Below are 114,256 nucleotides of genomic sequence, written 5' to 3' on the forward strand. Positions count from 1 at the left end.
TGTCTACCAGTTCCACCACACCCGCCCAGGGCCATGCCGACTTGGCTTCCGAGCCGGCGGCTTCGGACGAGCCCGCCCTGAAAGCGCGGGGTTCTATATCATCGACGGATTCCGGCGCAAAGGAAATTTGCCGGTTTCAAGAGGTCCGTACATCAGGAGGCGAGATACACCACCGTTCATTATATATGGTCGGACCGGCGGACTCTCGCGACAAACCATGGTGCCGAGGCAAACGCTGCGGACGATGGAAACAGAATTGTGTGAGCGACAAAGCGAGGCGCCACGTAAGCGCGATTCTCGATCCCCTTACCGAGGATTGTGGCGCGATGGTTACAATCGATTAATGTTGCATTGCACAAACGCAACGCTGCCATGCAACATCCGCGCTTCAAACGCGGGGCTCGCAGTCGTATCTACTGATCATCGGCGAACGGGAAAGACCAATAACAAGTCGCCGATAGCTAGATAGGAAACGACGACGATGAACCTGATCCGCAACTACCGTAACTGGCGCCGCTACCGTGATACTGTCACCGAGCTGAGCCGCCTTTCGAACCGTGAACTGACCGACCTGGGCATTGCCCGTGGTGACATCCGCTCGGTGGCCCGCAAGGCCATCTGAGGCACACGACGAGATTTCGGCAGAACCACTCCTCCTCCCAGGTTCTGTCGAATAGGCCAGCGCTCCTCCTCCTCCTCCCGATCGCTGGCCAATCATAGCGACACCCGCCGGACCTCCTCCCCCGGCGGGTGTTGTCTTTTGTGGGACTGCTTGAGCCTTTCGCTCGCTCCCGTGATTTGATTTTCCTCCGATCCCGATTTAGACGCCGGCCATGACGATGCGCCCTATCCATGTCGTCGGCGGTGGTCTCGCCGGCTCCGAAGCTGCGTGGCAGATCGCCCAGAGCGGCGTGCCCGTGATTTTGCACGAGATGCGGCCCACGCGCGGCACCGACGCGCATAAGGGCGAAGGACTGGCAGAACTGGTCTGCTCCAATTCTTTCCGCTCGGACGATTCCGAGACCAACGCGGTAGGGCTACTTCATGCCGAAATGCGGCTGGCCGGCTCGCTGATCATGGCAGCGGGCGACAAGCATCAGCTGCCGGCGGGTTCGGCACTGGCTGTGGACCGTGACGGGTTCTCCGACGAAGTCACGGCACGGCTCGAAGCGCATCCGCTGGTGACGATCGAGCGGGAAGAAGTTTCCGGCTTACCACCTGAGGAATGGGGCAGCACCATCATTGCGACCGGGCCTCTGACAGCACCTGATCTGGCACACGCGATCCAGGCCGAAACCGGCGCAGATTCTCTCGCTTTCTTCGATGCTATCGCACCGATCGTTCATTTCGATTCGATCGATATGAACATCTGCTGGTTCCAGTCGCGCTACGACAAAGTTGGTCCGGGCGGCACGGGCAAGGACTACATTAATTGCCCGCTCGACAAGCAACAGTACGAGGCTTTCGTTTCCGCCCTGATCGAGGGCGAGAAGACAGGCTTCAAGAAATGGGAAGGAACACCCTACTTCGACGGTTGTTTGCCGATCGAAGTGATGGCCGAGCGCGGCGTCGAAACCCTGCGCCATGGACCGATGAAGCCGATGGGCCTGACCAACGCGCACAACCCGACAGTGAAGGCCTATGCGGTGGTTCAGCTGCGTCAGGACAATGCGCTGGGCTCGCTCTTCAATATGGTGGGATTCCAGACCAAGCTGAAGCATGGCGAGCAGGTGCGCATCTTCCGCATGATACCGGGACTGGAGAATGCCGAGTTCGCACGGCTGGGCGGCTTGCACCGCAACACCTATCTGAATTCGCCTGAATTATTGGACGGAACGCTGCGGCTGAAGAGCCGACCAGACCTGCGCTTCGCAGGGCAGATCACCGGCTGCGAGGGTTATGTGGAATCGGCCTCGATCGGCCTGCTTGCCGGGCGCTTCGCAGCGGCAGAGGCCAAGGGCGAGATGTTGCCGCTTCCACCGATCACGACCGCCTTCGGCGCGCTACTCGGTCATATTACTGGTGGGCACATCGTTTCCGATGACGAGCCGGGCAAGCGGTCTTTTCAGCCGATGAACGTCAATTTCGGTCTGTTTCCAACGGTCGAGGTGCCGCGTGCCGAAGGCAAGCGGTTGCGAGGCAAGGAGAAGACCATCGCCAAGAAGCGTGCGCTGACGGCGCGGGCATTGGTGGATTGCCGGAAATGGTTGGGGCACGCGGAAGCGCTGGCTGTAGCCGCAGAGTAGCGGGCCAAACATCGCCCGCTGGCGCGGTGATTTCAGCTCCTACCAACCGCGAATGGCACGTCTCAAGATCTCGAATTGGCGGCGCCATGCGGGCGCATCGGAGGGCTGCCTCTCAAAGGCGCTCGGCTCGATACGCTTGAGGCGCGCGGACGCGGGGGCGAGAAGCAGGAACGCAGGCCCGACAGAGGCCGGCATGGCACGCGCTTCCTGTGTGAACTTTGCCAGATGATCCCGCGCCAGCGCCGTCATCGCTGCGACAGAAGCACAGAGCTGCTTGGGCTCGGCACCCTCCACGAACATTTCCGGCGTCGTGCCGACCGCTGCAAGAATGTCGCGCGGGATGGCACACTGGCCTCGGGCGCGAGCAACGGCAAGATTATTCAGGATGCGCAAAACTCCAAGCGCGCAGCCGCCGTGGCCGGCAAGTGAGCCGGTCTCTCGTGCGGCCGCCGGGTCGAGCACCACCGCTGCCAGTTGCAGCATCGCGCCTTCTGTCTCGCCGCAATAACCTTCGAGTTCATTTCGGTCTTCGAACGGGTCTGCGTAGAGGTCGAAGATGCGCGCTTCGAGGTGGTTGTCGAAGGCGGATTTCGGAAGATCGTGCGCATGAATGGTTTCGAGGAGCACTTCAGCAATTGGGTGGCCGCCTGGCTCATCCTTCGCGATGGTATCGCGCCACCATTGCAGGCGAATCTCGCCGGGCAATGGCTCGCGAACGCGGGAACGGATAGCTGCCACGTCGAGATAGAAGGCGTGGAGTGCTAGCAGCGCCCTGCGCTTGGGTTCAGGCGCGTATAGCGTGACAAGGTGCCTATCGGGGTCCTGCCTGCGCACCAAGTCGCTGAGTTCAGCGGTGTCCACTTCAGTCGACGGCGATAAGAGCTGCGGCGACAGCGCGGTCTTCGGCGAGAAGCACATTGAAGGTGCGGACGGCGGCACCAGTCGACATCGGGTCGGACGCGATGCCGGCGGCTTTCAGAGCCTCCTTCAATTCCGGCGGAAGACGACGCAGGTCACGTCCCATGCCGACGAGCAGCACCTCGATCTGAAGCGATTCTCCAAGCACCTGCGCGAAGTCGGACGTTGTCAGCGCGTTCTGGTCGGCCGGGTTCCAACCGTGCACGCCGGATGGCAGGCAGAGGATGGAGCCCTTGTGCGACATGTCGGCAAACCGGAAGCCACCATTGCCGTAGGCATCGATGGGCGCACGGCCGGGGTAATGGGCCGCGCGAAACTCGATTCCCTTCGCCACGTCAGCCGCGCGGTGCGGGCGTCGGCACGGCGCCGGGCTTGCTGGCCGAGCCGCCCTTCACCGCAGGCTTCACGGCCGCGTCCGTTTTTTCAGGTCGGAGGTTGAAGTAAATCAGGATCGGGCCGCCGATGAAGATCGAGGACGCGGTGGCGACGACGATGCCCCAGATCATGGAGGCCGTGAAGGAACGCACGACCGGACCGCCGAAGAGATAGAGCGAAACGAGCGCGAGCAGGATCGTCAGCGAGGTCATGATCGTGCGCGCGAGCGTCTGGTTGGTCGCGAGGTCGATCACGTCCGACATCGGCATCTGCTTGTAGCGGCGCAGGATCTCGCGGATACGGTCGAAGATGACGACCGTGTCGTTGAGCGAATAGCCGATCACGGTGAGGATAGCCGCCAAGCTCTGCAGGTTGAAGTCGATCTGCGTGAGGGCGAAGAAGCCGATCATCAGGATCGCATCGTGAACCAGCGTGGCGACGGCTGCTAGGCCGAACTGCCATTCGAAGCGGATCCAGATATAGGCCATGATGCCGGCGATGGTGAACAGCACCGCAAGCGTGCCGGTCCATGCCAGTTCACCCGACACGCGCGGGCCGACGACTTCTACGCGACGATAATCGTAATCGGTCTCCCCCAGCGCGGCGCGAACCTTCTGAACGACCTGCTGCTGGGCCTCATCCCCGCCCGGCTGCGTGGCGACGCGAATCAGCACTTCATTGGAATTGCCGATAGACTGGATCTGCACTTCGCCCAGCTCGAGCGCATCGAGTTTGGAGCGCACCTCGGCGATGTCGATCGGCTGCGAGTGGCCGCCGACCTCCATGACAGTGCCGCCCTTGAAGTCGATGCCCGAATTCACGCCGACCGTGAAGAAAAGCGCGAAGGACACGACGATGAGCAGCAGCGAGATCGGCGTGCGTACCTTGGCCCACTTCATGAATGGGTAAGTGGTGCCGTCTGGAACGAGACGAAGAGGCTTCATGGATTAAGCTCGCTTATCCGGCTCAGAGCGGAATGGTCTTCGGACGGCTGTAGCGTGCCCAGGAGGCGACGATCAGGCGCGTCACGAGATAGGAGGTGAAAAGCGTCGAAACGATGCCGATCGCCATGGTGACGGCAAAGCCACGCACCGGTCCGGAGCCCAGCCAGAACAGCGCGATGGCCGCGATCAGTGCCGTCAGGTGCGAATCGATGATGGTGGCGAAGGCACGGCGGAAGCCGGCATCGAGTGCCTGGATGACGGATTTGCCCTCCATTCGCTCTTCCCGGATACGTTCATAGATCAGCACGTTGGCATCAACCGCCATGCCCATGGTGAGCACGATACCCGCGATACCCGGCAGCGTCAGCGTCGCTTGCATGGCAGTCAGGATGCCGATCATCAGCGCATTGTTCGCGATCAGCGCGATATCGGCAAAGAAGCCGAGAAGCCCATAGCAGAGAATCATGAAAACCGCGATGGCAACGGTCGCGACCACACAGGCGATGATGCCCGCTCGGATCGAGTCGGCACCCAGGCTCGGCCCGATGGTGCGCTCTTCTACGACCGTCAGCTTGGCCGGCAGCGAACCGGCGCGCAGGAGAATCGCGAGATCGTTCGCAGTCTGTGCGGTGAAAGATCCGCTGATCTGACCCGAACCGCCAAGAATGGGCTCGCGGATGACGGGTGCGGAAATCACCTTCTCATCGAGCACGATCGCGAAAGGCTTGCCGACATTCTGCTGCGTGACGCGGCCGAACTTCTGCGCGCCGCTGGAATTCAGACGGAAAGAAACGAGCGGCTCGTTGGTGCGCTGATCGAATGAGGCTTGCGCATCGGCGAGATCGTCGCCGGTCAGAAGCGGAGCGGCATCGACAAAATAAGTCTGCGCCGGATTTTCCTGCGACACGAAAGGCAAGGAGTTTGGCGGACGGCTGGTCTGCGCCTGTGCGGTCGCAACCTGGCTCTGGACCAGGTGGAAGGTGAGCTGTGCCGTCTGGCCGACGAGGTTCTTGAGGCGCGCAGGATCGCCGAGGCCCGGCACTTCGACCAGAATGCGGTCCTGGCCCTGGCGCTGGATCGACGGCTCGACAGTGCCGAGCTGGTTGATGCGGCGCTCGATGACTTCGATCGACTGGCTGACGATCTGGGAAACGCGCTGGTTCAGGCCTGCCTCGGATGCAGCGAGATTGACCACGCCGTCATTGGAGATGTTCAGATCGAATTCCTCGACACCGCCACCACCAAGCAAACTGCCCGAGAGCGGGTTGCGCAGCGGAGTGAGACGTTGGCGGGCCAATTCAACCTGCGAGGCATCGCGTAACCGGAGTTGCACGCCATTCGGTGTTTCGCGCAGGTTGGAATAGCCGATGCGCGGCTCCTGTAGGAGAGCACCGCGCACTTCACCAGAAAGGCTGCGCAGACGCTTCTGCAGGTAATCCTGCCGATCAACCTCATAAAGAAGATAGACGCCACCCTGAAGATCAAGACCGAGCACCATCTGGTGCTTGGGCAGCCAGTTCGGCAAACGGTCGAGCGTTTCCCTGGAGAAGAAATTGGGCAGGCAAAGCAGAACGCCCAGCGCGATCACGGCCCAGATGCCGAGCGTCTTCCAGCGCGAAAAGTGAAGCATAGGTGTTCCGTAAGCTCGGGCTCGGGGCCAACTGTGTATTCGGCCCCTCGACGGTCAAAGTGTTTATTTCGGGGCGTTCTGGTTGGCGACCGGTTCGCCCTTTACGCGCACATCGGCAATCGTCGAGCGCAACGCGGTGACTTTCGCGCCGCCGAGATCGACTTCAAGCTCTGCATCGTTGATCACCTTGGTGACCTTTCCGACAAGCCCGCCCCCAGTCACAACCGTGTCACCACGGCGGATCGCCGCCAGCATTTCGCCGCGCTTCTTTAACTGCGTGCGCTGCGGGCGGATGATCAGGAAATACATGATCACGAAGATCAGAACGAATGGCAGGATGGAGATCAAGGCATCAGGCGTCACGCCCCCGGTTTGAGCATAGGCGGGCGTCACGAACATGAAGTGTCTCCAAGTGTCAGGATGATGGGGCGGCGACTCTTAAGCGAGCAATCTGCCGCGAAATTGCGCGGAATATAGTGACTCGAAGGTTCAATGCAACTGCGCGTGTCTCCTGCACTTCCACGCTTGCACAAGCCTTGCTAGGGCTCGCACCCATGTCGGATCATTCGCAAGCCACCACCGGCGACATCGCCGCCCTTCTCGAACGCATCGCGCTGGCCCTGGAACGCTCCGCGCCACCGCGTCATGCGACGCCCGATTTCGAAGCAGCGGAGGCGTTCGTGTGGGAACCGGCGCACAATGCCTTGCAACCGGTGCCGCGCGTCAATCGGGTCGAGATCGGGTTGATCCGGGGTGTGGATCGTGTGCGCGACATTCTGATCGACAACACGAACCGCTTCGCGCGGGGCCTGCCGGCCAATAATGTGCTGCTGTGGGGCGCACGAGGCATGGGCAAGTCTTCTCTGGTGAAGGCAGCGCACAAGACGTCGAGCGAGGCGGTCGAAGATGGGCGGGGCCTGAAGCTTGTCGAGATCCATCGCGAGGATATCGACACCCTTCCCGCGCTGATGGCTCTGATCAAGCCAGCGCCCTTCCGCTTTATTTTGTTCTGTGACGATCTTTCATTCGACCACGACGATACGTCCTACAAGTCGCTCAAGGCAGCGCTGGATGGTGGCATCGAGGGAAGGCCGGAGAATGTGGTGTTCTATGCCACCTCGAACAGACGACATCTCCTGCCGCGCGACATGATGGAAAACGAGCGCTCGACGGCAATCAATCCATCGGAAGCGGTCGAGGAAAAGGTCTCGCTCTCGGACCGCTTCGGGCTGTGGCTCGGCTTTCACAAATGCAGCCAGGACGATTACTTGGCGATGGTGGACGGCTATGTCGCCTATCATGGCCTGCAGGCGGAGACCGAGGCGCTGCATCGCGATGCCCTGGAATGGGCAACCACGCGGGGAGCGCGCTCCGGCCGCGTGGCTTGGCAGTTCATTCAGGATCTGGCGGGGCGGCTTGGAAAGCCGCTCCGGGACTGATTATTCCAGGAAGCCCGAGGGGTTAACCGGTGCGGAGTTCTTACGCACCTCGAAGTGAAGCTTGGGCGAGTCGGTCGAGCCGCTGGCGCCCGAGAGCGCGATGTCCTGGCCGCGCGACACCTTTTCACCGCGCTTCACCTTGATCTCGCTGGCATGGCCGTAGACCGTGACAAGGCCGTTCTCATGTCGAACCAGAACGGTGTTGCCGAACTCCTTGAGACCGTCGCCGGCATAGATCACGACGCCGTTCTCGGCGGCCTTGACCGGCGTTCCCTCCGGTACCGCGATGTCGATGCCGTCGCTCGACTTGCCACCCGATGTGCCATAGGTGCGCACCACGCGACCGCGAACGGGCCAGCGCATCTTGCCGATGCCGGTGGCGCCCGGCGCTTCGGTCTTGTCGCTGTCGACATCCTGAAGTGTCTTGGTGGGCGCAGCGGCCGGCGGCGTATACGCGACGGGCTTGGCTTCGGTAGCTGCCGGAGCAATAGGGGCAGCCTTTGGCGCCTCGACGGCAGCGACTGCCTGCGGCTTGGCCGATGTCGCCGATCCCTGCGGGATCACCAGCGTCTGGCCGACGCGTAGCGGCTTGCCGTGCATGTCGTTGGCCGTGCGGATAGCATCCGCGGTGGTGCCGGTCTTCTGCGCAATCTTGTTGATGGTGTCACCGCTCACGACCACGTAGCCACCCGCGGGAGCCGCCTTTGGCGCTTCCACGACGACTGTCGGCTTGGCAGGCGCTGGCTTGGGCATCGGCGCAGGCTTCACCATCGCGACCTGCTGGACCTTGGGCTGCGCGGGCGTGGCAACCGCGGTCTGCTCACGGGCCTGAACGCGCTGGGTCATGGGAGCAGCGGAAGCGGTGGCCGTCGGAGCCGAAAGCTCGCTGCGCGACACGGGCGAATTGCTCACCGGCGCCATGGCGCTGCGCTGGACCTGGCCGGATGGCGCCGGCGGCAGCGAGGAAACGGCGTTCGCCGTCTGCTGCTGCTGGCCGGCATCCGACTTGGTGGAGGAGGTGAAGAGATTGTCGATCCCGTCACCGAAGCGCGAAACCGTGGAGGAGCAACCCGCCGCCGTGCTGCACAGCAAAAGCAGCGCCGCACCCTTGGCGATGTGTGTGAAGTTTTTCCGCGAAACCTTGAACTGCATGACGCCGACCCGACCGTCCGATAATGGTCAGATTAGAGCGTGTTAATCTTACTGCCGGGTTAAACGCAGCAACTTTTCGGCAAATTCAAAGGAAAGCGGCGGCGCCGCGCATCATCGGCTGGAGACGCACGGGCGCGATCTCTTCTTTGTCGAAGCGGCTGCCCACCTTGTTGAGTTTTGTCAGCATCTGGACGCCATCGCCGGGCCCGACCGGCGCGATCATCTGGCCGTGGGTGGCGAGCTGCTCGACAAAGGCGCGGGGCAGGTTTTCGAACGAGGACCAGATCACGATGCGGTCGAAAGGCCCCTCACCCGGCTTGGCGCCTTGCGAGCCGTCGCCATGAACGATCTGAACATTGCCAATGCCCAAGCCTTCGACCCGTGTCTTGGCGCTGTCGGCCAACTTGCGCCAGCGCTCGATCGAATGGACGCGCGAGGCGAGCCGGCCCATGACGGCAGCCGTATAGCCGGTGCCCGAGCCGACCTCGAGCACACGATGGCCGGGCTCGATGGCAAGATGCGCAATGACCAGCGCCTGCAGATCGGGAGTTTCGGTGGCCTCGCCGCAATCGATCGGCAGCATGCGCTCCGCCCAAGCCAGATGGGCGAACTTTTCGGGCAGGAAAGCGCGGCGGGCGACCGATTCGAAGGCGGCTATGAGGTTCTTGGGCGTCAGGCCCTGCGCGCGGAGACGAAGAAGAAATGCGGCGAAACCTTCGCGCTCGGCCACCGCCTCATTCATGAAAGCGCCTTTGCGAGGCGGTCGCGCGAGCCGTGCGCGGTCATGTCGAGCTGCAAGGGTGTGACCGACACGAAGCGATTCTGTACTGCGTGGAGGTCGGAGCCCTCGTTGATCTCTTCTTCCTTGCGGTTGAAGCGCAGCCAGAAATACGGAAACCCGCGTCCGTCCCTGCGTTTATCGACGCCCAGCCCGTGCGCGATCTTGCCCTGTGTCGTGACACGTGTCCCGCGCACTTCGTCCGGCTTGCAGTTCGGGAAGTTGATGTTGAGAAGAATGCCCGGATCCCAGCCAGCTTTGAGCAGCTTTTCCAAGAGCTTCGGTGCCAACGCCTCGGCCGTCTCATACGGTACGACGCGCTCTTCGTCCTCGTAGGTGTAGGCTTGGCTGAGCGCCACTGAGCGGATGTCGAGCATCGTGCCTTCAATCGCGCCCGCAACCGTGCCGGAATAGCTCACATCATCGGCGACGTTGGAGCCGGAATTGACGCCGGACAGGATAAGATCCGGCGGCTCGGGCAGGATGTGGCGCACCCCCATGATGACGCAATCTGTGGGAGTACCGCGGATGGCGAAGTGGGTCTCATCAATCATGCGCATGCGCAACGGTTCAGAAATCGTCAGCGAGTGCGCGAAACCGGACTGATCATTCTCAGGCGCCACCACCCACACATCGTCCGAGAGCGTACGGGCGATGCGCTCAAGCGAACGCAGGCCCTCCGCATGGATGCCATCGTCATTGGTCAGAAGAATGCGCAAAAGGGCTTCTCAGTCTCTCGCGATACGATCAAGCCCGCCCATATAGGGTCGCAACACTTCAGGAATAGTTATTCCGCCCTCAGCGTCCTGATAGTTTTCCATGACGGCGATCAGCGCACGCCCGACCGCCACGCCCGAACCGTTGAGCGTATGGACGAATCGCGTGCCCTTCTCATCCGTCGGACGATAGCGCGCGTCCATGCGGCGGGCCTGGAAGTCGCCACAGACCGAGCAGGACGAGATTTCGCGATAGGCATTCTGGCCGGGCAGCCACACTTCGATGTCATGCGTCTTGCGCGCGCCGAAGCCCATGTCGCCGGTGCAAAGCACGACCGTGCGGAAGGCGAGGCCGAGGCGCTTCAGCACTTCTTCCGCGCAGGCCGTCATACGTTCGTGCTCCTCGAGCGACGTGTCAGCGTCGGTGATCGATACCAGTTCCACCTTGTCGAACTGATGCTGGCGCAGCATACCGCGCGTGTCGCGACCGGCCGACCCGGCTTCCGAGCGGAAGCAGGGCGTGAGTGCCGTCATACGTATGGGGAGCTGATCGTGAGACACGATTTCTTCCCGCACAAGATTGGTGAGCGGCACTTCAGAGGTCGGAATCAGCGCCACGCGGCTGCCGGCATGAGGCGCGAAAAAGAGGTCTTCCTCGAATTTCGGCAACTGGCCCGTGCCGAACAGCGCGTCATCGCGGACGAGCAGCGGCGGCTGAACCTCGATGTAGCCATGTTCGGTCGTGTGCAGGTCGAGCATGAACTGGCCGAGCGCACGTTCGAGCCGCGCAAGCTTGCCGCGCAAGACCGTGAAGCGCGAGCCGGAAAGCTTCGCGGCGCGCTCGAAATCCATCATGCCGAGCGCCTCGCCCAGCTCCCAATGTTCCTTCGGCTCGAAGTTCATGCGCGGACGCTCGCCGACAGTGCGAAGTTCGACATTGTCGGCCTCGCTCTTGCCCTGCGGCACATCATCGAGCGGAATGTTGGGCAGAACTGCAAGCGCATGTTCCAGCTCGGCATCCAGGCGGCGCTCTTCGGCCTCGCCGTTCTGGATGAAGCCCTTGATCTCGCCGACCTCCGCTTTCAGCTCTTCTGCGCGCGCGGCGTTGCCCGCACGCATGGCATTGCCGATCTCCTTAGACGCCGCATTGCGGCGCTCCTGCGCTTCCTGCAGCTGATGCAGATGGAGGCGGCGGGCCTCGTCTCGGGCGATAACGTCATCGAGCGTGGACTGGGCCGAAGCGTTGGAATGTCCGCGCCGTTCCAGCGCACGAACGAGAGTCTCAGGGTTTTCACGAATCCACTTGATGTCGAGCATGGGAAGGTCGGACCATTTACGCAGTCGGGGCGGTCCGCCCTTCAGGTCGTGCGCGGGTCAGGCCGGCGTGCTGCCGGTTCCCTCGCCGTGGGCCGCGGCGGAACGAAGGGCTGCTTCCTCGGCCTTTTCCGCCGCCTCGCGCGCCAAGCGCTCCTTTTCGCGATCCCGCTCGATCATCCGGGCGGTCCAGATCGAAATCTCGTAGAGAATGATCGTTGGAACGGCAAGGCCGATCTGGCTGATCGGATCGGGTGGGGTCAGGACCGCAGCCGCGATAAAAGCAAAGACGATCGCGTATTTGCGTTTGCTCTTCAGCCCGTCCGACGACAGAAGTTCGACCCGCGCCATCAGCGTGGTCACGACCGGCAGCTGAAAAACCAGACCGAACGAGAAGATCAGCGTCATGATGAGGCTGAGATATTCCGAGACCTTCGGCAGTAGCGAGATCTCAACATCCTGACCCGGACCGACCTGCTGCATCGACAGGAAGAACCACATCACCATCGGCGTGAAGAAGAAATAGACCAGCGCCGCGCCCAAGAGAAACAGCAGAGGCGATGCGATCAGGAATGGCAAAAACGCCCGGCGCTCATTCTTGTAGAGGCCCGGCGCGACGAATTTGTAGATCTGCGAGGCAATCAGCGGAAATGCGATCACCAAGCCGCCGAACATACCGAGCTTGATCTGCGTGAAGAAGAATTCCTGAGGTGCCGTGTAGATCAACTGCACCTTGTGCTGGCCCAGCCCTGCCCAATCGACCGCCCATTTGAAGGGTATGACCAGCAGGTTGAAAAGCTGCTTGGCGAAAAAGAAGCAGACAAGAAAGGCCACGAAGAAGCCCCCGATCGACCAGATCAGGCGACGGCGCAACTCGATCAGGTGCTCGATCAGGGGTGCGGAAGACTTTTCGATTTCGTCGTCTTCGCTGCGGATCACCGGCGCGTTCAAGTCCGGGCTTCCTCATGCTTGGGCGCCGGCACGTTGGACACCGGCTCGATTTCAACGGAAGCGGCAGGGTTCGCAGTCAACGGAGCGACGCCTTCCGATGCTGCTACGCGATCTGCAACATCCGATGGCTGGACGACGGTGGCGAGGGGCGATGCGGATACCGCTTGATCATTCGCAGGAATTGCAGGCTGTTCGGAAGCGGGACGCTCGACGGTTCCGGTCTTGAGCGGCTCCGCGGCATGGACCTCTGTGGAAGCCGGCCCCGGCTGCGCCGGTCTCGGCTTCATCACGTTATCTACGCCGGAACGCACATCCTGCGCGGCCTGTTCGAATGAAGTCAGATGCTTGCGCACGGTGGTACGTGGGTCGAAGCCCCGAATCTGATCGATCGACTGTTTCACATCGTCCAACTCCGCCTCATTCAAAGCTTCGTCGAACTGCTTTCGGAAATCGCCCGCCATGGCGCGGAACTTAGCAGTGGTGCGCCCGAACTGCCGAAGCATGTGAGGCAAATCCTTCGGACCGACGACCACGATCAAAACGACCGCGATCACCAGCATTTCCGACCAGCCGACCTCGAACATGATGCGCCTCGGACCTTACGGGCGGATCAGCCCTTGGAAACCGTGTCGTTCGGACGGATCACGGGTTCATCGGCGCGGTGATCAACCGTGCGGCGATCAGCGACCACCGTCTCGTCGTCGTCTGCCATACCCTTTTTGAAGCTCTTGATGCCCTTGGCCATGTCGCCCATCAGCTCAGGAATCTTGCCGCGGCCGAAGAGAAGCAGCACGACCACGAGGACGATAAGCCAGTGCCAGATCGAGAAAGAGCCCATTGGAGGTTCCTCCAGAGTTACAGTCGGGCTTCATCTATGCGGTTTCAGCCCATGATTCAAACACAACAGAGCACTCATCACAGAGAGTTAGCCAGATATTTTCTGAGTTTGGCGGCAATGCGCCGCAGCTTCGACTTCGCTAAAAATTGGCAGTCGGCTACTCGACACCACCTTTGGGCGCCAGAAGGCCGAGCTCTTCAAGATCGATGTCAGTGAGCGCATCCTCGTCCGGTGCGAGAAGGTCGATGTCGCCGGATGGGATGGGGACCGTGAAATGGCTGGGCAGGCGCGGCGACAAGAGCCCTGCCCCCTTGAGCTCGTCGGCGCCCGGCAGATCGCCAAGTCCCTCGAGGCCGAACTGGTCGAGAAATGCTGGCGTGGTCCCGTAGGTGACGGGACGACCAGGCGCACGGCGCCGCCCGCGTAGGCGAACCCATTCGGTTTCCAGCAGCAGGTCCAGCGTGCCCTTGGACGTTTCCACGCCGCGGATCTCTTCGATCTCCGCGCGGGTGACCGGCTGATGATAGGCGATGATCGCGAGCACTTCCAAGGCCGCGCGGGAAAGCTTGCGTGGATGCGAGGCATCACGTGCGAGAAGCAGCCGTAGGTCGGGCGCCGTACGGAAGGCCCATGCTTCGCCGACGCGCACGAGATTGACGCCGCGATGCTCGTAGAGGCGGTGAAGCTCGGCCATGACGGCGGGCAGATCGGTACTCCTCGGCATCCGGTCGGCGAGTTCCGCATCAGCAATCGGCTCGGCACTGGCGAAGACAAGAGCCTCGGCCATGCGGACATGGGCACCGCTGACCTGGGAATTGTCAGCCTCAAAAAGCGGCGGAGTCTGATTAATGGTGGTCATTTCACAAGTCTGAGTTTGGGTCGGGACCGGGCGCTTCGCATCATGATCGGCTGAAACGCCTCTTCCTGCCGCACCTCCACTATCCCTTCGCGCACTAGTTCAAGGCTCGCCGCGAAAGAGCTCGCGCGCGCCGAGCGCCGTTCTTCCGGCGGACAGGCGAACTGGAGAAGAAAATGATCCAGTTCCATCCAATCCGATTCGCGGCCAAGCAGACGCGTAAGAAGCTCCCTCGCCTCCTTGAGCGCCCAGACCGAACGCTTGGCAATGCGCACTTCGGTGACCGCACGTCGCTGGCGCTGCACGGCATAGGCCGTGAGGAGATCGAAGAGCGACGCCTTGTAGGCTGTTTTCGGAGAGGCGATGGCAATGTCGGGTGCACCGCGAGGAAAAACGTCGCGGCCAAGCTGCCGACGTTCCATCAGGCGTTGAGCGGCAAGGCGCATGGCTTCGAGGCGCTGCAGGCGGAACTGCAAGACGGCGGCCATCTCCTCGCCGCCCTCGCCTTCGGGTTCCATCTTGGCGGGCATCAGCAGCCGCGATTTGAGGAAAGCGAGCCATGCGGCCATCACGAGGTAGTCGGCAGCAAGCTCGATGCGAAGCTCCCGCGCGTTCGAAATGAAATCGAGATACTGGTCGACGAGTGCCACGATCGAGATACGGGCGAGATCGACCTTTTGCCGACGGGATAGATGGAGGAGAAGGTCGAGCGGGCCTTCGAAGCCATCGACATCCACCACCAGCGCATCCGTATCAGCGTCGTCACGCGGCGGCTCGCTCCAGTCCTCGGGCGGCGTCTCGCTCAACTCAGGCAACCGCTTCGAAATGTTGGGCGAACTCGGCGCGGGCGTCCGCCTCGGCGATGCCGTCGCCGGCATGCGCGAGATCGAGTACGCGCTGGGCGCGTTCGAGAGAGCGGCCGGCAAGCTCGCATGTCTTCGACGCGATGCCGGCCATCTCCTCCATTACGCCGTTGCAGTGAAGAACGATGTCACAACCGGCGTCGAGAATACGCTCTGCCTTCTCCGGAAACGTGCCTTCGAGCGCTTTCATCGAGGTATCATCGCTGATGAGCAGGCCGTCGAAGCCGATCGCGCCACGAACCACATCTGCAATCACCGTCCGCGACGTAGTCGCCGGGCGAGTCGGGTCGATGGCCGAATAGATCACATGCGCAGTCATCGCCATAGGAAGGTCGTGCAGCGCCTTGAAAGGCGCCCAGTCATGCGCTTCGAGTTCGGCCCGCGTGGCATCGACGGTGGGAAGTGCGAGATGCGTGTCGGCGAAAGCTCGCCCGTGGCCGGGAACATGCTTCATCACGGGCAGCACGCCACCTGCCGTCAACCCCTCGGCGGTGGCACGGCCGAGAGCGATGACGGTCTCGGGGTTTTTGCCATAAGCGCGGCTACCGATCACGTCGTTGGCACCTTCCACAGGCACATCAAGAACCGGCAGGCAGTCGGACGTAATGCCGAGCTTGGCGAGGTCGAAGGCATGCAGGCGGGCGAGCAGCCATGCGGCGCGAAGGCCCGCTTCGCGATCGCACTGAAAGAGCGCGCCGATACTCTGCGCGCTCGGATAGTTCGGCGCGACGGGCGGGCGCAGACGCTGGACCTTGCCACCTTCCTGATCGATGAAGACAGGTGCATCAGCGCGCCCCACACTGTCGCGCATGGCGGCGACGAGGTCGCGGATCTGGTTCGGCTCGCCGATATTACGCGCGAAGAGGATGAAGCCCCACGGCTGCTCGTCGCCGTAGAATGCAATCTCGTCGGGTGACAGGCTCTTGCCAGTCGCGCCCAGAATCATCGCCTTCGTGTCGCTCATGCGCCTTTTTCCGTTTCGTGGCCTTCAAAACAAAGCGGGCGCGACCAAAGCCGCGCCCGTGTAAGTAATCAAGCGGTTTCGTTCACTTGGAAACGAAGCAGGAGCCGCCAGCCGATTTGAGGTTGGTGCAGAGCTGCACGGCTTCGTCACGCGTCTGGGTGGGAACGCGGACGCGGTAGAACGTGCCCTTGCCGGCCACTTCCGCCTTGACGATGTTCACGCCGCGACCGCCGAGGACGCTACCATATTTCTTCGAAAGGCCGTCATAGGTAGACTTTGCCGCCGCCTCGGAAGGCACGGAGGCGAGTTGGATGGCCCACGCGCCCGGAGCGACCGCAGCCACCTGAGTGGGCGCAGTGTTTTCGGCCTGCGCAGGCGCATCGTCTGCTGCAATGGCTGCGATTGAGCCGGTTTGCTCGGCGGACGCCACATTGGCGGCTTGCGACCCTTCCTGCGTGCGCTGGAGAGCGGCGCGCGCGGCGTTGACCGCAGGCTCGACGACCGGCCCTGCCGCAGCCGGCGTATCGTCACCGGCCGGGGCCAAGGTGCCATCGGCCTTCACTACCATGGTCTTCACCTTGTGCGGCGCGATGGCGATGCCCTGATCGGACTGCTCGACGCCCTGATCGGCCATCTGCTCGTCGATACGGTCTTCGCTCTTCTCCATCATCTCGACATCGGGATCGCTGCCATCGAAATCCAGACCTTCGGTGATCGGCTCGTCTGTGCCGGAGTTCAGATCGACCGGTGCCTCGTTAGTAGAGATCAGCGAGGCCTGCTGTTCCTCGGCGGTCTGATCGCCCGAAACACGCTCGTAAACCTTGCTATCCTGATTCGGCACGCTAATGCCCCCGGGGTTCTCGGGGCGCTGCTTGAGCGGTGTCGCATCGGCCTTGATGATGGCCGGCTCGCCGGAGCCGACCACGCCGCCCGAACCGAGCGCAAACCATCCGCCGCCAGCCAGCACCACGCCGCCGATCAGAAGTGCGAGCAGCGTGCCGGGCTTGGGTAGGATCGAACGGCGCTCTTCCGGTTGTTCGTCCTCATAGACGAGTTCGTCGTCATAGTCGTCGTACTGGTCGTCACGCTGCGGTATGGTCCAGGCGGGGTCTTCCTCCAGATCGCCCTGTTGGCTCGCTGCATAGCCATAGCCGCTCGCATATTGCTTGCCTGAATAATCCTGGCCCTGCGGCGCGCGCGGTGCGGTGTCCTGATCGTCCCACGAGGCGCTGTTCTGCTGGTTCGAGCCGGACTGCTGGGAAACGCGGCCATTGTCGCTCATATCGTTGAGAAGTTCCGCGAACTCGTTGTCGAGGTCGTCATACTGCTGCGGCTGAGCGGAGCGCTCCTCGAACTGCATTTCGGGGATGTCCAGATCGTCCGGCAGCGCGACAGGTTGCTCGAACACGCTGACCGTTTCGATTTCAGGCGCGGGCGTGCGGGGCTGCATGGTGGTTCTCATGGCGTCTTCCGTACCCTTGTCGTCGTTCTGGGCGGCTTCGGTATTCTGAGGAGAGGGTGTCGCGGCACTGGCCGAACGGCTAGCGCGATAGCGCGCTGCCATCGCGGCAAGCGCGGCGAAGGGATCGTCATCCACAGGCGCCTTGGCGGGCTCCGGTGCTGGCGGAGTGATCACGGTGCTCTCGGCGCGGACAGGTTCCGGACGGGGAGCCGCGATCGTTTCAGACACATCTTCGACAGGCTCGGGGTCGGTAGCCTCATTTTCGAAGTCAGCTTCCGAAAGCTCGACCTGCTCTTCCTCGTAAGAGGTGTGCGGCGGCTCGACCGGTGCGGTGAAACGCGCGGGTTCCGGCACACGCGGCTCGGTCGCGCGGGACAAAGCGGAGCTTGCGGCGATCGGCGCGGCACCAGCCAACAAGGCGGCCAACTCGTCTTCGAAATCCGGCTCGGACACGGCAGCCTGCGGTTCGGGCGCCGCAGCCAGTTCAGTCTCCGGCTCTCCAATCGCCTCCGCTTGGAGTTCCGGCTCGGGCTCGGGCTCGGATACCGGCTCCGGCCCGGACGCGACTTCAAGTTCCGGCTCCTCGGCATTCGTATCGAAGGCCAGGTCGAAATCAAAATCCTCCGCTTCGATCTCAGGCTGGGAAGCCATGAAGGGCAGAGTGTCAGGCTGCTCAGTTACAAGCGGCTGGTTTCCAATACTGTCGGCCGCCTCCTCAGGATCGAGAGTGACCGGCTGCTCAGGCTCGATTGCCTGATCAACTTTCTCGGCCTGCGCGAGATCGCCGGCGCCAGGCGAGGGAGAAGCCGTTTCGGGTTCACCTTCCGCTTCGAATGTAAAGTCGTCATCTGCAAAGGCGTCGTCGAGATCGAGATTCAGATCTTCCTCGAAGGACGCCGCGAGGGCCGCTTCGATATCCTGCTCGTCGCGCTCCGACGGTTCAGCGGTCGTGCTGACGAGCGGCTCCTGATAGGCCGGAATCTGTGCCTGGAACGCTTCGGAGGAAGGAGCCGAGCCGGTGTCATAGCCACCATGCGGCTCATAGGAACCGTGCTCGGCGTTCACTGTGACCGGCGGGACCGCAGCCAAGGGCTGGGCATCTTCGACAGGCCAATCCTCGAGTTCGATCTCGAAATGCTGGTCGGAAAGCTCGTAGTCCTGCTCATTGGAGTTTGCAGGCGCCTGCGCGGCATATGCCACCGGTTCGCTTTCGGCCGGCCTCACTGCAGCCAGAGCTTCGTCTTCAGCCACGGCTTCACCTTCGAACTCCTGTTCGAAAACCGCTGAGAAATCGTCGTCCTGCGCGAACTCGACGGATTCCTGGGCAGCAAGGTTGAAGTCCGAAACCGCGTCGGGCTCAGATACCAATTCAGGTTCTGCGGCCTGCGGCTGCTCGTTGCCCAATTCGAGCTCAACGCCTGGCTCAGCGCCTCGCACATCCTCGACGGGCGTCGGGGATTCGACAAGGAGTCCCGGTGCCTGCTCGTCGGTCACCAGCTCCGACGCAGCGGTTTCCGCAGTCGGCTCCGAGACGGCGAACTCTTCGTCTTCCTCTTCGTCGTCATCGAGATCGAAGTCATCCAGCGACAGGTCGAAATCCGGCTCGGCTTCAATCACGGTTGTTTCCGCGTGAACCGGCCTATCGTCATCTTCAGTCAGCTCGAAGGCCGATTCGTCGAAATGGAACTCGTCCTCCGCATTCTGACCGCTGGAAACTATCAACTCGCCAGACGAACTCTCGTGAGCGGCGACTGGAGCGCCCTCCCACTCCGCGCCCTCCGAGAAGCTGGGTTCCAGAGACGAGGCTACAGGCGCTGCGGCAAAATGAGACTCTCTGACGCCCTCGTCCTGGAAAGCTGGCTCGCTCGCTACAGGTTCGTATGCTCCGGGCTCTGCGCGTCTTGCTAGGTCGGCGGGTTCAGAAAGATTTGGCGCGAACTCGTCTTCGGCAGTCGCACCCTGCTGCGGTTCCGGCGCATCGCGACCCACCTTCTCGCGTGGATCGAAGCCGATGATGCGCGCGAGATCGGCGAACGGATCCGACTCATCAATGTCGGACGCTCCACCAAATCCATCACGCGGTCGATTTGCCATACTCTTGGTTTCCACACTCGCTTGTCGCTCGGCACCCCATTGTCACCAGCGGGGCTGACTGAGCCCCGCCAGGGACACCAAGATGTCGCGGCTACCAGCGCAATGTGGGCAAAAGGTGACAGGGGTTGCGTGTTGCCTCAGCGCATCTCTTTGGGCGCTTCCGCCCCGATCAACGCCAGCCCGGAGGTCAAGACATCCGAAACCGCCTGCACCAGCCCAAGTCTGGCTACTGTCAATTCTGGTTCGGTAACCTTAACAAAACGTAAGTCGGGTTGGTCGTTGCCCCTGTTCCAGTGTGCATGAAAGGCGCTGGCGAGGTCGTAGAGATAAAATGCCAGACGATGCGGTTCGCGCGAAAGGGCCGCCTGCTCGATCAGACGCGGATATTCCGAGAGCTTGGCGACGAGTGCGAGCTCGCCCGAATCCTCCAACTTGGACACGGCCGCAGCGAGCGTTTCGCGCGATGTGTCGATGGCGCCCATCTGCTCGCGCGCCTGCCGGAAAACCGAATGCGTGCGGGCCGAAGCGTATTGCACGTAGAAGACTGGATTGTCCTTGGACTGCTCGGTCACCTTGGCGAAGTCGAAATCGAGTGGCGCATCGCTCTTGCGGTATAGCATCATGAAGCGGATCGGATCTCGGCCCACCTCCTCCACCACATCGCGCAGCGTCACGAACTCGCCTGCCCGCTTGGACATGCGCACAGGCTCGCCGTTGCGCAGGAGCTTGACGAGCTGACAGAGCAAGACAGAGAGCTCGACCTTGCCGCCGGTGACAGCTTTGGCAAGCGCTTCGAGACGCTTGACGTAACCGCCATGATCGGCGCCCAGAATGAAGATCAGCTCCCCAAAGCCGCGCGAGACCTTGTCCTTGAGATAGGCCACATCTGCCGCGAAATAGGTATAGGAGCCGTCCGACTTGATCAGCGGACGGTCGATGTCGTCGCCGACCTCTGTCGAACGGAACAGCGTCTGCTCGCGGTCCTCCCAGTCCTCGGGCAGTTCCCCCTTGGGCGGCGGGAGCTTGCCCTTGTAGATGTGGCCCGCCAGCGTGAGATCGTTGACCGCTGCACGGATCGCCTTGGCATTATCGGCGTGGAGCGTGCGTTCGGAGAAGAACACCTCGTGATGCACATTGAGGAGCGCGAGGTCTTCGCGGATCATCGCCATCATCGCATTGATGGTGCGATCCTTGACGATCGCGAGAGCGTCATCTTCGGGCCCGTCGAGCAGCGAGCGGCCGAATTCTTTAGCGAGCGCCTGGCCGACCGGCTTAAGATAGTCGCCGGGGTAAAGGCCGGACGGAATCTCGCCTATCTCCTCGCCCAGAGCCTCGCGATAGCGCAGCATGACTGAGCGGCCGAGCACGTCGATCTGCACGCCGGCATCGTTGATGTAGTACTCCTTGGTGACGTCGAAGCCCGCGAAGCCGAGCAGGTTCGCCAGACTGTCGCCGACCACCGCCCCACGGCAATGGCCGACATGCATCGGGCCCGTAGGGTTGGCCGAAACATATTCGACATTGACCTTGCGACCGCCACCGACCGTGGAACGGCCGAAATCTTGTCCCCGCTTGAGAATGCCGGCGAGTTGCAGCTGCCAGAAGCTCGGCGCAAGTCGCAGGTTGACGAAGCCCGGACCAGCAACATCAACGGCGATGACATCAGGTTCGGCGCGCAGGGCTTCGGCGATGCGCTCTGCCAGTGCGCGGGGTGCGGTGCCCACCGGCTTCGCCAGAACCATCGCGGCATTGGTGGCGAGATCGCCATGGCTCGGATCGCGCGGCGGCTCGACGGTGATGCGGCTCAGATCGAGTGTGCCACCATCTTTCGCTTGCAGGTCAAGACTTTGCACGATCCGGCTGATCCGGTCATGGAAGTCGGAAAACAGATTCATTTCGGGCACAACTCCGGCTCGGCCGCGCAGATCATCCGATATCGGACATATCGGCCGCGGGCCTAGCCGAGTTCAGGGGTATGGTCAAACAACCGGCGATGCTCGCGGACGGCGTAGGTATCCGTCATTCCGGCGAGGAAATCGGCGACGTGGCGCGCCTTTACAGCCGGGCCACAATCTATCAGGCCTTCACGCCAGCTTTCCGCCATCGCTTTCGGGTCTTCGAGATAGATGCGAAACAGGTCGCGCAGGATGGTTTCGGCGTTGGCGCGTACGGCCATCACGTCGGGGTGGCGGTAGAGATTGGCGTAGAGGAAGCGCTTCAGCGTGGCCTCCTTCACCGCCATTGCGCCTGAGAAACCGACGATCTGGCGGCCGCAATGGCGGATGTCGTCCGCGCTCTGTGGCCTGATCTCGCGCAAGCGCGTGCCGGCGGTGGTGATCGCATCCTCGACCATGATCGTAATCTGGCGGCGCATCAGCTCGTGGCCAGTGCGCACCGGGTCAAGCGTCGGATAGCGCTCGCGGACGCCACGTAGGATCTCCGCCGTCAGCGGCACCTCTTCCAACATCTCGAGCGAAAGGAATCCGGAGCGCAGGCCATCATCGATGTCATGCGTGTCGTAGGCAATGTCGTCCGCGATCGCCGCGCATTGCGCTTCGAGGCTGGCGAAACAGTCGAGGTCGAGATCGTGCGTGGCCGAGTAATCAAGGATGACCTTGGGCACTGGCTTTTTGCTGACGGCGTTCTTTCCCATCAACGGCCCGTTGTGTTTGACCAGCCCTTCCAGCGTTTCCCAGGAAAGATTCAGCCCATCGAACTCGGCATAGCGGCGCTCGAGCTTGGTAACGACGCGCAGAGCCTGCGCGTTGTGGTCGAAGCCGCCCCAGGGCTTCATCATATCGTCAAGTGCATCTTCGCCCGTATGGCCGAAGGGCGTGTGGCCGAAATCGTGGACAAGCGCCACAGCTTCAGCCAAGTCCTCATCGCCGCAAAGCGCGCGAGCGAGAGCGCGGGCGATCTGTGAGACTTCGATCGTATGCGTCAGCCGCGTACGGAAATGATCGCTCTCATGCGCAATGAAGACCTGGGTCTTGTGCTTGAGGCGGCGAAAGGCGGTGGAATGGATGATGCGGTCGCGGTCGCGCTGGAAGGGTGTGCGGGTTGGGCTTTCAGGCTCCGGCACCAGCCGGCCGCGTGTCTTAGCCGGATCGCAGGCATAGATCGCACGAGGCCGATAGCCGAACCCGATCTCATCCAGCCCGTTCCGATCGTCTTCCAAGGAGATGCCGCAACCCACAACCGGCGCGTCGATTGACTCGCGCGCAACGCATTCATACCTATGGATCAAGGCCCGCTTTGCAAGCGCTGCGTGTTTGCGCGCTCTCGGGCGCTGCCCAGAGGTGGATCATGGAACTTCTTCAGACAGACCCCAAGGGCGTGGCCGTGACAGAGGCTGCTGCCAAGCGCATCGCACGAATCGTCGCCAAGGAGCCCGGCAAGTCCGCCCTGCGCGTTTCCGTGGAAGGTGGCGGCTGCTCAGGCTTTTCTTATAAGTTCGACCTCGTGTCGAACCGCAACGACGATGACATCGCCATTGAGCGCGACGGCGCGACGATCCTCATCGACGATCTATCGCTTGTTTATATGGGCGGCTCTGTGATCGACTTCGTAGACGATCTGATGGGCCAGTCCTTTCAGATCAAGAACCCGAATGCGGTTGCCTCCTGCGGCTGCGGCACGAGCTTCTCGATCTGACCGTGGTCAAGATCGTTTCCTGGAACATCAACGGCGTTCGCGCCCGCATCGACAACCTGCTCGACTGGCTTCGCGAGAGCCAGCCGGACATCGTCTGCCTGCAAGAGATTAAATCCGTCGACGAGCAGTTTCCGCGTACAGACATCGAAGCTTTGGGCTACCATGTCGAGACGCACGGGCAGAAGGGCTTCAACGGCGTCGCGATCCTGTCGAAGCTTAAATTCGATGAGGTCAATCGCGGTTTGACCGGCGACGAGACCGACGAGCAGGCACGCTTCATCGAAGGCGTATTTTCGTCGGAGAGCGGCGCCTTTCGCGTGGTCTCGCTCTATCTGCCGAATGGCAATCCGGTTGGCACAGAGAAGTTTCCCTACAAGCTCGGCTGGATGGCCCGTCTTGAGCTCTGGGCAGCGCAGCGGTTGTCTTTCGAAGAGCCGATCGTGCTGGCGGGCGATTACAATGTGATTCCCCAGCCGGTCGACGCCAAGCACCCGGAGAACTGGGTGAACGATGCCCTCTTCCAGCCGGAATCGCGTCAGTCGTTTCGCCAGCTGGAAGCACTAGGGTTTACGGATGCTGTTCGCGCGACGGACGATGCGCCCGAGACATACACATTCTGGGACTACACCGGTGGCTCCTGGCAGAAGAACAACGGCATCCGCATCGATCATCTGATGCTGTCACCGGAAGCGGCCTCCAAACTCGGAAGCGCTTCAATCGAGAAGCATGTGCGTGGATGGGAGAAGCCCTCGGACCATGTGCCGGTCGCGATTCATCTGAACGTTTGACGGTCGCTGGGAACTGAAATAGGGGCAAGAACATTTAGCGAACAACCAACCGGAGTGTTCGCCATGACAGACGCCCAGCCAAAGACGCAGCCCGAATCGAATGCTGAGAAAGACCCGCAGGATTGGGTCACGGGCGATGAGCCGATGACTGGCGCACAGGCGTCCTATCTTAAGACATTGTGCGAGGAGACCGATACCAAATTCGATGAATCGCTGTCCAAAGGCGATGCGTCAAAGCTGATCGACGAGTTGAAAAACAAATCGCCACGATTGAAGAACGCCTAAGGCGTTTCGCCCAAGCCCCGGTTTTACCGGGGCTTTTTTACTGCTGAACGCCGTTGGCGATAAAATCCTGAGCGAGCGCGATGGCTGTGCGACGGTCGGCCTCATCCGCCTGCGCGAACGCGTCCTCCTGCATGGTGCGGATCCAAGGCTTGTCAGTCTGATCCGCACGTTCGAGCGCAGCAGTCATGAGAGCGAGCCCGCGAACGACCTTGCCGCTTTGGAAGAGCAGGTTGCCGAGCGTCGCCTGAGCGCCAGCATGGCCCTTTTCAGCAGCGAGTTGCAACCAGCGCCCAGCCTGACGGATGCTGGCCTTCATGCCGCCCTCGCCCGATAGGAACATCTTGCCCATTTCGAACTGGGCGTCCGGATTTCGGTAGTTGGCGGCGGCGCGCATGTAATATTCCTGGGCCGCGATCGGATCGGCCTGCACTTTAGAACCAGGAATTCCACGACGCATATAGTCGCCAAGCGCAACGAGAGCATCCGACACGTAAGTTTCGTCCGGGCTACCAGGCTCAACATCCTGATCTGCGATCTCACTGTAGAACTTGAAGGCCTCGATATCGCTCTCACCAACCCCATCGCCCTCCGCGTACATACGCGCGAGCTTCCAGGTGGCACCGATCTGTCCGTTCTCGGCTGCGTAGCGATAGGCCTCGACGGCTTCTTCCTTGTGGCCGTTCTTGTATGCGGAGAAGCCTAGGCGAAACACGTCCCAAGGGCTCGATTTCTTGCCGCCGGACGCATCCTGACTGGTCGATGGCGGGGCAGCATCGAAAACCTTGTCGTCGAAAGCATAAGCAGCGTTCGCGAAGAGCGCGATCGCTGCACATGCAAGGAGGGAGGGTGTAAGGCGCAAGGCGTTAGAACCCCGCCCGAGCGAAAGCCGCAAACGTGTTGCGCGAGGCTTCGTCTGCTGCGCAATCCGGTAATTCGAAACTGTTGAACCTGCGAGCTTCCATGCTGTCCCTTGGCCGCGATCATCGCGGTTGCGCTTCGGGCTGACGAAATACACTGCCGAGCCTTTGGGGTGCTCTGGGTTTATGGCGGGATGGGGGCAAATCGGGCACCTCCCAACCTTGTCCTCATGTAGACGATGATTGTGTTGCTCGATTGTCACAACAGCGGCGACCCCGTGTCACTCATATGCTGCTTTCGTGCATGAAAAAGGCCGGGCAAACCCGGCCTTTGATTCAATTTGGCAGATTCAAAACTTGACGCGGATACTTGCGCTTCCGGCCGCGACGATATCGGCGTCGTAGGTGTAAGATACATAATTGGCCGGATCGCTATCGAGCGTAAAATCTGACCGACCTCCCGTTAACACACCGATGGAGCCGCCCAAACGTAATTCGACGTTCTTATTAGGTGAATAGGACCCGCCCAAGGCAACACTGTAGGTATCGGACTGAAAACCTTGAAACGTCGAGGTTCCCTTGTCCCATGTGATAGAGGCGAGGCCGGAGAAGGCATCGGTGAATTTGCGGCCCACACCCGCCGTGATCGTCCAGCCGTCCTCGTAATAAGCGTCAAAGGACACGTCGGGATTGACCGCACCAGAGGTCGGGCTGATGACGCCGTTTATCTGAATGCTCTGTAACTGACTCCAATCCTGCCAACGCACAGAGCCGAACGCTATAGTATTCTCAGCAACGCCGCTTTGAAGGCGAAACTCTAAAGCCTGTGGAATTTCAGTTTCTGCATCAACGTCAAAAATGCCTGTCACAATCGGACGCGCAGCCAAAAGTCCTGCTGGTGCAAGCCGTGGGCCGAAATCGGTGGTATCCACCGTGCCCTCCAGATCAAGGTCGACTTTCCCGGTATAGAGCAAACTTGCGCGGAGCGCGATTTCAGGGATTTCGTAGGCTGCGCCGACGCGATAGCTCCAAGCTTCGTCAGACAGGTCAAATTTACCGACACCATCATTGCCGAAGTCGAGAAGTGTTTGGCGCGAGAAGAAAGCGTCGATTTTGTTGTAGCTGACGCCACCGATCGCACGCAACGACCCTTTCCCGACATCAAACTTGTAGGAGCATGTCAGTGCTGCCTCGTCCGAATCAAGTTGGAACTCCACAGCGGAAATCGAATACGCGTTATTCTTGCCGTAATAGGCGTCCGCACCGTAAGGTTGCGTATAGCTCGCCAAACAGTCCACAGGCTCGAAGAAGTTGAACTTCACGCCCAAACGCGGAACAGTGAAATCACCATCCACATCAATTGCATCCGAGAACAAAGCGGGACGGCGCACGGAGTTCGCGGCTACTGGTGGTACTCCTACGCCGATTAGCTGATCTGCAGCCGCGTCGGTCGAGCTTATCGCACGCTGCACATCCTTCAGCTCACGCTGAGGGTTTACGTAGGTCACACCGGCTTCGGTCGCTACGCGGGCAGGGTCGAAAAGAAGTTCGATGTTGCCCGCGCCGCGATCGAAGCCGCCTGCGAAGGCGGATTGGGCGGCGATCAGCGACACACCAGCCAGTGTGGCAAGGCGCAGTTGCGCGTGGGCCATAGTTTCTCCCCTCGGATCTTGTTTCAGGGAGTAAGACAAAGCGGCGATGCACGCGCAAGCACCGAGATGGGATCCCGAACCACCGAAAGCTCTCAGGCTCGCCTTAGAGCGAGCCTGAGCCGCTATCTTGCCCCATTCAACGGCATGTGGAGCTGGGTTAAGAAATTATCCGAAGGCAGTAAGTCATTGAAACGAAACGGACGCCACAAGTAATCGCAGCGCCCGTTGCTTTGCGGCAACATTGAGGCAAGAAAACCGCTTCCGCCTCTTCTCCAACAGCGTCAGGCGTCCCCACGAAGACGCTTGAGGGCGGTGTCGAGCTTAGTCTGGGTCTCGCGGAAACCCTCCAACTTCTCTCGCTCGGCTTCCACGATTTCCGCCGGTGCGCTCTGGACGAAGCGCTCGTTGCCGAGCTTCTTGTGAAGGCGCGCGATCTCCTCGGTTGTCTTGCCAAGTTCCTTGCGCAACCGCACCTCTTCAGCAGTCAGATCGATCAGTGTGCCAAGCGGCAAGCAGACGGTCGCCTCTCCGACCACGATCTGTGCGGAAGCAGATGGGGCCAATGGCGACTCGGTGATTTCCCCGACACGTGCCAGACGACGCAATGCCGTCTCGTGGCGCACCAAGCGCTCGCGGGTTTTGGCGTTCGCACCAATCAGAACAAGTGGAGCAATCGCGGAAGGCGGCACATTCATTTCCGAGCGTACGGAGCGAATGCCCGACACCATATCGACCAGCCAGTTGATTTCACCGGCCGCCTCCGCATCATCGAATGTGAATGATGGCCAGTCTGCGTGGCACAGCAGACCAGCGCGTCCCGTCTCACCCGCCGTGCGCGCCCACAATTCTTCTGTCATGAACGGCATGAAAGGATGCAGCAGCTTGTAGGCCTGGTCGAGCACATAGGCCGTGCAGGCACGCGCCTCTGCCTGCTCGTCAGCCGTGCCGCCGGCGAAAACAGGCTTGAGGAGTTCGAGATACCAGTCACAGACAACGTTCCAAATGAAACGATAGGCTGCGCCCGAAGCGTCGTTGAAACGGAATGCCTCAATGCTGTCGGTAATCTCGTTGCGCGCGCGGGTCAGCTCAGTGAGAATCCAGCGGTTGACCGTGAGCTTCGCATTCTCAGGCGAGAAGCCGGCATCCGCCTTGACGCCGTTCATCTCGGCAAAGCGCGTCGCGTTCCAGAGCTTGGTTCCGAAGTTGCGATAGCCAGCCACGCGTGCAGGATCGAGCTTCACATCGCGCCCCTGCGCCGCGAGAATTGCGAGCGTGAAGCGAAGTGCATCCGCGCCGTATTCGTCGATCAGCTCGAGCGGGTCGATGACGTTGCCCTTGGACTTCGACATCTTCGCTCCCGATTTGTCGCGAACGAGGCCGTGCATGTAGATCGTGTGGAAGGGCTCTTCCTCCATGAAGTGGAGGCCCATCATCATCATGCGGGCGACCCAGAAGAAGATGATATCGAAGCCGGTAACGAGCACGCTGGTGGGATAGTAGCGTTCGAGCTCGGGCGTCTTGTCGGGCCAGCCCATAGTCGAAAACGGCCAAAGCGCGGAAGAGAACCATGTGTCGAGCACGTCTTCGTCACGGGTCAGGATTTCGCCAGGCTGAAAATTCTCCAACAGGTCCTCGACCAATGCCTTCATCGGCCCTTCATGGGCGATGTAGTGCTGGATCGCGGCGTGAAGCGCCTCTTCCTCGGTTTTCTCGACAAAGACCGTGCCGTCAGGACCGTACCAGGCCGGGATGCGATGACCCCACCAGAGCTGGCGCGAAATGCACCAAGGCTGAATGTTCTCCATCCAGTCGAAATAGGTCTTTTCCCAGCTCTTCGGCGCGAACTGCGTGCGGCCCTCGCGCACCGATGCCATCGCAGGCTTGGCGAGCTCAGCGGCGTTCACGTACCACTGATCAGTCAGGAACGGCTCGATCGGCACCCCGCTGCGATCCCCATGCGGCACGACATGCCGGTGCGGCTCGATCTTGGCGAGCAGACCACGCTCTTCGAGGATCTGAACGATGAGCTTGCGCGCCTCAAAGCGCTCCATGCGCTCGAGCCGATCCCAGACCGACTGCTGCTCCGGCGTCGGATCGAGGCCGGCAAGGAAGTCATCATTGTCGCGGAGCGTAATCGCGCCATCGACGGTCAGGATATTGATGGCCGACAGATCGTGGCGCTTGCCGACCTCGAAATCGTTGAAGTCGTGCGCTGGCGTGATCTTCACCGCGCCCGTGCCCTTTTCTGGATCGGAATAGTCGTCGGCAACAACCGGGATGCGACGACCGACGATTGGCAGAATCAGGTTCTTGCCGACGAGGGCCGAGTAGCGTTCGTCGTCCGGATGGACCGCGACACCCGTGTCGCCCAGCATCGTTTCCGGCCGGGTCGTGGCGACCGTGACGAACGTGCTTGGATCCTCGGCGTTGAAGACCTCGCCTTCGATCGGATAGCGCAAGTGCCAGAGATTGCCATCCACCTCGAGGTTTTCGACCTCGATGTCCGAGATGGCGGTCAGCAGCTTCGGGTCCCAATTGACCAGCCGCTTGTCCTTGTAGATCAAGCCTTCCTTGTAGAGCGAAACGAAGACTTCGACCACGGCCCTGGAAAGGCCCTCATCCATGGTGAAGCGCTCGCGCGACCAATCGCAGGATGCGCCCAGACGCTTGAGCTGGTTGATGATTGTGCCGCCCGACTCCGCCTTCCACTGCCAGACCTGCTCGACGAATTCCTCGCGGCTCATATCGCGACGGCGGATCTGCCGCTCGGCCAGCCTTCGCTCGACGACCATCTGTGTGGCGATGCCGGCATGATCCATGCCTGGCTGCCAGAGAACATCCTTGCCGCGCATTCGCTCGAAGCGGACGAGAATGTCCTGCAGAGTGTTGTTCAGCGCGTGCCCGATATGGAGCGAGCCGGTGACGTTGGGCGGCGGAATGACCACCGAGAAGCTTTCCGCACCTGGCTTGGCACTGGCACCCGCACGGAACGCGTCATTCGCTTCCCACGCTTCAGCAATGCGCGGCTCAACCGCTTTCGCGTCATAGGTCTTGTCGAGCATGGAAACGGTCCGCAATGGCTTGGAAAGGCAAGGGTTCTAAACCGGAAGCCCAGTTCCAAGTCAATTGCGTGAGGAAGCCGCGCCTTTATGCGTCAGCTTCCGATCAGCGCGGGGATGAACCACCGCGCGCAATGCGCTCGATCTCCTCGCGCACAAGACGCTCGACCAGATGCGGAAGGTTGTTATCCAGCCAATCACGCAACATCGGGCGAAGCATCTCTTCGGCGATATCGTCGAAGGTGCGGCGCCCCCGTGCCTCTGTCGCGACACTCAGATCGCTGAAGGCCGCAGCCACTTGGCTGCCGGTCTGGGATGAGACGAGCGACGAGGCAGAGGATTCACTCGACGCACGGCTTTCATTGCCAGCAGATCGGGAAGCGCCCTGATCGAAGAACGAGCCAGGCTGTTGAGGAGCGGTCTGAGACATCGGTTCACTCTCCTCCTCTGAGGTATGCGGCACTGGTTCGGATATCGGTGGTTGAGGGGTCGCAGACGCATCGGTTTCCGTTGAAAGCGGCTCAGCCTGCTCGACAAACGACGCCTCAGGCGTCTCTGCAACCAGTTCTTCGGGTAACACGGCTGCGGCGGTCTCCGTCACCTCGTCGACAGCCTGTTGATCGGTGGAAACGGCCTCCACGGCCTGCCCGGCCCCAAGCTCTGCACGGAACGCATCGACATCATCAGCCGCAGCCTCCGGTTCCGACCGGGCGGCCTGAACCTCGACGAGCTTGGCCTCATCAGGCTCAGAATTGACGGGCTTGGCTTCGGCAAGCTCGGCCTTATCGGCACGCTGCACCGTGTCGCTGTCTTCGATGATGCGCCGAATGGAAGCCAGAATCTCTTCCATCGAAGGCTCGCGCTGCGCGCCGCTCGCGTTCGGTTGGACCATGCTCATACTCGCGCCCTACCCGCTCGTCCGCCGACGCGCAACGGCGCCGGCTTCAGGAATCATGAGTTAAGCGTAGAGGAAGCCCCGTTCCAAGAGAATCCCGAAAGCTTGCATTTGAACGATCTCAACAGGAAGAGATCGTCCGAAGCAGGATCAGCGGCCGTCCGGCGTACGCAGACCGAACCACTTGTCCTTGACGGCCCTGTAGTGCTCCTGCGGATTATAGGGCTCGACCTTCAAGCCCAGCCTTTCAGCGGAGAGAGCACCGATCGCCGAAAGAACGGCATAGCTTGCAACGACCGTGTCGCGCTCGACCCCGGCAAGCGTGATCTGCGCATTGATGACATCGGCCTGCGCGTTCAGCACATCCAGTGTTGTGCGCTGGCCGACATTGCGTTCCTCGATCACGCCGTTGAGCGCGAGTTGGGCGGCTGAAACGAGCTGACGGTTGGCGCTGACACTTTCGACCGCCGAAACGTACTGGCTCCATGACGACGCCACAGCATTACGAACCTGATCGCGCTGCACATCTACTTCGATGCGAGCCTGACCGAGCGATTCCTTTGCCTGACGTACGCCGGCCGCAACCCGTCCGCCTTGATAGATCGGCACCGTAATGGACGCACCGATGCTGGCGCTGCTTTCCCCTTCCAAGTCTCCGGAAGCGCTCGACGCGCCCAACCCGGTTCCAACACCGGGAAGACCCCGCGTTTGCGAGTATTGCTGAGACAAACCGGCCGTTGCGGAAATCTGCGGCAGCAACGCGCCTTCAGTCGATTTGACCGTGTAGCCCGCAGCATCGACAAGATACTTTGTGGCGAGAATGGCCGGATGCTGCTCGCTCGCCTGCGCATAGGCAACGTTCAGGCTCCTTGGGAGAAGCTTGGATTGTGGCGAGGCGGCGGTGAGATTGCGCGGCTCCTCGCCAACGATCTGTCGATAGGTCGCCGAACTGGCGGCAACCTGAGCACGTGCCGAGCTGACGGATGCGACAGCGGAAGCGCGGCTGGCCTGGGCCTGCGCAACGTCGGTCCGTGTACCCTCGCCCACATCGAAACGTGACTGCGCCGCACGCACCTGCTCGGACAGGAAGGCGAGATTGCGCTCGGTCAGCGCCGCGATCTGGCGATCGCGGATGACGTCCATATAAGCCGAAGCCGCGTTGAACAAAATGTTCAGTTCGGTGTTGCGAAGGCTCTCATTGGACGCGTAGACGCGCGACTCGGCGGCGCGCACATTATTGCGTGTCTGCAAGCCATCGAACAGCGTCTGATTGATCTGCACGCCAAAGGAGTAAGTGCTGAGGCGGAGACCTTCTTGCGACACGTAATTCGCGCTTCCGGTGCCCGCGATAGTTGGGCGGTAGCCGGACTTTGCGATTGCCACATCCTCGTCGGTAACTCGCACACCGGCGCGCGTCGAGTTCAGCGTGGAGTTGAACTGGTAGGCTTTAGCCAAGGCGCCGAGGATGGTTTCAGCGCTGGCAATACCCGGGGCCATAACTATAGCCGATGCCAAAAAGGCGGCATGCAGGCGACTCAATCGAAAGGACAAGGCACACCCTCTTCCGTTCTGCGAGGCCATCAGCTGACAGTCGAGCAATATTCGACCTAAAAACTATCCGACCCCTCACCGTCCCGGTTCGTTGCCGGATTCGATGACCATAAATTCGAGCGCAACGGACCATGAGCGACCCGCAGCGTGCAAGCTAAAAGATATTAAAATGTGAAGGCGGGCGTCTTCTCGAAGCCCGGTAGTGGCTTAACTGCCGCATTGAAGGCGCGGCGCCCAGCGGTCGCGCCGCTTGCCTTGACGTAGAGCATGGCGACACCGGCATTGCCGCGTCCCTCGACGACAACAAGGCGACCGCCTTCCGCAAGCTGCTCGAACAGCGCGCCCGGCACGTCATCGACCGCGCCATTCACGAAGATCACCTGGTAAGGCGCGGAGGCTTTCCAACCTTGAGCGAGCGGTCCGCCGACAACGGAAACTTCGCCGTGTCCGGCCTGCATGAGCGCCGACTTCGCGCGCCCGGCAAGGCTGGCGTCCGACTCGAGAGCCGTCACGGACGCGCCGAGACGGGCAAAAACGGCAGAGGCGTAGCCGGTTCCGGCGCCGACATCGAGGACATTGTCGCCAGGGCGGATCGCTGCGAGCTGAGCCAGTTTGGCGAAGGGCGATGGCTCCATCAGAAAGCGGCCGGGAGCGATCTGCAGATCTTCATCGATATAGGCGAGTTGGCGCAAACGATCATCGACGAATACCTCGCGAGGAACGGAGAGCAGCGCGTCGAGCAGCGGAATATCGGTCACGTCGGTGGTACGGATCTGACCGTCCACCATCTTGACGCGAAGCTCAGGAAAATTGGGCTCTGTCATCCGCCTGCCTGCCATACGGCCAGGGTTCGGATGGCCTGCCGGCGACAGCCGGTGCTGGAGGCCTCGCCCGGAATCGAACCGGGGTGCAAGGATTTGCAGTCCTCTGCGTAACCACTCCGCCACGAGGCCCGAAGCACTCGGCTGTCGCGCCTTCCCCATAGGGTCACGACCAGCGCGTCGTCAAGCGGCCTTGCGTGCTGCGCCTGGGGCATCACGCCGCGCGGACGGGCGACGACGTCGATGCCACCAGACTGCAGTTCTGCGACGCCAGCGCCGAACTGAGGCGAATTCATAGGACAGAACGAGGAGGCCCACCGGCACCATCCAGAAACCGAGAATCGGAAGGAAGCCGAGGCAGCCCCCGATCACCAAAGCCGAGCCCAGCGCGATTCGAGCCCAACGCGAACGGGGAAGATAGAAATCGCGACCGAGCAGTGTGATCTTCCTGCGCGGCGGCTCGATCGATTCACGCTTATCGTAAGACGTATCGGCGGGATCGTGAGCGCGGGTCATGGCGAGGAGATAGGTTCCCTCAACAAGGATGCCAGACCTCGGCTCAGAGCCGCTAATTTGAGAAACTGCCCGATCGTCATCGCAAAGGGCCTTGGCAAAGCCCAAAACGGTTTGCTATAGGCGCGACCACTGAAGCAATTCACCGAATGTTCCCCGGTAGCTCAGTGGTAGAGCAACCGGCTGTTAACCGGTTGGTCGCTGGTTCGAATCCGGCCCGGGGAGCCATTTCATCCGACATCGAGGGCGCTGCGTGCCTTCGCTTCGCGGATGATGCTTGCTTCCGTTCGGCTCACCATCCTTTCCTTTCCTGATATCCAACGCCTCGCGCTTTGGCGGGAACCGGCCTGTACGTGGCGGGTTTCGCAAACCTATCCCAAGCAGCAAGAACATGGAGCATCGGGTTCATGGAGTTTGACCCCCAGAACGCCTTTAACAACGCCGGAGCGGTTCTCCGCCAGTTGAGCGCGCTGCTCGTATCCTATTCGCTTTCTTTCGTTGGCGCAGTGTTGCTCCTCGTGATCGGCTATTTAGTGGCGGGTCTGGTCGAGCGGTGGCTGAATGCGGCATTGGCTCATATCCATGGATTCGACCTGACCTTGCGCAACTTCTTTTCGAAGATTGCGCGCTACGCCATTCTCGTTCTCGTCTTTATCATGGTGCTCGGCCAGTTCGGCGTGCAAACAGCGTCGATCATCGCGGCAATTGGCGCGGTCGGTTTGGCGATCGGCCTCGCCCTTCAGGGCACGCTTCAGAACATTGCGGCGGGCGTGATGCTGCTGGTGCTTCGGCCTTTCCGGATCGGCGAAGATGTTCAGGTCGGTTCGATTCGTGGCACGATCAATGAGATCGGCCTGTTCGCGACCAGCCTGCATACGAGCGACGGGCTTTATATCCTCGCGCCGAATTCCAGCCTGTGGAGCCAGCCGGTCACGAATTACACGCGCAACCAGACGCGCAGCAACGCCATTACTGTGCGGATTAAACCGGATGCCGATATCGATCAGGCCCAGCGCGCCTTGATCAGGCTGGCGCAGAGCGATTCGCGCGTTCTGGCAGATAAAACGCCGAGCGCCAGCGTTTCTGAAGTGGCGGACGATGCAGTGACACTCACCCTCACCTACTGGACGGCGGTCGGCGACTTCGGCGGCACCAAAAACGATCTCACCAAGCGCGCAAAGCTAACACTCGATCAGCAGGGTTTGAGCAAGGTCTAAGCCTTGGACGACACGATATCGGCCGACATGCGGATCTCGCGCATCGGCCGGACGGTCGCCGTGGACTGCGCGTAGATCGGATGGGCCTTGTAGGCGGCAAGATCGGTCTCCGTGGCGAACTCGGCATAGACCACCACATCGATCTCGTTCGCGATCTGATCAACCCTAGTATTCTCCTGTACTTCGAAAAACTGCGAGTGCGGGATCTTGCCGAGTTGCGAAAGGCCTTCCTTGATCTTGGGAATATCCGCACGGTCCTGCGCGCTGAAGAAGACGATGTGGCGGATCATGGGAGGTCCCTGAACGAGTTTGTGCGGTGTTTCGGCGACACTGGCTCTTCGGTCAAGCGTCTGCTTGTCGCGATCGTTCGGGCACTTCTCCCCCGAATTCTGATGGCCCATGGAAAACCCGGCGCTTGATGCGCCGCGATCATCGTGGAATTCATTCCTTTCGACCGGTCGGGAGGAGCCATGACTTCGGACACAATCGAGCTGAGCGAGAGCAATCTCTCAAGCTTCACGGCGGACGCCCCGATGCGGGCGCGAATAGTCCTGCGCGCTTTGATCGGTCTCCCGGTCGGGTCGCTCCGCGTTACGGTTCCGAACGGCGCGAGCTTCACGGTCGGCGGTCGCGCGCCCGGGCCGGCGGCAGAAGTCAGGCTGAAGAACTGGCGGCTTCCGGGACGCGCCTTCGCAGGCGGGACGATCGGACTGGCTGAATCTTATATCGACGGCGATTGGGATAGCCCGGACGTCACGAGTTTTCTCGAGCTCTTCGTACGAAACGAGAAGCACGGCGAGGAACTGGCCGGCGGTGCGAGCTGGCTGCTGACGGTTCTGCAGCGCGTCCGCCACTGGCTCAACGAGAACACGGTGAAAGGATCTCGCCGCAACATTTCTGCGCACTACGATCTGGGCAACGAGTTCTATCGTCTCTGGCTCGATCCGAGCATGACATACTCTGCAGCACTGTTCTCGAATGGCGCGAACGATCTCGAAAGTGCTCAGAGCGAGAAATACCGTGCACTGGCGCGCGATACGGGCATCACCGATCGCGACCATGTTCTCGAAATCGGCTGCGGATGGGGCGGCTTCGCCGAGTTCGCCGCGCGAGAGATCGGCTGCAAGGTGACGGGGCTCACGGTCAGCAGGGAGCAACTGGACTTCGCGAAGGCCCGGCTTCAGCAGGAGGGTCTTTCCGACAAGGTCGAGCTCAGGCTGCAGGACTATCGCCACGAAGCAGGCACCTATGACAAGGTGGTATCGATCGAGATGTTCGAAGCCGTCGGAGAGAAGTACTGGCAGACCTTTTTCGCGAAACTTCGAAGCTGCTTGAAATCCGGTGGCGCCGCCGGTTTGCAGGTCATCACGATCAATGAGAAGTCGTTTCCCGCCTATCGCGCGCAGCCCGATTTCATTCAGCGCTATGTATTTCCCGGCGGAATGTTGCCGACGCCCTCGCGTCTTCGCTCACTTGGAGAAGAGCAGCAACTATCGCTCGTCGCCGAGCGCATCTTCCCACAGGACTACGCGCGAACCTTGAAGGAATGGCGCGAGCGCTTTTGGAATGCCTGGCAGCGCATCGTTCCGCTCGGCTTCGACGAGCGGTTTCGCAAGCTCTGGGAGTTTTATCTCTTCTATTGCGAAGCGGGCTTCCGCGCGGAATATATCGATGTGCGGCAGGTGACCTACCGTGCCTGATCAGCCTGGTTCGTTATATTCGAAGATCCGGCGGAAAATGCCCGGCGCGATCACCGAAAGCGGGTTGATATTCACATCCGGGGACTTGGCGTCACCGACGAGCTTGAAGGTGACGCCGATTAGGCCCTGATCCTTGCCATTACCGAGGATGGCGCCGAAGAGCGGGATTTCGCCGAAGACGCGGTTCAGGCCATAAGCCGGCATGAAAGTCCCGGTCATGTCGATATTGCCACGCGGATCGAAGACGGTCCCCTGGAACGTGGCGCCGATGGTGGAGCCGCGGAGGATGCCATCGGACACGCGAAGGTAACCCGGTCCCTTGGTGATCTGCGCCGAACCGCGATCGAACTGAACCCGGCTTGAATCGATCCGGTTCTTGACCTCATCGTTCAAACTGCGGTCGCTGCCCTGCGGGCGATTCGAGACGACTGAGCCCAAACGCGGTTCATTGACGATCGTGAAGTTGCGCGCCGCGATACGGCCCTGCAGCGGCCCATCGCCCTCGCTGGCGAGTGCCACATCGATCGAGCCGCTCTGCATGTTCGGATAGATGTTGAGGAACCGCAGCACGGAGCCCGCATCGCTCGACTTCAGCTTGAGCCGCCGCACCCCACTCTTCGTGTCGTCATCGACAGTCACGGAGGCGCCCCGGTCGGTCGAGCCTTCCATCTTGAGTGCACCCGAGCCACGGTAGGTGACATAGACCGCTTGCAGGGCTTCGTTGTTGAAACCGGTGACCGAGTCGAGCCGCGCTTTCACCAGCACGCTGCCACGCCCGCTTTGCTTTTCGGTGGACGCACCACTGGCCGTGACGAGTTTCAGCAGCGCACGGGCGTCGAACGAACTGCCGGTCACATCCACCTCGTAGATTCTGCCGTCGCGCTTGATGTTGAGCGCAATGTCGTCGCCGCGATTCAGCTGCACATGCGGGAACTCGGCCGAAGCCAGCCCACCGCCGCTCAAGACCGCCGAGCCGTTGATGCTGAACGTCTTGCCGTCGACTTCAAGGTCGGAAAGGCGCATGATCTCATCTTCGCGCTTGAGCAGGAACTTCGCCGAGGCACCGATGCCGGCTCCCTTGCTCCAGCCGACCCATGGAAGCGCGAGCGTGGCGCGGTCGAGATCGACCGAGACCTTCTGCACGGAATCGGACGCGTCGACCTTGAGTGTCATCGGACCGTCGACAAGCGTGGAGAGGCCGGGCGCGAGTTTCTGCAGCCCCTTGTCATTGACGTCGAGCTCGATCAAACGCTTGCGTTGAACGCCCTCCTTCCGGACAGGTTCGATGAAATCGAGCTTGGCTGGAACGTCGTTGAGCTTGGCATCGGCCTTGATCAACGCCTTTTCCGGGTCGATGTCGATCGTGCCCTTTGCGTCCGTCAACTTCTGGCCATCGAAGGGCTTGTTGAGCGTGACGCCATCCAACTGAAGCCCGACTTTCCAGCCGATCTTGTCCTTGGGATAGCCGCGCTCAAATGGAATGTCGGAGACCACATTGCCTTTCACGCGACCAGAGAAATCGTCCGGAACGAAACCAGCGCGCTGAAGGGCGCTGATGGGCTCGAGGCTGGCGAGTTCAGCCGCGGCGATCGCCTCGCCCTCTACGTTGACGTTGAGCTTGGCGACGACCGGACGCTGATTGACGTCTCGCATTGTCAGCTGGCCGCCACTTGCATTGAGAAGCTTGCCGCTCGGCAGAGTCATCTGACCCGAAGCCAGTGCGATATCGATGTCCATGCCACGTAGCGTGAGATACCCGTCGGCATGATGAACCGAGGGAATGGCGCCGGCCGTGTCGAACTCAGTACCGAGGATGCGGAACTCGCCGGAAAGCTCGTCGGCGCCGAGAGGCACACCGCTGCCGATGCGCCCCGGTTCGACGGCGTAGGTAAGGCGGCTGCCTTCGATCGTACCGCCATGCACATGTTCAACGACCCAGTTCCGGGCACCCCGTCCTGCGGTCCAGGGCCATAACGCCTTCGCTTCGGCAACGGGCATGTTGGGCACTTCGATAGCAAGTGACACACCCGGCGTCTTGCCGTCCGCAAGTTGGAGCGATGCGTTGCCCGTGACCTTGCCGTTCGCCGTCTCGACCGACAACGCATCGATGCTTGCCCGCCGCTGGACGGGATCGATCTCACCTGTGACGCTGCCTTTGCCTTCGAGCATCGGGTCTGACGAGCCTTCGGGCAACGAGGTGATACGACTGGCGTCGAGCTGGAGATCGTACACACCATGATCGGCGATGGCCTGCGGACCGATCGTACCCTTACCCTTGATCGATAGCCCGCCGGCCTGCACATCAAGATCGTCAAGCAACAGTCGGTCGGAATCGCTCTTTGCGGAAACCTTCACCACGGCACGCACCGGAAGAATGCCGTTCTTACCGAGATCAAAGGCTGCGTTGTCGAGGCTGGCGGACAGGTCGAGCATCTGCCCGTTGCCTTGCAAAGCAACCTGCGTAGGGCCGACAGTGATAGCGCCTTCGGGCGGAGTCGAGGTGATGCGAATATCGAGCGCGTCGACTGCGCTTGTGGAAGGGTCGGATTTCGCCGTGCCGGAAGCGGTCCAGCTTCGGCCTTGGAATGTGCCCTCGCCCGCCAGCACGAGTTCCTGCGAGGAGGCATCGAGCGTCGCGGTATCGATATAGATCGAGCGCGTCACCTGTCCCGGCAGGACGATCTCGACATTCGAGAGCTCGACCGCGCCCGGCGCCTCGGTCTTTAGCGCCAGGAAGACGCGGCGCAGCGCGTCTGACACGACGCCCGGCACCTTGCTCGGATCGAGCAGCGCGGCTTCATTGCGGAAGGGCTTCGTCCAGTCTCGCGGCTTTCCGCCTTCCAGCGGAGCCGCGACGAAGCGGGCATTCTCGACCGAGACGCTGCCGAGTTCGAGATGGCCGCGCACCAGTGCTCCCATCAGCAGCCCGAAGCGCAGCGTACCGGCATCCGCAATATTCGTGTCACTGCCTTCAGGGCGCAGCGCGACATTATTTACTTCGAGGGCGAGCAGGCGCGCTCCATCGAGAGAAATGTGCGCGCCGCCGAGCGTCGCCGCCATGTCGCGCCCGGTGATCTTCTCGATCGCGGCTTCCGCGCGCGCGCGCATCTGCTCCCGCCCGACACCTGATACACCGATCAAATAGAGACCGGCAGCGAGGATGAGGGCAAGAAAAACGACTGTCGTGAAGGAAAAGGCCGCCAAACGAATAATACGGTTGCGTCGACGAGGCATCACGACGGGCGCGTTCTGTCCTTCGGCGGAGGGCATCTTGCCCAGATCCGCAATATCCTCGCGCCGGAAGCGGACGCGCTCGTGCGAAGGAGCCTGTTCCGTCAAAAATGCGTCCTGCCTGAAAGCGCCCGTTGGACGGTGGCCGTCCTGATCGTATATGCGAGCGGTTTTCCTGATGGCCATCAAGAAAGGCGGGGTTATGGCAAATATCGCAATCGGAAGCGCAGCACCGGACTTCGAGGCGCCTTTAGCTGATGGCTCGGCCTTCCGGCTAAACGAGCAGCGCGGACGGATGGTCGTGCTGTATTTCTACCCCAAGGACGACACGAGCGGCTGCACCGCCGAGGCCATCGACTTTACGCAGTTAAAGCCCGAGTTCGAGAAGGCTGGCGCAAGCGTGATCGGTATTTCGCCAGACAGCGCGAAGAAACACACCAAATTCGCCGAAAAGCATGGTCTCAAACACGATCTCGTTGCCGACGAGGAACGTAGCGCTATCGAGGCCTATGGCTTCTGGGTCGAGAAGAGTATGTACGGTCGCAAATATATGGGCGTCGAGCGCGCGACGGTGTTGGTGGGCCCCGACGGCAACATCCTGCACATCTGGCCCAAGGTGAAAGTGCCAGGTCATGCACAGGAAGTTCTCGAAGTTGTGAAGAGCCACGGAACCGCTGCTGCCTGAAGCCGTTGGATGGCCTGAAACAGCTAACTTTCGGAGATGATCATGCTGCGCGGGGCTTTGCTTTGGATGTTGGGTATCCCACTCCCGATCATCATCCTTATACTCCTGTTCTGGCACTGATCGCCGAACGAGGAATCGAGAAAGGCGGGTTGCTTCGGCAGCCCGCCTTTTTCGCGTGAGCGGCAGGCTTTATTAACCTTAATCATGTGTGATCGCGACAGTCCCTCAAACCGTCCGAACCTGCATGACCGAGAGCCACCCTTCCGATGCGACAGCCCTCGGCAAGTGCAAGGGGCCGCATACGGTCATCATCGCACGCGGCGATCATATAAGGCATTTTACGGTTCGCCCTTGGCTCGCGACGGCGGCGGCCTGCGTCGCGCTCTCGGCTGTCACTGCCTACTTCGGCGCAACTACCTATCTCGTGTTACGCGACGACCTGATGAGCGCTGCCGTTTCGCGCCAAGCGCGGATGCAGCAGGCTTATGAGGACCGTATTTCGGCGCTACGCTTCCAAGTGGATCGTATCACCAGCCGGCAGATGCTCGATCAGCAACTCGTTGAAAACAAGGTCTCCGAGCTGCTGAACCGGCAGGCGGCACTTGCGGGACTGAACAGCAAACTAGCGCCACTCCTGCCACGGAAGGCAGAAGCACCCTCGCCTGCTCCTCTGGAAACAACACCCATTCGCGGTGTGGCTGGGGCGCTCGGTTTTCAACCGGAAACAGAACGGAAGCCCTCCGGCGACGGCCTCTCGCGTGCCGATCAGGCCGACCGAGCTTTCGTCGCGCTCAACCGCTCGCTGCAGTCAGTGGAAACCGAGCAGCTTTCCAACCTGACGCGGCTGACCAGCGATGCTTATCGTACCGCTGACGGCATCGAAACGGCACTCGCCTCCGCGGGACTGGAAGTGGATCGCGAGAGTGGTGAAGCGACCGGAGGCCCTTATCTGCCGTCTTCTCATGCGTCCGATTTCGACACCAAGGTCGAGGAGCTCGGCGAAGCGCTCGACCGGCTTCAATCGGTCCGCACACAGGCGACCAGCCTCCCGCTCGCCAACCCGGCAGCGGGCAGCCCGGTCACGAGCACGTTTGGCGTGCGTACCGACCCCCTTCTCGGCAGACCGGCCCTTCATGCCGGTATCGACTTCCGCGCTTCGGTCGGCGCACCGGCCGTGGCGACCGGAAAAGGCAAGGTGGTGAGTGCAGGCTGGAACGGCGGCTACGGGCGCATGGTCGAGATCGACCATGGCAACGGCTACGCTACACGCTTCGCACACTTGAGCGAAATCGATGTCAGCGAGGGCGAAGAGGTGAAAGCCGGGCAGATCATCGGTCGCACCGGCAACACCGGCCGTTCGACCGGACCACACCTGCACTATGAAGTCCGGAAAGATGGAAGCGCGCTCGATCCGCTGCGCTTCCTCAAGGCTGGAAGAATGCTCCGCGACTTCCTTTGAGATCGCGGAGCCTCTTCGGTTAGTCGATGTCGGCGATCGCTTGTTCGCCGCCACCTTCGATGCGCTGCGACAGCGAAGCTTCCATGAACGGATCGAGGTCGCCATCGAGCACGTCGTCCGGGCTCGTGCTTTCCACGCCGGTGCGCAAATCCTTCACGAGCTGATAGGGCTGCAGCACATAGGAACGGATCTGGTGACCCCAGCCGATATCCGACTTGGACGCCTCGGTTGCGTTCGCGGCTGCTTCGCGCTTCTTCAGCTCTTCCTCATACAAGCGCGAGCGCAGCATTTCCCAAGCCTTGGCCCGGTTCTGATGCTGAGATCGGCCCATCTGACAGGCTACCGCGATACCGGTCGGGATATGCGTGATGCGCACGGCCGAGTCGGTCGTGTTGACGTGCTGGCCACCTGCGCCCGACGAGCGGTAGGTGTCGATACGGACCTCCGATTCCGGAATGACGATCTCGATGGAATCATCGATCACCGGATAGACCCAGGCGCTCGAGAACGAGGTATGCCGGCGCGCATTCGAATCGAAAGGCGAGATACGCACGAGGCGGTGCACGCCGGACTCGGTCTTGAGCCAGCCAAACGCGTTGTGTCCCTTGATGAGCAATGTCGCGGACTTGATGCCCGCTTCTTCGCCGTCATGCATTTCAAGCACTTCGACCTTGAAGCCGCGACGCTCGGCCCAGCGCGTGTACATGCGCAAAAGCATCGAGGCCCAGTCCTGGCTCTCCGTGCCGCCCGCGCCCGCATGGATTTCGAGATAGCTGTCGTTGCCGTCAGCCTCGCCCGAAAGCATGGATGCGACTTGGCGCGCGCGGATTTCACCCGAAAGGGAGCGGATAGCCGCTTCGGCCTCGGCAATGATTGCCTCATCGCCCTCCTCCTCGCCCATTTCGATCAGGTCGATATTGTCCTGAAGCGCCTGGGAAAGCTGGCGAATGGCAATGGTGTTGTCTTCGAGACCCTGGCGCTCGCGCATGAGCTTCTGCGCCTCGGTCGGGTCATTCCAAAGCGCGGGATCTTCCGCGCGCATGTTGAGGTAGTCGAGTCTTTTTAGGGCCTGATCCCAGTCAAAGATGCCTCCTCAGCAGGCTTATGGCCTGCTTGATTTCGTCGACGATGTTCTGCGTTTCCGCACGCATGGAAATAATGCCTTCCCGGTCTGAAAATGGGCCGGGCGCGGTATAGGAACCCGCGCCCGGCGTGTCAAAGACGATGGATAGATAATGGCGGCTAATAAAGCCCGCCACCGCCCGACGTGATCGCCTGGCTCGCGGCCGGCGAGATATCCGTGGAAACGGGCGAATCGTCCATACCGATCACTGAGTAACTGTCGGCCGGCCCGGTGCCGGGCTTGAACGCTTCGATGATCGTGCCCTGCTGCCCCTCTTGAGCCTGCATCCCGGTCTTCCGATCGATGGCGATCAGCTTCATGCCTTCAGGCACGTGGAAGTCAATCACCGGCTTGTCTTTCATCGCAGCCGTCATGGCTTCCTTGAAGATCGGCACTGCCAGGCTACCGCCGGTCGCCTTGGCGCCCAGCGTGGATGGTTTGTCGTAGCCCATATAAAGGCCGATCACGAGGTTGGGCGTGTAGCCCACGAACCACGTATCGCGCGAGTCGTTGCTGGTGCCGGTCTTGCCCGCGATCGGGCGGTTGAGGTCGCGCAGGCTGGTCGCCGTGCCACGCTGCACCACGCCTTCCATCATCGAAGTGATCTGGTAGGCCGTCATCGGGTCGAGCACTTGCTCGGCATTGTCTACGAGTTCGGGCTCGGCCTGGTTATCCCACTCCTGAGCGTTGCAGTTATCGCATTTGCGCTCGTCGTGCCGGTAAACGGTCTTGCCGTAACGATCCTGGATACGGTCGATCAGCGAGGGCTTGATCGACTTGCCGCCGTTCGCCATCACGGAATAGGCCGAGACCATGCGCATCACGGTTGTCTCGCCTGCACCGAGCGACAGGGCGATATGCTGGGGCATCTTGTCGTAAACGCCGAAGCGCTCGGCATATTCTGCGACCAGCGGCATGCCCATATCGTTGGCAAGGCGAACCGTCATCAGGTTACGCGAGCGTTCGATGCCGGTACGAAGGGTCGACGGACCGCCATAGCCACCCCCGTAATTCTTCGGCGTCCAGGCATCGTTGCCGACATGAATGGTGATCGGCCCGTCCATGACGACCGATGCAGGCGTGTAGCCGTTGTCGAGGGCCGCCGAGTAGATGAACGGCTTGAAAGACGACCCGGGCTGACGCAGCGCTTGTGTCGCGCGATTGAATTCCGATTGCGCGAACGAGAAGCCGCCAACCATGGCAAGCACGCGGCCCGTATGCGGGTCCATGGCGATCATGCCACCCGAGACGGCCGGAGGCTGGCGCAGGTTGAAGCTTGTCGGGGAGCCGTCCTTAGCCTCGACATAGACCACATCGCCAACCTTGAGCACGTCGGCGACGGACCTGGCTTTGACCATCTTGCCGTCGACCATGTGGCGCAGCGCCCAGCTCATATCTTCGGCGGTAATGGTGCCGGTTTCGCGCTCGGCGACCTGCGCACCGGAAATGTCGCGCTTGGGCTGGAGACCGACCGAGATACCGCTTTTCGTGGCCTCGAGCACGACTGCCAGACGCCATTCCGGCACGTCGCTCAGCGCCGCAACCTCGCCTATTGCCTTACCCCAGTCGCCGGAAGCGTCGATCGTCTTGACCGGGCCGCGATATCCGTGCGCCATGTCGTATCGCACCAGACCGTGCTGCATAGCCTTGCGCGCCTGCAATTGCAGCGTCGGGTCGAGCGTCGTGCGCACCGAAAGGCCGCCCTCGTAGAGCGCGTTCTGGCCGTAGCGCGCAACGAGCTCGCGGCGGACTTCCTCAGTGAAATATTCGCTGGCGGCCAGATAGGTGCCCGAGCGGCGCGGCTTGACGCCGAGATCCTCCGCCTTGGCCTTTGCGCCCTCGTCGGGCGTCACATAGCCGTTCTCGACCATCTGATCGATCACCCAGTTGCGGCGCTCGATGGCACGGTCGTGATACTTGAAGGGATGGTAGTTGGACGGGCCTTTCGGGAGCGAGGCGAGGTAGGCCGCCTCGGCGACCGACAGCTCACTCACTGACTTGTCGAAATAGGTCAGCGCTGCACCGGCCACGCCATATGCACCCATGCCGAAGAAGATTTCATTCAGGTAGAGTTCGAGGATGCGGTCCTTGGAGTAGGCCTGCTCGATGCGGAAGGCGAGCACGGCTTCCTTGATCTTGCGGTCGATGGTCTGGTCGGCGCTGAGCAAGAAGTTCTTGGCCACCTGTTGTGTGATGGTGGACGCGCCCACCGGGCGGCGTGAGCCGTAATTCTGAACGTTCACGACGATAGCGCGCGCAAGACCCGTGAGATCGATGCCCGGATGCGTGTAGAAATTCTTGTCTTCCGCCGAGAGGAAAGCGGCTTTCACACGGTCCGGCACAGCCTGGATCGGGATGAACAGGCGGCGCTCGCGGGCGAACTCGGCCATCAGCGCGCCATCGGAAGCATGAACGCGCGTGGTTACCGGCGGCTCATAGCGCGCCAAGACTTCGTAGTCGGGAAGCTCTTTGGTGACGTGACCGATGTAGAGGGCAACCCCGCCTGCAGCCAGCAGCGCAAGCATCACCGCGACGCCAAAAAAGTAGCCGATCAGCCGAATCATGCATGCTCCACAAAACGCGTGAGAGGCGGAAGTCTGGGTGAGCGAGCTTGTGCCCGCCTGATCGTGCCCCTTGCGTTGCCCGTGCCATGCTGTGCCGATGTGGGCAAAATGCGGCGAACGGGGTTCAAACGCCGCGCGCGGCCTTCACTTCCCGTATACTATTGTAACCGTGTTTCACCAACCGCGCCACGGGCGAGCTGACCGACGCCGCCTTAGTTGCTGGTGCGTGCCGCGACGGTGCGCAGGCTGGAGAATTCGGAGACCGCAGCCGCGATCGCATCAATCGCCTTGCCCCGCCAAATCGGATCCTTGAGCTGAGCCTCATTTTCCTTGTTGGAGAGGTAGCCGAGCTCGACCAGAACGGACGGCACGTCGGGCGCCTTGAGCACGCGGAAACCCGCCGAGCGGTGGGGATTGTTGATGAGCCCCACATTACCTGTCATTTCGGAAATCAGCGTGCGGGCGAAATGGATCGACAGCCCATGCGTTTCGCGACGGATGAGGTCCACAAGGATGTCGGCCACCTCCTGGTTCTTCTCCTCAACCTTGATGCCTGAAAGCTCATCTGAGAGATTTTCGCGGATCGCGAGCGCCGCCGCCTCCGGGTCCGAGGCCTTGTCGGACATCGTGTACACCGTTGCACCCGTGATGCCTGGAAGGCGGATGGTGTCGGCGTGGATTGAGATGAGGAGATCGGCCCCAGCCCGACGCGCGATCGCAACGCGCTCGTCCAGGCGAAGAAATTCGTCACCATCGCGTGTAAGCGAAACATCGACTCCAGCGCCGGCAAGTCGCTCACGCAACTCCTTCGCGAAGGAGAGCGTGATGTTCTTTTCAACCGTGCCGCTCGCGCCTTCAGCGCCGCCGTCCACGCCGCCATGGCCGGGATCGATGACGACATGGAATTTTGCGTCCGCGCTGGATTGGGCCGGGACGATGGAGGCAGTCGTCTGAGCCTGCGCCGCAAGCGCTTCGGCGAACTGCGCTTCAGAGGCAGCCACGAGATCAGCCATCAAGCGATAGCCCTCGCTGTTCTCGTTCTTGGCGATCTCGAAGCGTTCGATCGTGAAAGGACCATCCACCGCGAAGACCAGACGCGACGTGCTACCGTCGAAGGTGCCGTAACGAATGCCCTCAACCATGCCGCGCGCCTTGGCGTCATCGGGATCGATGGCGAGGCGCACCTGCGGCATGTCGACGACGAGGCGATGGGGCCCACGCAAAAGCTGCCAACGAGCCTGTGGCTCGGACTGGAAATCGAGCACGATGCGCACGCGCGACTTGTCGCCGACGAGGCGCAGTTCTCGCGCCTGATTCTCGTCGGCCACTGCCTGCGACGCATAGAGAAAGGTTATGAGAACCGCGAGCAGAGCGAACACGGCGCTGAACGACAAGCGAAATTCGCGCAAGCTCGGTAGCCGGTTCAGTTTCATCGAGTGGTTCTCGCAGCCTATACAGAAAGGCTGCCGACACGGGCCGTTAAGCGCGTGTCAGCATGGATTACCGGGAAGTAGACGAACAGGGTTAACGGTTCCTTCCCAGCCTATCGCAGGGCTGACCAAGCTGACCTGCTGTATGACGCTGGGGTTGCACAAATGCATCACAGATCATAAGACTCGATCTCGATCTGTTTGATGCCGGAGCCCGGCTGCACCGAAGCGCGCAGGAAACGCGCGGTGCCCGCGGAAAGCCTGTTTTCGAGGCTTGCGACGGCGAGGCGGATCGCGACGATTTTTCTTCATGGCGCTTCGACATTTCGGAGCCCCATGCCGAGGAAAAGCCGCCGGACAAAGGCCATCAGCCATTCAAGTCCGGTTTTGCTTAGCTGGTTCGGATTCTCCGAGCCTTGGTTCAATGAGGTCCCGCTGGGTCGAAGAATGGCTCGAAGCGCATTCCCGGAAAGAGCTCTCAAGGTCCGCGCCACTGCGCTGGGCCGCTCTTCCGACGCTTCGGTCGTCCCCCTCGCGGCCATTCCATTATCCGGCATCCCATCCCCCCAGCGAGCCCGGCGGCTTTTGTCGCCTCGGGCCACGCGGCATGTGGCTGCCGGGGAGACAAGTTATAATGCCCAACAACAAAATGCTTATCGATGCCTCCCACCCGGAGGAAACACGGGTCGTCGTCACACGCGGTAACCGCATCGAGGAATTCGATTTCGAGTCTCAGGACAAGAAGCAGCTTCGAGGAAACATCTATCTGGCGCGCGTGACGCGCGTCGAACCGTCACTTCAGGCGGCCTTCGTGGAGTATGGCGGCAATCGCCACGGCTTCCTCGCTTTCTCCGAAATACACCCCGACTACTACCAGATCCCGGTCGCTGACCGGCAGGCGCTGCTCCGCGCCGAAGCCGAGGAACATGCATCCGACGAAGATGACGAGGACGAAGAGCGTGGCGGTCGCAACAAGCGTCGCCGGCGTGGCGGCGGCAAGAGCCGCGATCGCGCGGAGGCCCGCGCCACGGACGGCTCCGAGGAAGGCGGCAACATCGTCGAGATCGAGGAATTTTCTTCGGAAACAGTAGAAGGCGAGGAAACGGCCGCCGTGTCGGAAGCTGGCGAAGAGCTGGCGCCTACAAGCGAAGACCTGACCGAACGCGCGGACCAGCCGGTAGAGGAAGCGGATTCGGATCGCACGGTGGAGGAAGGCACGACGGACGCGTCGTCCGAGCCTGAGGCCGCAACAGATGCAAAGCAAAGCGACGTTTCGGATGATGAGGAGAAGCCGGAAAGTGGCCCCTCCTCCATCGCCATGAGCGTCGACGCCGAATTTGTTTCCGAGCCTGCTCCCGAAACCACCGAGGAAGCGCCTGAAGCGTTGACCGGCGACATCGAGGAGGTATCCGAGAGCGGCTCGGACGAAGACGTGGTCGAGTCGGTCGGTGCAGGCGACGCGCTGGAAGAGTCACGCGATCGTCGCCGGAGCCCTCGTCGTCACTACAAGATTCAGGAAGTCATCAAGCGCCGCCAGATCCTGCTGGTGCAGGTCGTCAAGGAAGAGCGCGGCAACAAGGGCGCCGCACTCACCACCTATCTGTCGCTCGCAGGCCGCTATTCGGTTTTGATGCCTAACACTGCACGTGGTGGCGGCATCTCCCGCAAGATCACCGATCCGCAGGACCGCAAGCGCCTGAAGGATATGGTCAAGGAATTGGAAGTGCCGCAAGGCATGGGGGTGATCCTGCGTACGGCCGGCGAAAACCGCACCAAGCCCGAGATCAAGCGCGACTACGAATATCTGATGCGCATGTGGGACAATGTCCGCACGCTGACGCTGAAATCCTCCGCACCCGCGCTCGTTTACGAGGAAGGCAGCCTCATCAAGCGCTCGGTGCGCGATCTCTACAACAAGGAGATCGACGAGATCCTTGTCTCCGGCGAGGAAGGCTACCGCGAGGCCAAGGACTTCATGCGGATGCTGATGCCGAGCCACGCCAAGGTGGTTCAGCCTTATCGCGACCCGACGCCGATCTTCGCACGCAACGGCATCGAGGCCCAGCTCGACCGGATGCTGCAGCCGCAGGTGACTCTGAAGTCGGGCGGCTACATCATCATCAACCAGACGGAAGCGCTGGTTTCCATCGACGTGAATTCGGGCCGCTCGACACGCGAGCATTCGATCGAGGACACGGCACTACAGACCAATCTGGAAGCGGCCGAAGAAGTCGCGCGCCAGCTGCGCCTGCGTGATCTGGCCGGTCTCATCGTGATCGACTTCATCGACATGGAGGAGAACCGCAACAATCGTGCGGTCGAGAAGAAGATCAAGGACTGCCTGAAGAACGACCGCGCGCGCATTCAGGTGGGCCGCATCTCGCATTTCGGCCTGCTCGAAATGTCGCGTCAGCGCATCCGCACCAGCGTTCTCGAATCGACCATGAAGCCTTGCCCGCATTGCGGCGGTACGGGTCATGTGCGCTCGGATTCGTCGGTAGCGCTGCTTGTGGTACGGGCGATCGAAGAGTTCCTGCTCAAGGACTCGCGCTGCCACATCACAGTGAAGACCAGCGCCTACACGGCTTTCTATGTGCTCAACCACAAGCGCAGCAACCTGACCGAGTTCGAAAGGCGCTTCGGCGTGACGATCACCTTCGAGGCGGACGAGACGGTCGGCGCGCAGCATTACGCCATCGTGCGTGGTGCGGTGGCCGAGAAGCCGATCCAGCCCGAGGTCGAAACGCCGACCCTCGCGCCTTCGCTCATGCCTGAGCCGGCGATCGAGGAAGAAGAGGAAGAGGTCGTCGAGGAAGAGGCCGAGGAGACTGACGACGCCGAGACGGAGACGCAGGCCGACTCTTCCGATCGCCGCCGCAAGCGCCGTCGCCGTCGTCGTGGTCGCGACCGGGAGCATGGCGTTTCGACTGATGCTGCCTCCGAAACTTCAGACGAGAAGAATGGGGAAGCCGAGCCCGACGTCATCGCTGTCAACGCAGACGCCGAACTCGCGCCTGTTTCCGAGGACGAAGGCGACAAGCCCGAACCCCTCGCCGCCGTGGTGGAGGAAGCCGCAGATGCCGATGGCAAGAAGCGTCGGCGCGGCAAGCGTGGGGGCCGTCGCAACCGCAAGGACGAGTCTGAGAGTGAAAACGGCGTAGCTGTCGAGGCGGCCGAGACTGCCGCGGAGGTCGCTCCGAGCGAAGAGCAGCCGACCGTCGAAACAACGCCGGAAGTCTCGGAGCCCAGCGCCGCAGAAGCTGCGGCGATCCCGCATACCGCAGACGACGCGCCGGCAACGGTCGCGGATAGTGTCGAGGAGCCCGCTGCGGAGATCGAAGCACCGGCGGCAGAAGAAGCACCGAAGCGGACGCGTGCTCGCAGTACCCGCCGTCGCACCAGCACCGATGAGACGCAAGCGGCCGAACCGGTCGTGTCCTCGAACGGCGCATCCGAACCGGCTGCACAAGAAGAAGAAAAGCCGAAGCGTGGGGGCTGGTGGCAGCGCCGCTCCTTCTTCTGACGCATTCGTGTCACAGCAAAGCCGGGCCCCGCGCCCGGCTTTATGCTATCGGGACCTGAGCCGCAGAATTGCCCGAATGCTATGGCGAGCCATCGATGTGATGCAGAGCTTTTTTTCCGCCTTTCGCAAGACGCCCATCGCTGTCGCCGCACTCGCGGTTGCGTTCAGCAGCATCACGCCTGTTGAGGCACAGCAAAGACGACAGGGCGGCGGCATCCCTATCGTGCGCGATGCCGAGATCGAGGCTCTCGTCCGCGATTATGCGCGGCCGATCTTTCAGGCTGCGGGCCTGGGTAAGGCCAATATCGAGATCGTGTTGGTCAATGACAGCCGCTTCAATGCCTTCGTGCTCGGTCGCCGCGTTTTCATCAACACGGGCGCCTTGATGCAGGCGGAAACGCCGAACGAAATCATCGGCGTTCTGGCTCACGAAACCGGCCATCTCGCGGGCCATCATCAGGAGCGCCTGCGTGAGCAGCTCGACCGCGCCAAGAACATGTCAGTCGTCTCGACGCTTCTCGGCATCGGCGCGATGGCGGCAGGCGCCGCATCCAAGAATGGCGATGTGGCACGTGCCGGCGGCGGCATCATCGCGGGCGGCAACGAACTGATCATGCGCAACCTCTTGAGCTATCAGCGCTCGGAGGAGATGGCGGCCGACCGTTCGGCCATAGACTATCTCAACGCCACAGGTCAGTCGGCGAAGGGAATGCTGACGACCTTCCGGCGCTTCCAAACGGCTCTTTCGCTATCCGGCGCACGCGTCGATCCTTATCGCGTCAGCCATCCGATGCCGCGCGACCGTATCCAGAACCTCGAAACGCTGGCGCGCGCGAGCCCGAACTTCGATAAGAAGGACTCGCCAGAGCTTCAGCGCCGTCACGACATGATGCGCGCGAAGATCGCGACTTTCACGCAAGGCGCGGTTACCGCGTCCCGCATGTTCCGCTCGCAGCCTAAAGGTGAAGCAGCCAATTATGCGGATGCGCTCGGCACCTATCTGAACGGCAGCCCGACAGCCGCACTCGGCAAGGTTGACAGCCTGATCAAGGCCGAGCCTCAGAATGCCTATTATCGCGAACTCCGCGGCGACGTGCTGATGAAGGCCAACAAGCCAGCGGAAGCCGCGGAGGCATACTCCAAGGCCATCAGCCTCGATGGCGCGAAGTCCACCACGCTCCGCATGAACTACGCCAAAGCCATGATCGCGATCGGCAAGCCAGCGAGCCTCGAGAAGGCTGTATCGTCATTGGTGGATGCCATCGATGAGGACCGCGAGAATCCAGCGGCCTATGACCTTCTGGCCCAAGCCTATGCGCAGATGGGCGAGCTGCCTGAGTCCGAGCTGTCGACGGCCGAAGGCCATTTCTATCGCGGCAAGATTCAGGATGCGAAGATTTTCGCGGGTCGTGCGCAGCTCAAAATGAAGCCCGGCAGCCCGAGTTGGCTGCGGGCACAAGACATCATCAACTTCCGTCAGCCCAAAAAGAGCTGAGACGAGAAGAACGATTGGAGCTTTCGATGAAGCGGTCATTATGGTTGAGTGGTGCAGCGACTGCCCTCGCGCTGGTGATTGGCGCGGGTGTCGTTCTCGATCGCCCGACGCCAGCTCTCGCGCAGGACAAGCCTTTGGACCGCGCACAAGTCGAACAGATCGTGCGCGAATATCTCCTGGCCAATCCTGAGCTGATGGTCGAGATGCAGTCGCAGCTCGAACAGAAGCAGCAGGCACAAGCCCAGGCCGCTGCGCAGACCACCATTGCGGAATCCAAGGCCGATATTTTCGATTCGGCGCACGACGGCATCGTCGGCAATCCGAACGGCAAGACGACCGTGGTCGAATTCTTCGACTACAACTGCGGCTATTGCCGCCATGCCCTTTCCGACATGCAGGCGCTCACCAAGGAAGACGGCGACCTTCGCTTCGTGCTCAAGGAGCTTCCGATCCTTGGTCCCGATTCTCAGAAGGCGCATATGGTTTCCATGGCCTTCCGCAAGCTGATGCCCGAGAAATACTCTGAGTTCCACCAGAAGTTGCTCGGCCAGGAAGGCCGCGCGGGCGAGGCTTCGGCAATCCAGGTCGCCACTTCGCTAGGTGCCGATGAGGCCAAGTTGCGCGAAGAGATGAAGGACCCGGAGATCGGCGAAGTCTTTCAGAAGACCTACGATCTCGCCAACCGTCTGAACGTTTCGGGCACGCCGAGTTATGTGATCGGCGACGAGATGATCTACGGTGCACAAGGAGCCGATGCCCTGCGCGAGAAGATCGCCGCGTTGCGGTCCGATGCCAGCAGCAACTGACGGCACTCAATCTTTGCGTTCGCCAGAGAGCCGCACTATAGAGGCCACGCGCGCTTGCAAAGCGCGGCGGGGTTAGTCGGCTTGAAGTCCATTTACGTCCTCAACGGTCCCAACCTGAACATGCTCGGCCGCCGCGAGCCGGGTATCTATGGCGGCAAGACGCTGGATGCCATCGCGGAAGACTGCCGTGCGGCAGCCGCGCCGCTTGGGCTGACCATCGAATTCCGTCAGAGCAACCACGAAGGTGATCTCGTGGACTGGATTCAGGAAGCCGGTGAGAAGGCTGCCGGCGTCGTTATCAATCCCGGCGCCTATGGCCACACCTCGATCGCACTCCAAGACGCTGTCCGCTCGGTCTCGCCGCTGCCGGTGGTCGAAGTTCACTTGTCAAATATCCATGCTCGGGAAACCTTCCGGCATAAGACATTCACTGCCCCCGTCGTGGTCGGCGTGATCTGCGGCTTTGGCCCTCTGGGCTATTCGCTTGCGATCCAGGCGCTCGCCGCACGGCTCGAACAGAAACAATAAAAGGCTTCATCCATGTCCTCCGACAAGCCAGGCTTCGACCAGGCCCTTATCCGCGACCTCGCCAATATCCTGAACGACACGAATCTCACCGAGATCGAGGTCGAGCAAGGCGAACTCCGCATCAGGGTTTTACGCCAGCCGGCTCCGGTTCAGGCCATTGCAATGGCCCCACAATATGCGGCAGCGCCATCCGCTCCGTTCGCGCCCCCTGCCTCTTCGGCTCCAGCCGCTCCTGCAGCGCCGGCGGCAGCCGACAACCGCAACGCCGTGCCCTCGCCCATGGTCGGTACCGCCTATCTCGCCCCGTCACCCGGCGCCCGCGCCTTCATCGAGGTGGGCGACACGGTGCGTGAGGGCCAGACGCTTCTGATCATCGAAGCGATGAAGACGATGAACCAAATTCCATCGCCGCGCGCGGGCGTCGTCAAGGCCATTCTCTGCGAGGACGCGCAGCCGGTGGAATACGGCGAACCGCTCGTCGTGATCGAGTAAGGGCAGGAGCGCCCGCATGTTTCAGAAAATCCTGATCGCCAATCGCGGCGAGATCGCGCTCCGTGTGCTGCGCGCCGCCAAGGAGCTCGGCATCAGCACCGTGGTCGTCCATTCGACGGCCGATGCGGATGCCATGCATGTGCGCCTGGCCGACGAAAGCGTCTGCATCGGCCCACCGCCCTCGCGCGATTCCTATCTCAACATCCACCAGATCGTGGCAGCCTGCGAGATTACCGGCGCGGATGCCGTTCACCCCGGCTACGGCTTCTTGTCGGAGAACGCCAAGTTCGCCGACATCCTGGCTGCGCACAACATCACCTTTATCGGCCCGACCGGCGACCATATCCGCATCATGGGCGACAAGATAGAGGCCAAGCGCACAGCCAAGCGCCTGGGCATTCCCGTGGTGCCGGGCTCCGAAGGCGCCATCTCGGACGAGAAGGAGGCCAAGCGCGTTGCCGCAGAGATCGGTTATCCGGTGATCATCAAAGCGTCGGCTGGCGGCGGTGGGCGCGGCATGAAGGTGGCGCGCAACGAGGACGACCTTTCGGTGGCGCTTGCGACCGCCAAGTCGGAAGCCGGCGCGGCATTCGGCGATGACGCGGTCTATATCGAGAAGTATCTCGAGAAGCCGCGTCATATCGAGCTCCAGGTGTTCGGCGATGGCGCGGGTGCCGGCGTGCATCTGGGGGAGCGTGACTGCTCGCTGCAGCGCCGCCATCAGAAGGTTTGGGAAGAGGCGCTCTCGCCCGCGCTCAATCAGGAAGAGCGCGACCGCATCGGCAACATCGTGGCGAGCGCCGTGGCTGATTTAGGCTATCGTGGCGCAGGTACGATCGAGTTCCTGTATGAAAACGGTGAGTTCTACTTCATCGAGATGAACACGCGTCTGCAGGTGGAGCATCCGGTCACGGAGGCCATTACCGGCATCGATCTCGTGCACGAGCAGATTCGTGTGGCCGCAGGTGGTGGCTTGTCGGTCAAGCAGAGCGACATCCGCTTTCAGGGCCATGCCATCGAGTGCCGCATCAATGCCGAGGACCCGCGCACCTTCGCGCCATCGCCGGGCACGATCACGCATTTTCACACGCCGGGCGGTCTCGGGATTCGCGTCGATTCAGGCGTCTATTCCGGCTACAAGATCCCACCCTACTATGACAGCCTGATCGGCAAGCTGATCGTCCATGGCCGCAACCGAGTAGAATGCATGATGCGCCTGCGTCGTGCGCTGGATGAGTTCGTGGTGGATGGCATCAAAACGACGCTGCCGCTGTTTCGTGAACTGGTCGGCAACACCGACATCGCGAATGGCGACTACGACATCCACTGGCTGGAAAAGCATCTCGCCAACAACCCTGCGTGAGGCTTTAACCGCATGGCGCGGCCCCACGCCCCAGGCTTCCGCATCCCGCCTGACCTCCTGCTTCGGGCCTATGCCACCGGGGTTTTCCCGATGGCGGAGGATGCGGACGATCCTGAAGTCTTCTGGGTACGCCCCGAAAGCCGTGGCGTCATCCCGCTCGACGGTTTCCACATTCCCAAGAGTCTCGCCAAGCTGATCCGCAAGGGTCGCTTCAACTTGCGTCGCGACACGAATTTTGCTGGCGTGATCGAAGGCTGCGCAGAAGCAAAGGAAGGCCGGCTGAGCACATGGATCAACGAGCCGATCCGCGAGGCCTACGCGCGGCTTTTTGCGATGGGCCACGTGCATACGGTAGAAGCGTGGCGTGAAGGACGGCTGGCAGGCGGGCTTTACGGAGTATCGCTCGGCCGCGCGTTCTTCGGCGAAAGCATGTTTTCGCGTGAAACGGATGCTTCGAAGGTCTGCCTCGCGCATTTGGTTGAGCACCTTCGCTCACGGGGCTTCGTTCTGCTCGATACGCAGTTCACGACCGATCACCTGGTTCGCTTCGGGGCCATCAATGTGCCGCGCAGGCAATACGAGACAATGCTGGCTGAGGCGATCGAGGGGGAGGCTGAGTTCTGAAACTCAGTTCGTCTTCTGCGCTTCTGGTGCAGGCACGTCCGACTTCTGTTTGCACTCTTTCAGCCAGACGTCATAAACGGGATGTTCGACGGCGTTGAGGCCCGGGCTTTCGGCAAACATCCAGCCGGTAAAGATGCGACGGATTTTTCGGTCCAGCGTAATCTCGTCCACCTGCACGAAGCTATCCGTCTTCGGCTCTTCGGCCTTGGGCCGCGAATAGCAGATCTTGGGCGTCACCTGCAGCGCGCCGAACTGGACGGTCTCGTTCACATAGACGTCGAAGTTGATGATGCGTCCGGTGATCTTGTCGATACCGGAAAACTCGGCGACGGGGTTCTCGACGCGTTGGTCGGCCTGTGCATCTGGTTGGCGCTGATCCTGAAGCGTCTCGCCCTGCTCCTGATCCGGTTCAATGGCCGGCAGGTCGCCTGACTCGTCCTGTGCAAAGGCCGGGACCGTGCCGATCACCAGCGCTGCGAGCAGTGACGAGCGGAAGAGTTGCATGCGCATCGGGAAGCGATCCTTGCTCGCGACCAAACGGGGCCGCGCCCTTGCCGCCTAAGCCGAGAATGTGGCGATAGTTGCGCGATCCTTAGGAACCGGGCGTCCAGGCGTCGTAGTCGCCGGTGACCACAGGACGCTTGCCGCCGGCCAGAACAGAGCCCTTGGGGCGATAAGCAGAGTCCGTGCCGGTCGGGTTGGGCAGATGCGGCTTCTGCCATTCGCGTGGGCTGTAGCTCTCCTGCGTGGGAGCAATGTCGGTGCGGTGATGCAGCCAGCCATGCCAGCCGGGAGGCACCATGGAGCCCTCGGAGACGCCGTTATAGATCACCCAACGACGCGTCTGGCCGTCGGAGTTCGTACCACCCTCGTAATAGACATTGCCGAACTCGTCCGTGCCGACCTGCTTGCCGAAGCGCCAGGTGTGGAAACGGGTGTTCAGGTTCTGGCCATTCCACCAAGTAAAAAACTGCAGAAAGAACTTCTTCATCGCAAAACCTCGAGACGCCTCGGCGCCTTCATGCTGCGGTTCGTATCGCGTTTCGGCCGCCCGGATGCAAGACTTCAATCGAGCGGCTTTTCGAGCACCAAAGCTGGTATGGCAAAAGTCTCGCCGCCGCAAAGCGCCGGCTCGCCCGAGCACCTGAAACCGTGCGCGGCATAGAAGCGCAGCGCAGGGGCATTGGCCTCCTCCACCTCAAGCCGCACGCGGCGCGCCTCTGGAAAGCTGTCCTCGATCTCATGCAAGAGAGTCGTGCCGATGCCCTGCCGTTGGAAGCGCGGCAACACATAGAGTTGGTGGAGAACGGCAAGACTGGGATCAGTGGATTCGGCCGCGTATGCCATGCCGCCGATCGTGGCGCCATCATCGGCCACCAGAAATTCCGAGCGTGGCCGCCTCAGGCGCGAGCGAAGCGAGGCGATGGAGTGCCAATCGTTCGTGATCTCTGTGACACGCTCATGACCATAGATGGCGTCATATGTCGTGTGCCACGTTTCCACGAGAAGCGTGCGCACCGCGGCCAGATCGCGCTCGCCGGCGCTGCGCACGAACATCATCAGCCTTCCACGCCGAGCTTTTGCTTGACGAGATCGTTGACGGCCTGCGGGTTCGCCTTACCGCCTGTCGCCTTCATGACCTGCCCCACGAACCAGCCGGCCATGGAGGGTTTGGCTTTAGCCTGCTCAACCTTGTCGGGGTTCGCCGCGATCACCTCATCGACAGCCTTTTCGATGGCGCCGGTGTCGGTGACCTGCTTGAGCCCTCGAGATTCGACCAACTCACGCGGGTCGCCGCCTTCGTTCCAAACAATCTCGAACAGGTCCTTGGCAATCTTGCCGGAAATCGTACCTTCACGGATCAAGTCGATGATGGCGCCGATCTGGTCTGGCGAGACGGGTGCGTCCTCTATGTCGCGCCCGGCCTTGTTCAACGCGCCGAGCAGATCGTTGATGACCCAGTTGGCAGCAAGCTTACCATCGCGACCGGCTGCGACCTTCTCGAAATAGTCGGCAATCGCTTTATCGCTGACGAGAATGGACGCGTCGTAGGCAGAGAGACCGAGGCTGTCGATCAACCGACCGCGCTTGTCGTCCGGCAGCTCAGGCAGGTCACGCCCGAGGGCGTCGACATAGGCTTGGTCGAATTCGAGCGGCAAAAGATCGGGATCGGGGAAGTAGCGGTAATCGTGCGCTTCTTCCTTGGTGCGCATGGAACGCGTTTCGCCCTTGCTCGGGTCGAACAACCGCGTTTCCTGCACAATGGCGCCGCCGTCTTCAAGCACGCCGATCTGGCGGCGCGCCTCGAACTCGATAGCCTGACCGACGAAGCGGATCGAGTTGACATTCTTGATCTCGCAGCGCGTGCCGAACTCGCCGCCAGGCTTGCGCACGGACACGTTCACGTCGGCGCGCAGGGAGCCCTCGTCCATGTTGCCGTCACAGGTGCCGAGATAACGCATGATGGTGCGCAGTTTTGTGAGATAGGCCTTGGCTTCGTCCGACGAACGCAAGTCGGGCTTGGAAACGATCTCCATCAGCGCCACGCCGGAACGGTTCAGATCGACATAGGACATGGTCGGGTGCTGGTCGTGCACCGACTTACCGGCGTCCTGCTCCAAGTGGAGACGCTCGATGCCGATCTCGATTTCCTCGAACCTGCCCTCGCGGTCCGGCCCGACCGAAACCGATACCTTTCCCTCGCCCACGATGGGCTGCTTGTACTGCGAAATCTGGTAGCCCTGCGGCAGATCCGGATAGAAGTAGTTCTTGCGGTCGAAAACCGAGCGACGGTTGATTTCCGCTTTCAGCCCGAGCCCAGTGCGGATGGCCTGGCGCACGCATTCTTCGTTGATGACGGGCAGCATGCCAGGCATGGCCGCGTCCACAAGGCTCACATGTGCATTGGGCTCCGCGCCGAAGCCAGTCGAAGCGCCGGAAAACAGCTTGGCGTTGGAAGAGACCTGGGCATGAACTTCCATGCCGATCACCACTTCCCAGTCGCCGGTGGCTCCGGGAATAAAGCGCTTCGGGTCTGGCGTGCGTACGTCTTGAATCGTCATGGCGGGCAGGCTTTTGCTCAAGATTTCTCTTGCCCGCTGGCTAAGCCAAACAGGCTTCTGGGGCAAGGGCGGCCGGCACCATGGGCTCAGGCGGTTGCGATATACTGCTTGATCTCTTCCGCCTCGCGCTCAGCATCTTCGATGCGCCGCTTCACCACGTCGCCGATGGAAATAATGCCGTTCAGCTGGCCATCCTTCTCGACTGGTAGGTGACGGAATCGACCACGCGTCATGATTTCCATGACCTCGTTCACCGTGTGCTGCTCGTTACAGATGTTCACCTTGGGCGTCATCGCGGCCTTGACGCTTTCGTCGAGCGCAGATGCGCCCAGGGTTGCCAGGCAGCGCACGATGTCGCGTTCGGATAGAATGCCGACGATCCGGTTGTCGCCATTCGTCACCACCAGCGCGCCGATCTTGTATTCAGCGAGAAGCTGGATGGCCTCCGCCAACAGCGCATTCGGGCCAACCGTGGTCACATCGTGCCCTTTGGCTTCGAGGATAGCCTTTACCGTCATCGCAACCTCCTCCTGTGTCGGGATTGGAGAAGGGTAAGCCCAATGGCCTCGATTTCAAGCCATACGCGACGCGCGCGACAGAAACAGTGGCAGCGCGAAGAAACCGACGAGGAAGCCTCCGAAATGTGCCTCCCAGGCAATGCGCCCCTCATCACCCGGACCCGCGCCGAGAAATCCAGTTGCGAGATTTATCACGGCCCATACGCCGAGGAACACCAGGACCTGCTTTGAGGACAGCGCCTCGGCAATCGTCAGCGGCCGTCCCCAGAAGCCGGACGGCACCGTATGGCGGTCGATCTGAAAGCCGAAACGACCGGCTGCCCCCATCATGCCGGAGATCGCACCCGAAGCCCCCACCAGCGGCGCAAGAAGCGTGGGATTGAAGGCGTAGAACAGCGCCGCCCCCGCGACGGATGTCGCGGCCCAGAACAGCGCAAAGCGTACACAACCAAGGCGGGTTGCCAAAGGCGAGCCGAAAGCGGCAAGCCAGACGAGGTTCACGCCGAGATGAATGAAGCTGCCATGCAGCAGCGAATAGGTAATCGGCGCGGTAATGGAGAAAACATCGAAGCCGTATTTGCCGGAATAGAAAATAGGGATGAACGCGGTGCGGATAACAAGTTGGGAGTCTGCGTCCGCGCTGAGAATCTGCGTGCGGATCAGGTGGATCCCCACGCATAGCGCGATGAACAGGATCACACAGGACGAGAGGTTGAAGAGCGGCTCGCGTTTTGACGCCGGCTGCCATTCTTCCACAGGATCTTGTGCCACCTTGCCCGCAGGAATGTGCGGCACGCTGCCTTGGGGACGCCCTGGCTCATGATCTGACAAGAAAAACCTCGGTGGAAAAACGCGAGTGTCGCCAGCCATTTACAACATTTGTTACGACACGCTCACCCGCAGCTAGGGCAAAAAAGAAGGCCGTTCAAGGGTTGCTTGAACGGCCACTGAGATCGGGTGATCTCGAAAAAGGACTGGAGAAACACAGAAGGAGCATGGCCACCCCTCGCCTGTGCGGAGTGGGATCACTATCGTTTCATCGATTTCGACTCGCAAGCGAAACTCATTGTTAACCTTACCGGGAATCCCGGTGATTTGCCGGTTTTCGGCGCTGGCATCGAATCTGCGTCAGGGGGCATGAAGGGCCTTCGCGAAGCAGTGATTTGTTCGCCGATGGCACACGAAGATCGGATGTCTGGGACGTTGGCGGCATGAGACAGGACTGTTCGATAGAGCTCTTCCAATATTGGAACAGCCTGCGCGGCACGCGCCCTGCTCCCCGCCGCGTCGAAGTCGAGCCTGCAGAAATCCGCACTTTGTTGGCTGATACGTTCATCCTTGAACGCGACACGAACGGCGACGCCGTATTTCGGCTCGCCGGCACCCGGCTATGCGCCGCTTATGGACGTGAACTGAAAGGTCTCTCCTTCATCTCGTTGTGGGATGACCGCGACCAGAAACTGATTTCGAAGCTTGTCCAGAATACGTTCGAAGAGCAGGCGGTGGTGGTCGTAGATTATCACGGGATCAGCGAGAGAGGCCGTCAGGAAACGTTCGAACTCATGCTCCTGCCGCTGGATGGCGGCACGGAGGCACCACGCTGCCTCGGTGTCAGCAGTTCGGCGGAAAAGCCATTCTGGCTGGGCGCCGACCTTCTCGTTTCGGCCCAAATCGATGGCATTCGCATGATCGATCCGGACCGTGAGGCTGATAATCTGCACCGGGCTGCGGTCGCAGCTCCGACGCTTGTTCCCGACGAAACGGTCCTCGGAATCGAGCCGAGCGGCGCACGTCGCGTGCGCCACCTTCTGGTCCTCGAAGGTGGGCGCGAAGAAAACGCCCAAAACAACGCTTTCGAAGACTGACTCTCAGACCGCGTTAACCAGCAACGCATAGATTGGCACCCTGAACTATGCCCATCGCGGGCTTCGAACTTGGGAATTGGTGCCGGATATGAGGGCAGCGGCTGTCGAATACGCATCGGCAGGAGCGGAGCGACGCAGCTTTCAGCGCGTCGCGGTAAAAATCTATGGCCGATTCATGCTCGAAGACCGCACCGAGCATCCGTGTCAGGTCATCGATATCTCTCCCGGCGACGTCGCCGTCCGCTGCGACCGCATCGGCGAGCCCGGCGAGCGGGTTATCGCCTATCTCGACCATATCGGCCGGCTCGAAGGTGTCCTGACGCGCCGCCTCGAAGACGGTTTCGCGATGACGGTGATCGCGTCGGATCGCAAGAAAGAAAAGATCGCGGCACAACTGACCTGGCTCGCCAACAAGCACGAGCTGGACATGCCCGAAGATCGGCGACATGAGCGCGTCGCTCCACGCAACCCGCTGACGGTGCTGCAACTGCTCGACGGGCGGCAATATCGCTGCCGCGTGGTCGACGTGTCGCTTTCAGGCGCGGCGATAGAGGTGGACGTGAAGCCCGCGCTCGATGTGCAGGTACTCCTCGGCAACATGCGCGGACGTGTGGTGCGCCACTTCGAGGATGGCGTGGCCATCGAGTTCGCGACTGTGCAGCGTCAGGAAACACTGGACGCGCAGTTTTCTTAAGCTGACCGAAGCGCCGCTTAGGCGCCGGTTATCGATAGCCTTCCCTCAAATGTCTCGACGCCAGTCGATCTAGCTTAGCAAAGTTGGCGAGCTTCCCGCTGCCCTGAACTTCCCTACGAGCAGGAAGGGAAGATGATGCTGCGAGCGAACTTCTTGCCCAATGCCTAGCGTTCCATAAGAATAGCGTCGCACCTGCCGCCAATGGCTCTGTCAGGACGGACGAATGGTGGGTATGGCCTCTGATCGCTCCTAGCACCAACAAAGGAGCATGGCCGAAGCCATGGTTAACATCTCGCGATTTGAATCCTGAGAATTGCGATGCAAATCCAAACCAAAGCAACACATTCATAAACAACAAGTATACTCAAATTCTAATCAATATTGCGCATTGAGTTTTGCGTGAAATCAAGTCGCGCCTGTCATTCTCCTACGCGTCGAGGGGAAAGAGCACATGGCATTTCGCAGCGTTCTTGCGAAGATTTTGGTGATGGCAGCGAGCTTGTTCGCCCTGCCCGCATCCGCCGCGGACTTCATGCCGACCGGCGGACGCACGACGCAGCCCGTAGGACACTGGGAGCTCTGTCAACTCTACCCCAACGAGTGCGCCGGCAAGAACGCCACGACCGAGCGGGCTCAACTCACCGAGAAGCTCTGGTCTTCCATCATCGAGGTCAATGACTTCATCAATGCGGCCGTGAAACCGATGACGGACATGGAAATGTGGGGCCGCGAAGAAGTCTGGTCGTTCCCCGATAGCGGCTTCGGCGACTGCGAGGATTATGTGCTCGCCAAGCGTCGTGAACTCCAGAAGATCGGCATCTCGGCTTCCGATCTGCTGATCACAGTGGTGCGTCAGCCGAGCGGCGAAGGGCATGCAGTCCTGACGGTTCGCACGGATCGCGGTGACTTCGTGCTCGACAACCTCGAGCCGCAAGTCATGCAGTGGTACGAAACGAAGTACACTTTCCTTAAGCGCCAATCGGAGCGTGCACCCGGCATGTGGGTGTCCATTGAAGATGGCCGCGCGGTGGCCGTCGGCTCGGTTCGCTGAACCTCTTTCTTCCCTTTCCTTGCCCGCTCAGGCCGGCTCGTTCCCCGAGCCGGCCAATTTTTTATCGAGCGGCATAAGCCCGAGGCGAAAGCGCTTGGCGTTCTCGGCATAATGCATCGCGGATGCCTTGAGTGAAGCGACGGCAAGGTCATCCAGTTCCCGCACGACCCGGGCGGGCGAACCCACGATCAGCGAACGCTCAGGAAAGCTCTTATTTTCGGTCACCAGCGCACCGGCGCCCACCAGCGAGTTCGCGCCGATCGTGGCGCCGTTCAACACAATGGCGCCCATGCCGATCAATGTGCTCTCGCCTACCGTGCAGCCATGCAGGATGGCGCGGTGGCCGATCGTGCAATGCGCACTAATCCGCAGGGGATAGCCCATATCGGTGTGGAGCACGCAGTGTTCCTGAATGTTGGTCTCATCGCCGATCTCGATCCATTCGTTGTCACCACGAAGCGCTGCGCCGAACCAAACCGAGGCATCGCGGCCGAGCCGAACCTTGCCCACCACGTCGGCGCTCGGCGCGATCCATGTCCGTTCGGGATCGAAGACGGGGCGTGTGCCATCGAATGAGTAGATTGCCACGGTTTCTTGCCTCCCACACATTAAGCACTTGTTCACCATAAGGAGAGAGCTTGGGGCAAGCATCTTCGAACCGAGACCTGTTTTGAGCCAGATCGCCGACGACCTGCCCTACCGGGTGATCGAAACCTCATATGCGCGCAAGGCGCTTGCGGCACTGGCCCTGCTGGCAGTTGGCACGGCGGCGATCAGCTTTGGCGGTGAGCAACTCGGCCACACGCTGGCCCTCGCCGGTCGCAGCGAGGAAACGCGCATCCATCGAATCATGATCGGCGACGAGGTGGTGGCAGCACCTGCCAACATGATTAGGCAGCAGCGTGCACGTCGCGATGGCATGGCAACGCGCCTCGATCTCTACATGCGCTGGCCGGAGATGGACGGATACTCGGAAATCTCACATCGGGCTTTTGACAACGTCGATCCCGATCGCAGCCTGATCTTCATGAGCCTTGAGTCCCGAACCATGTCACGCGACATGAGCGGCCGCTTGGAGCCGGTTTATCGCATGCTCGTGGAGCCGCACGGCAGTGAGGGTCCGAGCAACACGATGCTTTATCGCTTCGAAAAGAACAGCGGCTACGGTGATGAGGAACTCGTTGTCGGGCAGCGGACAAGCATGGAGCCCTTCGTCGCACGCTGCCTTATCGAAGCGGGCGGCACCGAGACACTCACGCCTTGCGAACGGGACGTCTCCATCGGAGCCGGCTTGAGCCTGTCCTATCGCTTCTCACGAAGCCTTCTGACCGACTGGGAGAAAATGGATGCCGCCGTGATCAGCGCGGCATCCGCAATGGTCCGAAAACTCAGCTGAACTCAGTTCAGGTCGATATCGAGGATCGCCATCGAGAAGTTGTAGTCGCCGTCCTCTTCGTCCTTGAAGACGATGCCGAGGAATTCATCGCCGAGATAGACTTCAGCCGAGTCCTCCTTGCGCGGACGAGCCTTCACTTGCAGGCGCGGGTTCTGGAAGGCGCGCTTGAAGTAGGCGTCCAGCTTTTTGATCTCATCAGGCTTCAAACCAAGTCTCCGATCGGTATGTGGCGCGGGCATCTGCCATGCGGCGGAGGCCCGTGTAAAGGCCGGGAAGGAGCTCGGCGAAAATGCTGGAAGCCCCCATGGCGCTTCCAGATAGGCCGTCAGATGTCGAAGGAAAGAACGTGTTCCATGGTCTGTGAAGGCAGCGCCTGGTTCATGTCCCGCGCCGGCTGGTCGCAGCCAGTCTCACCCACAACGCGCGCCGGCACCCCGGCAACGGTCTTGTTGTTCGGTACCGGTGAAAGCACGACAGAACCTGCCGCGACCTTGGAGCAATGGCCGATCTCGATATTGCCGAGGATCTTAGCCCCTGCGCCGATCAGAACGCCGTGACGAATCTTCGGGTGGCGGTCGCCACTTGCCTTGCCCGTTCCACCCAGCGTCACGTCGTGGAGGATCGAGACATTGTCTTCGATCAGGGCCGTCTGACCAACGACGAGACCCGTCGCATGATCGAGAAATATGCCCTTTCCGATCCGCGACGCGGGATGGATATCGGTCTGGAAGATCGAGGACGAGCGGCTTTGCAGATAGAGCGCGAAATCTTTGCGGCCCTTGTTCCAAAGCCAATGCGCCAACCGATGCGTCTGGATGGCATGGAAGCCTTTGAAATAAAGGATCGGCATCAGGAAACGGTCGCAGGCCGGGTCACGATCGTAATAGGCCTGGATATCCACGCGCACCGTCTGTGCCCATTCGGGATGGTCACGCAGCATGGCGGTGAAGGTCTGGCGGATCAGATCGGCGCCGAGATCCTGATGCGCCAATCGCTCAGCCAAACGGTGAATAACAGCGTCTTCCAGAGACTCATGGTTGAGGACCGTCGCGTACAGAAACGCGGCCAGGATCGGATCGTGGATCACGGCAGCCGACGCCTCGGCTCGCACCGAATCCCAGATCGGATCGACCTCATGCAATTTTATGCGGGGGGAGCTGACGCTGCTCATCGAAAATTCTCGCTCAAACCCGTTCTTCGAGCCGGTTTCCTACCAGATACGGTTCAACAGGTGAATGTCGTTTGCTCGAACGATGATTCAATTGGAATGAATGCATCGCCTTTCAAGCGGATCACAGGTTATAAGATCAGGTTGCTAAAGGATGATCGCCGAGAAATTCTAACACCCTGGCTTTGAAAGTGCGATCGCCCACCGCGAGCATATGGTCGCGCTTCTGGATCGCAAAGCTTTCAGCATTCGGCATAAGTGCCGCGAGCTCATCAGGATCACCTGCTATGTCATCGCGGGTTCCGACGCCGATCAGCGTCGGCTGGGTGATGCGTCGCGCATCATCAGCAGGCAAGAGAGTGCGCGATCCGGCGATACACGCTGCGAGCGCACCCTTATCGCTTCTGGTCTGATCGGCGAAATTGCGGAACATGCGAGGGCGGCCTTCGGGAACGGTCGCAGCATCAGTGGCAAGCAGCGCATCGGCGATCGGGTCCCAGTCTCCCACCCCTTCCACAAGGCCGATGCCGAGCCCCCCGAGCACTAAACTCGCCACGCGCTCAGGCGCGGCGAGCGCCATGAAGGCGGAAACGCGGGCTCCCATGGAGTAGCCCATGACATGCGCGCGGGCGATCCCGAGATGGTCGAGCAACGCCACGGCGTCGGCGGCCATACGCTCCGGCTCATAATCCGCTGCTATGGTACTCTTCGATGACGAGCCGTGGCCACGATTGTCGAGGGCTATGACCCGGTATCCGGCTTGAGTAAGCGTTGTCGTCCAACTCGGCGCAACCCAATTCACGAAGTGAGTCGAGGCGAACCCGTGGATGAGCAGAACGGCCTCGCCGCCGTGCTCCTGATTGAGGTCGATGAAAGCGAGATCGAACCCCTCATTCTCGAAAAAGGCAAGGCCCGCCTCACCGGCCATCGGCTGCGGCCTTCGCGATGGCAGGGTGCTCCAGGCGAGCGCCGTCCTTGATGCCGAGCTTCGCCGCCATGCCCCGCTTCAACTCGAGCACGAAGCGAACGGGCATCCCGGGCGCGATCGTCGCGTCCGAGTAGGGTTCGCCCTTCATGACACGCTTCACGCGGCCGTCGCGCCCGATAAAGACTAGGTCGAGCGGCATCGGCGTGTTGTGCATCCAGAAACCAACGGGTGCGGAAGCATCCATCACGAAAAGCATGCCATGCTGGTCGGCCATTTCCTTGCGGAACATCAGTCCAGCGGCGCGCTCACGATCGTCATCGGCGATCTCGATGGTGATCTCACGCCGGCCTTCGCTTGTCTCAGCCACGAGTGGCGCCGGATCCGTCGGCAGGACAAGCGCTGCGTCGCGAGCAAGCGCCGCATGGACCGAAAGACTGAGGAAGGCGACAAGAAAAAACGCCTTCGATTGCTTATTGAGGTTCATGGACCGCTATCCCTGCCTATCGCCGTTGAAACGGCTCTTTCGCAAACTTAGTGCGAGACGGGCAGCGTGCCGAGGTCGGGATGAATTTCTGCTGCGGTAAGTCCTTTTGTACCGCGTCCGAAGCGGATCAACACAACCTGACCGGGCCGTAGCTCCGCGATGCCGAAGCGACGAAGGGTTTCCATATGGATGAAAATGTCTTCGGTGCCCTCGCCGCGCGTCAGGAACCCGAACCCCTTGGTGCGGTTGAACCATTTCACCAAGGCTCGCTCCAGCCCGCTTTCGGGCGCAACAGCAGAATGCGCGCGGGTCGGCACTTCGGAAGGATGAATGGCAGAGCTCGTATCCATCGAGACGACACGGAAGGCCTGGCGTCCCCGCTCGCCCTGCTTCACCAGACACACCACGCGCGAGCCTTCCGGCGCGGTCTGGAACCCATCGCGGCGCAAGCATGTGACGTGCAGGAGCACATCGCCGCCCTCATCGGTATCCGGCAGAATAAAGCCATAGCCCTTGGCCACGTCGAACCACTTGATGGTTCCCGCGACTTCGGTCACCCCCGGTTCACCCAGCTCCACAAGTTCATCCTCGGGGCGAGTGTAGGAGCCCTTATCCTCCATCCGACACGAACCCTTCTCTACCGACAACGCACGCTGATTCTTCTTTCACATTGCCTTGGTGGTTCGCCTCGGCGCAAGGCCTGCTTTCGGCATTTTTCCCAGCTGTGTCTTCCCTGCCGGTTATCCCAATCGCCAAGCCGAGGTTGCCCTGGAAAAACACTGCCGCATATGGTGCATCGAAGCTGGAAGCAGACATCCGCATTCCAGACATTTCCAGGGAACGCCATGCGCTATCTACACACCATGGTCCGGATCACGGACATCGACCAGTCGCTCGACTTCTACTGCACGAAGCTCGGCTTGAAGGAAGTTCGTCGGTTCGAGAACCGCGAAGGCAAGTACACGCTGATCTTCCTCGCCGCGCCCGACGACGAGCACTCGGGCGTGACGGAGAAGGCGCCACTGGTGGAGCTGACATACAACTGGGATGCCGAAGAGTACAAAGGTGGACGCAATTTCGGGCACCTCGCCTACGAGGTGGACGACATCTACGCGACATGCCAGCGCCTTCAGGATGCCGGCGTCACCATCAACCGGCCGCCGCGCGACGGCAACATGGCCTTCATCAAGTCGCCGGACGGTATTTCGATCGAACTGCTTCAGAAGGGTGAAGCGCTGGAAAAAGCGGAGCCTTGGGCTTCGATGCAGAACACCGGAAGCTGGTGAGTCCAGGCAGCCGACAGGCTTTCGCAGCAGAGGAGATCACGCCGCCCGCGTGATCTCATGATACTCATCGAGATCGACATAGAAGAGGTTGAGAAGCTCTGAAAGCATCTCGGCCTCGTCCATTCCCTGCTCTTGGAACGTCTGCACCGCGCGCAGGATATCCATCTTTTCCGTCAGCCGACGCTTCTGATGGTCATCCATGGGGCGGTAGCGCACGCTGAAACATCCTCGACCGTGGGAAGGCGCTATCGCCTGCCGCTCTGATGGAGAATGTGGCGCGATGCTTGCGCGTGGCTGATCGTTCAGCGCCTTACGATTTTTCTTCCAGCATATCCTTCACCGCCGTCGCCAACTGCTTCAGCGAGAAAGGCTTGGGCAGAAAACCGAACTGCGCATCGGCCGGCAGGTGTTTGGCGAATGCATCTTCCGCATAGCCGGATACGAAGATGAATTTGATGTCCGGTTGGATCTGGCGCAACTCGCCGAGCAGTGTCGGACCATCCATCTCCGGCATCACCACATCGGACACGACGATATCGACCTTGCCACCGACCGACTCGAACACTTCCAGCGCTTCCACGCCGGACGACGCTTCGAGCACGCGATACCCCTTGGAGGAAAGAGCGCGCATGCCGCCCATTCGGACAGCGTCCTCGTCTTCCACGAGAAGCACGGTGGCCGAGCCGGAAAGATCGCCGCTTGCCTGGGTGGGTTTCGGCGCGCTCGCAGGCTGCGCATCGCCAGCGGGTGCTTCAACGATAGCAGGCTGCTGCGCAGGAACATGGCGTGGCAAGAAGATGCGGAATGTGGCCCCCTCACCCGGCTCGGATTCACAGAAGATGAAGCCACCCGTCTGCTTGACGATGCCATAGACCATTGAAAGCCCGAGGCCTGTGCCCTTGCCGACCTCTTTCGTGGTGAAGAACGGCTCGAAAATCTGAGCCTTGATGTCGGCGGGAATGCCAGTGCCGCTATCGGCCACTTCCACCAGCACATACTCACCCGGGGTCAGCTCGCGATAACCCATGCTCTCGCTCTCAATAGCCGACACGTTACGCGTCCGCACGGTGACCTCGCCACCTTGAGGCATGGCATCGCGAGCGTTCACGGCGAGATTGACGATCACCTGCTCGAACTGCCCGAGATCGGCGCGGACCGGCCAAAGATCCCGGCCGTGTTCGATCTTGAAGTTCACTTCAGTGCCGACGAGGCGGATCAAAAGCATTCTCAAGTCGGCGAGCACATCGGTGAGGTTGAGCACCTCCGGCCGCAGGGTCTGGCGGCGCGAGAACGCAAGAAGCTGGCGCACGAGTGACGCCGCGCGGTTCGCGTTCTGCTTGATGTTCATGATGTCCGGGAAGGAAGGATCCGACGGACGCTGATTGGTCAGCAGCAGATCGGAGGACATGATGATGGCTGTCAGAACATTGTTGAAGTCATGCGCGATGCCGCCGGCGAGCTGGCCGACCGCCTGCATCTTCTGGCTCTGAGCCATCTGCGCCTCGAGCGCCTTCTGCTCCGTGGTTTCGACGGCGTAGACGATGGCTGCTTCTTCGGCGCCTTCACCGTCAGTTCCATCGGCAACCGCATTGACGTAGAAGCGCATATGGCGCTCTCCACCGCCCGGAAGCTGCGTGTCGATCGGTGCGATGTCGGCTTGCCGGTGTCGCGCTTTCTGAAGCGCTGCCGCAAAGGCCGGGCGGTCGCGCTCATGGATCACCGTGTCGAGCTTGACATGCCGATCCACGGTGTCGCGATCCACCACGGACGCGAAAAGCTGGAGAAACGGCGCGTTGGTACGCAGAATGCGCCCGTCACGGTCCACGCCCGCAATGGCCATCGGTGTCGAGTTGAAAAAGCGCGTGAAACGGACCTCCGCCGCGCGGAGGTCAGCCGAGGCGTCCTCGCCCTGCGCGCGATTGAGAACGATGGTACGGGTGGGACCGACTGCACCGTCGCGGCTGGTGGTGACACGGTGGAGAAATCGAACAGGAAGCGCCTTGCCGCTTGCGGTCGCCAGATCGAGGTCGATCACCGCATTGCGGGTCGTGCCGGGATCCGCCTTCACGGAACGCACCAGCGCCATACCATCGCCCGCCACGATTTCCTTGAGCATCACGGCGCCGGGTACGAAACCGGCAAGGTCGATGCCGAGCCAGCCGGCGAGTGTCGCATTCACGTAAGTGACGCGACCGTCCGGATCGGCGGCGAAGAATCCCGCAGGGGCATGATCGAGATGGTCGATGGCCTTTTGCAGGTCGAGAAAGAACCGCTCCTGCTCGGCACGCTCACGCGAGATATCCGCGAGCTGCCAAGCCGAAAGGAATTGCCGACGTCCGGGCACCGCGAACGGTCCCGCACGCAGACGATACCAACGCGCACCGGGCTCGGCGCCCGGGCGAATCGATTGGCCGAGACGGAATTCGCCATCGCCCTGCTGACCGTCTCTCAAACCCGTCGCGAGGCGCTCCACGATCGGCGAGGCTTCAGGTACGTCTGACAGAAGACCTTCCACCGTGCGCAGATCACCGGAACCGCTCGCGCCCGTCATTTCGCCATAGGCGCGGTTGGCATAGATCACGCGATCCTTGGCATCGGTCACGAGCAGGCCTTGCGGCATGGCGTCGATGAACGCCTTCGACATCTCATCACCGCTCGACTGCGGCGCAACGCGGATGAAGCCGACGGCGGTTGCGAAAAGGTAGCCCACGCCGATCATTGCGAGCACTCCTAAGAGACCGACCAGAAACGGCTCGCCGAGCTCATCGCGGAACAGGCTGAACAGAACAGCGGCCCCGATCAGCACAGCGACGAAGATCAGCAGGCGCGTAACAGCGCTCGGCGAGCCGCCCAGATCGATCACTGGCGTGGGATAGAAGTCGCTTTTTGGCCGCTCTGCCATGAACCCTCTGCGCCCGTCTCGCAGGCCCGTGTCAGCGGTGCTTGAATCACATTGCCCCGCCTCGCGGCAAGCCATGACGAAACTGTGCTGAAAGGCAAGGCATTCGAGCCGTGGAAGGGAGGGAAACGCAGCTTGCGGGTCCGCGCGGCAACGGTCTAGTCTCCGCCCAACTCACGCGAAGCGGGGATATCGGATGCGCAGTTGGCTGGAGAGCTTGGCGGGGCCGACTTATGTCGATGCCATCCTCTGGACGCTCCTTGCGCTGATCGGCCTCGTGCTGGTGCTCGGACTCGTGAAGCTGGCGCGTAACCTGAACGCCGGCACTTTCGTGCAGGGTGGCCGCAACCGGAAGAACCGCTTGGCGGTCATGGATGCGACGCCGGTGGACAGCCACCGCCGGCTGCTGCTGGTGCGTCGTGATGATGTCGAGCACCTGATCCTGATCGGTGGACCGACAGACGTAGTGGTCGAGCAGAACATTCGCGTCGCCGTCCAACGTCGACGCGAACCACCTCGCGATGAGCAGATCGTTCAGGACGAACCGGAAGCCGAGCGCCTGTCGCAACAGGCGCGACCTGCGCTCACTGCGAACGCTGCACCGGCACGCATCGAAGAAAAGCCTCGCCCGGCGGCCACGCAGCAGCCCACGCAGAAGCCGGAGAAGCCAGCGACAGCTGTCACGCCCCGTCAGATTATGGAATCGCCTCGCGCGCCGGCCGCAGCACAATCTCAAAATGGCAGAACGCAGCGTACTGAAGCCAGCAGCCAGCCGCCCTCTTCGCCCGAGCAGGCTCCAAAGCCCCTTCAGACATTCGTTCCGACGCGTCCCGAACACTCGGTCGCTCGTCCTACGGCAGCTCTTACCTCAACAGAAACGGCCCGCCCCGCGCAGCCTTCCATGCCAGCGGCGCCCGTGCCCGCAACCGTTCAGGCACCGCTTGAAGCGGCACCCCAAGCCGGCAATGAGAATGGAGCGGAAGACAAGACGTCGCTGCTCGATCGCGCAACGCCATCGCTCGATGACGAGATGACCCGTTTGCTGGGAGAGTTGACCAGCCGCCGCCGTCAGTAGCCCGGCGGCGCTTAAAATTGGGCGAGCTTCTTACTCGTCTCGATAAACCTTCTCGCGGCGCTCGTGGCGCTCCTGCGCCTCGATCGAAAGCGTGGCTATCGGTCGGGCCGAAAGACGCTTCAGCGAGATCGGTTCGCCGGTTTCCTCGCAGAAGCCGTATGTGCCGTCTTCGATACGGAAAAGTGCCGAATCGATCTTGGAGATCAGCTTGCGCTGGCGATCACGGGCGCGCAGCTCGATGGAGCGATCCGTTTCGGACGAGGCTCGATCGGCCAGATCGGGATGGTTGGCATTCTCTTGCGCAAGGCTTTCCAGCGTCTCGCGCGCCTCTCGAAGGATGTCGTTCTTCCAGTCGAGAAGCTTGGCCCGGAAATAGGCCTTCTGCCGCTCATTCATGAACGGCTCGTCGTCGGTAGGAACGTACACGGCGGTTGTTGTTTCGCCCATAACACTAGTCCCCCAAGACCGTTTTGCGCGCCATATACCCGTATGGCGGGCGCTGCACAAGCATGGCGCCGAGATGGGTCACGCAAATGTCAGGCCAGTTCGCAAACTCATGATATTGCAGTGCCACATTGCCACAGTGCGGCTTGCCCGAATCTTGGGTCAAACCACTTGAGCGTTCGTAACCATTTTCGAGACAGGCTGATGACGACGCTCTTTCTTCTCCGCCACGCCAAAGCCGTCAAAGCCAAAGCAGGAATGCGCGATTTTGATCGGCCGCTCGAGGCGCGCGGCAAGGAGGATGCACAGCGCTTGGGCGGCACGATTTTCGAGCGATTCTCACAGCCGGAGCGCGTACTCTGCTCGGCGGCATTGCGAACACGCCAAACGCTCGAAGGTCTCGGCGCGAGTTGGGGGGATAGCGCCGTAGACTATTCCGAAGACCTGTTCGATGCGGATGCCAGAGGCTATCTGGACCTCGTCAAACAATCGGATGCGCCGTCTCTCCTGATCATCGGCCACAATCCTTCCATCTCCGAACTGGCATTCGATCTGGTAGGGGATGGCGATGCCCATGAGCGCGCGAGGATGGCCGGTGGTTTCCCGACCTGCGGACTGGCAGTGCTGGAGAGCGATGGACAATTGAGCGAACTGACGCCGCGCAGCATGGTGCTAACAGCCTATATCACGCCGAAATAGCCGCCGCTGTTTCAAACGTCGTCGCACTTCCCTATATCCCAGCCGCATTCACCGAGGCGGCTTGATTGGCGCGAACCACCAGTTTCACCGATGAAGCGCTGATCGCGCTGGACACGCTCGCAGGCCGAACAAGCGAACTTTTCGCGCCGGCCCTTCGCATCGGCGTGACAGGCCTGTCTCGCGCGGGCAAGACGGTGTTCATTTCCTCGCTCGTCCACAATATCGTCCATAGCGGTCGCCTGCCGGTGTTTGAAGCGGCCCGCTCGGGCCGCATCGCTAAGAGCTTTCTCGAAGAGCAGCCCGACGATGCCGTGCCGCGATTTCAGTACGAAGATCATATCGACTCCCTGGTGAAGACGCGCGTCTGGCCTGATTCTACGCGCGCTATTTCAGAACTTCGGCTGACCATCGAATACGAGTCGGCGTCGGCCTGGAATCGCCTGCTCGGGCGCGGCAAGCTCTCGCTCGACATCGTGGACTATCCCGGCGAGTGGCTTCTCGACCTTCCACTGCTTGGAAAAAGCTATGCCGAATTTTCGCGCGAAGCTTGGGAGCTTGCCGAACTGCCGGTGCGCCAGGATCTATCGGCCGAGTGGCGCGAACGTGCGAAGACTGCCTCGCCTGCCGGGCCTGCGAACGAAATGGACGCTCGCTCGCTTGCCGAGAGCTTCGCCGCGTACCTGCGCGCCTGCAAAGCAGATCGCCGCGCGCTCTCGACCCTGCCACCCGGCCGCTTCCTGATGCCTGGTGATCTGGACGGCTCTCCCGCGCTGACCTTCTCGCCTCTTCCTCCGCCGAACGGCGCGACACCGAAGAGCGGCTCGCTTCATGCGATGATGGAGCGGCGCTACGAGGCCTACAAGACCCACGTGGTGAAGCCGTTCTTCCGCGAGCATATCGCACGTCTCGACCGGCAGATCGTGCTCGTGGACGCGCTTCAAGCGCTTAATGCCGGGCCTGCCGCTCTTGCCGATCTTGAACGCGCGCTGACCGAAATTTTGGCCTGCTTCCGCCCGGGTCGTGGTTCGCTGCTCGGCGACCTCTTCGCGCGGCGCATCGATCGCATTCTGGTTGCCGCCACCAAAGCCGATCATCTGCATCATACAAGCCACGACCGGCTTCAGGCCATTGTGCGACGCCTCACCCAGCGCGCCATCGAGCGCGCGGGCGTGGAAGGTGCGGATGTCGATGTGGTCGCTATGGCCGCGGTGCGCGCAACGCGTGAGGGCACGGCGAGGCAGGGGATCGATACCCTGCCCGTCATCATCGGTACGCCGCTTGAAGGTGAGACCATCGACGGAAAGACCTTCGATGGCCACTCCGAAACCGCGATCTTCCCTGGCGATCTGCCGCGCAATCCGGACGCGGTATTCGAAGCGCGTGCGGACGATCCGATGATCCGTTTCGTACGGTTCAAGCCGCCGAAGCTCGAACGCGGGCCTGACGGCTTGACACTTTCCCTGCCCCATATCCGGCTCGACCGCGCGATCCAGTTCCTCGTGGGAGACCGCCTCGCATGAGCGACCAGCGCCGGCGCCCTGCTTCGTTTTCGGTCGATCCGGTCGAGGTGCCGGTCGAACCCGCGCGACGCCCCAGCGCGTTCGATTTGCGAGACGACAAAGTCGCGCTTGACGAAATCGACGCTTTTGCCCCGACCGAGCTTGAAGAAACTATTCAGCCGGTTGCGCCGCGGAAACGTCGCTCGAAACTCACAAGCATTTTCTTCGGCGCGCTCGGCGTCCTGCTGTCGCTCGCCTTCGGACTGTGGACAGATGCTCTTTTGCGCGATCTCTTCGCGCGGGCCGAATGGCTCGGTTGGGTCGGGGCCGGCGCTGCAGGCATAACGGTGCTGGCTTTGGCCGCCATCTTCCTGCGCGAAGGTTTGGCCCTGCGCCGCCTCGCCTCTGTCGAAGCCATGCGTGAACGCGCGCGGCAGGTGCTTGAGACAAACGATGCCAGCGCGGCACGCAGCCTCGTCGGCGACCTCGAATCGCTGCTTTCTTCCCGCCCTGAAACGGCCTCCGGCCGACGCATTCTCGATGAGTTGCGCGATGACGTGATCGACGGCGACTCGCTGCTCCGGCTGGCTGAGACCGAACTCCTTGGCCCGATCGATACGCGCGCTCAAGCCTTGGTGCTGGAAGCGGCCAAACGTGTTTCGCTCGTCACCGCCGTCAGCCCAAGGGCAGTCTACGATGTGGCTTTCGTTCTCTTCGAAGGCAGCCGGCTGGTGCGGCGGCTCGCGGAACTCTACGGCGGGAGGCCGGGTACGCTCGGCTTCCTTCGCCTTGCCCGGTCGGCCCTCGCACATTTGGCCGTTACCGGCTCGATTGCGGCCGGTGACAGCGTGATCCAGCAACTTGTCGGCCACGGCCTTGCGGCACGGCTCTCGGCGAAACTGGGCGAAGGCGTCATCAACGGCACGATGACCGCGCGCATCGGCATTGCTGCCATGGAAGCCGCACGTCCCCTCCCTTTCACAGCCGTGCCGCGTCCCGGACTTGGCGATTTCGTGAGCGCTTTGGCGCGTGTCGCTGCGCGTTCGCGCACTGAAAAGTAGCGAAGCATTAACCTTGATTGGCGATGGTCGGATCAACCGATCACCTCGCCAGAGGGTATGCCCCATGAAATCTGCCTTGATCCTGGCGCTTGCGCCCTCGCTTCTCTTTGCTTCGGCTTCCTACGCCGCCGACAAGGAAAAGGAGTTTTTTTCCAACGCGCGTGGCAACTGGGTCGGTCCCGGCGAGATCGTCGCTGGCAAATTCAAGGGCACGAAGTTCGTCTGTACCTTCGTCGGCACCACGCCAGACAAGAAAATGGGCCTCACCCTCGACGGCGGCTGCCGTGTCGGCGTGTTCACGCAGAAGATGACCGCAACTGTCGAGAAGGACGGGAAAGCCTCCTACAAGGGCAAGTTCCAGGACGGCGCCAAGGGCGAAGGCCTCGACATCGTTTCAGGTAGCGTCGTCGACAAGACCAAGATGGTGCTCGGCATCAATCGCAACCAGCTCAAGGGCGCGATGCTCGCCAAGATTTCCGATCCGGACAGCATGACCGTGACCGTCTCGGTGCGGGTCGAGAAGGAATTGGTGCCGGTGATCGGCATGAGCCTCAAGCGCGTGGACGAGGTGGCCACCAGTTCGGTCCCTGAGTAAACACCCGCTCGCATTGCGTTTGTCACCTGCGCTTCCCATAGTCTGACCGCGCAGGCCCTTCCGGACTTGCAGGTTGAGTCGGGGGATGAAGTCATGGCGGTCGAGGCAGGCGCGAACAGCGATCTTGTTCAGGTGGTGGCGCTGCTTGCCGCCGGCGTCATCGCGGTTCCGATCTTCAAGAAGCTCGGTCTCGGCTCGGTTCTCGGCTACCTTGCAGCTGGCGTCGTCATCGGTCCGTTCGTTTTCGGCCTTTTTACCGATGCGCAGTCCATCATCCACGTTGCCGAACTCGGCGTGGTGATGTTCCTCTTCATCATTGGTCTCGAAATGCAGCCCTCGCGGCTCTGGAGCCTGCGTCGGCAGATTTTCGGGCTCGGCGTAGCGCAGGTGCTCGTGTGCGGAATCCTGCTGACTTTCGTCGGCGTCGCGGCCGGCTTTCCGGTCGCAGCGTCCTTCATCGCCGGAATGGGGTTCACGCTCTCCTCGACGGCAATCGTCATGCAGCTGCTTGAGGAACGCGGGGAAACGGCGACGCCGGATGGCCAGCGAGCCGTCTCGATCCTTCTCTTGGAAGACTTGGCCATCGTGCCGCTTCTGGCGCTTGTCGCACTACTCGACACGACGGGCGAAGTGACCACGGCCTCCGATCGCTGGCAGGCCGTCGGCATCGCCATCGGCTCGCTCGGCCTGCTCGTGGCTGCGGGTCTATGGCTACTCAATCCACTGTTTCGCCTGCTCGCCGCTGTTCAAGCACGCGAGGTGATGACGGCCGCAGCTCTACTCGTTGTGTTGGGCGCTGCATTGGCAATGCAACTCGGCGGTCTTTCCATGGCAATGGGTGCGTTTCTCGCTGGCGTCCTGCTGTCCGAATCGACCTTCCGCCATCAACTCGAAGCGGACATTGAACCCTTTCGCGGCATCCTGCTTGGCCTGTTCTTTCTGGGGGTCGGCATGTCGCTCGACTTCCGCGTGATCGCTGCGCAGTGGCCACTCATCCTTGGCGCTGTCATCAGCTACATGCTGGTGAAAGGCATCGGCATATACCTCGTGGCTCGCCTCACACATTCAGATAACCGGTCCGCCTTTCATCGCGTCGGGCTTTTCGCGCAGGGTGGCGAGTTTGCGTTCGTGCTGTTCTCCGCAGCGACCGCAGCCCAAATCTTTTCGGTCGAGACCAACGCGGTGATGACCGCGACCGTCATCCTGTCCATGGCGCTGACGCCACTTCTTCTGATTGCCATCGAGCGGATCACCCCAGCGCGCGAGCAGTCGCTGGAAGGTGTTGATGTTGCGGATGGCCTCGATGGAAAAGTGCTCATCATCGGCTTCGGCCGTTTCGGCCAGATCGTCAGCCAGCCACTCCTGCTGCGCGGGGTGGACGTCACCATCATCGACAACGATGTCGAGATGATTCAGGCTGCGTCGAATTTCGGCTTCAAGGTCTATTACGGCGACGGCACGCGGACCGACATGCTTCACGCCGCCGGCGCAGGTAATGCTGAGGCCGTGCTGATCTGCGTGAACGATGGCGACATCGCTCTTCGTATCGCCCGGAACATGCGCGAAGAGTTTCCACTTATTCCCGTCCTCGCGCGCGCCTACGATCGCGGCACGGCCATTCAGTTGATCGGCGAAGGTGTCGAATATCAACTGCGCGAAACATTCGAGTCGGCACTCCTTTTCGGCCGCGCCACGTTGGACGAGCTGGACATCCCGGAAGAGGAAGCCGACGAGATCATCGAAGAAGTTCGGCGCCGCGACACGGCCCGGTTAGAAGCGCAGATCGCAGGCGGCCTGCAGGCCGGCCGTGGCTTCATGAAGGGCAATATGCCCGTGCCGACGCCGCTCACCCAACCGCGTCACAAGGGTCGCGCGATGAATGCGGAAACGGCCGACAAGCTCAGGCCCACAGAGCAGGCCGCATCGAGCTAGACGTCAGTCAGCCACCAGTCGTTGTCACCGGGCTCGCGCTTGATGCCGCTGGTGTCGAGGCGCTCGATCCAAGCGCCGATCGGCTTGTCTGCTACGGTCAGCTGTGGCGCGATTTCCTGAAGGGGTACGAGCACGAATGCGCGCTCGACCATGCGCGGATGCGGTACTTCGAGCCCTTCTTCCTTCAGCACGGCACCGCCGAACAAAAGAATATCGAGATCGATGAGGCGCGGTCCCCACCTCTCGCCACGCTCACGTTTGAGCGCTTTTTCGGTGTCGAGGCAGAGATCGAGAAAGGCACGCGGGCTGAGCACGGTATCGACCGCCGCAGCGGCATTGAGAAAATCCGGTTGGTCGATTTTCCCCCAAGGTGGCGTGCGATAGCAGGCTGAGACCGCGACAACTTTGCAGCGCTCGTTCGCATCGAGCGCCCGCAACGCCTTCGCCATAGCCCCACGTGGATCGCCGAGATTGCCGCCGAGGCTCAAGTAAACGCGCGAAAGGCTCAAGGCAGCGTCACGCTCACTTCGGCATGGTCGAGAATTCCAGCTATCGGCACGGACGGCTTGCGGATCGTGATGGTCACCGCCTTCGTCGCCGGGAATTGCGAGAGGACCTGTCCGCCGACCGCGTAGGCGAGCGCTTCGATAAGATCGAATCGCTCGTTGGTGACGATCTTTTCGATCAGGTCGAAAACGTGCCCGTAGTGGACCGTATCTTCCACCTTGTCGCTTTCGAGTGCCATGGGCGCATCGACGTGAAGCTCGGCATCGACAAAGAATCGCTGCCCCAGCGAAGCCTCCTCCTTCAGCACGCCATGGCGCGCATGAAAGGCACAATTCTTGAGCCGGATCACATACATGCTCAAAGATCCTGACTCTCAATATGAGCGCCCCGCGCAGCATCCGCGATCAGCAACGCGTCACGCGAGGCTCTGACGTTGTGAACGCGGAAGATGTCGGCACCTTGCAAACGCAGGAGAGCGTTGGCCGCAGCGGTGGCAACATCGCGCGCCTCAGGTTCGCGCCCGGTCAGCGTACCGAGAAAGCGCTTGCGCGAAACACCGACGAGAAGCGGATAGCCGAGGTTAAGGATCTCGCGCGTGCGCGACATGAGAGCGATGTTTTCGTCTGCCGTCTCTTTGGCAAATCCGAAGCCGGGATCGAGTATGATCTGCTCTCGGTGAACACCGTAAGATTCCGCTTTCTCAAGCGCTTCCCTCAGAAACTGAAACTGGTCTTCGATGACATCCGGCAGCTTGTGGCGTCCCCGTCCGGTATGCATGATGACGAGCCCCGCGCCGGTCTCCGATGCAACACGCGCGATGCCCGGTTCGCGGCTCAAGCCCCAGACATCGTTGACCACATGCGCGCCAGCCTGCACCGCGAGCCGTGCGGTCTCCTCGCGATAAGTATCGACCGAGATGAGAATGTCGGTCGAAGCCAGCGCTTCGACAACCGGCAGAACGCGTCGTTGTTCTTCATCCGCCGTCACCGCTTCGGCGCCAGGCCGCGTGGATTCGCCGCCCACATCGATGATGGCCGCTCCCTCATCAGCCATGCGGCGCGCTTGGTCCACGGCAGCGTCGACCGCAGCAAACCTCCCGCCATCCGAAAAGCTGTCGGGCGTAACGTTCAGGATGCCCATGATCACCGACGCATCTCCCAAGTCGAGATGCCGGCCATGCGCAAGATGCCAGCGGCGAACGGACATTGTTGGGGACACGGGCTCGTTATGCGGCGCTTTCGCCGCGCAATGCGTTAGGGTGCGCGAGCGCCTAGCTCAAGGTGCGGCAGGAGGCAACATGCTGAAACCCATTCTGATCGGCGCTCTATTGATGATGGGCGGCACCGGCAGCTCTCTGGCCGCAAGCGTCTCCAAGACCTACAGCTATTTTTCTGTCGGCGGTTCGACCCTGTCCGAAATCGAACGCGAGCTCGATCGTCGCGGACCCCAGATCGCAGCGACCGGCAAGCGCCATCCGGGCGCGACCACGCTGGAGTTCACCTCGAAGCTCACCTTCGCCCGCGAGAATGGCTCCTGCCGCATCGCGAATGCCGACATATCGGTGAAGGCCTCGGTCAAGCTGCCACGCTGGAAACGACCCAATCGAGCGGATCAGGGAACGCGTCTCATCTGGGATACGCTCGCCTCGGACATCAAGCGGCATGAGGAAAGCCATATCGGCATCGCCAAAAATCATGCCCGGCAGTTGGAAGCCTCACTGGAACGGCTTGGACAATTCCCCTCCTGCCGCGCCGCACAGGCAAGCGCGCAGGCCGTCAGCACGAGGGCGCTCGCCCAGCACGACGCCGATCAGGCGCGGTTCGACCGGATCGAGGGACGCAACTTCGAGGACCGGATCATCACCCTGCTGAAATACCGCCTACAGCGCATGGAAGCGGCAAACGGGAAATAGGCTCAAGCGACTCCCAGCTTCTTTTGCAGGTTCGTCGACGAGGTTGTGTACTGGAACACGACCCGCTCACCGGGGCTGACGATCCGCTTGGCGGCCTGCGCCATCAGCGCCGCCTCATGGAAGCCTGACAGGATGAGCTTGAGCTTGCCCGGATACCAATTGATGTCGCCGATGGCGAAGATCCCAGGCCGCGTCGTCTCGAACTTCTCGGTATCGACCACGACCAGATTGTCCTTGAGCTCGAGCCCCCAATCCGAGATCGGGCCGAGCTTCATGGTCAGTCCGAAGAACGGAAGCAGCCGAGTACAAGGCACCTCCACCTCGCCGTTCGGCCCCTTCACGGTCGCCGATTGCAGCTTTCCGCCGTCGCCTTTGAGCGCCGTTACCTGACCGACCTCAAAATCGAGCTTTTTCATCTCCTGCAACGCGTACATCTTGTTCACGCTGTCGGGCGCCGCGCGGAACTCGGGCCGCCGATGAACGAGCGTCAACGAACGCGCGAGCGGCTGGAGGTTGAGCGTCCAATCGAGCGCGGAATCGCCGCCACCGACGATCAGCACATCCTCGCCGCGGAACGCTTCCATCCGTCGAACCGAATAAAACACGCTCTCATTCTCGAAGGCTTCGATGCCGGGAATGGGTGGGCGCTTCGGCTGAAAAGAACCGCCGCCCGCTGCGATCACGACGACCTTGGCCTCAATCACCTCTTGATCATCGGTCGAGAGCCGGAAACGGCCATCCTCGAGCTGCTCGATGCCGGCGATCATGCGGTTGAAGCTATAAGTCGGCTTGAACGGCTCGATCTGTTCCAGCAGCTTGTCCACCAGATCCTGCGCGAGGATCGAAGGCCAAGCCGGAATATCGTAGATCGGTTTTTCCGGGTAAAGCTCGGTGCACTGTCCGCCTGGCCGATCCAGAATATCGACGAGATGGCATTTCATGTCGAATAGACCGAGCTCGAAAACGGCAAAGAGGCCGACCGGCCCTGCGCCGATGATGACAACATCGGTCTCGATCACATCCGACATAAAAGAGTGCTGCCTTTCACAGAGAGAGAATTTCAGCCTTGGCGCTCGGGGACGCTGACAGTCAACCCGTCGAGTTCTGGGCGCACCTTGATTTGGCAGGAAAGACGCGAATTCGGCCGAACGTCATAGGCGAAGTCGAGCATGTCCTCTTCCATCGCCTCAGGCTCGCCGACCACATCGGTCCATGCCTCATCCACATAGACATGGCAGGTGGCGCAGGCGCAGGCACCGCCGCATTCGGCATCGATGCCTGGCACGTCGTTCCGGATGGCATTTTCCATTACCGTCGAGCCGTCAGACGCATCCACATCGAACCGCGTGCCGTCGAAGGCGATGTAAGTAAGCTTGGTCATGAAATCCTGCCTGGCTGCCTCCATCCGAGATAAAGGGGCCGCGGATGGTGTCAACGCTACGAGAGGTCGCGCAGCCTTGCGCGTGCCGCGCCATCGGCCTCAAAGATGGCGGCTACCAACTTGGCGCGATCGGGCTCGCTTTCGGCGTTCTCGTAGCGCTCGGCAAGCTCTGCCAAACCCCATGCCCCGACAGCACGCGCGCTGCCCTTGATCGTGTGCGCCAGCTCACCCGGCAGCGACTCGTTCGGCTCGGCCAACCGCTTTCCAAACAGTTCGGCCTGCTGGATGAAGGCGGTCAGCACTTCTGCTTCCAGCGCCCGATCATCGAAAGTTTGCCGGGCGAGATGATCGAGATCGAGCACCCTGCCCGCAGCCCCTTGATTTTGCTTGCTGCTGTCCGGTTGTCCACCGCTCATCCCCTGAATCCTTCGTTAACACAGCGCTTTAAACTAGCGCTTCCCCATGCATCCGGGCTTAATGGCACGCAGTTTATACGGTTCCACGAGGGATCGGCCCGATCAGGGGAACACCGCGCCTGCCGTTAACTTTATCTTAAAGTTTTAGGCTTCGGGCGCTTTTGCGTGTTTCCTTTGCTTAACGGCGCCTTTACCCTGTGGGATAGTGCATGAGTAGCCTTCCTCATCCGCCGGCGACCCCCGCGCCGGGCTTTTGGATAGGGCGAGTACAGGGTAGCGGCGACATGGCTCGAAATCCGTCAAGCACCAAGACCAGCAGCGACGTGTCGCGCGATCTTGATGACGACCTCGAACTCGACCTTTCGAGCAGCGATCTCGATTTCTCGATGGACGATCTGGAAGCGCAGATTTCCCAGGCCGCCGACGAGATCGTGCGCGAGGGCCGCAACGGTCAGGAGCCGGTCGCGGATGCCGCACCCGCTTCTGTCGCCGCTGCTGCTGCGACGACCGTCGTTGCAACGTCAGAACCTGCTCGCCCGCGCATGTCGCCGCTCAAGCCGGAAGGTCATTCTCCTGCAAACGACGACTCCGCCGCTGCCACGACCACGATCGCCCGCCCGCCGCTGACCGAGCGCAAGCCTTCGAACGGCATTTACTGGGCCATGGCGCTGCTCTCGCTCGCCTGGATCGCGGGCGGCGTCGTGGTGGCCGACACGGTCGCTGCGCCCGGCCTGTGGAGCATCACGTCCCTTTCCGATTTCATTGCGCGTCCAGCCTTGCTCGGCGTGGTCGTCGGCGTGATCGTGCCGATCATGCTGTTCTGGGCATTTGCTGCTATGGTCCGCCGCGCACAGGAAATGCGCCTGGCCGCGGAAGCCATGACCGAAGCCGCCCTCCGCATCGCCGAGCCGGAGAGCGCCGCGCAGGAGCGCATGATGTCGGTCGGCCAGGCTGTGCGCCGCGAAGTGGCTGCCATGAACGAGGGTATCGAGCGTACCCTCACCCGCGCGGTCGAACTCGAAACGCTGGTGCACACCGAGGTCAACCAGCTCGAGCGCTCCTATGCCGAAAACGAGAAGCGTATCCGCTCTCTCGTGGACGGCTTGGGCAGCGAGCGTGAGGCCGTGGTCAGCCACGCCGAGCGCGTGCGCGCGTCGATTTCCGGTGCCCACGAGACCCTCAAGGATGAACTCTCGGCTGCCAGCGAGATCATCGGCAAGAACATTTCCGATGCTTCGTCCCATCTTTCCGGCGTCATCGCCGGCTCCGGCGACAGCCTGATCGAGCGCCTGAACGAGAGCGGCAAGTCGATCGCCGGCATCATCGACGAACGCCTCGACGGCATCGATGGCCGCATGAACGCGTCTGGCGAGCAATTCGCCGGCCTGATCGACGCGCGCCTCGATGCGCTTCAGTCTCGCACGGAAGGCGCCGCTCAACACCTTTCCGCGGTCCTCGAAGAGCGCACCAGCGGCATGGTCGCAGCGACCGATGAGGCGACACGCTTACTCAACGAGCGTTTCGATGCGCGTGTCACCGACATGCAGCGCTCGCTTTCCGAGGGCGGCGACGCCCTTCTCGGCGAGTTCGACGCCCGCGTGGCTGCCTTCGATGCTGGCGGCGAGCGACTTCACAACGCGCTCGATGGCCGCGCCCGCGCGATCAACGACACCTTGCTCGAACGCGCTCGCGAGATCGGTGACGCCTTCAACACCGGCCGTGACGAGTTCGCGCGCGTCGTGGAAGATAGCCGTGCCCGCATCGGCACGGATATCGCCAGCCTCGTGGATCACGCGTCCGAAATCATGGAAGCGCGCCGCATCGAACTGACCGACCGCTTCGCCGAAGGCCGCACTGAACTGTCGCGCATTCTGGAAGATGATCTGGCACGACTGGGTGATGCCCGCTCCAAGCTCGACGAGGGCATTGTCGAACAGGCCCGCCTGCTCGACGACCGCGCAGCCGCGCTCACCGACCAGCTGGCCGCTGGCCGTTCTACGCTCGCCACGGCTCTGGAAAACGATCTGGAAAAGATCGCCGAGGCGCGCGGTGCTGTGGACGCCGTCTTCGCAGAGCATACGCGCTTTATCGATGATCGCAGCAACGCGTTTGTCAGCCAACTGGCTGATGCCCGGTCCAAGCTTGCCGAAACGCTTGAAGACGATTTGAGCAAGCTTTCGGATGCACGCACTGCGGTTGACGCCGTCTTTACCGAGCAAAGCCGTTTCGCCGAGGAGCGTAGCGCGGCGTTCGCCGGGCAGCTGTCGGAAGCACGAGACGCCCTTTCCCGGACGCTGGAACACGACCTTGCGAAGCTCTCAGATGCCCGTGCGGCAGTGGACGCTGTGTTCGCAGAGCAGGGCCGCCTGACGGAAGAGCGCACCACAGCCTTTGCTGCTCGGTTGGCGGATGCGCGTGACGCACTCTCACGAACCCTCGAAGATGACCTTTCCAAGCTTTCCAACGCCCGCGCAGCGGTAGACGCCGTGTTCGCCGAGCAAGGCCGTTTTGCCGAAGAGCGGACCGCTGCTTTCGCCGGTCAGTTGGCGGATGCCCGTCAGATCCTTTCGCGCTCGCTCGAGGACGATCTCGCTCGGTTGTCCCAGACGCGCGGCGAGATCGACGCGCTGGTTTCACAGCACGCCGATATGCTCGAAGCGAGCCGCGCTGGCATGACTGCGGCGCTGAACACAGAACTGGCCAAGTTCGATCAGACCCGCGCTGCGCTTGATGATGCCATTGGTGAGCACGTGCTGAAACTGGCGGAGGGCCGTACCGGTCTGTCCGACGCGCTTGAAACCGATATCGCCCGCCTGGGCGAGCTTCGCACCGGCATTGACGAGGCCCTGAACGAGCAGCTTCGCCGGATCGAAGACGGCCGCAACGCGCTGGCTCATTCGCTCAACGACGATCTGCAGAAGCTCGGTCACACCCGCACGCAGATGGACGAATCCATCGCCAAGCATATCGGCCGCCTCGCTGAAGGCCGTAGCCTGCTGGCGCGTGCGCTCGACAACGACCTGATAAAGCTGGGCGACGCCCGCTCTTCCATCGACGGTCTGGTGTCACGCCAGGTCGAGAAGCTGGCCGAGGGTCGCGATATCCTGCGTCGCGCGCTGGAAGCCGATCTTTCGAAGATCGAAGAGTCGCGCGCCGATGTCGCCGTGTCGCTCTCGACCCTGATCGCCGATCAGGCCAAGCATCTCGAAAGCGGCCGCGAAATGCTTTCGCGCACGCTGGAGAACGATCTCGAAAAACTGTCGGTCGCCCGTTCCTCCATCGACGGCCTCGTGTCTCGTCAGGTCGAGAAACTTGCCGAAGGCCGCGACATCCTGCGTCGCGCTCTGGAAAGCGACCTGCAGCATGTGGAAAAGGCGCGCATCGACATCGATGACATGCTGAACGGCCTCATCAGCCGTCAGGCTGAACAGCTCGCGGAAGGCCGTGAGACGCTTTCCCGTTCGCTCGAAGCCGACCTCGCCAAGCTGGGCGAAAACCGAGCCTCGATCGATGAGATGGTCGCAGCCCAGGTTGGTAAGCTCGCCGAGGGTCGTGAGCGCCTGCGCGAGGCCATGGAAGCCGACCTTCACGCTCTCGCCGAAGGTCGCGCAGACCTCGACGCCCGCATGAACGCAATCGCTGCGGAACATCAGCGCATGGTCACCGAAGGCCGCGGGAACCTCGCCCGCGCGCTCGAAACTGATCTCGCCAAGCTCGCCGACAGCCGCGCTGCCGTCGATGACATGATGGCCATCCATATCGAGCGCATGGGCGAAGGCCGCGCCGACCTGCAGCGCGCGCTGGAAGACGACCTCTCCCGCCTCGCCTCCTCGCGCGGTGATCTCGACGATCGCGTCAAAAGTCTTTCCGCCGAGCATGAGCGGCGTCTTATTGAGAGCCGCGACGAGCTGGCCCGTGCCTTTGAAGCCGATCTCGTTCGTCTCGCTGAGGAGCGCACGGCGCTCGACGGAATGCTGGTTGCCCAGGTCGGCAAGCTCGCGGAAGGTCGCGAGGCTCTGTCGGATGCGCTCGAAGCCGATCTGGCGCGCCTCGCTGAAAGCCGCGCCTCGGTCGACAGGCTCCTCTCCGATCATTCGCGCGTTCTTTCCGATGGCCGCGCCGAGCTGGCGCGTGCGGTCGAGACCGATCTTTCACGTCTGGCCGATGCCCGTTCGGAACTCGATGCGCGCATTGGCACCATCGTCGGCGAGCACGAGCGGTCGCTGGCTTCGGGTCGCGAGGCGCTTTCACGTGCGCTCGAACAGGATCTCGAAAAACTCGCATCGAGCCGCGCCTCGATCGACGGGATGGTGACGGGTCAAGTCGAGAAGCTGGCTGAAGGCCGTGACATCCTGCGTCGCGCGCTGGAAGCGGACCTGTCCCGCTTGGCCGACAGCCGTGCCTCGCTCGATGCGATGGCGAAGGATCATGCCCAGCGCTTCATCGAAACGCGCAACGCCATGGGCGATGCGCTCGAAGACGACATCGCGAAGCTGTCTCAGGCTCGCGACGCCATCGCCGCGGCCGTTACGAGCATTGCGAAGGAGCAGGCTGCAACGCTCGCGGCGGGTCGCGAAGAGCTGGCGCGCTCGCTCGAAGACGATCTGGCCAAGCTGAACGAGAGCCGTGTCGCCATCGATGCCATGGTGACAGCGCAGTCCGACCGCATGGCGGAAGACCGCGATCGGTTGCGCGCAGCCCTCGATGCCGACCTTCTCAAGCTCGAAGAAGCGAAGGCTTCGGTGGAAGCGCTTGCCAACATTCAGGTGCAGAAGCTGGCCGAAGGACGCGACGTGCTGTCCCGCGCACTGGCGGAAGACCTTGGCAAGCTTGAGGAACACCGCGCTTCGATCGATACGCTCGTTTCGAGCCAAGTCGAAAAGCTGGCTGAGGGCCGCGCCATCCTGCGTCGCGCGCTGCAGGCTGATCTCGATCAGATCACCGAGGCTCGCGCCGACTTCGAGGGCCGCGTGGGTGAGGAAATCAACGGTCTCGCCGATCGACGCCTCGCCTTCACCCGTGCGCTCGATGAAGATCTCGATCGCTTGGGTGACGCCCGCACCGAACTCGACCGCCACTTAGCCTCGCATATCGAGACTTTCGCTGATCGTCGCACAGAAATCACCGGCGCGTTGGCGGGTGATGTCGCCCGCATCGATGAGGTCTTCCGCGCCCATGCCGACAATATCGGCACCCGCACCGCCGACCTGTCGCGCGCTTTGGAAGGCGGCGTGCAGAATGTGCGCGAAATTCTCGAACTGGGCGCCGCCAACGCCGCAGGCGCGCTCCACGACAAGGTGATCGAGCTGACCACCATGTTGGTGGAAGAGTCCGGCCAGGCGCTCAACGACGCCGACGAGCGTTTGGCTCGCCGCGCAGAGCAGACGGCAGAAGCCTTGGCGGCTCGCACGCATGAGATCGCCGACACCTTCGATCGCGCGGACCGCCGTCTGGTCGAGCGTGCCGAAGCAACTTCTGCTGCGATGCTCGCGCGAAACGAGAATGCAGCAGGTGCGATGTCCGACCTCGCGGTTGACCTCGAGCGCCGCTTCGAGACGGCCCAGCGCAACCTCGCAGAGCGGGTCGAACTGTCGAGCGCAGACCTTTCGAACCGCGTCGAGAGCTTGGCTTCCGCGCTGCAAGAGCGCACCGGCGAGATCGCCGCGAACTTCGAACGCGCGGATGCGATCCTGACGGAACGCGCCGTACAGACGGCGATGGAAGTCGCCGGCCGCGGCGCAGAGATGTCGCGCGAGTTGCATGACCGTGCCCGCGAAATGGTAGAAGGCTTTGAGGACGCCGGTCGCAAGCTGGCAACTCAGACCGAAGCCAATGCCGAGGCGATCACCGCCCGCGCCGCCGATCTCGGCCGCGAATTGTCCGATGCGGCTCGCTCGGTCAACGCCTCGTTCGACGTATCCGGTCGCACCCTTGCCGAGCGTGCTTCGGCGGTCGGCGAGACCTTGGCCGCCAAGGCCGCGGAGATCGGACAGATCTTCCAGGATGCGGATCGCCAGCTCGGCACCCGCAACGAGGAAACGGCCCGTGCCGTGGCGCTGCGCGCCGAAGAGATCGTCCGTATCTTCGAGGATGGCGACCAGAAGCTCGTAGCACGCGCCGTCGATACGGCCAGCACGCTCGCCCGTCGCGCCGTTGAGCTCGTCAAGACGTTCGAAGACGCGGACGGGCGAATTGCCCGCCGTGTCGAGCAGGTCGCGGGCGAACTCACGGCACGCGCCGAAGCAATTGGTGGTTCCTTCGAGGAGGCCGAACGCCAGTTGGCCGCCCATGTCGATCTGACCGCAGCCTCGCTCGGTGCCCGTGCCAACGAAATCGCCGGCGTGTTCGACGATGTGGATCGTCGTATCACCGCCCGCATCGGCCGCAGCGCGGCCGAGATCGGCGCACGTGCTGGCGACATCACGGAAAGCCTCGAAAAGGCGCAGACGCGCGTGGTCGAGATTTCCGAGCGCGCCAGCGAGCAGTTGGAAGAGCGCGCCGGTCAGTTGGCCGACGTTTTCACTCGCGCCGAGGAGCGTGTCGTCGACATGTCCCGCCGCACGGCCGACGACCTCGGCGGTCAGGTGGAGGCGCTGTCGTCGCGCTTCGATGAGGCAGCACAGCGCATCAGCGGCCGCATCGTTGCAACCGGCAACGAGCTCGACGCTCGCACTCGCGCCATCGACACAGCTATCGTTTCAGCCGCCGAGCGTCTCGCCATCGGCACCGATGCCGCGGTCGGGCGCGTCACCGAACAGCTCGGCGAGGCGCAGGCGCGCATCACCGAGACTGCGGAAGCCTTGGGCCGCACCGTTCGCGCGTCCATCGCGGATGGTGAGCGCCAACTCTCGGCACGTGCCGATGTCATCTCGAACACCTTCGCGGTGGTCGGGCAGCACATCACGGAGGCCACCAACGAGGCTGCGCGCAATATTGGCGACAACACGCGCGAGATCAGCCGCATTCTGGACGAGCGCACCAATGCGATTGCCGGTGTGCTCGACAACACGGCCCGTCCGCTCGTGGAACGCTTCATGACAGGCGGCAACGAGTTCCAGCGTGCCATTGAAGCTACCACGGCCCGTGCCGCAGAGCGCTTGCGTGCTGAAAGCGAAGCGGTTCGGGGCGAGTTCGCCCGCAGCACCGAGGAAACGATACAGGCCGCGTCGTCTGCGGGTGATCGCCTCACCGGTGGCGTCGGCGAGCTGGTCGAGAAGATTTCCGGATCGAGCCAGCAGCTCAACGAACTGGTCGACCTCGCCAAGGAGAGCCTGGAAACCGTCGATCGGCGCCTCAACCAGAGCACGCAGCATTTTGCGGCGAGCACTGAGAAGGCCGCGCAGACTTTTGCCTCCTCAGCGCGTCTCATCGACGCCAATGTCGGCCGCGTGGCGGATATGTCGTCGCAGACGCTCACCGAAGTGGCGAGCATCGCCAGCCGCTTCGAGGAGCATGCGCGCCTGTTGACGACCGCCTCCGACCTCCTCGGCTCGGCACAATCCAACCTCGTCTCCACGCTGGACGATCGCCAGAACGCGCTCGAAGACTTGGCCGTGTCGCTGGTCAGAAAGTCGGAAGACATCGAGCGCCTGATGCGGTCCTTCGAGTCCTATATCGGTGACGTCCTCGACAAGGCGCAGGATCGCACCAAGGCGACGACGGAAGGCATCCGTGGTGCGATTACCGAAGTGGTCGAAGCTGCAACCCAGCGCTTCACCGATGCGACGGAAGAATTGCGCCGCACAGCCGGCTCGATCCGCTCCGAGCTGTCGGAAACACGCGCGGAACTGAAGCGCGGCGTGCTCGACATGCCGGAAGAGGCTAAGCAGTCAACGACCGCTATCCGCCGTGCCGTGAGCGAGCAAATCAATGCGCTCAAGGAACTTTCGGATATCGTGGCCCGGACCGGCCGCACCGTCGATATCGTAGAACCGCGCCCCGCACCTCGCCAGGAGACGCCGCGCCCGCCGGAATCGCCCCGTCCGCAGGCCGCGGTGCGTCAGCCGGATGCTGAAGTCGAAGCCGATCTGCGAGGCACGCTCGACGGCAATGTGACGGTTCTACCGGCCCGCGAGCAGCGCCCAGCCGAAGCGCCGAAGCCTGTGCGTAAGCCTGAGCCGGTTCAGGAAGCGGGCCAGCCCGCCACAGCACCTGCTCTCAAGACCGAAGACAACGCAGTCGGCGGTATGCTCGACTCGCTGAATTCGCTCTCGGTCGATATCGCACGCGCCATCGACCACGACGCCTCGGTCGAGCTGTGGGATCGCTATCGCCGCGGCGAGCGCGATATCTTCACGCGCCGCCTCTACACCCTGAAGGGCCAGCAGACTTTCGAGGAAACGAAACGCAAGTATCAGGCCGACCCGGAATTCCGCGCGATCGTCGATCACTATTGCGAGGATTTCCAGACGCTGATCCGCCAAGTCGCCAAGACAGACCGGGCGGCGACGCAGAAGTATCTCACTTCCGATACGGGCAAGGTTTACACGATGCTCGCTCACGCATCAGGGCGGCTAAAATAGAGGCCGGTTCGAACGATGAAAATGCGGGGCGCTTCGGCGCCCCGTTTTCGTCCAAGGCCTCGGTCAGGCAGCCGCGCCAGTGAACCGCATGTCGGACACTGAGTGAATTCTCAGGTCGCATGGCGGTGAGCAACAAAGGGCAGGGATTATCGCGTCAAGCCTGAGAGGCCATGTCGTGCGCAGCGTAGTGCGAGTAGGGCCGAACAGGCGCCACGTTTTTGGGCTGCAGGCTAAAGCGCGGAAAATCAGTTGACGGACGCAACAACGATCAGGCTCTGCCGCCGGAACAGAAGGCGCTCATGGCATTCGAGGCCAAAATTCGGCTAATCGCCAAGCCTTCGCCGATGCGTCTCGGCGCCGACCTGTCGAAGCGCTAGAATGCTCTAATTAATGACTGAACTGGGCTGCATCGGGCCGTGAGTGCAGAGGCAGGCGGTTGAGAGATGCTTCGCCTCGCCGGCCAGTTGTTGCCCAAAAAGCGAAAAGTGCAACCAAACTCGGCCGGCTCAAACCCGGCTGCGTGTCCAGTCCACGATTTGTGTCGCGGCCTGACCGAAAGCGGCGCTCAAAGCATCGACGTAAGCCGCGTTGCCGGCGCCCGATACCGGCGCACGGCCGGTAAATTCACGTGTCGCGCGCACCGTGCCATTCTTGTCGTTGAGAAGTTTCACGAAGAGCTCGACATCGGCCGTGCGGCCGCCGTTGACCGAGATGCCGAAGCGACGGATTTCCACGATGACTTGATAGTCGATCGCGAGGCCCTCGCCTGGACGGCCTACGCCGCCAAAGCCGCCGGCCTTCTGGAATGTCTCCGCGAGACGCAATTGCACGATGCGTGGCAGACGGTCGGACCACTGGGCGCCGCTGAGATATTCGACGGCGCCGGGACGCGGCGAAATGACGATGTTCTGCCCGTCCAGTGCCTTGAGCGCGGTCGGGTCGGCGATCAGGATTTGGGTGCGCCCGCGTGCCGGGCGCTCACTGATCGAGGGTGCCGTCAGCTCATAAGTATCGAGCGGTGCGGGCCCACCACCGAGCGCGGCGCAACCGGCGAGCAAGCTTGCCAGAAGCATGACGCTGACCGCTTTAGAAGCTCGTTTCACGCGAAACCCTCACTCGTCCCGATCATTCGCGCCCGATCGAGTCAGGCGCATTGTCTCCGACCCTGTGTTGCATCGAAGAGCAATGAAACGCTGTCACTTGCCGGCAACAGCCTTCGAAAAGTTAAGGTTGCGTAAGCACAAGGCAGGGCCGCGCATGAGCAACGATGCCTGTTTGCACTTCAGCGTTCGGCTATGCATTCCGCAGATGAGCGCTGCGAGAATGCAGCGAGCCGATATCGGCTCGCAAACAGCATCTCAGCGAGGCGGAGGCAATAAGATCAGCGCCGCGCGCGTCCCCCATCATAGCGGCGCACTTCGCCCTCGCCGCCCGACAGGATGCGCTGCGGATTGTCGCTGAAATCCGTGATGGCGCGCTCGATCCGATTGATCGACTGCTGCGTGCTGCGCACGAGATCATTGACGTTTTGCAGACCCTGACCCGTAAACCGCGTCAAGCCATCCGTGATCGGCCCGATGCGCCCATTGAGCGTCTCGGCGACGCGTCGGAAACTCGCCAGCGTCGCATTGGCATTGTTGGCAATAGCCTGCGCGTCCGGCGACTGGACGATCTTGTTGATCGAATCCGCCGTCTCACGGAAAGATCGGAAGGTTGCACCAGCATCGGCGATCAGACCCTCGGTGTTGTCGGAAGCCAGCAGGGAATCGACCTTCTGAAGGATGCCATCGACCCGAACCGATGCCGCGTTCAGCCGCGTGGCGAGCTGGCTCGCGTCGGCGATGGCACGGTCGATCTCATCGGTACGGCCACCGACCGTGCTCGTCACACGCTGGATGTCCTGCAAGGCATTCTGTGCGCCTTGGCTGACATCCTGCAGAGTGACCAATGCGGCGTTGGCCGTGCGGCTCGCCTGCTCGATATTAGAGATCGCGCTGCGGATCTGATCGCGGTCAACGGAGTCGAGAATGCCGTTGACCTTCCCAACCGCCGTGTTGCCGTTGGTCGCAAGGTTCGAGAAGTTGGAAAGCGCGGTATCGACGCCTGCCACAACACGGTCGAGGCTGGCGCTGGTGCGACGGACATCGGCTGTGATGCCATTCACATTATCCACGATCTGTCGAATCTGGTTTGGATCGACCGATTCCAGAATATTCTGAGCGGCCTGAATGGACCCGTCGAGCTTACCCGATAACCCGGACAACTCATTCGAAACAGCTGTCACACTTTCCAAAAAGCGGTCGATGCCATCGGCATTGGCCGCGAGCGCGTCGGAGAATGTCTGCACGTTGCGCGCGGTGTCCGTCAGCGGTCCCCGTACATCCTTGGAAAAACCCTCCAATTGGCTAATCACATTGTCCGCACGCTCGAAGATGTCCTGAGCGGTTTGGAGCAGGTTCGTTACTGCCGAGGGATTGGCGGAGATTTCAGCGACCCGCCCCTGTTCCTCAGCCTCGGTGATGAGGTTCGGTTCCTGAAGGTTTCCGCCCTTCAGTTCGATGTTAGCCTGACCGGTAAGGCCTGCGAGGCCGATATCGGCCTGTGTCGAACGCGTGATCGGCGTCAAACGATCGACGAGCGTGTCGGCAATCGCAGCGCTCGGGTTCTGCGCGTCGATGAAGACACGCTGGATGTCACCGATCTTCACACCGTTGAACAAAACTGCACTGCCGCGCCCGAGGCCGGACGCAGAGCCGGGGATACGCACGCGAAGGATAGCCGTTTCACCGCGGTCGCCGATGCCCGCGGTCCAGTACACGAAGCCGAAGGCGGCGAGCACGGCCAACAGCGTGAATATGCCGACGATGACGTAATTTGCTCTGGTTTCCATCGGTCCGTGTTTCTAGCTGCGCGTTTCCATGTCGAGCTGGCGCGCGCGCTTCCCCCGGAAATAGCTTTTCACCCACGGCTCTTCGCTCGCGAGCATTTCTTCGATCGTGCCTTCGACCATCACCTTCTTCTGGCCGAGCACCGCCACGCGGTCGCAAACGGAGAAGAGGCTGTCGAGGTCGTGCGTCACCATGTAGACGGTCAGTCCCATCGTGTCGCGAAGTTTGGCGACGAGCTCGTCGAAATCGGCGGCGCCGATGGGATCGAGGCCGGATGTCGGCTCATCAAGGAAAACCACATCGGGATCGAGCGCCAACGCGCGCGCAAGCGCCGCGCGCTTGATCATGCCGCCGGAAAGCTCCGACGGAAACTTGTTCGCCGCATCGCGCTTCAAACCGACCAGCTCGATCTTGAGCATGGCGAGTTCGTCCATGAGCTCTTTCGGCAGATCCAGATATTCGCGCATCGGAACCTGCACGTTCTCGAGGACGGTGAGCGCCGAGAACAGCGCGCCGTGCTGGAACAGCACGCCCATCCGCATATCCACCCGCGTCTTGTCCTCGTCGGACGCATTGTCGATATCGGTACCGAAAATCTTGACCGTACCCTCCTGCTTCTGGTTCAGCCCCAGAATGGTTCGCAGAAGGACGGACTTGCCTGCGCCCGAAGGACCGACAAAACCGAGGATCTCGCCACGGCGAATATCGAGATTGAGGTGTTCGAGCACGGTCTTGCCGCCGAAGCCGACGGTCACGTCACGCGCTTCGATGATGATCTCGTTCGGATCGCCATGCGGCGCTTGTTGTTCGGCAGGGGCTTCTTGCACGGTCTGGTCCATCAGAAGTCGATTGCCGCGTAGAAGATGGCGAAGAAGCCGTCGACGATGATGACCACGAAGATGGCCTTCACCACGGAAGCCGTCACACGGGCGCCCAGCGACTCGGCGCTGCCACCCACTTTCATGCCCTCGACCGATGCCAGCGTGCCGATGATGAGTGCCATGAAGGGCGCCTTGATCAGTCCGGCGAAGATCGTGCTGATGTCGATCGTCGCCCTCATGCGCTCGATGAAAGTTTCGGGCGAAATGCCTGAATACATATAAGTCACGAAGATTGCGCCGCCGAGCGCAGCAAAATTGGCCGCGATCGTCAGGCAAGGAACTGCGATCACCAGCGCGACGAGGCGCGGGAAGACAAGCACACCGACCGGGTTGAGGCCAATGACCTTGAGAGCGTCCACCTCTTCACGCATCTTCATTGAACCGATTTCGGCCGTGATCGCGCTGCCCGAACGGCCCGCGATCATGATGGCTGTGAGCAAGACGCCCAATTCGCGCCAGACGAGGATGCCGACCAGATCGACGACGAAGATCTCGGCGCCGAAATAGCGAAGCTGAAAGGCACCCTGCTGCGCCACGATGGCACCCACGATGGCCGACATCAGAACCACAACCGGAATGGCGCCCACGCCCATCTTGTCGATGTGGTGAACGATAGCAGTGATATTGACCGAATGGCCGGCACGGCCCGCTTTGGACTGCGCGCCCGCAATAGTGGCGCCAAGGATATTCATTGAGGCAATGAAGTCATCCTTCATCGCGTAGACGCCGCGCCCGATCGCCTCGAGCATGCGGATAACGATGTTGCGCGTGTCGCCGGAAGGCTGCTCGTCCTTGTTGTGCGCCGACTCGCCTACTGCGTCCAGCAGCGTGGATGCGGCTTCGCTCCCACCTGTGACTTCGGTTTCGGTGCCCTTGTCTGAAAGTGCAGCGATCAACCGCTCCACAACCCACGCACCGGCCGTATCCATTTTGGAGACACCGGAAAGGTCTAGCACAAGCTTGCCGCCTTCACGGTTGGCCAGCTCACGCATTTCCTTGTCGACGAGCCCGATCATACGTGTCGTCCACACGCCCGCCAGGGCGACATGCAGCGTGCTGCCGTCTTCGCGCGTCTCGATGCTCGGACGCACATCGGCGGCGCGGGCGTCTGGCTCGCGGCCCGCTTCTGGCTGGCTTGCGTCGGTATCTGCAGTCGTCAACATCTGAATGACCGGGAGGGATTCCAATCCGTCATAGCGTGGCGTAAGCGCCCTGTCACTTTCCCGGCTCGCCTATGGTTGCCGAACACTCAGGAGTGAATCTCTTATGCCACGCCAGTTGTCGGTCCAGGTCGAGAGTTTCCCGATTGCCGGCACGTTCACGATCTCGCGCGGCTCGAAGACCGAAGCCGTCGTGGTGACCTGCACGATCACCGATGCCCAAGTCGCAGGTCGGGGCGAATGCGTGCCCTATGCGCGCTACGGTGAGAGCATCGAGAGTGTCTGTGCGCAGATCAGAACCGTGCAGGATGCGATCGAACACGGCGCTGACCGAAACGAACTCGAACGCCTCTTGCCGGGCGGCGCAGCGCGCAACGCGGTGGATAATGCGCTGTGGGATCTGGAAGCCAAGCTCGCACGGCAGCCGGCTTGGGAACTGGCAGGGCTTCCCGCGCCAAGTCATCTCGAAACCGCCTACACATTGTCTCTGGGCACCGCAGAGGCGATGGCCGGACAGGCACGCGAGCACAACCATCGGCCCCTCCTCAAGATCAAGCTGGGAGCGGGGGGTGACGTCGAGCGTATGGAGGCTGTTCGCCAAGCTGCGCCGCAAAGCAAGCTTATCGTGGATGCAAACGAAGGCTGGAGCGCAATCGATATCGAGGCCAATCTAGCCGTTGCGCGGCGTTTTAGCGTAACGCTTGTCGAACAGCCGCTACCGGCCAATCAAGACGATCTGCTCAGCCGGATCGACCATCCGGTGCCGATCTGTGCGGATGAAAGCGTACACGGCCTCGAAGATCTCGACCGGCTCGCAACCCTCTATGACGCCGTCAACATCAAGCTCGACAAGACGGGCGGGCTGACTTCCGGCCTAAAGCTCAGGCGTGAAGCTGAAAAGCGTGGGCTGCGGATCATGGTCGGCTGCATGGTCGGCACCTCACTCGGCATGGCACCGGCTGTTCTTCTGGCGCAGGGCGCCGAGTGGGTGGACCTCGATGGTCCCCTTCTTCTGGCGCGAGACCGTGAACCCGGCCTTTCCTACAAAGGTTCGCTCGTCTCGCCTCCACCCCCAGCCCTCTGGGGCTGACGCAGGCCGATCAGGATGAGGCCCAAGCCCACGCCTGCAATGAGCGCCATCGACAGAAAGCCATAAGCGCCGACATGGGTGTAAAGATAGCCCGCGAGCAGCGTGAAGAGGCCCACGCTGGCCTGATTGGCCATGAAGGTGACCCCTTGGGCGCCGCTCGTTTGCTGCTCGGGTATCAGTTCCGCGATGGCCTTTTGCACGCCTATAATAATCAACCCGGTCGAGAGCGCATGCAGCGCTTGAAGCACGGTGAACCCTACAGCCCCGAAGCCGAGCGGCTCCGAAACGGAAAAAGCCAGCCAGCGCAGAACTGCGGCGACACCTGCAATCGCGATGATCGTCTGCGCCGAAAAGCGACTCAGCAGGCGCGGAAAGACCAGGAAAAGCAGAACCTCCGCTAACGTCCCAAGCGCCCAGAAGGCACCGATCACACTGTCCGAGAAGCCGAGGCTGCGCCAGTAGATCGAGGCAAAACCGTAAAGGAAGGCGTGGCTTCCCTGAATAGCAGCGACCGCCAGAACCGTCGACAGAAATGCGCGGTTGCTGAGCAGTCTGACACCATCGGCTGGGTTCGCGACGGTCGGCGTTCGTGGCCGCCCAAGACGGGGTGTCGAAAGCGAGACGAGGACCATCAGTCCATAACCCAGGATCAGCAACCACGGAACGATGCCCGCATCCGACCGGGCCAGCACGACACCAGCGATCACATTGCCTGCCAGGTAGGAAATCGAGCCCCAGATGCGCATTTTCGAATAGTCGGAACGGTAGCGTCGGACGCCGGAAACGGCGATCGAATCCGTCAATGTCTGCTGCAGCGGCTGGAAGATGGAGTGCGCCAGCGTCACGGCCAGAACGAGTGTGAAAGACGGCGGCAGAAGATAGAAGCACGTGATCGCGAAAGTGCCGATTGCCGTCCCGATCAGCATCGGCGCTCGGTCGAGCAAACGGTCCGCCAGCGTCGAGAGGGCCGGGGTCGCGACCACGCGCATGAAAAGCTGCGCGGACAGAATGATCGAGATAGCGCCTGCATCGAAGTGCAGATGTTCAAGCCAGAGAGGCAGGAACGGCGTCATCACCCCGTTCGGCAGGAATACCGCGATGTAGAGCAGCGCGATACGCGTCTCGAACCAATGCGGCTTCGGCGGCAGCGCGTCGGTTGTGGGATGCGTCATGAAGAAACAATCGATCAGCTTTTGGCCGCCCTATCATGCACGGGCGCCGCTCACTATGGGCCAGCCATGCAAATCGGTTCAGCGGTTGCGACCAGGCATTCGGCGACGTAAGGCTCTACGCGCAATTCGGAGAAAGCGATGGATCTTGGGTTGAGGGGCAAACAGGCGATCGTCTGTGCATCGAGCAAAGGACTCGGGCGCGGATGCGCAACCGCACTTGCCGAGGCCGGCGTTTCGCTGGTCCTGAACGGCCGAGATGAGACCGTGTTGCGTGCCACCGCTCAAGATATCCGCGCACGTTTCGATGTCGAGGTGCAGGAGGTGGCAGGCGACGTCTCCGACAGAGCTATCCAGGACGCCCTGCTCGCGGCCTGCCCGGAGCCGGATATTCTCGTCAACAACAATGGCGGTCCGCCGCGGCGCGACTTCCGCGAACTCGACCGCGAAGCGATCCTGAAAGGCGTCACGCAGAATCTGGTGACCCCATTCGAACTGATCCAGCGCGTGGTGGACGGGATGGCCGAGCGCGGTTTCGGGCGTATCGTTAACATCACCTCGCTCTCCGTCTATGTTCCTATCGAAGGGCTGGACCTGTCGTCGGCCGCGCGGGCGGGTTTGACGTCGTTTCTCGCCGGCATCGCGCGCGGCGTCGCCGAGCGCAATGTGACGATCAACAATCTGCTTCCGGGCAAGCTCGACACCGATCGAATCCGCTCGGCCTTCAAGGCTGGCGCTGGCACCGAGGAAGAAAACAAGGCGCGCATCGCAGCCGACATTCCGGCGAAGCGCCTGGGAACGCCCGAGGAGTTCGGCCAGATCTGCGCTTTCTTGTGCTCAGTCCAAGCCGGCTACATGACCGGCCAGAACATCCGCGTTGACGGCGGACTCTACCCTTCAGCATTCTGAGACAGCATCGATGACCGACAAGCCAGACCTGTCCGAACTGGATCAGGCAGCCCTCTTCTTCCATCGCTATCCGAAGCCCGGAAAGCTTGAGATTCAAGCGACCAAGGCTCTCGGCAACCAACGTGACCTGGCGCTTGCCTATTCTCCGGGCGTCGCGGCCCCCTGCCTTGCGATCAAGGACGATCCTGAACTCGCAGACGACTACACGAGCCGGGCAAACCTGGTCGCCGTGGTTTCGAACGGAACGGCAGTACTCGGCTTGGGCAATATCGGGCCGCTTGCCTCCAAGCCCGTCATGGAGGGCAAGGCCGTTCTCTTCAAGAAATTCTCCGGCATCGACGTGTTCGACATCGAGATCGACGCGCCCACGATCGAGCGCATGGTCGATACTGTCTCCGCGTTGGAACCGACCTTTGGCGGCATCAACCTCGAAGATATCAAGGCGCCCGAATGCTTCGAGGTCGAGGAGCAACTCAAGGCGCGGATGAACATCCCGGTCTTTCATGACGACCAGCACGGCACGGCCATCATCGTCGCGGCCGCCGTCCTCAATGCGCTCGAGTTCGCGAGCAAGAAGATCGAGGACATCAAGATCGTCAGTTCCGGCGCAGGTGCGGCGGCACTCGCCTGCCTCAATCTTCTCGTCTCGCTCGGCGCTCAGATCGAAAACATATGGGTCACGGACCGTCACGGCGTCGCCTACAAGGGCCGGCTCGACGAGATGGATCGATGGAAGGACCCTTACGTCAAGGACACCGATGCGCGGACGCTGACCGATGTGATCGGCGGTGCCGACGTGTTTCTAGGGCTCTCGGCCGCCGGCGTGCTCAAGCCCGAGCTGCTGCAGCACATGGCGGAGCGCCCGCTGATCCTGGCACTTGCCAATCCAACCCCTGAGATCATGCCGGAGACGGCGCGCGCGGCTCGCCCCGATGCCATGATCTGCACCGGGCGCTCGGATTTTCCGAACCAAGTCAACAACGTCCTCTGCTTCCCCTACATCTTCCGCGGCGCTCTCGATTGCGGGGCGAGTGCCATCAACGAAGAAATGAAGATGGCCGCCGTGCGCGCCATCGCAGCGCTTGCCCGCGAGGAGCCATCGGATGTTGCGGCCCGTGCCTATTCGGGCGAGACGCCGACTTTCGGTCCCGACTTCCTGATTCCCTCGCCTTTCGACCCGCGCCTGATCCTGCGTATCGCGCCGGCAGTCGCCGAGGCCGCAGCAACGAGCGGTGTCGCGCGCAGGCCTATCGAAGACATGCCGGCCTATATCGATCGGTTGAACCGCTTCGTGTTCCGTTCGGGTCTCGTGATGAAGCCGGTTTTCTCGGCTGCCAAGGCGGCGCAGGAGAAGCGCGTCGTTTATGCCGATGGTGAAGACGAACGCGTGCTGCGGGCTGCCCAGGTGGTGCTGGAAGAAGGTATCGCCAAGCCGATCCTGATCGGCCGCCCTCACGTCATCGACGTGCGCCTCAAGCGCTACGGCCTGAAAATCCGGCGCGGCGTCGATTTCGATCTGATCAATCCAGAAGACGATCCGCGCTATCGCGACTATGTCGATCTCTTGGTCGAACTCGCAGGGCGTCGCGGCTTCACGCAGGAGGGCGCGCGCACCACCGTGCGCACGGATAATACGGTCATCGCAGCACTGGCCCTTAAACGCGGCGACACAGACTGCATGATCTGCGGCCTGGAAGGCCGTTTCGAGCGTCATCTGCGCAACGTGTCGCTCATCATCGGTGCGCGGAAAGGCCTGAAATATCCGGACCTTTCCGCACTCTCCATGCTCATTTCACAAAGCGGCGTGACCTTCTTCACCGACACCTACGTGACGGTCGACCCTTCAGCCGAGGAGATCGCCGAAATGACCGTGCTCGCCGCAGAAGAAATCCGCCGCTTCGGCATCGAGCCCAAGGCTGCCCTGCTCTCGCATTCGAATTTCGGCTCCCGCGATTCCCCGAGCGCGCTCAAGATGCGCGAGGCTGCAGCTATCCTGAAAGAGATTGCACCTGATCTCGAGTCAGACGGTGAGATGCACGGCGACTCCGCGCTTTCGGAGGCCTTGCGCAACCGCGTTTACCCGCATTCACGGATCAAGGGAGAAGCCAATCTGCTGGTTTTCCCGAACCTCGATTCGGCAAACATCGCGCTGACGACGGCCAAACAGATGACGGACGCGCTCCATGTCGGCCCGATCCTGCTTGGCACCGACAAGCCTGCACATATTCTGACGCCCTCGGTCACCTCGCGCGGCATCGTGAATATGACGGCGCTGGCCGTTGTCGAAGCGCATCAACAGCAGGCGCGAGCGGGCCAGACTATCGGCGACGCGATCTGACGCTTTGTCAGGGACGCCGAGCCAGCGTCCCCTCGCGGCCGAGCAGCGGAAGCAGCTCGGCCAATTCCGGCCCGGAGGACAATCCCGTCAGTGCCACGCGGAGAGGGAGAAACAACTCTTTTCCCTTGCGCCCCGTCGCCTGCTTGACCTGATCGGTCCAATGCTTCCATGTGCGCCGGTCGAAGGGCTCGTCGGGCAAAAACTCGAATGCTTCACGCGCGAAATCACGATCCGCGCCTGAGAGCTCGTCGGTCGGTTCCGGCCCGTTTCGCACGATCTGCCACCAGCGCGCGGCATCGGTCACGCGCGTGAGATTGCCACGAACGGCATTCCAGAACGGTTCGGCTTCAGGACCGGAAATGCCCATCGCGAGGAGCCGCACGGCAACGTCCTCGAAACTCATCGCATGAACGATGGCCTTGTTCAGCGTATCGAGATCGGCTGGATCGAATTTTGCCGAAGATTTCGAGGTCGCTGCCGGATCGAACTTATCCGCGAGTGCGGCGAGGTTGGGCTCCGGGGTCACCTGCTCGGCGCTGCCGATCAGCGTGGCGAGTGAAGCAACCGCCATCGGCTCGAGCCCATCCTCGCGCAGCGATGCGATGGAGAGCGCGCCAGTGCGCTTCGACAGCCCCTCGCCGGTCGAGGTCGTCAGGAGGTTATGGTGCCCGAAAACAGGCGGCTCCGCCCCGAGTGCCCTGAATAGGGCGATCTGGACGCCCGTATTCGTCACGTGATCGTCACCGCGGATCACGTGTGTGATCTCCATGTCGATATCGTCCACCACGGACGGCAATGTGTAGAGATAGGTCCCGTCCTCGCGCACGAGCACAGGATCGGAGAGCGACGCAAGATCGACCGTTTCGTCGCCGCGCACGAGATCGCTCCAGTGCACATCCGTGCGCTCGGTCTCCTGCGGATTGCCGCGGAAGTTCGGCAGCAGGAAGCGCCAGTGGGGACGTCGGCCTTCCGCTTCGAATGCGGCTTTCTGCTCATCCGTCAATTGCAACGCTTCGCGGCCATAGACCGGCGGAAGCTTTCGCGAGAGCCGGATCTTGCGTTTCAGCTCCAGCTCTTCGACGGTCTCATAGCAGGGATACAGCAGACCGGACGCCTTCAGCCTCTCGACCGCCGCATCGTATGTATCCGTCCGCTTGGACTGATACTCGACGGTATCCGGAAAAATTCCGAGCCAGTGCAGATCGTAGAGAATGCCGTCGGCAAAGGCCTGCGTCGACCGCGCTTGGTCGGTGTCATCGAAGCGCTGTATGAAACGTCCGCGATTCTGGCTCGCGAACAACCAATTGAATAGTGCCGTGCGCGCATTGCCGATATGGATGCGGCCCGTCGGAGAGGGAGCAAAACGTACTGTAACCGTCATGCGCGCCGGTTAAACCCGAGCTGTGGCGATGGCAAGGCGCGTCGATGGGCGCTTTTTCACATCCCCCCGGCTCTGGGTCAGGCGAGAAGCGCGATGCGTTGCACGAGAGCGCCGATCCAGATACCGGCTGTCAGGATGATCGCAATCAGGACTGCCAGCGAGCCGCAGTCTTTGGCGAGTTTGATCTCAGGCCGAAAATCCCGCGTCACCGCATTGCATGTGGCTTCGATTGCCGTGTTCAGCACTTCCACCAGCATCAAAAAAAGGATCGACGCGAGAAGCATCGCGAAACCAAGCCAGCTTGTGGACAGGAGGTAGGCCAAGGGAATGGCCAGAACAAAGAGCGCGGCCTCCTCCTGGAAGGCGCGTTCGCTGCGGATCAGGAGATCGAACGCTCGCGCGGAATGGCGAAACGCGTTGAGGAGGCGCTGCAAGAATTCGACCTCAGTCGTCGGAGTAAGAGAAGCATGGCAAGCCGTCGGCGACCGTGTAGTAGTCGCCCTTCTCGTTCGTGAAAATATGGTATCCGCCCTTGAGCCCGGTTGGGCTGTCGAAAAGCCCCGCCATGATCGAGGTCACCTCGCTGGCCTCACGCTTCCAGAACAAGGCCGAGCCGCAAACCCGGCAAAATCCCCGCTTCGCAGCGGCCGATGCCGCATACCAAGTGATATGTTCTTCCCCAGTGACGTAGAGGCGAGCGTCTTCAACACTCGTCGCGGCATAGTAATGCCCGCTCTGTTTGCGGCATTGCTGGCAATGGCAGAAGATCACATTGCGCAAGTGACCTCTGGTTTCGAACTTGACCGAACCGCATATGCAGCTTCCAGTCCGAAACTCGTGGTCACTGTCTTGATTTGGGTCAGTCACGATGATCTTGCCTTTAATGAAACTTTAGCAGTGCGCGCCTAGGGTCGTGAACAGCCTTTCACGAGGGTTCCGCATGAAGCGGAGTTCGAAACCAGCCGCTGTTGGCGCCTCATGAAAGACCGTTGCCGAACGATTTGGCAACAGGACACGGTCGGGGGACCGTTCGAGGCTTGGTGGGACGATGCAGGCTGCTGCCGCACAAACGGAACGGGTGACTGACCTGCCGGCCACGGTCGTCGCGACCATGCGGCAACTCGGTGTGGCTGGCCTACCGAGAAACTACGAAATTTTCTACGAAGCGCTCGCAGGCACGAATCGGGAGTTGAGCCTTGAGGTCGTGTCGCTGCCCAAGCGCCCCGCGCAAGAGGATCTCGACAAGATCGGCCGCCGCTTCTTCGCCCATCATCACGGTTTCAACGTCGTGGACAATGCGCGTGCGATCATAGCGAGCGAGCTCGAGGAAGTCGCATCTCTGCTGCGCAATGAGCGGTCGCATCTCGAGAAGTACGGACAGATCCTGCATCAGACATCGGACGGCCTGTCAGGGCGCAGTGCCGCAAGCCGTGAGCTGCTGCAAAAAATTCTCGGCGTCATGACCGTTGCGACCGCGACTACGATCGAGCACGGCAAGCAAACGGCGGCGACCCTCAATGAGAAGTCCGCAGAGCTGGAAAGCGTCAAATCGAAGCTCGAAGAATATAAGAGGCTGGTCGATACGGACCCACTCACCCAGATTTCCAACCGTCGCGCCTTCGACCGTGAGCTGACCCGTATCTATGATTCGCAAAGCGGCATCCTGTTCCACGCGCTCATCCTGGCCGATATCGACCGCTTCAAGGACGTGAACGACCGCTACGGCCACCCCGCCGGCGACAAGATCATTCAAGCCATTGCCAGCATCTTTCGCGCGAACACGCGTGCGGACGTCTTTGTCGCGCGCACAGGCGGCGAAGAGTTCGCGATGATCGTGGAAGGCGGCGCGGAGGATGCGGTTGCGAGCGTTGCCGAGCGTATCAGGCAGGCCGTCGAGCAGACGTCGCTGACACATCAGTTTGCACCTGGCCATGGCGCGTTGACCATCTCGATGGGTCTGTGCATGGCGTCCGAAGCGGACGGCCCCGAAGACCTCTATTCGAAAGCCGATCAGGCTCTTTATCGCTCGAAGGTCGAGGGAAGGAACCGCGTCACGCGCAATTCGAGCTCGAAAGACACGCGCAATGCCAAGAACTGGATGCTTTATCGCAAGGATTGAATCCAGAGAGAGAGAGTTCACTGAACAAAAAAGGCGGGAGTTGATCCCGCCTTTTGTTTTTCCTACTCGTTCACGGCCCGGCGTCGCTCCTGCCCCGCCCGATCCTTTTTCAGCAGATCGGAAACAAGAAAGGCCAGCTCGATAGCCTGATCGGCATTGAGACGCGGGTCGCAATGAGTGTGGTAGCGATCCTGTAACTCGTCCGCCGTGATCGCCCGCGCACCGCCTGTGCACTCGGTGACGTTCTTGCCCGTCATCTCGACATGGATGCCACCCGGATGCGTGCCTTCAGCACGATGCACCGAGAAGAAGCTTTCGACTTCACGCAGGATGCGGTCGAAAGGCCTGGTCTTGTAACCGGCAGCCGTGATCGTGTTGCCATGCATCGGGTCGCAAGACCAAACGACCTTGCGGCCCTCACGCACCACAGCGCGCGCAAGCTTGGGCAAGTGCTCCTCGACTTTGTCATAGCCGAAACGCGCGATGAGCGTGAGTCGGCCAGGCTCGTTCTCTGGATTGAGAATGTCGATCAGCCGCAGAAGCCCATCGGGATCGAGCGATGGCCCGCATTTGAGGCCGAGCGGATTCTTGATGCCGCGACAATATTCGACATGCGCATGGTCGGGCTGACGGGTGCGATCACCGATCCAGATCATGTGACCCGATGTGGCGTACCAGTCGCCGGACGTGGAATCGACGCGTGTCAGCGCCTGCTCGTAACCGAGCAGAAGCGCCTCGTGGCTCGTGTAGAAATCCGTCTCGCGCAGGGCGTAGTTGGTTTCCGACGTGATGCCCACCGCCCGCATGAAATCCATGGTCTCGGTGATGCGGTTGGCGAGCGCCCCATAGGCCGCACCCTGCGGGCTGTCGGACACGAAACCGAGCATCCAGCGATGCACGTTTTCGAGGCTCGCATAGCCGCCTTGCGCGAAGGCACGCAGGAGGTTAAGTGTCGCAGCCGACTGGCGGTAGGCCATGGTCTGGCGCGCCGGGTCGGGAATACGCGACTTCTCGTCGAACTCGATGCCGTTGATGATGTCGCCACGATATGACGGCAGTGTCACGCCGTCCTTGGTTTCCTCGCCCGACGAGCGCGGCTTGGCGAACTGCCCAGCGATACGCCCAACCTTCACGACCGGCTGCGAACCGGCGAAGGTCAGCACGACCGACATCTGCAGGAACACACGGAAGAAATCGCGGATATTGTCCGCGCCATGCTCGGCAAAGCTCTCGGCGCAGTCGCCGCCCTGCAGCAGAAAGGCTTCGCCCTCTGCGACAGCGGCCAGTTGCTTCTTAAGCTTGCGCGCCTCGCCTGCAAAAACGAGCGGCGGAAAAGTGGCCAGACGGGCTTCGGTATCGGCGAGTGCGCTTGCGTCCGGATAGGCCGGAACTTGGCTGATCGGCTTGCCGCGCCAAGAATCCGGGGTCCACTTCTTCATTGTCTTCGACCTGTTTCGTTCGGGAAAACTCGCAGGCCTGCCCCAAAGGCAAGCCGGCAAGTGGCGGCTCTATACAGGAACGAAACCGCTTGGTCCATCAGCCCTTTGGCGAGTGAACCTTGGCGAGACTGCCGATCACATTGACGAGGACATTGGCTGCCGTCAGCGCGCCGACCCCGTGGTGGTCGCGCTCCGCCACGAACTCGACCATGGCGAAACCGACAAGTTTCCCCCGTTTCACCGTGCCGGCGATGAGACCCGTCACCTGGTCGTAGGTTAACCCGCCCGGCGCAGGTCCCGCGACCGCCGGCATGATCGCCGGATCGAGTGCGTCGCAATCGAGCGTGACGAGCACGTTGCCGCCCTCGGGCAAAAGGTCGAGGACGGCTGCAATGCCCTTTGTGTGAACGTCACGCGCAGGTATGAATTCCACGCCCCATGCCTTTGCCGCTTCGACCTCTTCGCGTCGGGCGCTGCCCAAACCGCGCATGCCGACCTGCACGATCTTCGTCACATGGCTCATCTCGGAGGCACGGCGCATGGTGCTCGAAAAGCCGAGCGGCTCGCCACGTCGCTCCTCGCGCCAATCGATATGGGCGTCGATCTGGAGGATCGTCAGCGGTGCCTGATCGGAAAATGCCGAAATGAAGGGGATCGGCACCGAGTCGTCGCCACCGATCATGATCGGCACAGCGCCCACGTCGAGGATCTTACGCACCGCCTGCTCGATCAGGTCGCGGTTCGCTTCACCTTCGCCGGGCGCCGTGCGGAGATCTCCCAGATCGAGCAGCCGGAAACCGTTGTCGCCCAGCATCGGCGCATCGAAATCCCAGTTCCAATGTCCTGCCCAATCCGCATCGGCATGAAGCGCGTGACGCAATGTGTCGGCAGCCGAGGCGTAAGGACGATTGTCGATCTCGGGATAAGGCGTGCCGTGCGGGGCGCCGAAAATGGCAGCGTCGCAGCCTTCGGCGCCGGCGGCAAGCGAGGCGCCGAAGAAGGGCCAGCGGGGCGTATTGAATTCGATCGCGGTCGAGGATTCTGTCATGGGCAAGGGTTTCCGTATTTTTGATGAAGGTCGTTGACCGCGTTCTGCATCTCGGGCGTCCATGTGATGTCGGCGGATGCGAGCGCGGTTTCCAGCTGCGGAATGCTTGTGGCTCCTATGATGTTGGATGTGACGAATGACTGATTGACGACAAAGGCGTTGGCGAAAAGCGCCGGCTCCATGCTGAACTCCCGCGCGAGCGTATTGTAGGCCAGAATGGCTTCAGCGGCATTCGGCGTCTCGTAGCGTTGGGAGCGGTTGAAGAGCACTTTGCGGGAGCCCTCCGGCAACGCGCCATTATCGTATTTGCCTGACAGAAAACCTTGCGCGAGCGGCGAGTAAGGCAGGAACGCGACCCGTTCGCGCTCGCAGACCTCGGTTAGGTTCACTTCAGCGGTGCGGTTGACGAAGTTGTAGGCATTCTGAAGCGAGGCAACACGCGGGCCAACGCCCTTTTCGCTTTCGAAGATGAAGCGCATCACACCCCAAGCGCTCTCGTTGGAAAGGCCAAGATGTCTGATCTTTCCGGCTTTCTGAAGCTCGTCGAAAACCGTCAGGGTTTCAGCGATCGGTGTCTCGTCGGATAGGCGCTCGACCGGCTCGGTTGGCTGACGGTTCGGGTTCGAGCCGAAGCCCGACGTATTCCGTTCCGGCCAGTGGATTTGGTAGAGATCGATCACGTCCGTTTGGAGGTTGCGCAGCGAGCGCTCGATGGCATGTACGATATCCTCGCGCACTAGCTTCGACGGTCGGCCGCCGCGGAACCAATCCATCGCCGTACGCCCGACGACCTTGCTGGCGACCACGACTTTGTCGCGGCTGCCGCGGGCCTTTAGCCACGTCCCGATGATGCGCTCCGTGCTGCCTTGCGTCTCCGGCTTCGGTGGGATGGAATAGAGCTCGGCCGTATCGAGAAAGTTGACGCCTCGGTCCAGAGCCAGGTCGAGCTGGGCATGGCCTTCGGCTTCGGTGTTCTGCTGGCCCCAGGTCATCGTGCCGAGGCAGATCTTCGAAACCAGCAAGCCGGTTTCGCCGAGCGGACGTTTCTGCAAGTTGAGTCTCCGGGGAGGACGGATAGGAAGGAGCGCCGGTCTAGCGCAGCAATCGGCTCAGTCCAACCCCTCGGTCCGACTTAGGGCTCGGCTACCGGTAGCGCGAAAGCGCCTCATCGATCAGGGAATTTGCGATCTGCATCCGCTTTTCAGCATTCTCGCGCAAATGCGGCGCGACGCGATCCGGATGGTTGTGAAGCGCGAACAGGCGCCGAACTTGAGGCAGATCCGACGGTCCGCAAAGGGCAAGCCCGAGTTCGACCGCGATTTCGTCAGGGACCAGCGACGGCGCTTCGATCAGCCCAACTGCGTGCTTCTCTTCGATCAGAGCGGTGAACTCGTCTTCAAGCGAGAAATCGCGGTACGCGGCCACCGCGTCCTGCGCGCTGGCGGGTAAGGACACCGTCTCGATATCCTCCAGCGCTGCAAGATAATCGACACTCGGGGAGAGCGGGACGCTCACCGCAGGTTGCGCCGCCTCGATCAGTTCTTCCAGAAGTGATGCAAAGTCGTGCGGCTGTTCCATTGGCTTCTCCTAGCGCGGGAAATGCCAAGGAAACCGGAACGCTCCGGCCATTCTTCGGGACTGGTTAAGATTTTATGACAGGGTGCACTTTAATCGGCATGGCAGCCATGCGAATGCTGCACTGCACAATTTTTTCCGGCCGATTAAATTCTGTTGCGGGAGGCATCCTTTTGAGGTGTCATCATGGGGTTCATGACTGAGTTTTTTTCGCGGCCGCGCTACAAGCACGAGCAGCGATACCGCACAGCGCTCGACATGCTCGTCGCCATGTCAAATCGCGACCGTGCAGATATCGGCATCAAGCCGGCGGATTTTCCGCGCATCGCGCGTGAAATGGCAGAGCGGCAGCACGCTTAGTTCGTTGCGGAGAGCATCCAGTTGAGCGTTTCACGCCAGTCCGTCATGCGGATCGGTGTGCCATGCGTACCGTTCTCGAATGAAACGAAGCGCGCAGGATAATCCGGCGAAGCTGCGAGAATTAAGCGGAAGAAAGCCATCTGCTTCTCGAGCGGAAATACCTTGTCACGCGCGCCCTGCCCGAAAAAGATCGGCACGCGCGCCTTGAAGGCCGGGCTTTGCAGGAAACTATCGTCCCAATGCGAGCCGAGGAGAAGCAGGCCGCCAAGGCGCTCGACGACCTCGGGCTTTCTCGCCAATTCGTAACACAGTCCCCCGCCCATGGACCCACACGCCACGAAGACCTTCGCACTTGGCGAGAGCGCGGCGTAGTGGTCGATCAGCGCACTGATCTCACGTCCCCCGCCCTCCCCAAAATCCGAAAAGTCAGGTGAGAGGTACAGACCGTTCGCGCTGACCACGAGGTTCTTTACACGGTTGAAGTTCCCGCCAAAAGTGAAGTCGTCCGCGCCCTGCCGCCGACTGCCGCCCTGCCCGTGCAGATAAAGCACGATCATCGAGGCGCCCTTCTGTCGCCCGACAGCGACAGTGCGAACTTCGCCCGCTTTGGTTTGAACTTTCACGTCGTTCTGCTGGCTGCGCACCGCCAGCGATACATATTGTCGTTTCACCCGCCGCTCCGGCACCTCATCGCGTCCGTTGATGTCGCGCGCCTCCTGGTAATCGACAGTGCGGAAACGGCCGTTGTCGGCGCGCGCCAGCTCGGCGGGATAGGCAAAGAGATCGTCCTTATATGCCCCGATCTGCTGGGCGAGAGCCGAGCCGGTGAAGAGCGTAAGAGCGAAAGCAGCAGAAAGAACGAGCTTCATGGCGCGTTCTTATCAGCAATCGGCCTCGAAAGAAGAGGCGATGGTCAGACCTGGAAGACGCCGCCTGCGGCCACCAGCGCTTCCGGCGTATCGACATCCAGAAGCGCGCCCTCGCCGATCTCCGCTTCGATAACCTCGGCGCCCTCGATGATCGCCCGCGCGCCGGCATCCCCTTCGAGCTTTGCGATATCGGAAAACAGCGCACGCGGCAGGATCACCGGATTGCCGCGCTTCCCGGCACTCGACGCGCGCACCACCGCGCCACCTCCCTGACGAAACGCAGCAATCATTCGGTCTAGGCTCACTACGTCAACAGCCGGCATGTCGCCCAGTACGACGATTACGGCCGCTGCATCGTCTGGCACGGCCGAGATGCCGGCCTTGAGCGAACTCGCGAGCCCCAAGGCGAAATCGGGATTATGGACGAGTTCAATATTGAGTCCTGCCAAGGCCTCAGCGATCTCCTCACGCTCATGCCCCGTCACCACCGTCACGCCAATGGCTTCCGATCCCACAACCCGCTCAGCGACCAAGCGTATCAACGGCTCTCCCTCGAACCATGCCAGTAGCTTGTTCGGCCCACCCATGCGACTCGAACGCCCGGCCGCAAGGATGACGGCATGAACGTCGCCTAGTGTGGTCTCCTTCACTTCGCGGGGCTGCGGCCGTGTAGGGATCTCGGTCAGCAAGCCGCCGACGCCCATGCCTGCGATATCATTGTGAGAAACCGGCAGCCCCGCCAGTATGCGGTCCAGCACCCAGTCGAATCCATTCTCCTTCGGACTGCGCGCACAGCCGGGTGCGCCGATCACCGGCGTACCGGCCACCTCACCCAGTACCAGGAGGTTGCCCGGATCGACCGGCATCCCGACGCGGTGCACCGTGCCACGCGCAGCGCGGATCGCCGCCGGAATAACATCGTAAGCATCCGTCACGGCCGATGCGCCGAACAGGATCACAAGGTCGCATTTGCCGAGCGCCATACGGATGGCCCGCGCGACCGCAGAAGCGCTGTGCGGCACGCGACGGTCGATCACGATCCGGCTTCCCGATCGCGCCAGCCGTTCCGCCGTCACTCGGGCCGTCTTGTCGAGCACGGATGATTTAAGGCTCGGGAGTTCGGTTTGGATCAACGCCACGCGATGTGGTTTGAACGGATGGACGCTCATGGCATCACGTCCCGCACAGAGCTTGGCGACATTCGACAGGTCTTCGGGCGACACCGAGAACGGAATGATTTTCACCGTCGCCACCATCGATCCACGTTCGACGCGTGCGAAAGGCGGCAGAGTGGCGAGTGTGATGTCGGGCGTCACTGCATTGATGGCATCCACCAAAGCGCGGTCGAGTGTCAGAATGCCAGACGCCTCGGCATGAAGATTGACTCGGCCCGTCACAGCTTCTTGCCGAAGGATGCCGGATAGCCGAAGCGCCTCGGCGACCGTCCGCGCCGCTGTGTCCTCTCCTACGTCATCCGGCGAGAGCATCGCGGCAACGACGCGCTGCACACCCGCTGCCTTCAAGGCGACGACTTCCTCACGCCCGATCTTTTGTCCCTTGCGGAGCCGCGTCCCGTCTGTGACCAACGAGTGTGCCAAGATCGCACCTTCGGCCTCGGCCACAGGCAGCGGTCCGAACTTCAAACCTCCGTCTCCTCGATGCCGCGTGAGCGCAAGGCGCCGATCACTTCGGCAAGAATCGAAACGGCGATCTCCGCCGGGCTCGCGGCCCGGATCGGCAAGCCGATGGGCGCACGGATCGTTGCTAGCCTGTCTGCGCTCAATCCGGCTTCCCCAAAACGCTCCAACCGCTTCGCATGCGTTCGCCGACTGCCCAAGGCGCCGACATAGAAGCAGCCGGTACGCAGCGCCTCGGTCAGTGCGAAATCATCGATCTTTGGATCATGCGTGACGGCGGCAAGCGCAGTATAGGGATCGAGCGGCTGCTGGCGCAGCCAGTCCTCCGGCCATTCGGCATGGAGTCGTAGATCGGGGAAGCGCTCGGGCGTGGCGAAGGCCGTGCGCGGATCGACCACCACGACATCGAAGCCGGCGATATGGGCCATCGGCGCCAAGGCCTGGCTGATATGCACCGCACCGACGATGACGAGCCTCGGTTCGGGCGCGCAGACTGACAAGAACCACTCACGCCCTGCTGCTTCGACAAGAGTGGATTTGCCGTTCGCGAAAGCGCTCCGTACTGGCCCGGTCAACTCCGCTTCGACCACATCGCCCTCGCGGATAACCCGGCCGGAACCGGTCGCGACATCGCTCAGATAGATGACCGCGCGGCGTGCCTCGCGCTCGCGATTGATCGCGCGAAGGGCGGCGATTTCCACGACTCAGTTCAGCTTCTCGACAAAGACGCGAATGCGTCCGCCGCACGACAAGCCAACGCGCCATGCCGTTTCATCGGCGACGCCAAACTCAAGCATCCGCGCCTTTCCATCTACGATCACATCCGCGGCTTCGGCGACAACCGCGCCTTCGACACAGCCGCCAGAAACGGACCCTTGAAAACTGCCATCGGCGTCGATCACCAGATGGGAACCGGCAGGACGCGGCGCTGAGCCCCATGTCTCGACCACGGTTGCGAGCGCGACCGAGCGACCCTCATCGATCCAGCTCTCGGCGATGCCCAGCGGGTCGAGCGTCTCGCTTGATTGAATGAGCGTCATGGCCCTCGCCTCACAAAACCCTGTAGGTTCTGTCGTAATAGATAAGCGGCGAGGTGCTTTCGCCTAGCCGCACACCCACCACACGGCCGAACATAACCCTGTGAGTGGCAACCTCCTTGGCCTCGATCAGCTCACAGTCGAACACGGCCAGTGCGTCGGAAAGGGTCGGTGCGCCGCTGACGATGGTGTCCCAAGAGCCATGGCGAAAGCGCTCCTCACTGGAAAGACCCGTGATGCCGGAAAAGGCGACCGATAATTCCTGATGATGCGCGGAAAGCGTGTTAAGCGCGAACACGCCATTGTCCACGAACAGGTCATTGGCTTGGCTTCGGCGATTGACGCAAACCAAGATCGTCGGCGGCTCGTCTGAAACGGAACAGGCTGCGATCACGGTCGCACCACGCGGCCCAGCCGGACCAGCAGTCGTAACGACATGGACGGCACCGGCAAAGCGACTCATCGCGTCGCGATAGGTTTGCGGCTCGACAATCGACTTCGTCAACATGGAAAGGAGGGCCTCGAGGGCGACAGACACATGGTGAACCTATATGGAGCTTGTGGCCTCCTGCGCAACGTGTCCTTCAATCGGTGCACAGGCTGCCGCTTTAGGTTCGATTTTCCTGCTTCGCGCGACAAGACTCCGTGACCCGCCGCAAGACAAGAACACTGCTCCTTTCGCTCGCCGGCATCGCCTTTTCCTTGGCGGCGAACAGCGCCGCATGGGCACAAGAGTTGACGGTAGGCGTCGTCGCACCTTTGAGCGGGCCGAACGCCATTCTCGGGCGGCAGGTTGTGGATGGCGCACGTGTCGCAGCGAGGGAGCGCGCCAAGATCGCCGAGGCGGACGATGCCTGCACGGCAGAGGGTGGACGCGCGACGGCCGAACGGCTCGTCGCGGCAAAGGTTCGGATCGTCATCGGCTTCCTTTGCACCGAATCAATCGAAGCCGCCCTTCCCGCATTTTCTCAGGCCGGTATTCCGGTCATCACGGTCGGCGTCCGCACTGACAGTCTAACCGAGCGTCGAGAGAAGACCGGCTGGAACGTCTTCCGTCTCGCTCCCCGCGCCGATGCCGAACGCGCGGCGGCCAGCGAGATCATTCCT

General features: G+C 61.5%; 105 protein-coding genes and 3 tRNA genes (2 of these 108 running past the window's edge). 37 read left to right on the top strand and 71 right to left on the bottom strand.

What is annotated here, in order from left to right; translation table 11 throughout:
• Window positions 1-25, bottom strand: a tRNA-Leu gene (locus NGM99_RS19705) (it extends 60 nt beyond the left edge of the window).
• Between the two features lie 456 nt (window positions 26-481).
• Here NGM99_RS19705 and NGM99_RS19710 point away from each other — a divergent pair.
• Both NGM99_RS19710 and trmFO read left to right on the top strand, forming a co-directional pair.
• Window positions 482-622 carry a DUF1127 domain-containing protein gene (locus tag NGM99_RS19710; protein ID WP_252822151.1) on the top strand — a complete coding sequence of 47 codons (141 nt, stop codon included), beginning with the start codon at window positions 482-484 and terminating at the stop codon, window positions 620-622.
• Window positions 623-833: 211 nt separating this feature from the next.
• Window positions 834-2,246, top strand: coding sequence for a methylenetetrahydrofolate--tRNA-(uracil(54)-C(5))-methyltransferase (FADH(2)-oxidizing) TrmFO (gene trmFO, locus NGM99_RS19715; RefSeq protein WP_252822152.1), 1,413 nt, complete (start codon window positions 834-836; stop codon window positions 2,244-2,246).
• A gap of 39 nt (window positions 2,247-2,285) precedes the next feature.
• Here trmFO and NGM99_RS19720 read toward each other — a convergent pair whose 3' ends face one another.
• The 5 genes from NGM99_RS19720 to yajC all read right to left on the bottom strand — a co-directional run bounded on the left by NGM99_RS19720 (window position 2,286) and on the right by yajC (window position 6,512).
• Window positions 2,286-3,107 carry a squalene/phytoene synthase family protein gene (locus tag NGM99_RS19720; RefSeq protein ID WP_252822154.1) on the bottom strand — a complete coding sequence of 274 codons (822 nt, stop codon included), beginning with the start codon at window positions 3,105-3,107 and terminating at the stop codon, window positions 2,286-2,288.
• Window position 3,108: 1 nt separating this feature from the next.
• Entirely contained in the window at window positions 3,109-3,498 is a 390-nt protein-coding gene (locus NGM99_RS19725; RefSeq protein WP_252822156.1) for an Mth938-like domain-containing protein, read from the bottom strand.
• 1 nt (window position 3,499) lies between these two features.
• Complete coding sequence (gene secF / locus NGM99_RS19730) at window positions 3,500-4,483, bottom strand: protein translocase subunit SecF (RefSeq protein WP_252822159.1); 984 nt, start codon at window positions 4,481-4,483, stop codon at window positions 3,500-3,502.
• A 22-nt stretch (window positions 4,484-4,505) separates the two neighbouring features.
• On the bottom strand, window positions 4,506-6,113 hold the full coding sequence (gene secD, locus NGM99_RS19735; RefSeq protein ID WP_252822161.1) for a protein translocase subunit SecD: 1,608 nt from the start codon (window positions 6,111-6,113) through the stop codon (window positions 4,506-4,508).
• Between the two features lie 63 nt (window positions 6,114-6,176).
• A complete protein-coding gene (gene yajC, locus NGM99_RS19740) occupies window positions 6,177-6,512 on the bottom strand; it encodes a preprotein translocase subunit YajC (RefSeq protein ID WP_252822163.1) in 336 nt (111 codons plus the stop codon).
• A gap of 155 nt (window positions 6,513-6,667) precedes the next feature.
• On the opposite strand from yajC, the gene NGM99_RS19745 reads away from it, so the two are divergent.
• Complete coding sequence (locus NGM99_RS19745; protein WP_252822165.1) at window positions 6,668-7,552, top strand: ATP-binding protein; 885 nt, start codon at window positions 6,668-6,670, stop codon at window positions 7,550-7,552.
• Here NGM99_RS19745 and NGM99_RS19750 read toward each other — a convergent pair whose 3' ends face one another.
• The 13 genes from NGM99_RS19750 to NGM99_RS19810 all read right to left on the bottom strand — a co-directional run bounded on the left by NGM99_RS19750 (window position 7,553) and on the right by NGM99_RS19810 (window position 22,718).
• Window positions 7,553-8,704, bottom strand: a complete 1,152-nt coding sequence (locus NGM99_RS19750; protein WP_252822167.1) for a M23 family metallopeptidase — start codon at window positions 8,702-8,704, stop codon at window positions 7,553-7,555.
• An 85-nt stretch (window positions 8,705-8,789) separates the two neighbouring features.
• A complete protein-coding gene (locus NGM99_RS19755; RefSeq protein ID WP_252822169.1) occupies window positions 8,790-9,446 on the bottom strand; it encodes a protein-L-isoaspartate(D-aspartate) O-methyltransferase in 657 nt (218 codons plus the stop codon).
• Complete coding sequence (surE, locus tag NGM99_RS19760; protein WP_252822171.1) at window positions 9,443-10,201, bottom strand: 5'/3'-nucleotidase SurE; 759 nt, start codon at window positions 10,199-10,201, stop codon at window positions 9,443-9,445. Before surE ends, NGM99_RS19755 begins: the two co-directional genes overlap by 4 nt.
• Window positions 10,202-10,210: 9 nt before the next feature.
• Entirely contained in the window at window positions 10,211-11,515 is a 1,305-nt protein-coding gene (serS, locus tag NGM99_RS19765) for a serine--tRNA ligase (RefSeq protein WP_252822173.1), read from the bottom strand.
• Window positions 11,516-11,572: 57 nt separating this feature from the next.
• The gene (tatC, locus tag NGM99_RS19770) at window positions 11,573-12,448 is read right to left on the bottom strand and encodes a twin-arginine translocase subunit TatC (protein WP_435371467.1); all 876 of its coding nucleotides are present in this window, start codon (window positions 12,446-12,448) and stop codon (window positions 11,573-11,575) included.
• 11 nt (window positions 12,449-12,459) lie between these two features.
• Window positions 12,460-13,047, bottom strand: coding sequence for a Sec-independent protein translocase protein TatB (tatB, locus tag NGM99_RS19775; protein ID WP_252822177.1), 588 nt, complete (start codon window positions 13,045-13,047; stop codon window positions 12,460-12,462).
• Window positions 13,048-13,073: 26 nt separating this feature from the next.
• Window positions 13,074-13,301, bottom strand: a complete 228-nt coding sequence (locus NGM99_RS19780; RefSeq protein ID WP_252822179.1) for a twin-arginine translocase TatA/TatE family subunit — start codon at window positions 13,299-13,301, stop codon at window positions 13,074-13,076.
• A gap of 157 nt (window positions 13,302-13,458) precedes the next feature.
• Window positions 13,459-14,160, bottom strand: coding sequence for an SMC-Scp complex subunit ScpB (gene scpB / locus NGM99_RS19785; protein ID WP_435371461.1), 702 nt, complete (start codon window positions 14,158-14,160; stop codon window positions 13,459-13,461).
• Window positions 14,157-14,963, bottom strand: coding sequence for a segregation and condensation protein A (locus NGM99_RS19790; protein ID WP_252822181.1), 807 nt, complete (start codon window positions 14,961-14,963; stop codon window positions 14,157-14,159). The genes scpB and NGM99_RS19790 overlap by 4 nt, the downstream gene beginning before the upstream one ends.
• A 1-nt stretch (window position 14,964) precedes the next feature.
• Window positions 14,965-15,984: a beta-N-acetylhexosaminidase gene (nagZ, locus tag NGM99_RS19795; RefSeq protein WP_252822182.1), complete on the bottom strand. Its 1,020-nt coding sequence runs from the start codon at window positions 15,982-15,984 to the stop codon at window positions 14,965-14,967.
• Between the two features lie 82 nt (window positions 15,985-16,066).
• Entirely contained in the window at window positions 16,067-19,063 is a 2,997-nt protein-coding gene (locus tag NGM99_RS21835; RefSeq protein ID WP_252822184.1) for an SPOR domain-containing protein, read from the bottom strand.
• Between the two features lie 614 nt (window positions 19,064-19,677).
• Window positions 19,678-21,435, bottom strand: a complete 1,758-nt coding sequence (gene argS, locus NGM99_RS19805) for an arginine--tRNA ligase (RefSeq protein ID WP_252822186.1) — start codon at window positions 21,433-21,435, stop codon at window positions 19,678-19,680.
• Window positions 21,436-21,497: 62 nt separating this feature from the next.
• Window positions 21,498-22,718, bottom strand: a complete 1,221-nt coding sequence (locus tag NGM99_RS19810) for a deoxyguanosinetriphosphate triphosphohydrolase (RefSeq protein WP_435371462.1) — start codon at window positions 22,716-22,718, stop codon at window positions 21,498-21,500.
• A gap of 128 nt (window positions 22,719-22,846) precedes the next feature.
• Here NGM99_RS19810 and erpA point away from each other — a divergent pair, with 128 nt between their 5' ends.
• The 3 genes from erpA to NGM99_RS19825 all read left to right on the top strand — a co-directional run bounded on the left by erpA (window position 22,847) and on the right by NGM99_RS19825 (window position 24,267).
• Window positions 22,847-23,194: an iron-sulfur cluster insertion protein ErpA gene (gene erpA, locus NGM99_RS19815; protein WP_252822188.1), complete on the top strand. Its 348-nt coding sequence runs from the start codon at window positions 22,847-22,849 to the stop codon at window positions 23,192-23,194.
• Window positions 23,195-23,196: 2 nt separating this feature from the next.
• Complete coding sequence (gene xth, locus NGM99_RS19820; protein WP_252822190.1) at window positions 23,197-23,982, top strand: exodeoxyribonuclease III; 786 nt, start codon at window positions 23,197-23,199, stop codon at window positions 23,980-23,982.
• A 63-nt stretch (window positions 23,983-24,045) separates the two neighbouring features.
• Complete coding sequence (locus tag NGM99_RS19825) at window positions 24,046-24,267, top strand: DUF3072 domain-containing protein (protein WP_252822191.1); 222 nt, start codon at window positions 24,046-24,048, stop codon at window positions 24,265-24,267.
• A gap of 37 nt (window positions 24,268-24,304) precedes the next feature.
• Here the strand turns inward: NGM99_RS19825 and NGM99_RS19830 are convergent, their stop codons facing one another.
• The 8 genes from NGM99_RS19830 to NGM99_RS19865 form a co-directional block, all read right to left on the bottom strand.
• Window positions 24,305-25,126 carry a tetratricopeptide repeat protein gene (locus NGM99_RS19830; protein WP_252822193.1) on the bottom strand — a complete coding sequence of 274 codons (822 nt, stop codon included), beginning with the start codon at window positions 25,124-25,126 and terminating at the stop codon, window positions 24,305-24,307.
• 348 nt (window positions 25,127-25,474) lie between these two features.
• Entirely contained in the window at window positions 25,475-26,776 is a 1,302-nt protein-coding gene (locus tag NGM99_RS19835; protein ID WP_252822195.1) for an OmpP1/FadL family transporter, read from the bottom strand.
• Between the two features lie 281 nt (window positions 26,777-27,057).
• A complete protein-coding gene (locus NGM99_RS19840; RefSeq protein ID WP_252822198.1) occupies window positions 27,058-29,838 on the bottom strand; it encodes a valine--tRNA ligase in 2,781 nt (926 codons plus the stop codon).
• A 103-nt stretch (window positions 29,839-29,941) separates the two neighbouring features.
• On the bottom strand, window positions 29,942-30,685 hold the full coding sequence (locus NGM99_RS19845) for a DUF2497 domain-containing protein (protein ID WP_252822200.1): 744 nt from the start codon (window positions 30,683-30,685) through the stop codon (window positions 29,942-29,944).
• Between the two features lie 195 nt (window positions 30,686-30,880).
• Window positions 30,881-32,227 (bottom strand): TolC family outer membrane protein, encoded by a 1,347-nt coding sequence (locus NGM99_RS19850; protein ID WP_252822202.1) that lies wholly within the window; start codon window positions 32,225-32,227, stop codon window positions 30,881-30,883.
• A 218-nt stretch (window positions 32,228-32,445) separates the two neighbouring features.
• Window positions 32,446-33,105, bottom strand: a complete 660-nt coding sequence (locus NGM99_RS19855; RefSeq protein ID WP_252822204.1) for a protein-L-isoaspartate O-methyltransferase family protein — start codon at window positions 33,103-33,105, stop codon at window positions 32,446-32,448.
• 55 nt (window positions 33,106-33,160) lie between these two features.
• A tRNA-Cys gene (locus NGM99_RS19860) sits at window positions 33,161-33,234 on the bottom strand.
• A 51-nt stretch (window positions 33,235-33,285) separates the two neighbouring features.
• On the bottom strand, window positions 33,286-33,618 hold the full coding sequence (locus tag NGM99_RS19865; protein WP_252822205.1) for a hypothetical protein: 333 nt from the start codon (window positions 33,616-33,618) through the stop codon (window positions 33,286-33,288).
• A gap of 150 nt (window positions 33,619-33,768) precedes the next feature.
• Between NGM99_RS19865 and NGM99_RS19870 the strand changes: the two genes are divergently transcribed.
• Window positions 33,769-33,843 (top strand) — tRNA-Asn (locus NGM99_RS19870).
• A 125-nt stretch (window positions 33,844-33,968) separates the two neighbouring features.
• Complete coding sequence (locus tag NGM99_RS19875) at window positions 33,969-34,832, top strand: mechanosensitive ion channel family protein (RefSeq protein ID WP_252822207.1); 864 nt, start codon at window positions 33,969-33,971, stop codon at window positions 34,830-34,832.
• On the opposite strand, the gene NGM99_RS19880 is transcribed toward NGM99_RS19875, so the two are convergent.
• A complete protein-coding gene (locus NGM99_RS19880; RefSeq protein ID WP_252822210.1) occupies window positions 34,829-35,122 on the bottom strand; it encodes a Dabb family protein in 294 nt (97 codons plus the stop codon). The two genes, NGM99_RS19875 and NGM99_RS19880, sit on opposite strands and share 4 nt — an antisense overlap.
• Window positions 35,123-35,302: 180 nt before the next feature.
• Between NGM99_RS19880 and NGM99_RS19885 the strand changes: the two genes are divergently transcribed.
• Window positions 35,303-36,532: an SAM-dependent methyltransferase gene (locus tag NGM99_RS19885; RefSeq protein ID WP_252822212.1), complete on the top strand. Its 1,230-nt coding sequence runs from the start codon at window positions 35,303-35,305 to the stop codon at window positions 36,530-36,532.
• Here the strand turns inward: NGM99_RS19885 and NGM99_RS19890 are convergent, their stop codons facing one another.
• Window positions 36,533-39,871 (bottom strand): DUF3971 domain-containing protein, encoded by a 3,339-nt coding sequence (locus NGM99_RS19890; protein ID WP_252822214.1) that lies wholly within the window; start codon window positions 39,869-39,871, stop codon window positions 36,533-36,535.
• A 94-nt stretch (window positions 39,872-39,965) separates the two neighbouring features.
• Between NGM99_RS19890 and NGM99_RS19895 the strand changes: the two genes are divergently transcribed.
• A complete protein-coding gene (locus NGM99_RS19895) occupies window positions 39,966-40,448 on the top strand; it encodes a peroxiredoxin (protein ID WP_252822419.1) in 483 nt (160 codons plus the stop codon).
• 244 nt (window positions 40,449-40,692) lie between these two features.
• Window positions 40,693-41,907, top strand: coding sequence for a M23 family metallopeptidase (locus NGM99_RS19900; protein WP_252822216.1), 1,215 nt, complete (start codon window positions 40,693-40,695; stop codon window positions 41,905-41,907).
• 19 nt (window positions 41,908-41,926) lie between these two features.
• Here the strand turns inward: NGM99_RS19900 and prfB are convergent.
• The 4 genes from prfB to NGM99_RS19920 all read right to left on the bottom strand — a co-directional run bounded on the left by prfB (window position 41,927) and on the right by NGM99_RS19920 (window position 46,988).
• Window positions 41,927-43,058 (bottom strand): peptide chain release factor 2 gene (gene prfB, locus NGM99_RS19905; protein ID WP_252822217.1). Its coding sequence is split into 2 segments (ribosomal slippage): window positions 41,927-42,991 and window positions 42,993-43,058, totalling 1,131 coding nucleotides; the frame shifts between segments, so codons are not numbered across the junction.
• Window positions 42,987-43,166 (bottom strand): hypothetical protein, encoded by a 180-nt coding sequence (locus tag NGM99_RS19910; protein ID WP_252822438.1) that lies wholly within the window; start codon window positions 43,164-43,166, stop codon window positions 42,987-42,989. The genes prfB and NGM99_RS19910 overlap by 72 nt, the downstream gene beginning before the upstream one ends.
• Window positions 43,150-45,594, bottom strand: a complete 2,445-nt coding sequence (locus NGM99_RS19915) for a penicillin-binding protein 1A (protein WP_252822219.1) — start codon at window positions 45,592-45,594, stop codon at window positions 43,150-43,152. The genes NGM99_RS19910 and NGM99_RS19915 overlap by 17 nt, the downstream gene beginning before the upstream one ends.
• A 212-nt stretch (window positions 45,595-45,806) precedes the next feature.
• The gene (locus tag NGM99_RS19920; RefSeq protein WP_252822221.1) at window positions 45,807-46,988 is read right to left on the bottom strand and encodes an N-acetylmuramoyl-L-alanine amidase; all 1,182 of its coding nucleotides are present in this window, start codon (window positions 46,986-46,988) and stop codon (window positions 45,807-45,809) included.
• A 670-nt stretch (window positions 46,989-47,658) separates the two neighbouring features.
• Between NGM99_RS19920 and NGM99_RS19925 the strand changes: the two genes are divergently transcribed.
• The 7 genes from NGM99_RS19925 (at window position 47,659) to aat (ending at window position 55,855) form a co-directional block, all read left to right on the top strand.
• The gene (locus NGM99_RS19925) at window positions 47,659-50,547 is read left to right on the top strand and encodes a ribonuclease E/G (protein WP_252822224.1); all 2,889 of its coding nucleotides are present in this window, start codon (window positions 47,659-47,661) and stop codon (window positions 50,545-50,547) included.
• Between the two features lie 100 nt (window positions 50,548-50,647).
• Window positions 50,648-52,042, top strand: a complete 1,395-nt coding sequence (locus tag NGM99_RS19930) for a M48 family metalloprotease (protein WP_435371463.1) — start codon at window positions 50,648-50,650, stop codon at window positions 52,040-52,042.
• 26 nt (window positions 52,043-52,068) lie between these two features.
• The gene (locus tag NGM99_RS19935) at window positions 52,069-52,848 is read left to right on the top strand and encodes a DsbA family protein (RefSeq protein WP_252822229.1); all 780 of its coding nucleotides are present in this window, start codon (window positions 52,069-52,071) and stop codon (window positions 52,846-52,848) included.
• 81 nt (window positions 52,849-52,929) lie between these two features.
• Window positions 52,930-53,376, top strand: coding sequence for a type II 3-dehydroquinate dehydratase (gene aroQ, locus NGM99_RS19940; RefSeq protein WP_252822231.1), 447 nt, complete (start codon window positions 52,930-52,932; stop codon window positions 53,374-53,376).
• A gap of 12 nt (window positions 53,377-53,388) precedes the next feature.
• Complete coding sequence (gene accB, locus NGM99_RS19945) at window positions 53,389-53,868, top strand: acetyl-CoA carboxylase biotin carboxyl carrier protein (protein ID WP_252822233.1); 480 nt, start codon at window positions 53,389-53,391, stop codon at window positions 53,866-53,868.
• Between the two features lie 16 nt (window positions 53,869-53,884).
• Window positions 53,885-55,231 (top strand): acetyl-CoA carboxylase biotin carboxylase subunit, encoded by a 1,347-nt coding sequence (accC, locus tag NGM99_RS19950; protein WP_252822234.1) that lies wholly within the window; start codon window positions 53,885-53,887, stop codon window positions 55,229-55,231.
• A gap of 12 nt (window positions 55,232-55,243) precedes the next feature.
• Complete coding sequence (gene aat, locus NGM99_RS19955; RefSeq protein WP_252822236.1) at window positions 55,244-55,855, top strand: leucyl/phenylalanyl-tRNA--protein transferase; 612 nt, start codon at window positions 55,244-55,246, stop codon at window positions 55,853-55,855.
• Window positions 55,856-55,858: 3 nt separating this feature from the next.
• Here aat and NGM99_RS19960 read toward each other — a convergent pair whose 3' ends face one another.
• The 6 genes from NGM99_RS19960 to NGM99_RS19985 form a co-directional block, all read right to left on the bottom strand.
• Window positions 55,859-56,365, bottom strand: a complete 507-nt coding sequence (locus tag NGM99_RS19960; protein WP_252822238.1) for a DUF2155 domain-containing protein — start codon at window positions 56,363-56,365, stop codon at window positions 55,859-55,861.
• Between the two features lie 82 nt (window positions 56,366-56,447).
• The gene (locus tag NGM99_RS19965) at window positions 56,448-56,846 is read right to left on the bottom strand and encodes an NADH:ubiquinone oxidoreductase subunit NDUFA12 (RefSeq protein ID WP_252822240.1); all 399 of its coding nucleotides are present in this window, start codon (window positions 56,844-56,846) and stop codon (window positions 56,448-56,450) included.
• 74 nt (window positions 56,847-56,920) lie between these two features.
• Window positions 56,921-57,412 (bottom strand): GNAT family N-acetyltransferase, encoded by a 492-nt coding sequence (locus tag NGM99_RS19970; protein WP_252822242.1) that lies wholly within the window; start codon window positions 57,410-57,412, stop codon window positions 56,921-56,923.
• Window positions 57,413-57,414: 2 nt separating this feature from the next.
• Window positions 57,415-58,917, bottom strand: coding sequence for an Asp-tRNA(Asn)/Glu-tRNA(Gln) amidotransferase subunit GatB (gatB, locus tag NGM99_RS19975; RefSeq protein ID WP_252822244.1), 1,503 nt, complete (start codon window positions 58,915-58,917; stop codon window positions 57,415-57,417).
• Between the two features lie 86 nt (window positions 58,918-59,003).
• Window positions 59,004-59,435: a CBS domain-containing protein gene (locus NGM99_RS19980; protein ID WP_252822246.1), complete on the bottom strand. Its 432-nt coding sequence runs from the start codon at window positions 59,433-59,435 to the stop codon at window positions 59,004-59,006.
• Window positions 59,436-59,489: 54 nt separating this feature from the next.
• Window positions 59,490-60,266: a rhomboid family intramembrane serine protease gene (locus NGM99_RS19985; protein ID WP_252822248.1), complete on the bottom strand. Its 777-nt coding sequence runs from the start codon at window positions 60,264-60,266 to the stop codon at window positions 59,490-59,492.
• Window positions 60,267-60,646: 380 nt separating this feature from the next.
• Here NGM99_RS19985 and NGM99_RS19990 point away from each other — a divergent pair, with 380 nt between their 5' ends.
• The 3 genes from NGM99_RS19990 (at window position 60,647) to NGM99_RS20000 (ending at window position 63,045) form a co-directional block, all read left to right on the top strand.
• Window positions 60,647-61,300: a PAS domain-containing protein gene (locus tag NGM99_RS19990; RefSeq protein WP_252822250.1), complete on the top strand. Its 654-nt coding sequence runs from the start codon at window positions 60,647-60,649 to the stop codon at window positions 61,298-61,300.
• Between the two features lie 88 nt (window positions 61,301-61,388).
• Window positions 61,389-61,994: a PilZ domain-containing protein gene (locus tag NGM99_RS19995; protein WP_252822252.1), complete on the top strand. Its 606-nt coding sequence runs from the start codon at window positions 61,389-61,391 to the stop codon at window positions 61,992-61,994.
• A gap of 451 nt (window positions 61,995-62,445) precedes the next feature.
• The gene (locus NGM99_RS20000) at window positions 62,446-63,045 is read left to right on the top strand and encodes a transglutaminase-like cysteine peptidase (protein ID WP_252822254.1); all 600 of its coding nucleotides are present in this window, start codon (window positions 62,446-62,448) and stop codon (window positions 63,043-63,045) included.
• 27 nt (window positions 63,046-63,072) lie between these two features.
• Here NGM99_RS20000 and NGM99_RS20005 read toward each other — a convergent pair whose 3' ends face one another.
• Entirely contained in the window at window positions 63,073-63,633 is a 561-nt protein-coding gene (locus NGM99_RS20005; protein ID WP_252822256.1) for a gamma carbonic anhydrase family protein, read from the bottom strand.
• An 82-nt stretch (window positions 63,634-63,715) separates the two neighbouring features.
• Here NGM99_RS20005 and NGM99_RS20010 point away from each other — a divergent pair, with 82 nt between their 5' ends.
• Window positions 63,716-64,441 carry a hypothetical protein gene (locus NGM99_RS20010; RefSeq protein WP_252822257.1) on the top strand — a complete coding sequence of 242 codons (726 nt, stop codon included), beginning with the start codon at window positions 63,716-63,718 and terminating at the stop codon, window positions 64,439-64,441.
• Window positions 64,442-64,443: 2 nt separating this feature from the next.
• Here the strand turns inward: NGM99_RS20010 and NGM99_RS20015 are convergent, their stop codons facing one another.
• From NGM99_RS20015 to NGM99_RS20035, 5 genes are all read right to left on the bottom strand, one after another.
• Entirely contained in the window at window positions 64,444-64,647 is a 204-nt protein-coding gene (locus tag NGM99_RS20015; RefSeq protein ID WP_252822259.1) for a DUF3126 family protein, read from the bottom strand.
• 119 nt (window positions 64,648-64,766) lie between these two features.
• Window positions 64,767-65,612 carry a serine O-acetyltransferase gene (cysE, locus tag NGM99_RS20020; protein ID WP_252822262.1) on the bottom strand — a complete coding sequence of 282 codons (846 nt, stop codon included), beginning with the start codon at window positions 65,610-65,612 and terminating at the stop codon, window positions 64,767-64,769.
• A gap of 136 nt (window positions 65,613-65,748) precedes the next feature.
• The gene (locus NGM99_RS20025; RefSeq protein ID WP_252822263.1) at window positions 65,749-66,537 is read right to left on the bottom strand and encodes an alpha/beta fold hydrolase; all 789 of its coding nucleotides are present in this window, start codon (window positions 66,535-66,537) and stop codon (window positions 65,749-65,751) included.
• Window positions 66,527-67,021, bottom strand: a complete 495-nt coding sequence (locus NGM99_RS20030; RefSeq protein ID WP_252822265.1) for a DUF192 domain-containing protein — start codon at window positions 67,019-67,021, stop codon at window positions 66,527-66,529. The genes NGM99_RS20025 and NGM99_RS20030 overlap by 11 nt, the downstream gene beginning before the upstream one ends.
• Window positions 67,022-67,068: 47 nt before the next feature.
• The gene (locus NGM99_RS20035) at window positions 67,069-67,641 is read right to left on the bottom strand and encodes a cold-shock protein (RefSeq protein WP_252822267.1); all 573 of its coding nucleotides are present in this window, start codon (window positions 67,639-67,641) and stop codon (window positions 67,069-67,071) included.
• A 225-nt stretch (window positions 67,642-67,866) separates the two neighbouring features.
• Between NGM99_RS20035 and gloA the strand changes: the two genes are divergently transcribed.
• The gene (gloA, locus tag NGM99_RS20040; RefSeq protein ID WP_252822271.1) at window positions 67,867-68,307 is read left to right on the top strand and encodes a lactoylglutathione lyase; all 441 of its coding nucleotides are present in this window, start codon (window positions 67,867-67,869) and stop codon (window positions 68,305-68,307) included.
• Between the two features lie 36 nt (window positions 68,308-68,343).
• Here gloA and NGM99_RS20045 read toward each other — a convergent pair whose 3' ends face one another.
• Together NGM99_RS20045 and cckA are read right to left on the bottom strand one after the other, a co-directional pair.
• Window positions 68,344-68,523 (bottom strand): hypothetical protein, encoded by a 180-nt coding sequence (locus NGM99_RS20045; RefSeq protein ID WP_252822273.1) that lies wholly within the window; start codon window positions 68,521-68,523, stop codon window positions 68,344-68,346.
• 94 nt (window positions 68,524-68,617) lie between these two features.
• A complete protein-coding gene (gene cckA / locus NGM99_RS20050; protein WP_252822275.1) occupies window positions 68,618-71,209 on the bottom strand; it encodes a cell cycle histidine kinase CckA in 2,592 nt (863 codons plus the stop codon).
• Between the two features lie 193 nt (window positions 71,210-71,402).
• On the opposite strand from cckA, the gene NGM99_RS20055 reads away from it, so the two are divergent.
• Window positions 71,403-72,281: a flagellar biosynthetic protein FliO gene (locus NGM99_RS20055; protein WP_252822277.1), complete on the top strand. Its 879-nt coding sequence runs from the start codon at window positions 71,403-71,405 to the stop codon at window positions 72,279-72,281.
• 30 nt (window positions 72,282-72,311) lie between these two features.
• Here NGM99_RS20055 and dksA read toward each other — a convergent pair whose 3' ends face one another.
• The gene (dksA, locus tag NGM99_RS20060; protein ID WP_252822278.1) at window positions 72,312-72,728 is read right to left on the bottom strand and encodes an RNA polymerase-binding protein DksA; all 417 of its coding nucleotides are present in this window, start codon (window positions 72,726-72,728) and stop codon (window positions 72,312-72,314) included.
• A gap of 201 nt (window positions 72,729-72,929) precedes the next feature.
• On the opposite strand from dksA, the gene NGM99_RS20065 reads away from it, so the two are divergent.
• From NGM99_RS20065 to NGM99_RS20085, 5 genes are all read left to right on the top strand, one after another.
• Window positions 72,930-73,424, top strand: coding sequence for a SixA phosphatase family protein (locus NGM99_RS20065; RefSeq protein ID WP_252822279.1), 495 nt, complete (start codon window positions 72,930-72,932; stop codon window positions 73,422-73,424).
• Window positions 73,425-73,489: 65 nt separating this feature from the next.
• A complete protein-coding gene (locus tag NGM99_RS20070; RefSeq protein ID WP_252822280.1) occupies window positions 73,490-74,944 on the top strand; it encodes a YcjX family GTP-binding protein in 1,455 nt (484 codons plus the stop codon).
• A complete protein-coding gene (locus NGM99_RS20075) occupies window positions 74,941-75,984 on the top strand; it encodes a YcjF family protein (RefSeq protein ID WP_252822281.1) in 1,044 nt (347 codons plus the stop codon). Before NGM99_RS20070 ends, NGM99_RS20075 begins: the two co-directional genes overlap by 4 nt.
• Before the next feature lie 64 nt (window positions 75,985-76,048).
• Window positions 76,049-76,579: a hypothetical protein gene (locus NGM99_RS20080; RefSeq protein WP_252822282.1), complete on the top strand. Its 531-nt coding sequence runs from the start codon at window positions 76,049-76,051 to the stop codon at window positions 76,577-76,579.
• A gap of 93 nt (window positions 76,580-76,672) precedes the next feature.
• Window positions 76,673-78,511: a monovalent cation:proton antiporter-2 (CPA2) family protein gene (locus tag NGM99_RS20085; RefSeq protein WP_252822283.1), complete on the top strand. Its 1,839-nt coding sequence runs from the start codon at window positions 76,673-76,675 to the stop codon at window positions 78,509-78,511.
• On the opposite strand, the gene folK is transcribed toward NGM99_RS20085, so the two are convergent.
• From folK to folP, 3 genes are read right to left on the bottom strand one after another with little or no spacing between them, the layout of a single operon-like run.
• Window positions 78,508-79,020 (bottom strand): 2-amino-4-hydroxy-6-hydroxymethyldihydropteridine diphosphokinase, encoded by a 513-nt coding sequence (gene folK, locus NGM99_RS20090; RefSeq protein ID WP_289852582.1) that lies wholly within the window; start codon window positions 79,018-79,020, stop codon window positions 78,508-78,510. The two genes, NGM99_RS20085 and folK, sit on opposite strands and share 4 nt — an antisense overlap.
• Complete coding sequence (gene folB / locus NGM99_RS20095) at window positions 79,017-79,373, bottom strand: dihydroneopterin aldolase (RefSeq protein ID WP_252822285.1); 357 nt, start codon at window positions 79,371-79,373, stop codon at window positions 79,017-79,019. The genes folK and folB overlap by 4 nt, the downstream gene beginning before the upstream one ends.
• Window positions 79,374-79,375: 2 nt before the next feature.
• Complete coding sequence (folP, locus tag NGM99_RS20100; protein WP_252822287.1) at window positions 79,376-80,224, bottom strand: dihydropteroate synthase; 849 nt, start codon at window positions 80,222-80,224, stop codon at window positions 79,376-79,378.
• A gap of 91 nt (window positions 80,225-80,315) precedes the next feature.
• Between folP and NGM99_RS20105 the strand changes: the two genes are divergently transcribed.
• Window positions 80,316-80,930, top strand: coding sequence for a DUF922 domain-containing Zn-dependent protease (locus tag NGM99_RS20105; RefSeq protein WP_252822289.1), 615 nt, complete (start codon window positions 80,316-80,318; stop codon window positions 80,928-80,930).
• A 2-nt stretch (window positions 80,931-80,932) separates the two neighbouring features.
• On the opposite strand, the gene NGM99_RS20110 is transcribed toward NGM99_RS20105, so the two are convergent.
• Genes NGM99_RS20110 through NGM99_RS20120 form a run of 3 tightly spaced genes read right to left on the bottom strand, consistent with a single transcriptional unit; the run spans window position 80,933 to window position 82,727 of the window.
• Window positions 80,933-81,958 carry an NAD(P)/FAD-dependent oxidoreductase gene (locus NGM99_RS20110; protein ID WP_252822291.1) on the bottom strand — a complete coding sequence of 342 codons (1,026 nt, stop codon included), beginning with the start codon at window positions 81,956-81,958 and terminating at the stop codon, window positions 80,933-80,935.
• 32 nt (window positions 81,959-81,990) lie between these two features.
• Window positions 81,991-82,311 (bottom strand): 2Fe-2S iron-sulfur cluster-binding protein, encoded by a 321-nt coding sequence (locus NGM99_RS20115; RefSeq protein WP_252822292.1) that lies wholly within the window; start codon window positions 82,309-82,311, stop codon window positions 81,991-81,993.
• A 56-nt stretch (window positions 82,312-82,367) separates the two neighbouring features.
• Entirely contained in the window at window positions 82,368-82,727 is a 360-nt protein-coding gene (locus tag NGM99_RS20120; protein WP_252822294.1) for an Hpt domain-containing protein, read from the bottom strand.
• A 284-nt stretch (window positions 82,728-83,011) separates the two neighbouring features.
• Here NGM99_RS20120 and NGM99_RS20125 point away from each other — a divergent pair, with 284 nt between their 5' ends.
• A complete protein-coding gene (locus NGM99_RS20125; RefSeq protein ID WP_252822296.1) occupies window positions 83,012-91,249 on the top strand; it encodes an apolipoprotein A-IV repeat region-like domain-containing protein in 8,238 nt (2,745 codons plus the stop codon).
• Between the two features lie 506 nt (window positions 91,250-91,755).
• On the opposite strand, the gene NGM99_RS20130 is transcribed toward NGM99_RS20125, so the two are convergent.
• The 4 genes from NGM99_RS20130 to NGM99_RS20145 all read right to left on the bottom strand — a co-directional run bounded on the left by NGM99_RS20130 (window position 91,756) and on the right by NGM99_RS20145 (window position 96,181).
• A complete protein-coding gene (locus tag NGM99_RS20130; RefSeq protein ID WP_435371464.1) occupies window positions 91,756-92,352 on the bottom strand; it encodes an ABC-type transport auxiliary lipoprotein family protein in 597 nt (198 codons plus the stop codon).
• 278 nt (window positions 92,353-92,630) lie between these two features.
• Window positions 92,631-94,139, bottom strand: a complete 1,509-nt coding sequence (locus NGM99_RS20135; protein WP_252822298.1) for an MlaD family protein — start codon at window positions 94,137-94,139, stop codon at window positions 92,631-92,633.
• A gap of 12 nt (window positions 94,140-94,151) precedes the next feature.
• The gene (locus NGM99_RS20140) at window positions 94,152-94,976 is read right to left on the bottom strand and encodes an ABC transporter ATP-binding protein (protein ID WP_252822299.1); all 825 of its coding nucleotides are present in this window, start codon (window positions 94,974-94,976) and stop codon (window positions 94,152-94,154) included.
• On the bottom strand, window positions 94,976-96,181 hold the full coding sequence (locus tag NGM99_RS20145; protein WP_252822301.1) for an ABC transporter permease: 1,206 nt from the start codon (window positions 96,179-96,181) through the stop codon (window positions 94,976-94,978). The genes NGM99_RS20140 and NGM99_RS20145 overlap by 1 nt, the downstream gene beginning before the upstream one ends.
• Before the next feature lie 103 nt (window positions 96,182-96,284).
• Between NGM99_RS20145 and dgcA the strand changes: the two genes are divergently transcribed.
• Entirely contained in the window at window positions 96,285-97,268 is a 984-nt protein-coding gene (gene dgcA, locus NGM99_RS20150) for an N-acetyl-D-Glu racemase DgcA (protein ID WP_252822303.1), read from the top strand.
• Here the strand turns inward: dgcA and NGM99_RS20155 are convergent.
• Window positions 97,220-98,440 (bottom strand): MFS transporter, encoded by a 1,221-nt coding sequence (locus NGM99_RS20155; RefSeq protein WP_252822305.1) that lies wholly within the window; start codon window positions 98,438-98,440, stop codon window positions 97,220-97,222. The genes dgcA and NGM99_RS20155 overlap by 49 nt on opposite strands.
• 138 nt (window positions 98,441-98,578) lie before the next feature.
• On the opposite strand from NGM99_RS20155, the gene NGM99_RS20160 reads away from it, so the two are divergent.
• Together NGM99_RS20160 and NGM99_RS20165 are read left to right on the top strand one after the other, a co-directional pair.
• Window positions 98,579-99,346, top strand: a complete 768-nt coding sequence (locus NGM99_RS20160; RefSeq protein ID WP_252822307.1) for an SDR family oxidoreductase — start codon at window positions 98,579-98,581, stop codon at window positions 99,344-99,346.
• 10 nt (window positions 99,347-99,356) lie between these two features.
• Window positions 99,357-101,684: an NADP-dependent malic enzyme gene (locus tag NGM99_RS20165; protein ID WP_289852583.1), complete on the top strand. Its 2,328-nt coding sequence runs from the start codon at window positions 99,357-99,359 to the stop codon at window positions 101,682-101,684.
• 7 nt (window positions 101,685-101,691) lie between these two features.
• On the opposite strand, the gene gltX is transcribed toward NGM99_RS20165, so the two are convergent.
• From gltX to NGM99_RS20180, 3 genes are all read right to left on the bottom strand, one after another.
• A complete protein-coding gene (gltX, locus tag NGM99_RS20170) occupies window positions 101,692-103,065 on the bottom strand; it encodes a glutamate--tRNA ligase (protein WP_252822309.1) in 1,374 nt (457 codons plus the stop codon).
• 77 nt (window positions 103,066-103,142) lie between these two features.
• Entirely contained in the window at window positions 103,143-103,499 is a 357-nt protein-coding gene (locus NGM99_RS20175) for a diacylglycerol kinase (RefSeq protein ID WP_252822310.1), read from the bottom strand.
• A 10-nt stretch (window positions 103,500-103,509) separates the two neighbouring features.
• Window positions 103,510-103,932, bottom strand: coding sequence for a GFA family protein (locus tag NGM99_RS20180; protein ID WP_252822312.1), 423 nt, complete (start codon window positions 103,930-103,932; stop codon window positions 103,510-103,512).
• A gap of 211 nt (window positions 103,933-104,143) precedes the next feature.
• Between NGM99_RS20180 and NGM99_RS20185 the strand changes: the two genes are divergently transcribed.
• Entirely contained in the window at window positions 104,144-105,184 is a 1,041-nt protein-coding gene (locus NGM99_RS20185) for a GGDEF domain-containing protein (protein ID WP_252822314.1), read from the top strand.
• Window positions 105,185-105,246: 62 nt separating this feature from the next.
• Here the strand turns inward: NGM99_RS20185 and NGM99_RS20190 are convergent, their stop codons facing one another.
• The 4 genes from NGM99_RS20190 to NGM99_RS20205 all read right to left on the bottom strand — a co-directional run bounded on the left by NGM99_RS20190 (window position 105,247) and on the right by NGM99_RS20205 (window position 109,249).
• Window positions 105,247-106,623 (bottom strand): class II 3-deoxy-7-phosphoheptulonate synthase, encoded by a 1,377-nt coding sequence (locus NGM99_RS20190; protein WP_252822316.1) that lies wholly within the window; start codon window positions 106,621-106,623, stop codon window positions 105,247-105,249.
• 97 nt (window positions 106,624-106,720) lie between these two features.
• Window positions 106,721-107,671, bottom strand: a complete 951-nt coding sequence (locus NGM99_RS20195) for an arginase family protein (protein ID WP_252822318.1) — start codon at window positions 107,669-107,671, stop codon at window positions 106,721-106,723.
• The gene (locus tag NGM99_RS20200; protein WP_252822320.1) at window positions 107,668-108,723 is read right to left on the bottom strand and encodes an aldo/keto reductase; all 1,056 of its coding nucleotides are present in this window, start codon (window positions 108,721-108,723) and stop codon (window positions 107,668-107,670) included. The genes NGM99_RS20195 and NGM99_RS20200 overlap by 4 nt, the downstream gene beginning before the upstream one ends.
• Window positions 108,724-108,814: 91 nt before the next feature.
• Window positions 108,815-109,249, bottom strand: coding sequence for a hypothetical protein (locus NGM99_RS20205; RefSeq protein ID WP_252822322.1), 435 nt, complete (start codon window positions 109,247-109,249; stop codon window positions 108,815-108,817).
• A 192-nt stretch (window positions 109,250-109,441) separates the two neighbouring features.
• Here NGM99_RS20205 and NGM99_RS20210 point away from each other — a divergent pair, with 192 nt between their 5' ends.
• Window positions 109,442-109,606, top strand: a complete 165-nt coding sequence (locus NGM99_RS20210) for a YjiS-like domain-containing protein (RefSeq protein ID WP_252822440.1) — start codon at window positions 109,442-109,444, stop codon at window positions 109,604-109,606.
• Here the strand turns inward: NGM99_RS20210 and NGM99_RS20215 are convergent.
• Genes NGM99_RS20215 through NGM99_RS20235 form a run of 5 tightly spaced genes read right to left on the bottom strand, consistent with a single transcriptional unit; the run spans window position 109,603 to window position 113,657 of the window.
• The gene (locus NGM99_RS20215; RefSeq protein ID WP_252822324.1) at window positions 109,603-110,475 is read right to left on the bottom strand and encodes an alpha/beta hydrolase family protein; all 873 of its coding nucleotides are present in this window, start codon (window positions 110,473-110,475) and stop codon (window positions 109,603-109,605) included. The two genes, NGM99_RS20210 and NGM99_RS20215, sit on opposite strands and share 4 nt — an antisense overlap.
• A 44-nt stretch (window positions 110,476-110,519) precedes the next feature.
• Window positions 110,520-112,118 (bottom strand): NTP transferase domain-containing protein, encoded by a 1,599-nt coding sequence (locus NGM99_RS20220; RefSeq protein ID WP_252822326.1) that lies wholly within the window; start codon window positions 112,116-112,118, stop codon window positions 110,520-110,522.
• Complete coding sequence (locus tag NGM99_RS20225) at window positions 112,115-112,813, bottom strand: XdhC family protein (RefSeq protein WP_252822328.1); 699 nt, start codon at window positions 112,811-112,813, stop codon at window positions 112,115-112,117. Before NGM99_RS20225 ends, NGM99_RS20220 begins: the two co-directional genes overlap by 4 nt.
• Before the next feature lie 3 nt (window positions 112,814-112,816).
• A complete protein-coding gene (locus tag NGM99_RS20230) occupies window positions 112,817-113,152 on the bottom strand; it encodes an XdhC family protein (protein ID WP_252822330.1) in 336 nt (111 codons plus the stop codon).
• A gap of 10 nt (window positions 113,153-113,162) precedes the next feature.
• Window positions 113,163-113,657 (bottom strand): flavin reductase, encoded by a 495-nt coding sequence (locus tag NGM99_RS20235; protein ID WP_252822332.1) that lies wholly within the window; start codon window positions 113,655-113,657, stop codon window positions 113,163-113,165.
• Window positions 113,658-113,794: 137 nt separating this feature from the next.
• Between NGM99_RS20235 and NGM99_RS20240 the strand changes: the two genes are divergently transcribed.
• Window positions 113,795-114,256: the 5' end (the start) of a branched-chain amino acid ABC transporter substrate-binding protein gene (locus NGM99_RS20240; RefSeq protein WP_252822334.1), read on the top strand. 603 nt of this gene lie beyond the right edge of the window; only the first 462 of its 1,065 coding nucleotides appear in the window; its start codon is at window positions 113,795-113,797; the stop codon falls past the right edge of the window.

It is taken from the genome of Mesorhizobium liriopis, from assembly GCF_024053505.1.
Lineage (GTDB): Bacteria > Pseudomonadota > Alphaproteobacteria > Rhizobiales > Rhizobiaceae > Mesorhizobium_B > Mesorhizobium_B liriopis.

What these genes read in the sequence shown, in the direction of transcription:
- NGM99_RS19710 (WP_252822151.1), top strand. Translation starts at nt 482, where the DNA reads ATGAACCTGATCCGCAACTACCGTAACTGGCGCCGCTACCGTGATACT.
- trmFO (WP_252822152.1), top strand. Translation starts at nt 834, where the DNA reads ATGACGATGCGCCCTATCCATGTCGTCGGCGGTGGTCTCGCCGGCTCC.
- secF (WP_252822159.1), bottom strand. Translation starts at nt 4,483, where the DNA reads ATGAAGCCTCTTCGTCTCGTTCCAGACGGCACCACTTACCCATTCATG.
- secD (WP_252822161.1), bottom strand. Translation starts at nt 6,113, where the DNA reads ATGCTTCACTTTTCGCGCTGGAAGACGCTCGGCATCTGGGCCGTGATC.
- yajC (WP_252822163.1), bottom strand. Translation starts at nt 6,512, where the DNA reads ATGTTCGTGACGCCCGCCTATGCTCAAACCGGGGGCGTGACGCCTGAT.
- NGM99_RS19745 (WP_252822165.1), top strand. Translation starts at nt 6,668, where the DNA reads ATGTCGGATCATTCGCAAGCCACCACCGGCGACATCGCCGCCCTTCTC.
- NGM99_RS19750 (WP_252822167.1), bottom strand. Translation starts at nt 8,704, where the DNA reads ATGCAGTTCAAGGTTTCGCGGAAAAACTTCACACACATCGCCAAGGGT.
- NGM99_RS19755 (WP_252822169.1), bottom strand. Translation starts at nt 9,446, where the DNA reads ATGAATGAGGCGGTGGCCGAGCGCGAAGGTTTCGCCGCATTTCTTCTT.
- serS (WP_252822173.1), bottom strand. Translation starts at nt 11,515, where the DNA reads ATGCTCGACATCAAGTGGATTCGTGAAAACCCTGAGACTCTCGTTCGT.
- tatB (WP_252822177.1), bottom strand. Translation starts at nt 13,047, where the DNA reads ATGTTCGAGGTCGGCTGGTCGGAAATGCTGGTGATCGCGGTCGTTTTG.
- NGM99_RS19780 (WP_252822179.1), bottom strand. Translation starts at nt 13,301, where the DNA reads ATGGGCTCTTTCTCGATCTGGCACTGGCTTATCGTCCTCGTGGTCGTG.
- scpB (WP_435371461.1), bottom strand. Translation starts at nt 14,160, where the DNA reads ATGACCACCATTAATCAGACTCCGCCGCTTTTTGAGGCTGACAATTCC.
- nagZ (WP_252822182.1), bottom strand. Translation starts at nt 15,984, where the DNA reads ATGAGCGACACGAAGGCGATGATTCTGGGCGCGACTGGCAAGAGCCTG.
- argS (WP_252822186.1), bottom strand. Translation starts at nt 21,435, where the DNA reads ATGAATCTGTTTTCCGACTTCCATGACCGGATCAGCCGGATCGTGCAA.
- erpA (WP_252822188.1), top strand. Translation starts at nt 22,847, where the DNA reads ATGGAACTTCTTCAGACAGACCCCAAGGGCGTGGCCGTGACAGAGGCT.
- NGM99_RS19825 (WP_252822191.1), top strand. Translation starts at nt 24,046, where the DNA reads ATGACAGACGCCCAGCCAAAGACGCAGCCCGAATCGAATGCTGAGAAA.
- NGM99_RS19835 (WP_252822195.1), bottom strand. Translation starts at nt 26,776, where the DNA reads ATGGCCCACGCGCAACTGCGCCTTGCCACACTGGCTGGTGTGTCGCTG.
- NGM99_RS19840 (WP_252822198.1), bottom strand. Translation starts at nt 29,838, where the DNA reads ATGCTCGACAAGACCTATGACGCGAAAGCGGTTGAGCCGCGCATTGCT.
- NGM99_RS19845 (WP_252822200.1), bottom strand. Translation starts at nt 30,685, where the DNA reads ATGGAAGAGATTCTGGCTTCCATTCGGCGCATCATCGAAGACAGCGAC.
- NGM99_RS19850 (WP_252822202.1), bottom strand. Translation starts at nt 32,227, where the DNA reads ATGGCCCCGGGTATTGCCAGCGCTGAAACCATCCTCGGCGCCTTGGCT.
- NGM99_RS19855 (WP_252822204.1), bottom strand. Translation starts at nt 33,105, where the DNA reads ATGACAGAGCCCAATTTTCCTGAGCTTCGCGTCAAGATGGTGGACGGT.
- NGM99_RS19865 (WP_252822205.1), bottom strand. Translation starts at nt 33,618, where the DNA reads ATGACCCGCGCTCACGATCCCGCCGATACGTCTTACGATAAGCGTGAA.
- NGM99_RS19880 (WP_252822210.1), bottom strand. Translation starts at nt 35,122, where the DNA reads ATGATCCGCCACATCGTCTTCTTCAGCGCGCAGGACCGTGCGGATATT.
- NGM99_RS19885 (WP_252822212.1), top strand. Translation starts at nt 35,303, where the DNA reads ATGACTTCGGACACAATCGAGCTGAGCGAGAGCAATCTCTCAAGCTTC.
- NGM99_RS19895 (WP_252822419.1), top strand. Translation starts at nt 39,966, where the DNA reads ATGGCAAATATCGCAATCGGAAGCGCAGCACCGGACTTCGAGGCGCCT.
- NGM99_RS19900 (WP_252822216.1), top strand. Translation starts at nt 40,693, where the DNA reads ATGACCGAGAGCCACCCTTCCGATGCGACAGCCCTCGGCAAGTGCAAG.
- NGM99_RS19915 (WP_252822219.1), bottom strand. Translation starts at nt 45,594, where the DNA reads ATGATTCGGCTGATCGGCTACTTTTTTGGCGTCGCGGTGATGCTTGCG.
- NGM99_RS19925 (WP_252822224.1), top strand. Translation starts at nt 47,659, where the DNA reads ATGCCCAACAACAAAATGCTTATCGATGCCTCCCACCCGGAGGAAACA.
- NGM99_RS19930 (WP_435371463.1), top strand. Translation starts at nt 50,648, where the DNA reads ATGCAGAGCTTTTTTTCCGCCTTTCGCAAGACGCCCATCGCTGTCGCC.
- NGM99_RS19935 (WP_252822229.1), top strand. Translation starts at nt 52,069, where the DNA reads ATGAAGCGGTCATTATGGTTGAGTGGTGCAGCGACTGCCCTCGCGCTG.
- accB (WP_252822233.1), top strand. Translation starts at nt 53,389, where the DNA reads ATGTCCTCCGACAAGCCAGGCTTCGACCAGGCCCTTATCCGCGACCTC.
- accC (WP_252822234.1), top strand. Translation starts at nt 53,885, where the DNA reads ATGTTTCAGAAAATCCTGATCGCCAATCGCGGCGAGATCGCGCTCCGT.
- aat (WP_252822236.1), top strand. Translation starts at nt 55,244, where the DNA reads ATGGCGCGGCCCCACGCCCCAGGCTTCCGCATCCCGCCTGACCTCCTG.
- NGM99_RS19960 (WP_252822238.1), bottom strand. Translation starts at nt 56,365, where the DNA reads ATGCGCATGCAACTCTTCCGCTCGTCACTGCTCGCAGCGCTGGTGATC.
- NGM99_RS19965 (WP_252822240.1), bottom strand. Translation starts at nt 56,846, where the DNA reads ATGAAGAAGTTCTTTCTGCAGTTTTTTACTTGGTGGAATGGCCAGAAC.
- NGM99_RS19970 (WP_252822242.1), bottom strand. Translation starts at nt 57,412, where the DNA reads ATGTTCGTGCGCAGCGCCGGCGAGCGCGATCTGGCCGCGGTGCGCACG.
- gatB (WP_252822244.1), bottom strand. Translation starts at nt 58,917, where the DNA reads ATGACGATTCAAGACGTACGCACGCCAGACCCGAAGCGCTTTATTCCC.
- NGM99_RS19980 (WP_252822246.1), bottom strand. Translation starts at nt 59,435, where the DNA reads ATGACGGTAAAGGCTATCCTCGAAGCCAAAGGGCACGATGTGACCACG.
- NGM99_RS19990 (WP_252822250.1), top strand. Translation starts at nt 60,647, where the DNA reads ATGAGACAGGACTGTTCGATAGAGCTCTTCCAATATTGGAACAGCCTG.
- NGM99_RS19995 (WP_252822252.1), top strand. Translation starts at nt 61,389, where the DNA reads ATGAGGGCAGCGGCTGTCGAATACGCATCGGCAGGAGCGGAGCGACGC.
- NGM99_RS20000 (WP_252822254.1), top strand. Translation starts at nt 62,446, where the DNA reads ATGGCATTTCGCAGCGTTCTTGCGAAGATTTTGGTGATGGCAGCGAGC.
- cysE (WP_252822262.1), bottom strand. Translation starts at nt 65,612, where the DNA reads ATGAGCAGCGTCAGCTCCCCCCGCATAAAATTGCATGAGGTCGATCCG.
- NGM99_RS20025 (WP_252822263.1), bottom strand. Translation starts at nt 66,537, where the DNA reads ATGGCCGGTGAGGCGGGCCTTGCCTTTTTCGAGAATGAGGGGTTCGAT.
- NGM99_RS20030 (WP_252822265.1), bottom strand. Translation starts at nt 67,021, where the DNA reads ATGAACCTCAATAAGCAATCGAAGGCGTTTTTTCTTGTCGCCTTCCTC.
- NGM99_RS20035 (WP_252822267.1), bottom strand. Translation starts at nt 67,641, where the DNA reads ATGGAGGATAAGGGCTCCTACACTCGCCCCGAGGATGAACTTGTGGAG.
- gloA (WP_252822271.1), top strand. Translation starts at nt 67,867, where the DNA reads ATGCGCTATCTACACACCATGGTCCGGATCACGGACATCGACCAGTCG.
- cckA (WP_252822275.1), bottom strand. Translation starts at nt 71,209, where the DNA reads ATGGCAGAGCGGCCAAAAAGCGACTTCTATCCCACGCCAGTGATCGAT.
- NGM99_RS20055 (WP_252822277.1), top strand. Translation starts at nt 71,403, where the DNA reads ATGCGCAGTTGGCTGGAGAGCTTGGCGGGGCCGACTTATGTCGATGCC.
- dksA (WP_252822278.1), bottom strand. Translation starts at nt 72,728, where the DNA reads ATGGGCGAAACAACAACCGCCGTGTACGTTCCTACCGACGACGAGCCG.
- NGM99_RS20065 (WP_252822279.1), top strand. Translation starts at nt 72,930, where the DNA reads ATGACGACGCTCTTTCTTCTCCGCCACGCCAAAGCCGTCAAAGCCAAA.
- NGM99_RS20075 (WP_252822281.1), top strand. Translation starts at nt 74,941, where the DNA reads ATGAGCGACCAGCGCCGGCGCCCTGCTTCGTTTTCGGTCGATCCGGTC.
- NGM99_RS20080 (WP_252822282.1), top strand. Translation starts at nt 76,049, where the DNA reads ATGAAATCTGCCTTGATCCTGGCGCTTGCGCCCTCGCTTCTCTTTGCT.
- NGM99_RS20085 (WP_252822283.1), top strand. Translation starts at nt 76,673, where the DNA reads ATGGCGGTCGAGGCAGGCGCGAACAGCGATCTTGTTCAGGTGGTGGCG.
- folB (WP_252822285.1), bottom strand. Translation starts at nt 79,373, where the DNA reads ATGTATGTGATCCGGCTCAAGAATTGTGCCTTTCATGCGCGCCATGGC.
- folP (WP_252822287.1), bottom strand. Translation starts at nt 80,224, where the DNA reads ATGTCCGTTCGCCGCTGGCATCTTGCGCATGGCCGGCATCTCGACTTG.
- NGM99_RS20105 (WP_252822289.1), top strand. Translation starts at nt 80,316, where the DNA reads ATGCTGAAACCCATTCTGATCGGCGCTCTATTGATGATGGGCGGCACC.
- NGM99_RS20110 (WP_252822291.1), bottom strand. Translation starts at nt 81,958, where the DNA reads ATGTCGGATGTGATCGAGACCGATGTTGTCATCATCGGCGCAGGGCCG.
- NGM99_RS20115 (WP_252822292.1), bottom strand. Translation starts at nt 82,311, where the DNA reads ATGACCAAGCTTACTTACATCGCCTTCGACGGCACGCGGTTCGATGTG.
- NGM99_RS20120 (WP_252822294.1), bottom strand. Translation starts at nt 82,727, where the DNA reads ATGAGCGGTGGACAACCGGACAGCAGCAAGCAAAATCAAGGGGCTGCG.
- NGM99_RS20125 (WP_252822296.1), top strand. Translation starts at nt 83,012, where the DNA reads ATGGCTCGAAATCCGTCAAGCACCAAGACCAGCAGCGACGTGTCGCGC.
- NGM99_RS20135 (WP_252822298.1), bottom strand. Translation starts at nt 94,139, where the DNA reads ATGGAAACCAGAGCAAATTACGTCATCGTCGGCATATTCACGCTGTTG.
- NGM99_RS20140 (WP_252822299.1), bottom strand. Translation starts at nt 94,976, where the DNA reads ATGGACCAGACCGTGCAAGAAGCCCCTGCCGAACAACAAGCGCCGCAT.
- NGM99_RS20145 (WP_252822301.1), bottom strand. Translation starts at nt 96,181, where the DNA reads ATGTTGACGACTGCAGATACCGACGCAAGCCAGCCAGAAGCGGGCCGC.
- dgcA (WP_252822303.1), top strand. Translation starts at nt 96,285, where the DNA reads ATGCCACGCCAGTTGTCGGTCCAGGTCGAGAGTTTCCCGATTGCCGGC.
- NGM99_RS20155 (WP_252822305.1), bottom strand. Translation starts at nt 98,440, where the DNA reads ATGACGCATCCCACAACCGACGCGCTGCCGCCGAAGCCGCATTGGTTC.
- NGM99_RS20160 (WP_252822307.1), top strand. Translation starts at nt 98,579, where the DNA reads ATGGATCTTGGGTTGAGGGGCAAACAGGCGATCGTCTGTGCATCGAGC.
- NGM99_RS20165 (WP_289852583.1), top strand. Translation starts at nt 99,357, where the DNA reads ATGACCGACAAGCCAGACCTGTCCGAACTGGATCAGGCAGCCCTCTTC.
- gltX (WP_252822309.1), bottom strand. Translation starts at nt 103,065, where the DNA reads ATGACGGTTACAGTACGTTTTGCTCCCTCTCCGACGGGCCGCATCCAT.
- NGM99_RS20190 (WP_252822316.1), bottom strand. Translation starts at nt 106,623, where the DNA reads ATGAAGAAGTGGACCCCGGATTCTTGGCGCGGCAAGCCGATCAGCCAA.
- NGM99_RS20195 (WP_252822318.1), bottom strand. Translation starts at nt 107,671, where the DNA reads ATGACAGAATCCTCGACCGCGATCGAATTCAATACGCCCCGCTGGCCC.
- NGM99_RS20205 (WP_252822322.1), bottom strand. Translation starts at nt 109,249, where the DNA reads ATGGAACAGCCGCACGACTTTGCATCACTTCTGGAAGAACTGATCGAG.
- NGM99_RS20210 (WP_252822440.1), top strand. Translation starts at nt 109,442, where the DNA reads ATGACTGAGTTTTTTTCGCGGCCGCGCTACAAGCACGAGCAGCGATAC.
- NGM99_RS20215 (WP_252822324.1), bottom strand. Translation starts at nt 110,475, where the DNA reads ATGAAGCTCGTTCTTTCTGCTGCTTTCGCTCTTACGCTCTTCACCGGC.
- NGM99_RS20230 (WP_252822330.1), bottom strand. Translation starts at nt 113,152, where the DNA reads ATGACGCTCATTCAATCAAGCGAGACGCTCGACCCGCTGGGCATCGCC.
- NGM99_RS20235 (WP_252822332.1), bottom strand. Translation starts at nt 113,657, where the DNA reads ATGTTGACGAAGTCGATTGTCGAGCCGCAAACCTATCGCGACGCGATG.